The 89342-nt window shown below is 66.2% G+C and carries 72 protein-coding genes and 1 tRNA gene (1 of these 73 only partly in view); 26 read left to right on the top strand and 47 right to left on the bottom strand.

Features of this window, described 5'->3' with window-relative positions; all coding sequences use genetic code 11:
• On the bottom strand, positions 1-715 hold a 715-nt coding region (locus IP93_RS05705), incomplete at its 3' end, for a site-specific integrase (RefSeq protein WP_242006754.1).
• A complete protein-coding gene (locus IP93_RS05700; RefSeq protein ID WP_014159616.1) occupies positions 712-1125 on the bottom strand; it encodes a MerR family transcriptional regulator in 414 nt (137 codons plus the stop codon). The genes IP93_RS05700 and IP93_RS05705, both read right to left, overlap by 4 nt.
• 105 nt (positions 1126-1230) lie before the next feature.
• Between IP93_RS05700 and IP93_RS05695 the strand changes: the two genes are divergently transcribed.
• From IP93_RS05695 to IP93_RS05670, 6 genes are all read left to right on the top strand, one after another.
• Positions 1231-1848, top strand: a complete 618-nt coding sequence (locus IP93_RS05695; RefSeq protein ID WP_014159617.1) for a cation efflux transmembrane domain-containing protein — start codon at positions 1231-1233, stop codon at positions 1846-1848.
• Complete coding sequence (locus tag IP93_RS05690; RefSeq protein ID WP_014159618.1) at positions 1845-2201, top strand: hypothetical protein; 357 nt, start codon at positions 1845-1847, stop codon at positions 2199-2201. The genes IP93_RS05695 and IP93_RS05690 overlap by 4 nt, the downstream gene beginning before the upstream one ends.
• 86 nt (positions 2202-2287) lie before the next feature.
• Positions 2288-3565: a TolC family protein gene (locus IP93_RS05685; RefSeq protein WP_043290359.1), complete on the top strand. Its 1278-nt coding sequence runs from the start codon at positions 2288-2290 to the stop codon at positions 3563-3565.
• Positions 3562-4509 carry an efflux RND transporter periplasmic adaptor subunit gene (locus IP93_RS05680; RefSeq protein WP_014159620.1) on the top strand — a complete coding sequence of 316 codons (948 nt, stop codon included), beginning with the start codon at positions 3562-3564 and terminating at the stop codon, positions 4507-4509. The genes IP93_RS05685 and IP93_RS05680 overlap by 4 nt, the downstream gene beginning before the upstream one ends.
• Positions 4510-4517: 8 nt before the next feature.
• On the top strand, positions 4518-7715 hold the full coding sequence (locus IP93_RS05675) for an efflux RND transporter permease subunit (RefSeq protein WP_144813091.1): 3198 nt from the start codon (positions 4518-4520) through the stop codon (positions 7713-7715).
• Positions 7712-7990, top strand: coding sequence for a hypothetical protein (locus IP93_RS05670; RefSeq protein ID WP_014159622.1), 279 nt, complete (start codon positions 7712-7714; stop codon positions 7988-7990). Before IP93_RS05675 ends, IP93_RS05670 begins: the two co-directional genes overlap by 4 nt.
• Positions 7991-8018: 28 nt before the next feature.
• Here IP93_RS05670 and IP93_RS05665 read toward each other — a convergent pair whose 3' ends face one another.
• From IP93_RS05665 to IP93_RS05635, 7 genes are all read right to left on the bottom strand, one after another.
• A complete protein-coding gene (locus IP93_RS05665) occupies positions 8019-9323 on the bottom strand; it encodes an arsenic transporter (RefSeq protein ID WP_014159623.1) in 1305 nt (434 codons plus the stop codon).
• Positions 9324-9341: 18 nt separating this feature from the next.
• Positions 9342-10067: an arsenical resistance protein ArsH gene (arsH, locus tag IP93_RS05660; RefSeq protein WP_014159624.1), complete on the bottom strand. Its 726-nt coding sequence runs from the start codon at positions 10065-10067 to the stop codon at positions 9342-9344.
• Entirely contained in the window at positions 10064-10477 is a 414-nt protein-coding gene (arsC, locus tag IP93_RS05655) for an arsenate reductase (glutaredoxin) (RefSeq protein ID WP_083833443.1), read from the bottom strand. The genes arsH and arsC overlap by 4 nt, the downstream gene beginning before the upstream one ends.
• Positions 10478-10486: 9 nt before the next feature.
• A complete protein-coding gene (locus IP93_RS05650) occupies positions 10487-11017 on the bottom strand; it encodes an arsenate reductase ArsC (RefSeq protein WP_014159626.1) in 531 nt (176 codons plus the stop codon).
• On the bottom strand, positions 11014-11361 hold the full coding sequence (locus IP93_RS05645) for an ArsR/SmtB family transcription factor (protein WP_014159627.1): 348 nt from the start codon (positions 11359-11361) through the stop codon (positions 11014-11016). The genes IP93_RS05650 and IP93_RS05645 overlap by 4 nt, the downstream gene beginning before the upstream one ends.
• Before the next feature lie 114 nt (positions 11362-11475).
• A complete protein-coding gene (locus IP93_RS05640; protein ID WP_014159628.1) occupies positions 11476-12573 on the bottom strand; it encodes a UvrD-helicase domain-containing protein in 1098 nt (365 codons plus the stop codon).
• Positions 12551-14131: an ATP-dependent nuclease gene (locus IP93_RS05635; protein WP_014159629.1), complete on the bottom strand. Its 1581-nt coding sequence runs from the start codon at positions 14129-14131 to the stop codon at positions 12551-12553. The genes IP93_RS05640 and IP93_RS05635 overlap by 23 nt, the downstream gene beginning before the upstream one ends.
• A gap of 273 nt (positions 14132-14404) precedes the next feature.
• Between IP93_RS05635 and IP93_RS05630 the strand changes: the two genes are divergently transcribed.
• Together IP93_RS05630 and IP93_RS05625 are read left to right on the top strand one after the other, a co-directional pair.
• Positions 14405-15457, top strand: a complete 1053-nt coding sequence (locus tag IP93_RS05630) for a DNA-binding protein (RefSeq protein WP_043290360.1) — start codon at positions 14405-14407, stop codon at positions 15455-15457.
• A 45-nt stretch (positions 15458-15502) separates the two neighbouring features.
• Positions 15503-16129, top strand: a complete 627-nt coding sequence (locus tag IP93_RS05625) for an SEC-C domain-containing protein (protein ID WP_014159631.1) — start codon at positions 15503-15505, stop codon at positions 16127-16129.
• Between the two features lie 3 nt (positions 16130-16132).
• On the opposite strand, the gene IP93_RS05620 is transcribed toward IP93_RS05625, so the two are convergent.
• Together IP93_RS05620 and IP93_RS05615 are read right to left on the bottom strand one after the other, a co-directional pair.
• A tRNA-Ile gene (locus tag IP93_RS05620) sits at positions 16133-16235 on the bottom strand.
• A 92-nt stretch (positions 16236-16327) separates the two neighbouring features.
• Positions 16328-16792: a hypothetical protein gene (locus tag IP93_RS05615; protein ID WP_242006753.1), complete on the bottom strand. Its 465-nt coding sequence runs from the start codon at positions 16790-16792 to the stop codon at positions 16328-16330.
• A 250-nt stretch (positions 16793-17042) separates the two neighbouring features.
• Here IP93_RS05615 and IP93_RS05610 point away from each other — a divergent pair, with 250 nt between their 5' ends.
• From IP93_RS05610 to IP93_RS05590, 5 genes are all read left to right on the top strand, one after another.
• Positions 17043-17429, top strand: coding sequence for a DoxX family protein (locus IP93_RS05610; RefSeq protein WP_242006752.1), 387 nt, complete (start codon positions 17043-17045; stop codon positions 17427-17429).
• 192 nt (positions 17430-17621) lie between these two features.
• Positions 17622-19994 (top strand): beta-glucosidase family protein, encoded by a 2373-nt coding sequence (locus IP93_RS05605; protein WP_199747097.1) that lies wholly within the window; start codon positions 17622-17624, stop codon positions 19992-19994.
• 37 nt (positions 19995-20031) lie between these two features.
• Positions 20032-20568, top strand: a complete 537-nt coding sequence (locus IP93_RS05600) for a sugar dehydrogenase complex small subunit (protein ID WP_144813087.1) — start codon at positions 20032-20034, stop codon at positions 20566-20568.
• The gene (locus tag IP93_RS05595; protein ID WP_144813084.1) at positions 20561-22204 is read left to right on the top strand and encodes a GMC family oxidoreductase; all 1644 of its coding nucleotides are present in this window, start codon (positions 20561-20563) and stop codon (positions 22202-22204) included. Before IP93_RS05600 ends, IP93_RS05595 begins: the two co-directional genes overlap by 8 nt.
• On the top strand, positions 22201-23619 hold the full coding sequence (locus tag IP93_RS05590; RefSeq protein WP_144813081.1) for a c-type cytochrome: 1419 nt from the start codon (positions 22201-22203) through the stop codon (positions 23617-23619). Before IP93_RS05595 ends, IP93_RS05590 begins: the two co-directional genes overlap by 4 nt.
• Positions 23620-23681: 62 nt before the next feature.
• Here IP93_RS05590 and IP93_RS15845 read toward each other — a convergent pair whose 3' ends face one another.
• The 8 genes from IP93_RS15845 to IP93_RS05550 all read right to left on the bottom strand — a co-directional run bounded on the left by IP93_RS15845 (position 23682) and on the right by IP93_RS05550 (position 31516).
• Positions 23682-24137, bottom strand: a complete 456-nt coding sequence (locus IP93_RS15845; protein WP_242006751.1) for a cytochrome c — start codon at positions 24135-24137, stop codon at positions 23682-23684.
• Complete coding sequence (locus IP93_RS05580) at positions 24061-24261, bottom strand: MBL fold metallo-hydrolase (RefSeq protein ID WP_242006750.1); 201 nt, start codon at positions 24259-24261, stop codon at positions 24061-24063. Before IP93_RS05580 ends, IP93_RS15845 begins: the two co-directional genes overlap by 77 nt.
• A gap of 48 nt (positions 24262-24309) precedes the next feature.
• The gene (locus IP93_RS05575) at positions 24310-25779 is read right to left on the bottom strand and encodes an efflux transporter outer membrane subunit (RefSeq protein WP_144813079.1); all 1470 of its coding nucleotides are present in this window, start codon (positions 25777-25779) and stop codon (positions 24310-24312) included.
• Entirely contained in the window at positions 25776-26894 is a 1119-nt protein-coding gene (locus IP93_RS05570) for an ABC transporter permease (RefSeq protein ID WP_144813076.1), read from the bottom strand. Before IP93_RS05570 ends, IP93_RS05575 begins: the two co-directional genes overlap by 4 nt.
• 3 nt (positions 26895-26897) lie before the next feature.
• The gene (locus IP93_RS05565) at positions 26898-28019 is read right to left on the bottom strand and encodes an ABC transporter permease (RefSeq protein WP_199747108.1); all 1122 of its coding nucleotides are present in this window, start codon (positions 28017-28019) and stop codon (positions 26898-26900) included.
• A 65-nt stretch (positions 28020-28084) separates the two neighbouring features.
• Complete coding sequence (locus IP93_RS05560; RefSeq protein ID WP_144813072.1) at positions 28085-29869, bottom strand: ATP-binding cassette domain-containing protein; 1785 nt, start codon at positions 29867-29869, stop codon at positions 28085-28087.
• Position 29870: 1 nt separating this feature from the next.
• Positions 29871-30914, bottom strand: coding sequence for a secretion protein HlyD (gene hlyD, locus IP93_RS05555; RefSeq protein WP_144813069.1), 1044 nt, complete (start codon positions 30912-30914; stop codon positions 29871-29873).
• Positions 30911-31516, bottom strand: coding sequence for a TetR/AcrR family transcriptional regulator (locus tag IP93_RS05550; protein ID WP_144813068.1), 606 nt, complete (start codon positions 31514-31516; stop codon positions 30911-30913). The genes hlyD and IP93_RS05550 overlap by 4 nt, the downstream gene beginning before the upstream one ends.
• A 202-nt stretch (positions 31517-31718) precedes the next feature.
• On the opposite strand from IP93_RS05550, the gene IP93_RS05545 reads away from it, so the two are divergent.
• On the top strand, positions 31719-32861 hold the full coding sequence (locus IP93_RS05545; RefSeq protein ID WP_144813065.1) for a serine hydrolase domain-containing protein: 1143 nt from the start codon (positions 31719-31721) through the stop codon (positions 32859-32861).
• Positions 32862-33343: 482 nt separating this feature from the next.
• Here the strand turns inward: IP93_RS05545 and crcB are convergent, their stop codons facing one another.
• The 7 genes from crcB to IP93_RS05510 all read right to left on the bottom strand — a co-directional run bounded on the left by crcB (position 33344) and on the right by IP93_RS05510 (position 41083).
• Positions 33344-33748: a fluoride efflux transporter CrcB gene (gene crcB / locus IP93_RS05540; RefSeq protein WP_425480027.1), complete on the bottom strand. Its 405-nt coding sequence runs from the start codon at positions 33746-33748 to the stop codon at positions 33344-33346.
• Positions 33749-33775: 27 nt separating this feature from the next.
• Positions 33776-34354, bottom strand: coding sequence for a hypothetical protein (locus IP93_RS05535; RefSeq protein WP_144813064.1), 579 nt, complete (start codon positions 34352-34354; stop codon positions 33776-33778).
• 83 nt (positions 34355-34437) lie between these two features.
• The gene (locus IP93_RS05530) at positions 34438-35748 is read right to left on the bottom strand and encodes a replication-associated recombination protein A (RefSeq protein WP_144813061.1); all 1311 of its coding nucleotides are present in this window, start codon (positions 35746-35748) and stop codon (positions 34438-34440) included.
• A gap of 146 nt (positions 35749-35894) precedes the next feature.
• Positions 35895-36605 carry a hypothetical protein gene (locus tag IP93_RS05525; protein ID WP_144813058.1) on the bottom strand — a complete coding sequence of 237 codons (711 nt, stop codon included), beginning with the start codon at positions 36603-36605 and terminating at the stop codon, positions 35895-35897.
• Positions 36606-36737: 132 nt separating this feature from the next.
• Positions 36738-37376 (bottom strand): outer membrane lipoprotein periplasmic chaperone LolA, encoded by a 639-nt coding sequence (gene lolA / locus IP93_RS05520; protein ID WP_144813055.1) that lies wholly within the window; start codon positions 37374-37376, stop codon positions 36738-36740.
• A gap of 187 nt (positions 37377-37563) precedes the next feature.
• Positions 37564-39918, bottom strand: coding sequence for a DNA translocase FtsK (locus tag IP93_RS05515; RefSeq protein ID WP_242006749.1), 2355 nt, complete (start codon positions 39916-39918; stop codon positions 37564-37566).
• A 97-nt stretch (positions 39919-40015) separates the two neighbouring features.
• On the bottom strand, positions 40016-41083 hold the full coding sequence (locus IP93_RS05510; protein ID WP_144813051.1) for an alanine dehydrogenase: 1068 nt from the start codon (positions 41081-41083) through the stop codon (positions 40016-40018).
• Positions 41084-41256: 173 nt separating this feature from the next.
• Here IP93_RS05510 and trxB point away from each other — a divergent pair, with 173 nt between their 5' ends.
• The 4 genes from trxB (at position 41257) to infA (ending at position 44572) form a co-directional block, all read left to right on the top strand.
• On the top strand, positions 41257-42210 hold the full coding sequence (gene trxB / locus IP93_RS05505) for a thioredoxin-disulfide reductase (protein ID WP_144813048.1): 954 nt from the start codon (positions 41257-41259) through the stop codon (positions 42208-42210).
• A gap of 38 nt (positions 42211-42248) precedes the next feature.
• Positions 42249-43430 (top strand): GNAT family N-acetyltransferase, encoded by a 1182-nt coding sequence (locus tag IP93_RS05500; protein WP_144813046.1) that lies wholly within the window; start codon positions 42249-42251, stop codon positions 43428-43430.
• Between the two features lie 4 nt (positions 43431-43434).
• On the top strand, positions 43435-44175 hold the full coding sequence (gene aat, locus IP93_RS05495) for a leucyl/phenylalanyl-tRNA--protein transferase (protein WP_144813044.1): 741 nt from the start codon (positions 43435-43437) through the stop codon (positions 44173-44175).
• A 178-nt stretch (positions 44176-44353) separates the two neighbouring features.
• Positions 44354-44572, top strand: a complete 219-nt coding sequence (gene infA, locus IP93_RS05490; protein ID WP_031372296.1) for a translation initiation factor IF-1 — start codon at positions 44354-44356, stop codon at positions 44570-44572.
• A 132-nt stretch (positions 44573-44704) separates the two neighbouring features.
• Here the strand turns inward: infA and clpA are convergent, their stop codons facing one another.
• Both clpA and clpS read right to left on the bottom strand, forming a co-directional pair.
• A complete protein-coding gene (clpA, locus tag IP93_RS05485) occupies positions 44705-46990 on the bottom strand; it encodes an ATP-dependent Clp protease ATP-binding subunit ClpA (RefSeq protein WP_144813041.1) in 2286 nt (761 codons plus the stop codon).
• A gap of 141 nt (positions 46991-47131) precedes the next feature.
• A complete protein-coding gene (clpS, locus tag IP93_RS05480; RefSeq protein WP_144813039.1) occupies positions 47132-47452 on the bottom strand; it encodes an ATP-dependent Clp protease adapter ClpS in 321 nt (106 codons plus the stop codon).
• A gap of 101 nt (positions 47453-47553) precedes the next feature.
• On the opposite strand from clpS, the gene IP93_RS05475 reads away from it, so the two are divergent.
• The 4 genes from IP93_RS05475 to IP93_RS05460 all read left to right on the top strand — a co-directional run bounded on the left by IP93_RS05475 (position 47554) and on the right by IP93_RS05460 (position 50339).
• On the top strand, positions 47554-48039 hold the full coding sequence (locus IP93_RS05475) for a hypothetical protein (protein ID WP_144813037.1): 486 nt from the start codon (positions 47554-47556) through the stop codon (positions 48037-48039).
• Positions 48040-48127: 88 nt separating this feature from the next.
• Positions 48128-48604 carry an NUDIX hydrolase gene (locus IP93_RS05470; RefSeq protein WP_144813035.1) on the top strand — a complete coding sequence of 159 codons (477 nt, stop codon included), beginning with the start codon at positions 48128-48130 and terminating at the stop codon, positions 48602-48604.
• Complete coding sequence (gene mnmA / locus IP93_RS05465) at positions 48601-49719, top strand: tRNA 2-thiouridine(34) synthase MnmA (RefSeq protein WP_144813032.1); 1119 nt, start codon at positions 48601-48603, stop codon at positions 49717-49719. The genes IP93_RS05470 and mnmA overlap by 4 nt, the downstream gene beginning before the upstream one ends.
• 20 nt (positions 49720-49739) lie before the next feature.
• On the top strand, positions 49740-50339 hold the full coding sequence (locus IP93_RS05460) for a lysogenization protein HflD (RefSeq protein ID WP_144813030.1): 600 nt from the start codon (positions 49740-49742) through the stop codon (positions 50337-50339).
• 87 nt (positions 50340-50426) lie between these two features.
• Here the strand turns inward: IP93_RS05460 and IP93_RS05455 are convergent, their stop codons facing one another.
• Positions 50427-53765, bottom strand: a complete 3339-nt coding sequence (locus IP93_RS05455) for a non-ribosomal peptide synthetase (protein WP_158636279.1) — start codon at positions 53763-53765, stop codon at positions 50427-50429.
• Positions 53762-58855 carry a polyketide synthase gene (locus IP93_RS05450; protein WP_158636278.1) on the bottom strand — a complete coding sequence of 1698 codons (5094 nt, stop codon included), beginning with the start codon at positions 58853-58855 and terminating at the stop codon, positions 53762-53764. The genes IP93_RS05455 and IP93_RS05450 overlap by 4 nt, the downstream gene beginning before the upstream one ends.
• A gap of 318 nt (positions 58856-59173) precedes the next feature.
• Between IP93_RS05450 and IP93_RS05445 the strand changes: the two genes are divergently transcribed.
• Positions 59174-59914 (top strand): hypothetical protein, encoded by a 741-nt coding sequence (locus IP93_RS05445; RefSeq protein WP_144813022.1) that lies wholly within the window; start codon positions 59174-59176, stop codon positions 59912-59914.
• Between the two features lie 88 nt (positions 59915-60002).
• Here IP93_RS05445 and acnB read toward each other — a convergent pair whose 3' ends face one another.
• From acnB to IP93_RS05430, 3 genes are all read right to left on the bottom strand, one after another.
• Positions 60003-62591 carry a bifunctional aconitate hydratase 2/2-methylisocitrate dehydratase gene (gene acnB, locus IP93_RS05440; RefSeq protein ID WP_144813019.1) on the bottom strand — a complete coding sequence of 863 codons (2589 nt, stop codon included), beginning with the start codon at positions 62589-62591 and terminating at the stop codon, positions 60003-60005.
• Positions 62592-62756: 165 nt separating this feature from the next.
• Positions 62757-63158 (bottom strand): type II toxin-antitoxin system VapC family toxin, encoded by a 402-nt coding sequence (locus IP93_RS05435; RefSeq protein ID WP_144813017.1) that lies wholly within the window; start codon positions 63156-63158, stop codon positions 62757-62759.
• 15 nt (positions 63159-63173) lie between these two features.
• Positions 63174-63419, bottom strand: coding sequence for an AbrB/MazE/SpoVT family DNA-binding domain-containing protein (locus IP93_RS05430; RefSeq protein ID WP_144813015.1), 246 nt, complete (start codon positions 63417-63419; stop codon positions 63174-63176).
• 285 nt (positions 63420-63704) lie between these two features.
• On the opposite strand from IP93_RS05430, the gene acnA reads away from it, so the two are divergent.
• A complete protein-coding gene (gene acnA / locus IP93_RS05425; RefSeq protein ID WP_144813012.1) occupies positions 63705-66467 on the top strand; it encodes an aconitate hydratase AcnA in 2763 nt (920 codons plus the stop codon).
• A gap of 80 nt (positions 66468-66547) precedes the next feature.
• On the opposite strand, the gene IP93_RS05420 is transcribed toward acnA, so the two are convergent.
• Positions 66548-66997: a Cif family virulence factor gene (locus IP93_RS05420; RefSeq protein WP_144813009.1), complete on the bottom strand. Its 450-nt coding sequence runs from the start codon at positions 66995-66997 to the stop codon at positions 66548-66550.
• Between the two features lie 151 nt (positions 66998-67148).
• Between IP93_RS05420 and IP93_RS05415 the strand changes: the two genes are divergently transcribed.
• Together IP93_RS05415 and IP93_RS05410 are read left to right on the top strand one after the other, a co-directional pair.
• Positions 67149-68828 carry a long-chain fatty acid--CoA ligase gene (locus IP93_RS05415; RefSeq protein WP_144813006.1) on the top strand — a complete coding sequence of 560 codons (1680 nt, stop codon included), beginning with the start codon at positions 67149-67151 and terminating at the stop codon, positions 68826-68828.
• Positions 68829-68965: 137 nt separating this feature from the next.
• Positions 68966-69835 (top strand): crotonase/enoyl-CoA hydratase family protein, encoded by an 870-nt coding sequence (locus tag IP93_RS05410; RefSeq protein WP_144813004.1) that lies wholly within the window; start codon positions 68966-68968, stop codon positions 69833-69835.
• 19 nt (positions 69836-69854) lie between these two features.
• Here the strand turns inward: IP93_RS05410 and IP93_RS05405 are convergent, their stop codons facing one another.
• The 13 genes from IP93_RS05405 to dnaK all read right to left on the bottom strand — a co-directional run.
• Complete coding sequence (locus tag IP93_RS05405) at positions 69855-72038, bottom strand: ATP-binding protein (RefSeq protein ID WP_144813001.1); 2184 nt, start codon at positions 72036-72038, stop codon at positions 69855-69857.
• Between the two features lie 3 nt (positions 72039-72041).
• Positions 72042-73100, bottom strand: a complete 1059-nt coding sequence (locus tag IP93_RS05400; protein ID WP_144813000.1) for an HD-GYP domain-containing protein — start codon at positions 73098-73100, stop codon at positions 72042-72044.
• Positions 73101-73203: 103 nt separating this feature from the next.
• The gene (gene lysS, locus IP93_RS05395; RefSeq protein ID WP_144812996.1) at positions 73204-74724 is read right to left on the bottom strand and encodes a lysine--tRNA ligase; all 1521 of its coding nucleotides are present in this window, start codon (positions 74722-74724) and stop codon (positions 73204-73206) included.
• A gap of 174 nt (positions 74725-74898) precedes the next feature.
• Positions 74899-76027, bottom strand: a protein-coding gene (prfB, locus tag IP93_RS05390) for a peptide chain release factor 2 (protein ID WP_144812993.1) whose coding sequence is annotated in 2 segments (ribosomal slippage) — positions 74899-75951 and positions 75953-76027 — 1128 coding nt in all. Because the reading frame shifts where the segments join, the coding sequence is not laid out codon by codon here.
• A 195-nt stretch (positions 76028-76222) separates the two neighbouring features.
• Positions 76223-77938: a single-stranded-DNA-specific exonuclease RecJ gene (recJ, locus tag IP93_RS05385; RefSeq protein ID WP_144812990.1), complete on the bottom strand. Its 1716-nt coding sequence runs from the start codon at positions 77936-77938 to the stop codon at positions 76223-76225.
• The gene (locus IP93_RS05380) at positions 77935-78924 is read right to left on the bottom strand and encodes a phosphoglycerate mutase (RefSeq protein ID WP_144812987.1); all 990 of its coding nucleotides are present in this window, start codon (positions 78922-78924) and stop codon (positions 77935-77937) included. The genes recJ and IP93_RS05380 overlap by 4 nt, the downstream gene beginning before the upstream one ends.
• A gap of 3 nt (positions 78925-78927) precedes the next feature.
• Positions 78928-79404: a transcription elongation factor GreA gene (gene greA, locus IP93_RS05375; RefSeq protein WP_144812985.1), complete on the bottom strand. Its 477-nt coding sequence runs from the start codon at positions 79402-79404 to the stop codon at positions 78928-78930.
• 274 nt (positions 79405-79678) lie between these two features.
• Positions 79679-82927, bottom strand: coding sequence for a carbamoyl-phosphate synthase large subunit (carB, locus tag IP93_RS05370; RefSeq protein WP_144812982.1), 3249 nt, complete (start codon positions 82925-82927; stop codon positions 79679-79681).
• A 1-nt stretch (position 82928) separates the two neighbouring features.
• Positions 82929-84065, bottom strand: a complete 1137-nt coding sequence (carA, locus tag IP93_RS05365) for a glutamine-hydrolyzing carbamoyl-phosphate synthase small subunit (RefSeq protein ID WP_144812980.1) — start codon at positions 84063-84065, stop codon at positions 82929-82931.
• A 265-nt stretch (positions 84066-84330) separates the two neighbouring features.
• Entirely contained in the window at positions 84331-85044 is a 714-nt protein-coding gene (dapB, locus tag IP93_RS05360; RefSeq protein WP_144812978.1) for a 4-hydroxy-tetrahydrodipicolinate reductase, read from the bottom strand.
• Positions 85045-85092: 48 nt separating this feature from the next.
• Positions 85093-87210 (bottom strand): DUF1631 family protein, encoded by a 2118-nt coding sequence (locus IP93_RS05355; protein ID WP_158636277.1) that lies wholly within the window; start codon positions 87208-87210, stop codon positions 85093-85095.
• Positions 87211-87360: 150 nt separating this feature from the next.
• Positions 87361-88491 (bottom strand): molecular chaperone DnaJ, encoded by a 1131-nt coding sequence (gene dnaJ / locus IP93_RS05350; RefSeq protein WP_144812972.1) that lies wholly within the window; start codon positions 88489-88491, stop codon positions 87361-87363.
• Between the two features lie 163 nt (positions 88492-88654).
• Positions 88655-89342: the end of a molecular chaperone DnaK gene (dnaK, locus tag IP93_RS05345; RefSeq protein ID WP_144812970.1), read on the bottom strand. 1229 nt of this gene lie beyond the right edge of the window; the window shows 688 of its 1917 coding nt (coding positions 1230-1917); its start codon lies off the right edge, out of view; its stop codon occupies positions 88655-88657.

Genomic DNA, 89342 nt, shown 5'->3' with positions numbered 1-89342 from the left:
GCACCAAACTGTTGGGATGGAGGCCTTCGGCGCTTATCTGGCCCCACTGGTTGACCGCTCGAAACACCGGCCCTTCTTGCACGCCAGCCGCCTGCAGCCACGTCTGGGTCGCCTCCACCGGACACAGCCGCGACAACGCTGGCACTTTGTAGGTGACGCCGGCGGCCTGCCTATCGCCCTTGCTGCGCGGCAGGAAGCAGGTCATCCCCTGTCCCGGCACCAGCGTGAGATGGGCCACTTCCAGCCGCAGCAGTTCATCGCCGCGAAAGCCACGCCAGAATCCGAGCAGCACCAGCGCTCGGTCCCGTTGGTGGCGAAGCGCTGCCGCTCCATCGCCCCGGGCATGCGCCGCCGCGATCGCTGCAGCCAACCAGTCATCGAGCTCGACCAGCCGCCGAATCTGGAGCGGCGCGGCTTGCTTGACCTGGCCCGGGTGCAGGGTCTGGATGCCTTTGAGCACCTTGCGCACCAGCGGCGACCGGGTCGGGTCGACAAAGCCGTGGTCGCGGTGCCAAGAGGCAATGGCGGCCAGCCGGTGGCGAAGGGTGCTGGTGGCCAGGGTCTGCGCATACGCGGCCAGGTAGCGGGCCACGCTGTCCGGTGTCGCTGGGAGGTGTCCTTGCCACTCGACTTCAAAGTGCCGCAGCGCCGACGCATAGCTGCGCACCGTGTTCTGGCGCGTGGCCGCATCGAGGTGGCGGTCCAGTTCGGTCACTGGCGCGTGGCCTCCACCGAGGCCGGCTGCCGCAGCGTTGACAGGATGGTGCATTCAGCCCGCTGCCCGCCGTGGCAACTGGCAATCACCCGTTCCAGCTCGCTTGCCATGCGCTGCAGGTCGGCCATGCGCGCCCGCACGTCGGTCAGATGGCTGCGGGCCAGCCGATCCACGTCCCCGCATGAAAGCTCTTCATCGCCGGCCAGCTGCAGCAGGCTGCGGACCTCCTCCAGGCTGAAGCCCAGGTCCCGGCCGCGCGCAATGAAGCGCAGTCGCTCGATGTCGGCCGGGCCATAGACCCGGTAGCCATTGCCCGAGCGCCCCGGGCGCGGCAGCAGGCCGATCCGCTCGTAATAGCGGATGGTCTCCAGATGGCACCCACTGGCGTCGGCAGCCTCACTGATTTTCATTCGTAGTACGCTTGACTCCGTAGTAGCTACGGACTTTACCCTCACCAGCTGTGCCATGCCAGCGGTCCGCCTGGGCCTGGCTTCCCTGCGACTGGAGATGTTCCGATGAGTGATTGCGGCTGCCACCACGAGGCCAAGAACGCGCAGGAGCGGCGCGTGCTCTGGATCGCCCTTGCCCTGAATGCGGCGATGGCCGTGATCGGCGGCATCGCCGGCTGGGTCGCCCATTCCACAGGCCTATTGGCCGACGCGCTGGACATGCTGTCTGACGCCACCGCCTACGCCATTGGCCTGGTCGCCATCGGGCGCACGGCCCGCTTCAAGGCGAACGCAGCCTGGGTCAGCGGCAGTGTATTGCTGGTGCTGGGCGTGGGTGTGCTGGTGGAGGTCGGCCGTCGCGTGATGTACGGCGCCGAGCCGGTCAGTGGCTGGATGATCGGCACGGCGCTGCTGTCGCTGGTGGTCAATATGACCGTGCTGCGCATGCTGGCGCCGCTGAAGTCCGGCGAGGTGCACCTGCGGGCGACCTGGTTGTTCACCCGCGCCGATGTGGTGGCCAACGTCGGGGTGATCCTGGCCGGCCTGTTGGTGTGGTGGCTGGCCAGCCCGTACCCGGATTTCGTGATCGGCGCCCTGATCGGCCTGTATGTGATCAAGGAGGCCTTCGAGATTCTTGGTGATGCTCGCCGGGCACGTGCCGACGCGCGCAAGACCCCTGCATGACCGCCCGTGGCCGGCTGCGGACGGGCCTACGCTGGCTGCTGCTGGCGCAGCTGGCGGTGGGTTTGCTGGTCCAGCCGGTCTTGGGTCTGGCGAGCGAACTGCACGTTCACATCCATCCGACCATTGCCGCCCATGCGCCGGCAGTGGCCGCACCGGCACCTGAGGGTGGCATCGGCGCCGCCTTGCACCGCCTTCAGCAGCTGGCGCTGTGCTGCAGCCAGGCCGCACAGCCCCCTGAGATCCTGCTGACCGTTGCGGACATCGGCCGGCATTTGCCGGTGATGCAAGTCAACACGCGCCCGTATCCGCACGAGCAGCCGGTCGCGCCGTTCCGGCCTCCGATCGCAGGGTGATCTCCGCCGGCAGCGCCGGCCTAGCGACCTGCTGCTGTGCGCGGTGGTGATCGTTTGTTGATGTCGAAACCCTTCGGAGTACTTCCATGCATGTGCGATTGGCGGCCTTGGCCGCATGGCTGCTGCTGACTGCGGCGACAACGCCGGCGGCAGCGGCCGAACTGATGACCTTGGACGACGCGTTCGCGCGCGTGGCCCAAACCCACCCCGAGCTGCGCTTGGTCGATGCGCGGGCCACCGTGCTCGCTGCCGAGCGCGACCAGGCGGTGCAGCGCCCACCGTGGACGCTCGGTGCCGAGGTCGAAAATGCGTTGGGCACTGGCGCGGCCCGCGGTCTGGACAGCGCCGAGTTGACCTTGAGCCTGAGCTCGGTGCTGGAGCGCGGCGGCAAGCTCGACGCCCGGCGCACCTTGGCCCAAAGCCGGATTGATGCACTGGCCGTGCAGCGCGAGACCGGGCGGCTGGACTTGCTCGCCGAGACGGCGCAGCGCTATCTGGCCGTTGTCGGTGCCGACCGGCAACACAGCCTGGCGGACATGGATGTTGGCCAGCGCCAGCGAACCGTGGCCGCTGCCCGGCAACGCCTGCAGGCCGGCGCTTCACCCGAATCGGTGCTGCTCACCGCGCAGGCAGCGCTGGCGCGGGCCGAGCTGACGCGTGATCGGGCCGAGCAACAGCGATTGGCCGCCCGTCAGCATCTGGCCGCGCTGTGGGGCGAACGTACTCCCACCTTCGAGGTGGCTCCGGCCGATCCGATGGCCCTGCCGGCGATCGCCTCCATGCAGACGCTGGCCGATGAGCTGGAGCGGACTCCGGAACTGGCGCAGTTTGCCGACGCCCGACGGATCGCGCAGGCACGACTGCAGCTGGCACGTTCAGCGGCCTCACCGGACCTGTCCTGGCAGCTCGGCGTGCGCCGCCTGCAGGAGACCGACGACACTGCACTGGTCGCTAGCATGTCCATACCGCTGGGCAGCCGCAGCCGCGCACAGCCAGAGATCCGCGCCGGCGAAGCCGAACTGGAGGTCCTGACGATCGAGCGCGAGGCCAAGGGCTTGTCGCTGTATTCCACGCTGGTCGAGGCCCATGGCCGCTACACCGTCGCACAAGCCGAGGTGGCGCGCCTGCACAGCGACGTGTTGCCGAAGCTGGCCCGAGCCGAGCGGGCCGCTGAGCGTGCCTATCGCGCCGGAGCGATCAGTTACCTGGAATGGGCCCAGTTGCAGTCCGAACGCACGGCCATGGCCCAGCAGCAGCTGGACGTGGCCTTGGATGCGCAACGCGCCCTGATCGAAATTCAACGACTGACCGGCCAGGCGCTTGTAACGCCGCCGGCGGCCGCTTCCATTGGAGAAACCCCATGAATCGCTTTTCCTGGACCGCACTGGGCATGGCTCTGTTGCTGACGGCCTGCAATGCTTCCGCTCCCAACGAAGCCTCTGAGGGCGCCGCCGCCGCTGAGGGCGAAGAGCACGGCGAGCACGAGGAAGCGCCGCTGGAAACCAAGATTGCCGCCAAGGCTGCGCAGGCGGCGGGTATCCAGGTCGCGCCGGCAGGGCCCGGTGAGATTGCTGACGAGCATGAGGTGCAAGGGCTGCTCACCCCCATCGATGGGCGCATCGCGCAGGTCACTGCACGCTTCCCCGGACCGGTCCGCTCCGTGCGAGCGGGCGTGGGCGATCAGGTACGGGCCGGCCAGGCACTGGCCACAGTAGAGAGCAATCTGAGCCTGACCACCTATACCGTCACCGCGCCGATCAGTGGCGTGGTCATGGCGCGTACGGCCGCTGTGGGCATGGCGGCTGCTGAGGGCGCGCCACTGTTCGAGGTCGCCGACCTGTCCACCCTGTGGGTGGACCTGCACATCTTTGGGGCCGACGTCCAGCACATCGGTGCCGGCGTGCCGGTGACGGTCACCCGCTTGAGCGATGGCGTCACCGCGCAGACCACCTTGGAGCGCGTCCTGCCCGGCACCGCCACGGCCAGCCAAAGCACCATTGCGCGCGCCACCGTGGCCAACACCGATGGCCTGTGGCGGCCGGGTTCGGCGGTCAAGGCGCGGGTCACCGTGGATCGCCAGTCGGCGGCACTGGTGGTGCCAATCACCGCGCTGCAGACCGCAGAAGACCAGGACGTGGTCTACGTGCAGCAGGGAGAGACCTACCACACCCGGCCGGTCAAGCTGGGGCGCCGCGACGCTGAGCGCGCCGAAGTGCTGGAAGGGCTCAAGGCCGGTGAACAGGTGGTGGTGGCTCAGAGCTTCCTGATCAAGGCCGACATCGAAAAGTCCACCGTGGAAGAGGAATGAGGCCCGCCATGCTCGAACGCCTCATTGGGCTGTCCATCCGCCACCGCTGGCTGACGCTGGTACTCACCGCTGCGCTGGTTGCGCTGGGCGTGTGGAGCTACCGTCACCTCTCCATCGACGCCACACCGGACATCACCAACGTCCAGGTCCAGATCAACACCCAGGCCCCGGGCTACTCGCCGCTGGAGGCCGAGCAACGGGTCACCTTTGCTATCGAAACGGCCATGGCCGGCCTGCCCAAGCTGGACTACAGCCGCTCGCTGTCGCGTTATGGGCTTTCGCAGGTCACCGTCGCCTTCAAGGACGGCACCGACCTGTACTTTGCCCGCCAGCAGGTCGCCGAACGGCTGCAGCAGATCGCCTCCCAGCTGCCCGAAGGATTGGATCCGGAGATGGGCCCCATCTCCACCGGGCTGGGCGAGATCTTCATGTACACCGTGGAGGCCGAGCCCAACGCTCGCAAGCCCGACGGCACTGCGTACACGGCCACGGACCTGCGCACCCTGCAGGACTGGGTGATCCGGCCGCAGCTGCGCACTACCCCTGGCGTCACCGAGGTCAACACCATCGGCGGCTTTGAGCGGCAGATCCACATCACTCCCGACCCGGCCCAGCTGGTGGCGCTGGGGTTCACGTTGAACGACGTGGTCGCCGCGGTCATGCGCAATAACCAGAACATCGGCGCCGGCTACATCGAACGAAACGGCCAGCAGTTCCTGGTGCGCGTGCCCGGCCAGCTGGCCAATCTGGAGGCGATCGGCAACATCGTGCTGGACCGGCGCGATGGCGTGCCCATCCGGGTGCGCGATGTCGCCAGCGTCGGCGAAGGCAAGGAGCTGCGCACGGGCGCGGCCACCCAGAACGGCCATGAGGTCGTGGTCGGTACCGCTTTCATGCTGTTCGGCGCCAACAGCCGGGAGGTCTCCCAAGCGGCTGCGGCCAAGCTGGACGCCGCCAACGCCAGCTTGCCCCCGGGCGTGCATGCCAAGGCCGTGTATGACCGCACCGCGCTGGTGGACCGCACCATCAATACCGTGTCCAAGAACCTGATCGAGGGCGCGCTGCTGGTCGTGGTGGTACTTTTCCTGCTGCTGGGCAATGTGCGCGCTTCGCTGATCACCGCCGCAGTGATTCCGCTGGCGATGCTGTTCACCATCATCGGCATGGTCCGTGGCGGCGTGTCGGGCAACCTGATGAGTCTGGGCGCGCTGGACTTCGGCCTGATCGTGGACGGGGCGGTGATCATCATCGAGAACTGTCTGCGCCGCTTCGGAGAGGCGCAGCACGCGTTGGGCCGCCAGCTCAACGATGAAGAGCGCTATGACCTGACTGCCTCGGCCACCGCTGAGGTGATCCGTCCCAGCCTGTTCGGTCTGGGCATCATCGCGGCGGTCTACCTGCCGATCTTTGCGCTGTCGGGCGTGGAAGGGAAAATGTTCCACCCGATGGCCATCACCGTGGTGCTGGCCCTGACCGGTGCCATGGTGCTGTCGCTGACCTTCGTGCCGGCGGCGATCGCTGCCTTCCTGCGCGGCCGCGTGGCCGAGCACGACAACCGCCTGATGCGCTGGTCACGCGCTCGCTACACGCCGCTGCTGGATTGGGCGCTGCGCCGGCGGGTCGTGGTGCTGACAGGCGCGGCCGTGCTGGTGGTGGGGTGTGGCGTGCTGGCTACCCGCCTGGGCTCGGAGTTCGTACCGAGCCTGGATGAAGGCGACATCACTTTGCAGCCCATGCGTATCCCCGGCACCAGCCTGGAGCAGTCGGTGGCCATGCAGGAAACGCTGGAGAAGCGCCTGGCCCAGTTCCCGGAGGTGGCCAACATCTTCTCCAAGATCGGCACCGCCGAGGTGGCCACCGACCCGATGCCGCCGTCGATGGCCGACACCTTCCTGATGCTCAAGCCCCGCGACCAGTGGCCCGACCCGCGCAAGCCCAAGGCCGAGCTGGTGGAAGAGCTGGAGGCGGCAGCCAAGGAAATCCCCGGCAGCAACTACGAGTTCACCCAGCCCATCCAGATGCGCACCAACGAGTTGATCTCCGGCGTCCGTTCGGACGTGGCAGTCAAGGTCTACGGCGACAACCTGGACCAACTGACGCGCCTGGCCAGCCGGGTCGAGCGGGTCATGCGCAGCGTCCCCGGCGCCGAGGATGTCAAGGCCGAGCAGGTCACCGGCCTGCCGCTGCTGACCATCACGCCAGATCCGGCGGCATTGGCACGGTATGGCCTGAACCCGGGCGACGTGCAAGAAACGGTGGCCACCGCCATTGGGGGCAGTGTCGCCGGCCAGTTGATCGAGGGCGACCGCCGCTTCGACCTGGTCGTGCGCCTGCCCGAATCGCAGCGCCAAGACCCGGCTGTGCTGGCAGATCTGCCCATTCCACTGCCGGAAAGCGCCAGCGTGGACGAGTCCAGCCGCCTGGCCACCGGCGCCAATGGTGGGCCTCGCACGGTGCCGCTGCGGGAAGTGGCGAAGATCCAGGTGGAGCGCGGGCCCAATCAGATCAATCGCGAGAACGGCAAGCGACGCGTGGTGATCACCGCCAACGTGCGCGAGCGCGATCTGGGCGGGTTCGTCGGCGAGTTGCGCACGCGCATCGGCCAAGATGTCACGCTTCCAGAGGGCTACTGGATCGATTACGGCGGCACCTTCGAGCAGCTGATCTCGGCCACCCAACGCCTGGGGGTGGTGGTTCCGGTGACACTGGCGTTGATCTTCGCCCTGCTGTTCATGGCCTTCGGCTCGGCCAAGGATGCGGCCATCGTGTTCAGTGGCGTACCACTGGCGCTGACCGGCGGTGTGCTGGCGCTGGCCCTACGCGGGATTCCGCTGTCGATCTCCGCCGGCGTGGGCTTCATCGCGCTGTCGGGCGTGGCTGTGCTCAACGGGCTGGTCATGATCGCCTTCATCCGCCGCCTGCGCGAACAGGGCGATCCGCTGGACGACGCTGTCCGTGACGGCGCCCTTGGCCGCCTGCGCCCGGTGTTGATGACCGCCCTGGTGGCCTCGCTGGGCTTCCTGCCCATGGCCTTGAATGTCGGCGCCGGCTCGGAGGTGCAGCGCCCGCTGGCCACTGTCGTCATCGGGGGGATTGTGTCATCCACCGCATTGACCTTGTTGGTGCTGCCGGTGCTCTATCGTTGGCTGCATCGCGACCGAGCTCCCCGCGCCGGTGGCAGTGCCTTGGAGTCTTCGACACCATGAACGAGATCAACTTGGAACAGGTGCGTGCGGCGATGTTTACCGACCCCGGCGTGAAAGCGGTGGATGACCTGCGCCTGGTCCCCACCAAAGAGCGCGGTCGTGCGATCGCGGCCACCATCACCGTGGCTGCGCCGTCGGTCGACCTGGACTTGGTGCACGCGGTGACCGCCCGCGTGCTCGCCGACCAATTCGGCATCGATCAGGTCATGCTGTGCTTCAACGACCCGGGACCGGTGCCGCCGCCCCCCACCGCGGCACCCTTGAAGAAGATGTGATCGCCTGCGGCCCTGTGCGCCGACAGGGTCATTGAGCGAGCGGCAGCCAAATCCAGAGGGCGACGAGCGTGGCCAACAGGACCGGGGGCGTGAGGATTAGCCCTACCTTCATGTACTGTCCCCACGTGATCCGTTGGCCCTTGCCGGCGAGGACGTGCAGCCACAGCAGGGTCGCGAGCGACCCAATCGGAGTGAGCTTGGGGCCAAGGTCGTTGCCCACGACGTTGGCATAGATCATCAATTCGCGGGTGGCGGCCGGAAGATTGGCCCCGTCGATGGCCAGTGCGCCCACCAGCGTCGCCGGCATGTTGTTCATGATCGAAGCGAGGCCCGCCACTGCGAAGCCGGTGCCGATCGTGGCCACAAAGGTTCCCTGCGCCGCCAGCCACTCAAGCACCGCACTTGCAGCCTTTGTCAGCCAGGCGTTGCCAAGCCCATAAACCACCAGATACATGCCAACCGAGAACAGCACGATCTGCCAGGGCGCGCCACGCAGAATCTTGGTCACGGCCATGGTGGCGCCTCGGCCGCCTGTCGCCCAGCGACCTGCAATTGCCATCAGCACCAGCGCAGCCACACCCGTCACCAAGGCGATCGGGACGCCCAGCGGCCCGGTCACGAAGTAGGCAAGGAGCAGTGATGCGAGCAGGGGCAAGGCGGCGCGGAAGACCGCCTTGTCGCGGATCGCCTCATGCGGCGCTTCAAGATCGTGGACCGGGTAGGTGCGGGGAATGTCGCGGCGGAACCAGAGCCACAGGACGATCAGCGTGGCGCCGACCGACACCAGATTCACCGGCACCATGACCGCTGCGTAGCGCCCGAACGAGACGTCAAAAAAGTTCGCGGTGACGATGTTGACCAAGTTCGAGACAACCAGCGGCAGGCTGGCCGTATCAGCGATGAAACCGCAGGCCACAGTAAACGCGAGCGCACTCGCGGGTGGAAAGTTCAAGCGCAACAGAATGGCAAGAACAATCGGCGTCAACAGGAGAGCCGCGCCATCGTTGGCGAACACTGCCGCGATCGCAGCGCCAAGCAAGACGATCAGCGGAAAGAGTTTCCGACCACTGCCGCCGCCCCAGCGCGCCACGTGCAGCGCCGCCCATGCGAAGAAGCCGGCCGCGTCTAGGATGAGCGAGATGATGATGAGTGCGACGAAAGTAAACGTCGCATCCCAGACAATCCCCCACACCGTGGCGACGTCACCCCACCCGACGACGCCGGTGGCCAACGCTACTGCGGCGCCGGCCAGTGCCGACCAACCGATACCGAACCCTCGCGGCTGCCAAATGACGAATACAAGAGTGACGATGAAAATCGCAAGGGCAAGCATGCACCGCTCCGACAAGGATTAGATGGAGCGCTGATTCACGCGCTTGGACAGTTCTTCGGCGCTCTCAACACGTTCGGAATAGCGATCGGTCAGGTACGCTGAGCGACCACGCACCAGCCAGGTGAACTTCACCAACTCCTCGCATACGTCAGCAACGCGCTGATAGTACGCAGACGGCTTCATGCGCCCAGCCTCATCAAATTCCTGGAAGGCCTTGGCCACCGAGGACTGGTTCGGGATGGTGACCATGCGCATCCAACGGCCGAGTACGCGCAGCTGGTTTACTGCGTTGAAGCTCTGCGAGCCGCCAGACACCTGCATCACCGCCAAGGTTTTGCCTTGTGTCGGGCGCTTGGCCCCGTCGGCCAGCGGAATCCAGTCGATCTGCGCCTTCATGATTCCGGTCATGGCGCCGTGGCGTTCCGGGCTGACCCAAACCATGCCTTCGGACCAGTACGCGAGCTCGCGCAGCTCACCCACCTTCGGATGATCCGGGGTGGCTCCGTCAGGCAGTGGCAAGTCATGCGGATCGAAGATTCGCACGTCGCAGCCGTACCAGCGCAAGAGTCGGCCGGCTTCCTCTGCCAGCAGCCGGGAATAAGAGCGTTCCCGCAGCGAGCCATAGAGGATGAGGATCCGGGGCGGGTGCCTGGGGTCGCCGGGCCCAGCTAGTGCATCAACGTCGATCGGTGCAAGTTGCGTTGCGTCGATGCTCGGCAGATCTGCGGCAATGCGATCGATCACGTAGACGCTCCGGCAACCGTCACGGTTTCGCCGTCTTCCTTGGTGAAGGAGGACACCGGCTTGTCCAGCAGCGCGAGCACCTTTTCGGACGGTCGGCACAGGGCCGCGCCCCGGCCGGAAACGACGATGGGACGGTTGATCAGGATCGGATGCGCCATCATCGCGTCCACCAGTTGCTCGTTGGTGAGCGCGGGATTGTCCAAGCCCAGCTCCGCGTAAGGTGTTCCCTTCTGGCGCAGGAGCTCACGAGGGGACATGCCCATCGCGGCGAGCAGCTCGACCAGCTTCTCGCGCGTGGGCGGCGCCTGCAGGTACTCGATGACCACCGGGTCTTCACCTGACTGGCGCATCATTTCCAGGGTATTCCGAGACGTGCCGCAGGCAGGGTTATGGTAGATCGTCAGCGTCATGATGATCCCTCAAGCCACGTCGGGTCGGGGCGACGTGGTGCCCTCGAACTTCCCGATTTCGCCCACCTGCGCGGCCAAGCTCGTCCGGGTTAGCGTGTGGATCGGAAGTGCGACGAACGCCTTGATGCGGTTCTCCATGTACACCAGCGCCTGCCGAAAGGCGGCGCGCTGCCACATGTCCCCGCGCGCTTCTCGGCTCGGGTCTTCGATGCCCCAATGCGCAGTGATCGGTTGTCCTGGCCACAGTGGGCAGGCCTCGCCGGCTGCCTGGTCACAGACGGTAAAAACGAAATCCATGGCCGGGGCGTCTGGCACGGCGAACTCGTCCCACGCCTTGGAGCGCAGCCCCTCGACTGGGTAGTCGGCCTGACGCAGCGTCTCGATTGCCAGCGGGTGGACCTCACCCTTGGGGTGGCTGCCGGCGGAGAACGCATTGAAACGGCCATCGCCGATCTTGCGAAGGACGCTCTCGGCCAGGATCGAGCGGGCTGAATTGCCGGTGCATAGGAACAGGACGTTAAACGGCTGAGGGAAGCTCATGCGCAGGTCTCCGCGGGACAAGGAGTGGCGAGGTTATTGAGGGCGCCGCAGATGTCCGGATTCCCGGAGCAGCAGTCCTCGGTGAGGAATTCAAGAAGCTGGCGCATGTCCTCGTAGCTGGCGGCGTACAGGACACGCCGCCCGTCGCGCCAAGAGCGCAGTAGGCTCGCCCGCTCCAAGGTCGCAAGGTGGAAGCTCATGCGCGGTGGCGGAATCGCGAGCGCTTCGGCAATTTCACCTGAGGGCATGCCATTGGGACCAGCGCGCACCAGCATCCTGAATGCGGCCAGGCGGTCGGAGTGCGCAAGAGCAGAGAGCGCTGAGACGGCAGAGTCATCGTTCATTCGTCAATTCTACAACGATCCTTGTAGGATGCAATCATTGCGGTGCCGGCACCTTTCAAGCCACGTATTGCTTAGGCTCCGGGAACCGCGAATGCCACAAGATCCAACGCTTCTCTATGTGCTTGCGCTGGCAGGGATGTAGAGCTGATGACCCGGCAAGGCGCACGCGCCGGCATACACAAAGGCCACGCTTTGCCGTGCCCGGGTGAAGGCCACGTAGTACTTCGGTGGCGCGGTGATGCGCGCCGCATCGGCCGTGCGCAGGTACTGCGTCAACGGCCCGTTCGGAAAGATAAGGACCCGACTGTAGGTGCGGCCCTTGCACTGCCCAAAGTTCACCGCTGGTAGTCCGTCGCAGGCTTGCCGCCGATCATGCCGAAGCACGGTGGGGGCAAACTCCTGCACGTACGCCGCAACATCCCCTGGAGCGACGAGGTAGATGCCATCGTGCCCGGTGACCTCGCCATTGCCTGATTGGGTCGGCGGCATCTGCGGATAGAGCGTGTCAGCCATATCGCACAGGGCCTGAACGCAGCGCAGACTGATGAGGCGGTGATCCAGCTGGCATAAGCCGTCCGACTCCCAGATCTGAAACAGCGCTGCCAGATTGGGCCCACGATACTGGCTGTGCCTTTGCGCATAGTTGGTGGCATACGTCGCCTGGCGCGTATCACCCACCAACGTGATGGCGATATCGCTCTTCAACAGCCGCTCGACCAGATCCAGATCAAAGCCGGCCAGGTCCTGAACTTCGTCGATGTAGAGCTCGTCGTACATGGCCGCCAGGCGCGCCATGACCTGACCTTGGGTCAGCTCATCGCAGCGCACAGCAAAGTCGGCCGCCCGGTCCGAATACATCCGGTTGCCTGCCAGGTAGTGGCGCGCTACCTGTGTGCGTGGGGCCCGGTTGTTGGTGACGCCTTCTACGAACAGGATGGTCTCGATGCGAGGCTCAGGGCACAGTGCCGCCTGGTACGGGCGGATGCACTGGCGCAGCAGGAAGCCATACCAGCTGTGCAAGGTGACATGCGCGGGGACCGCGCCGGCGTGGACCTCAAACGAGCGCCGGATCTCTTCAAGGTTTTCCAGCGTGTAGGTGACAATGGCGATGCGGCGCCCAGGTCGCTCCAAGGCCTGCCGGACCAGCAGCGTGGTCTTGCCAGAGCCGGCCGCTGAGAGCAGTACCCGGTTAGGCGATGGCACGCTGGACATAGTCCGGGAACCTGATCGAGTGCGGGCTGTTGAAGATCGCCAGGGCCGTATCGGTCTTATGGCCCTTCATGTACTTGAGCAGCGCCACCTCATCGGCAAACGTCTTGCCCAGCACGATATTGAGTTCGGCCAGCGAGTTGGCTTTGATCAGCTGCTCTTCCAGCGATGGGGCGCTTTCGTCGGAATCGTAGTAAATCGCGGTGAGGTGCTCGGCATAGCGTTCCTGCACAACCGCGATGTCACCATCGTTGTCGGTGATCACCTTGGCCTGAATTTTCAGCCGCTCTGCAATCTGCAAGAAGCGCTTGAATGCCAGCGACTTGACCGAAATGATGTCTACGCCGCGAGCCATCGGCGTCACGCCGTGGTGGTCGCTGTAGGCGCGCTGCACAATGAGCTCGTCGGAAGGGCCTTCCACCAGGATCGCCTGCTTGGCCAGGATCAACCGCAGCGTGTCGTGGCCCGGCAGCTTCATGAAATAGTCGTGCGTATCGCTCGGCAGCTGGTCCAGCTTCATCTGGCCCTGCGCGCTGAACAGGATCACGTTGTCCACGCCCAGTTTGTTCAACACGAAGCTGCTGTGGGTGGCGATAATCACCTGCTGGGCGGTGGAGAGGGCCGCAATCTTGTCGATCAGCTGGGTCATGCTGGAATAGGACAGATGGTTCTCCGGCTCCTCGATCAGAAGCACGTGGGCCGCGCCGGCCGCGTGCATCGCCAGCTTCATCTTTACCGCGCTTTGCTCGCCCTTGCCGGCCTGGGTGAACGGGAGCTCATCCAGGTAAGGTGACAAACTGGTTTCCCACGTTGAGCGCGGCGATGTGTCCACACCCACCGTCAGCGCCCGGTGGCTAATGTCCCCGGTGTGCTCGGTGAGATACGTATTGATTGCCGCCACGTCCGCTTCTTCAGAAAAACTCTGCCGCATGCGGCGGAAGCTCAGCGACAGCGAGACACGTTGCGAAGGCGTCAATGCCTGCTCGATGATGCCGGCGATATAGCGATCAGCACCGGACAAGGTCTTGATGCCGTGCGTGTCGATGATGGTCGAGTCGAACGGAATGCTGCGAGCGGTGACGCCATTGTTGGCGAAGGAATACCAGCGCACCGTGTAGTACTCCACCGGCAGGCTGACCGCGCCCTGGTGCTGCTGCAGGTAGGCGTTGAACTCCTCGCGGTAGTCGTCGTTGAGCTCGACCAGCAGGCGGATGCCGGCGGTATCCAGGCGCAGGGAGTTGTTGGTGCCACGCAACGACGCCAGCGCGGCGTCTGCGCCCAAGTAGGCTTCGATGGAGATCCGTGGCGGCGAGGCCGGCGTGCCCGCAGCAAGGGTCGCCAAATATTCCTGCACCGTGGGCTGGTGAAACAGGTAGGGCGTGAGCTCGTAGGCGAGACTGCGCCCATGCAGTTGCCCGGTGACCACCGCGTGGATGGCCTCCAGCAGGGTGGACTTACCGACCTCGTTGTCGCCCACCACCAGGTTCATGTGGGCGTTGAGGGGCAGGTCCAGATGGCGAAACGACTTGAAGTTGTCGATGACGATACGTTCGATCGGCATGCACAGTCCTTTGATGGCCAAAGAGTTCGGTGGCGGCGCCTGCTTGCACCCCGGCTGGCCTCCTTTTCGCTCTGGGCCATACTACCCAGCGATCGCCAGTCCTGGGCGGTTTCGTACTGTTTTGACGGCTGGAAATGGCCAAGGCGCTTGTCACGCGGGATAATTCAACATTATCCCGCTTGATGTTTAGGCCGTAGTCTCGGCCATCCTCGACGTTGAATAGTACGTAATTACATGGTATGTAATACATTACGCAATAACCGGAGAGGACGCATGGCTCGGTCTGGCTTGTACAAAAGCGATGTGCAGCGTGCCCGGGACAGCCTCCGGGCCGAAGGCAAGAACCCCTCGGTAGACGCCGTCCGCGTGGCGCTGGGCAACACCGGGTCCAAAACCACCATCCACCGCCACCTGAAGGAGCTGGAAGAGGAGGAAGGGCAAGGCCCAGGCGCCAAAATCGCGATCAGCGACGCCCTGCAGGACTTGGTCGGTCGTCTGGCCGAACGGCTGCATGTCGAGGCCGAAACGATGGTCGCGCAGGCACAGGAACGGTTCCAAGCCGAGTTGCACGAGCGCACCCAAGCCTTGGAACAGGCCCGGCAAGAGGCCGGGAACCTCAGTGTGCAGCTTCAGCGCACCGAGACAGCTCTGCAGACAGAACGCGAGGCGAGCGAAGCCGCCAAGGGCGAGGTGGCCAGCCGCACCACCGAACTGGCCCAACTGGAGGAGCGCATTGCCGGCCTCACGGCGCGGCTGGCAGAGCACGAAAGCCACGCGCGCTCCCTGGAGCAGAAGCACGAGCATGCCAGGGAAGCCCTTGAGCACTACCGCACCTCGGTCAAAGACCAGCGCGAGCAGGAGCAACGCCGGCACGAGCACCAGGTGCAGGAACTGCAGGTCACCCTGCGCCAGGCCAACGAGGCGTTGACCGCCAAGAACCACGATCTGGTGCAGCTCAACCGGGAAAACGGCCAGTGGCTGGAGCGTCACACTCGACTGGAAAAGGAGGTGGCGCAGCTGCGCCAGACCATCCAGACGCAACAGGGCGAGCTCGATACGCTGCGCCTGACGGCGGCCGAACACCAGGCGCTGCAGGTGCGCTGGGGCCAAGACGCTCAGAGTTTGGACGCCGCTCGGCAAGACCTCGCACAGGCCCGGACCGAGCTGGCCCAGGAGCGGGAACGACGCGAGCAGGCCGAAGCGGAAACCCTGCGCGCCACAGTGCGCCTGAGCACCTTGGAGCCGCTGTTGGCCCAGCTGCAGCCGGCCAGTGCCGGCGGCAAAGGCGCCAAGCGGATCTCATCGGAAGAGACGCCGGCGCCATAGCCTGCGTAGAGAAAACCCGGCGCAACGATCGCAAGGAGCAGTGCCATGAGCGTAGTCACCACCACACCCCCGGAAATCACCCGTGCGGTGCGGCGCCTAGCCGATTCGGTCGTGCGCGGCGCAGAACCGGTCTATCTCGATGTACAGCCGGAAGCCGACGCGATCGTGCACGAGTGCTTTCCCAACGTGCAGGCCAAGGTCGCGCAGGATGGCGGCCAGATGCTGTGCGGTTGGCAGCTGTGGGAATGGCCCCACGTGCTGGTGGAAGCAGAGTTCCATGCCGTGTGGATCAGCCCCGTAGGGGAACTGGTCGACATCACGCCAAAGCCCGAAGGTGAGACACGTATTCTTTTCGTACCGGATCCGCGCAGACGCTACGAGGGCTTGGCCATCGACAATGTCCGCATGCCGCTACGTGATGACCTACTAATCAAGCACTTCATCCAGATGTCCGAAGCGATTGTCCAGGTGATGAACCGCGGCGAGCGATCATCCCAGTATGGCGAGGTCAGTGTGCCCGCCAATGAAATCCAGCCCCTGCTGCAGGCGAGGGATTTCCTGGGCCAGTCACTCGGTGCGGGATTGCGCGAGCATGCACCGTGCCTGTGCGGCAGCGGCAGCAAGTACAAGCGCTGTCATGGCGCGCAAGTGGAGCGTTTCTTCCGTCGCTGACGGTGGTGCCCCTGGTCGGAATCGAACCGACGTGTACGCGCTTATCTGGCGCGTGCTCTCACCGGGGTATAAGGCCGGCGCTCTGACCAACATGAGCAACAGGGGCGTGATCGATCGATGCGATCACGCCGGTATTCGAGGGTCGAGCTGGCTCAGGCGGTTCATGGGGCAAGCATACCGGGGATAGACGCCATGCCGCTATCCCCGGGCGCGGCGGTAGGAGTGGGCCCACGCCGGAGCAGGGATGCGGTCGGTCGCCACCAGCCACGCCATCCGCAAGGCCCGCGCATCTACCAAGGCATGGTGGCGTCTGGCCCTATGTTCTGGATGGGCCGCGAACCAATCTTCCACCAGCAATCCCGGAAGGCCTTCCTTGGACATACGCGTCATGACCGGGGCCGGCCGGGGGCCGCACGCAGCCACCTGGTCATCAGGGAGCTCAAATCCATCCAAGGCATACCGCAGCAGCTGAAGGTCGTTCGGGAAATCCGCCAACACCGCCGGCGCGTCGGCCTCGCTGAGGAAGGCGCGCAGCTCGGTCGTCAGGGCGGCATCCGGCAGGGCCGCGCCGCCGCGGTCGAGTAGCGGGTAGACGCTTTGACGAACGAAATCGGTAGGGCTCTCGGGCAGATCGGGCTCGCTCGGCGTAAAAGTGGCGATCACCGTCCTCGTTCACCAACGCCAGGCTCACCAGCTCGCTGCCGGTTACATCGGCCCACTCGGTGTCTAAGAAATAGTAGGTGGTGGCCATGGTTGAATGGTGCCACAGCTTCCTGGGGAGGGCCGGGCCTGGGAGTGCGGCCGAGGGTGGAATTTCACCGATCCATCAACCGGTTAGCGAAGATCTGGCCGTGTTCGTAACGATTCCCTGCCGACCCTCATGCCCGGCTCACGGTTGATTTGGGAGAGCTGCGTGAACGATTTCGCCAATCTGTTGGGCCGCCTGGGCCTGTCCCTGATCTTCATCATTTCCGGCTGGGGCAAGATCGCGGGTTATGCCGCCAGCCAGCAATACATGGAATCCATGGGCGTGCCCGGCGTATTGCTGCCGCTGGTGATCCTCCTTGAACTCGGCGGTGGGCTGGCAATCCTGGCCGGATTTGCAACTCGCTGGCTGGCAATCGCCTTCACGCTGTTCTGCCTCGCCAGCGGCATCCTGTTCCACGGCAACGTCGCCGACCCAACGCAACAGGTCAACCTGTTGAAGAACATCGCCATGGCGGGTGGTTTCCTGATCCTTTGGACCACGGGCGCGGGCCGATACAGCCTGGATGCCGTGCTGTCAAACCGCCGGAAGTAGCGCACGACGTCGTGATCCGTAACGCACCACGACCGGCATACCACCGGTCGTGGTCGGACCATTCGACTCAGCATGCAGGGACTATCCATGGTGCCCCTATCCTTTCGAGGCCATCTCTTTCCCGCGATCGCACTGGTGGCAGCGGTGCTGGCCTTGCCGGGTTGCGCCAGCACTCCGACCAAGGGGGCTGGAATGAGCCGCGCCTCAACGACTGGCCTGCCATGGATGGACAAGGGCATGGACCCCGGGCGCAGGGCCGACCTGCTGCTGGCCGCGATGAGCTTCGAGCAGAAGGCCCAGCAGCTGACCGGAGCGGTACCGGAGATCGTGCCCGAGTTGCCGCACTGCAAGGGTGCCCGCCACACCACCGGGATTCCCGCACTGGGAATCCCGACGCTGCGCATCACCAACGGCCCGGTCGGCATCGGCCAGAACGACTGCGTCGGGCTCGATACCCCGCCCGACATGGCGTACGTCAATGGCCTGTACGTCGACAACGCGGTCTATTTCCACCCGTCCTCCGCCAAGGCCACGGCAGTGCCGTCGGCGCTCGCCATCGCTGCGTCGTTCGATCCCCACGTGGCGACCGCATTCGGCGAGCTGATGGGTGAGGAAGGCAGCCGGCTGGCGCTGCATGTGTTCGAGGCGCCGGGCATGAACCTTGCGCGGCTGCCGCTGGCCGGCCGCAACTTCGAATACAAGGGAGAGGATCCCTACCTGGCCGGTGTGATGTCGGTGGCCGAGACGCGCGCCGTGCAGGGCAAGGGCCTGATTGCCGTCGCCAAGCACTACGTGGGCAACGAACAGGAAACCAACCGCATGTCGGTGCGCGAACGCATCGATCCGCAGGTGTTGCACGAGATGTACCTGCTGCCGTTCGAGATGACGATCAAGGACGGCGAGGCCGGTGCGGTGATGTGCTCCTATAACGCGCTCAACGGCGCGTTCGCTTGCGAGAACGAGGAGATGCTTACCAACGTTCTGCGGCGCCAGTGGGGCTTCCAGGGCTATGTGCAGTCCGACTTCTTCGCCGCCAAGAGCACGGCGAAGGCGATGCGCGCGGGACTCGACCACGAGATGCCGTTGCCGCAGTTCTTCGCCCCCGACAAGCTGCGCGCCGCGCTGGATGCCGGCGAGCTGTCCATGGCCGACATCGACACCGCACTGCGGCGCCGCTACGTGCAGATGTTCAAGTTCGGCGTGTTCGACAAACCGATCGTGCAACAGGATCTGGATGTGGAGGGCGGCGGCAGGCAGGCACGTGCGATTGGCGTGGAGACCGCGGTGTTGCTGCAGAACAACGGCGCGCTACCGCTGCCACATGACGCAAAACGGGTGTTGCTGGTCGGCAAGGCAAGCCAGATCTATGCGCAGCAGGCGGTCGCAGGCGGTTCAGTGGTGGGCAAGGTCATGGGTGCCGGCGGCGGCAGTTCGGATGTGGTGCCCTTCTACACCGTCACCCCCGTCGATGGGCTTCGCGCCATCTACGCGCAGACCGGCAACACCGCCGTCGATGTGCGACTGGCGCTGGTGGACGATGCAAACGGCGATGCGACCATCGATGGCAAGGCGGCGGGTTTCGATGACGTGCTCCAGGCTGCCGCCAACGCTGATGCGGTCGTCATCATGGCCGGTACCGTCGCCGAGGAAGGCGCGGATCGCGCGACCTTCGCCGACAAATCGGGCGGGAAACTGACCGCCCGCGGCGACTCCCTTGACTGGTACGCCCCGCTGCCCAAGGCGCTCTCCTTCGACGGCGGCGACAACGCCGGCCGCAACAGCCACACCATCGCGATGATTGATCGCCTGTTCGGCGTGCGCTCGACAACCGCTCGTCCGACGCATGCCAAGACCGCGCTGGTGCTCAAGGACAACGCAGGCGTGCCGCTGCCCGCTCGCTGGCTCGGCACGAAGGGCCCAGCGATGCTGGAAGTCTGGTTTCCTGGACAGGAGGATGGCCACATCGTCGCCGACCTGCTGCTGGGCGTACACAACCCGTCGGGCAAGTTGCCGGTCACCTTCCCGGTCGAAGGCCAGGGCTTCATGGAGACGGTGACGCCCCGGCAATACCCTGGCGTGATGGATGCAGAAGGCATTCCCCACGTCGAATACAGCGAGCAATTGCAGATCGGCTACCGCTGGTACGACGCCAACGGCAAGCGCCCCGCGTTCGCCTTCGGCCACGGGCTGTCGTACACCACCTTCGCGATCGAAACGCCTCGCCTGCAGGCCCCGTCCACAGATGGTGCCCCTTATCGGGTCGAGGCCACCGTGCGCAACACCGGCACGCGCGCGGGTTCGGAGGTGGTGCAGGTATATCTCACGGTGCCGTCAGGGTCCGGCCTGCCGCAACCGCCCAAGCGACTGGTCGGTTTCAGCAAGCTGCAGCTCGCACCCGGCACCGACCAGCGTGTGGCCATCGACATTGACCCCAACGCCAGCCATCACCCGCTGAGCGTGTGGGACGCCTCGCGCAAGACATTCGTGATTCCATCCGGCACCTACACAGTCTGGATCGGCAGCGCCTCCGACCGTCTGGTCCGAGCGGGCACGTTCGAACGTTGAGGCGACGCTGAAAAACCTGTTTCCAGAGAGGCTATGCGTGCCCGATCCAGTTGGCGACAATCCGCACTGGTCCCACTTCAATGCACAGCGGCGCACCCTGTTGTTCGGTGCGCTGGCCACGACATCGCTGTCCGTGCCGTGGGTGCTATCGCGACCGACTGACACGGTCGCGACCACGTTCGTTCCGTTATCCTCCTTCCTGCTCGGGCGCCAGGTCCTGGACGCAGGACTGGCCGGCCGCCTGCATGCGGCCTTGGCGGCGCAGTACGCCGATTTCCCGAAGGCGCTACAAGCACTCGCAGACCTGCTGGCCAAGGCACCCATCGATCCGTTGCAGTTGCAGGCGCTGCTGGACAAGGAGCATGAGACGCTTGCGCCATGGCCGCGTCGGATCGTCCGAGCCTGGGCCATCGGGGTCGTCGGCGACGGCAAGGACGCACGCTGCATCGCCTACGAATCCGCGCTCAACGCCGTGGTCGTGGCGGACGTGCTCAAGCCGCCGACCTATGCCTACGGCGCGTACGGCAGTTGGTCGAATCCGCCCCTGTCTGCCCGGGAGATCGCGCATGGCTGAAAATCTCTCGGCGGATGTCGTTGTCATCGGATCAGGTATCTGCGGGGCGCTGGCCGCTCTGGCACTGCGCAAGCGCGGAGCCTCCGTGCTGATGCTGGAGGCAGGCCCGCGCATGGACCGCGGCCGTCTGGTCGCCGCGTTCCGCAATTCGCCGCGCAAGAGTGACTGGATGGCGCCCTACCCCTATTCCCCTTGGGCGCCTCACCCGGTCTACAAACCCGACGACAACGGCTACCTGATGCAGGCCGGTCCCTATCCGTACCCGGCCGAATACATCCGCGCGGTGGGCGGAACCAGTTGGCACTGGGCGGCGCATGCGTGGCGACTGGTACCCAACGACCTACGCATTCGCAGCTTGTACGACGTCGGCGTGGACTGGCCGATCAGCTACGACGACCTGGACCCGTGGTACCAGCAGGCCGAAGAGATCATGGGCGTGTGCGGCTCGGACCAGACCGGTTCGCCGCGCAGCAAGCCCTTCCCGATGGAACCGGTGGCCGAGCCCTGGGCCATGCGCCGTATCCGCGAACGATTGGAAGGCACGTATCCGGTCGTCGCCAACACCGTCGCCCGCAACAGCCGTACCTACGGCGGACGGCCTGCCTGCGTGGGCAACAACAGTTGCCAGCCGATCTGCCCGGTGAATGCCCAGTACACCGGTGGCGTCGCGGTCGCCGGCGCCGAGGCCGCCGGTGTGCGTCTGGTCGAAAACGCGGTGGTCTACCGCATCGAGCACGACGCACGCGACCGCGTCAGCGCCGTGCACTACTATGACCCGGACAAGGGATCGCACCGTGTCACCGGCAAGCAGTTCATCCTCGCCGCGAATGGCATCGAAAGTCCCAAGCTACTGCTGTTCTCCACCAGCGACCGTTTCCCCAACGGCATCGCCAACCGCTCCGGCACCGTCGGTCACAAGCTGATGGACCACCCGAGCACCTCGTTGGCCTTCTATGCCGACGAGGAACTGTGGCTGGGGCGCGGCCCGCAGAGCCCCAGCTCGATCAACACCATGCGCGACGGCGAGTTCCGTCGTCGACACAGCCCCTATCGGTTGGACTTCACCAACATTTCCCAGGTGCTGGGGGCCACGGAAGCGCTGATCGCGGAGGGCGTGTACGGACCGGAGTTCGACAAGCAGTTGCGCTATCGCGCCGCGCACCAGATGAGCGTCAAGACGGTGCTGGAAGTCCTGCCCGACCCGACCAACCGCATCACGTTGGGCACGAAGAAGGATGCGCTGGGCATTCCACACCCGCAGGTCCACTACAACGTCGACGACTACACGCGGGCCGGCGCCAAGGCCGCCATTGCCGATTTCGCACGGATCGCCGGGCTGATGGGCGGCACGCAGTTGCGCTACAGCGATCCGGAGCATTTCGCCAACAACCAGCACATCACCGGCACTCTCTCGATGGGCACGGATCCAACCGATTCGGTGACCGACCCCTGGGGGCGCGCGCACGACCACGAGAACCTGTTCATGTGCGGCACTGGGGTGATGCCGACGTCGGCAACGATGAACTCCACCCTGACCGGGGTCGCGCTCGCACTGCGCACCGCGGACCACATGCTGGGAGCGGCCGGCGTGCCATCCGATATGCAAGCGGCACAGGCGGAGGCCAGCGCGCCATGAGCCGCCTTTCGCCCTGCCAACGCTGGGCGATCGCCACCTTGTGTCTCTTGCCCTGGCTGCCGGTCGCCGCCCGGGAGCCCGTCAGGGACCCTGCGCTGCTGGAGCGCGGCGCCTACCTCGCCGCTGCAGGCGATTGCGTGGCCTGCCATACCAAGCCCGGGGGCAAGCCATTCACCGGCGGCCTGGAGTTGGCCACCCCGGTGGGCAACATCGTGTCCGCCAACATCACGCCCTCGCGCGAAGGAGGCATCGGCGCCTACACCGAGCAGCAGTTCGCCGATGCGCTGCGCAAGGGCGTGCGTGCCGATGGTGCGCGCCTGTACCCAGCGATGCCCTACGACTCGTACGCGTTGGTGACCGACGAGGACGTGCATGCGCTGTATGCCTATTTCATGCATCGCGTGGCGCCGGTGGGCGGCGCCGCGCCATCCACCCGCCTGTCATTCCCATTCAACATCCGCGCATCGATGATGGTGTGGAACCTGCTGTTCCTGCAGGACAAGCCGTTCGCACCCGATCCAGGCAAGGATGAGCAATGGAACCGCGGCGCTTACCTCGTGCGTGGCCTCACCCACTGCGGCACCTGCCACACACCGCGCAACCTCCTGATGGCCGAGGATGGCTCGCGCGTGCTGGCCGGCGCGCCACTTGGCTCCTGGTATGCCCCCAACATAACCTCCGATCCCACCAGCGGCTTGGGTGCGTGGAGCCGTGAGGAGATCGTGCAATACCTGCGCAATGGCGCGGTGCCCGGCAAGGGCCAAGCGTCCGGTCCGATGGCCGAGGCCATCGACCACAGCCTGCAGCACCTGACCGACGCGGACCTGCAGGCCATCGCGGCCTACCTGCAGTCGGTACCGGCGCGAAACGACGGCGCCGACGCCAAGCCGGTGCACGCGCTCGGACAAGCCTCCGACCAGCTGGCCGCCATCCGCGGCGTGCCGCTGCCCGATGATCCGGACAAGATGAGCGGCCCGCAGTTGTACGACGGCTACTGCGCCACCTGCCACCAGGCACAGGCGCAGGGCAGCTTCGATGGGCGGCTGCCTGCGCTGTTCCACAACACCGCCACCGGGCGCGCACAACCGCAGAACCTGGTGATGACCGTACTGGAGGGCATACATCGAGGCAGCGATCGCAGCGACCTGCGTATGCCAGGGTTCGGCCATGAACTGTCCGACGTGCAGGTCGCAACGCTGACCAGCTACCTGCGCGAACAGTATGGCGCGGGCGGTAACGCGCTCACCCCAGCCGATATCGCACGGTTGCGAACGGGCGGTGGCAACGGCGCACAACTGCTTCTGCTGGCGCGCGGAGGGTTGCTCCTCGCCGCGCTGATCATCGTGTCGCTGGCATGGTGGCTGATCAGACGCCGACGCCGCGCCCGGTCAGGGCGGGCGCATGCCCCGCGCTAGGCACGCCATGGCCGATGGCCGCGGTTCCAATACGCGCGATGCAGCGGATCTCGGAACTCCTCTCAGCGGGAATCGTAGAAGTACTCCACAAACGGCTTTCTGAATTGCTGGTGACACCCAAGGCAGGCGTTCTGAATTTCCGCAAACCTGCGAATCACCTCGGCTCCATCACCACGTCCGGCAGCGTCCGCCATGCCATTCGCCCCCTGTTTGACCTGGGCATCGAAGGTTCGGAATTTGCCGGCACCTGTTCCAATCCACTTGAGGATGCGCACCTTCTCCATGGCCGGCGGCTCCGAGTGCCCCGCAATCCTTGAGGAAATCGCACGGACCAGAGTCCAGTCCTCTTTGGAGATGGCGCCGGCCGTCGCCTGCATGTCGCGACCAAGCTTGTCCATAACCAGTCGCAGCCCCATCGACTCTTTCTCTTTTGCATGCGCATCAAGGCATGCCACGGAAATGAACAAGATTGCAGTTGCCGCCACCACTGGCACGAAACCGGATACCACTCTCTTCATCGTTGTCTCCTGGTTGTGGCGAGATAATCGGCTCGCGGAGGCCACTGTGGTCGATGTGCGCGTGGGTCAGCAGGACAACGTTGATCGAGGCCGGATCGAAGTTGAACCGTGCGCGGTTCCGCACGGAAGCACGATCCCGTGACCTCCCCTGCCCCGCCAAGGAACCGGATCTTCATGACACATCCCACCCGCCGCCGAGCGCCTTGTACAAGGCACCCAGTTGCACCGCGGCAGACGTGTGGGCCCGCGTAACCGCGGCCTGCGCCTCATGCAGCTGCCGTTGCGCCGCAAGGAGTTCGACCATCGTGATGGTGCCCGCGGCATACCGACGCGCGGCGTGATCGTAGCTGCGCTGGCTGGCTTCGAGAGAAGCCTGGTGTCTTTCGAGCGAAATCAGCCCAAACCGGTAGTCACCCATGGCCTTCTCGGCGTCGGCCAGCGCAGCCAGCACCGCCTGCTCGTAGGCCAGCGCTGCCTTCCATTGGGCGGCCTCTCGAGCGCGGATCTCCGCGCGCACGCGACCACCATCGAACACCCGCCACGAAATCAAGGGCAGGATACCGAAGCGACCGCTGTCGGAATTGAAAAGGTCGCCGGCATCGAGCGCCTGGAAGCCGCCCCCCACACTGATCGAAAGCTTCGGGAACAGCTCGGCCATAGCCACGCCAATATCCGCCGTGGCGGCCGCAAGCTGCCGTTCGGCCACCAGCACATCCGGGCGCCGGCGCAGCACGTCGGCGCGCTCACCTACCGGAATCCCGGTCAAGACAGGCAGGCCTGCCGCGTCCTTCAGCAAAGCCAATCCGCGCTCTGGCGGTTCGCCCAGCAACACCGCCAGCGCAAGGCCCGCTGCACGCTCGCGAGCGCGGATGTCAGGAAGCGAGGCCTCGGCGGCGGCCACGCGTGCTTGCACCGCATCCACCTCAGCGAGTGAGGCGTCGCCCGCGGCATGGCGCAACTGCACGAGTTGGAGCGAATGGCGCTGCGCTTCCACCGCCGCCTCCAGGGCACGCACCTCGTCGCCGGCACCGACCGCGGTAAACCACGTGCGGGCGACTTCGGCGACGATGCGCATGCGCACGCCCTCCGCCTCGATCCCCGCCGCATGCAGTCGTGCGTTCGCACCCTCGAGCGCGCGCCTGTTGCCGCCGAACAGGTCGAGCTCCCAGGCGGCATCGAAGCCGACGTCATGGATCGTCTGGGTCCTTTCCATGCCGGGAATCGATGCAATGGGCAGTGAGCCGTTCGCGCTTTGGCGGCGCCGGTTGACGCTTGCGTTCGCCTCCACGACAGGAGCCCGGGCACCGGCAACGCCATCACGAACCGCTCGCGCCTCTTCGATGCGCGCGGCCGCCATGTACAGGTCGAGGTTCTCCGCCAGTGCTGCATCAACCAGATAGTCGAGGGTTGGATCGCCAAGCGTTGACCACCATTTCGCGTAGTCCTCCATCCCCGACCCGGTGACAACGGGCAGACTCCAGCCGTCGCCCGTATCCACCGGAGGTGGTTCGCGATAGTCCGGGCCCACCGTGCAGGCAGCCTGGAGGACACAGGCCAGCCCAACGGTCAGGATCCGAAACGGCTTGGCTGCCTCGCGCGTACCAGTGTCATTGGCGGAAGCGGGAGATCTGGTGAGGTTCATTGCAGTTGCCCCCGGACAAAAAAGGTGGCCGCGGTCAGCGTCACCAGCGCGATTGCCGCCAGCGGCCACAGGTTGGACAGGATGTCGGCCGGCGGCATCGCCTTCAGCACGCTGCCGTGCACGATCACCAGGAAATGCGTGAGTGGGATCGCCTGCGCCAGCCACTGCAGCGCCACCGGCATGTTCTCCACGGGGGTGGCGAAGCCGGACATCAGCACCGCCGGCACGCCGATCGCGAACGCGCCTAGGATGGCCTGCTGCTGGGTCTTGCTGATCGCGGAGATCATCAGCCCGATGCCCACCACCGACAGGATGAACAGCACCAGGCTGAGCAACAGCAGCAGGAACGAGCCGGTGAACGGGATCCGGAACACGAACGCGCCGGCTCCGATCATCACCAGGCCGAGCGCGGTCCCGATCGCCAGCGCCGGGAGGGATTTCGAGACGATGATCTCGAGCGTCGAGGTCGGCGACACCAGCAACTGGTCGAACGTGCCGAGCTCCCGCTCGCGCGCGATCGACAGGGACGTAAGCATCAGCGCGCTGAAGAACGCCAGGATGCCGACCAGGCCCGGCACGATGAACCATCGGTAGACCAGGTTGGGATTGAACCAGTGGCGTACCGCCAGCGGTGATGCAACCATGGGCGCCACGTCGGCTCCGACGTCGGTGGCGATGGAAGACAGATACCCCACGACGATCTGTCCGGCGTTGCTGCGCCGACCATCGACCAGCACTTGTACCCTTCCGCTGTCGCCAGCGGCGATGTCGCGCGAGAAGTCGGCCGGGATGTCGAGCCCAGCGATCACCTCGCCACGGTCGATCAGCTGGCGCAGCTCGTCGCTGCTGTGGACGGTGTGCAGCTCGGAGACAAACCCTGCGCCGTCCAGACGCGCGACCAGCTCGTGCGACCAGCGCCCCGTGTCCTGGTCGTGGACGGCAATGCCGACGTTGCTCACTTCCAGCGTGGCCGCGAAGGCAAAGATGAGCAGTTGGATCAACGGTGGCCCGAACACCACCATCCGGCTGCGTGGGTCACGCAGGATGCTGAGCACCTCCTTGACCATCTGCGCGCGCAGGCGGGCCAACTGCAGCGTGGATTTCAGTCCCGCCATGGTTCAGGGCTCCAGGTTCTTGCGCGTGGCCCGCTTGGCCAGCACGAAAAAGACCACGCCGATGGCCGCCATCGCCAGCAGGTCGGGCACGAACACCGCCCATGTGTCGCCGGCCAGGAAGACGGTCTTGAGCGAGGACACGAAGTAGCGCGCAGGGATAAGCCAGGTGATCGCCCGGATGGGCGCCGGCATCGAGTCGATCTCGAACAGGAAGCCCGACAGCATGAACGCCGGCAGGAATCCCGAGAACAGCGCGATCTGCGCCGCCAGGAACTGGTTGCGCGAGAGCGACGAGATCAGCAGCCCCTGCCCCAGCGCCGGCACCATGAACACCGCCGAGAGCAGCATCAGTGCAGCGAGGGAGCCACGCAGCGGCACGTCGAACACGAACACCGCCAGCACCGCCGCAACGAGCGTCGACACCATGCCCAGCATGAAGTACGGCAGCAGCTTGCCAATCAGGATTTCGACCACCGATGCCGGCGTGGACATCACCGCCTCCATGGTCCCGCGCTCCCATTCGCGCGCGACCACCAGCGCGGTAAGCATGGTGCCGATGATGGTCATGATGATGGCAATCGCGCCTGGCACCAGCGATCGCCGGCTTTCCAGCTCGGGGTTGAACCAGTAGCGCGGCTCCAGCGTGATCGGCGTCGATGGCACGTCGCCGGTGATTCCCGTGCGCCAGGTCTGGACCACCCCTTGGGCGTAGTTGGCGACGAAGTTGGCGGTGTTGGGTTGCGAGCCATCGGTCACCACCTGCACCAACGGCCGTTCGCCACCGCTTGCCAGGCGTTGCTCGAAATCCTGCGGGATGACCACGTACCCGCGCAGCTCCCCGGCCACCACCCGGTCCCCGACTTCCCGGCGGTCGTGGGCGAAGCTCACTTCGAGGAAGCGGGTGGCCGCGAACGCCGCGGCGAGTTGCTGGGCCGATACGCCCGGCGACTCCACCACCACGCCGATGCGCACCTTGCGGATGTCCAGCGACACCGCGTAGGCGAACAAAAACAGCAGCACCACCGGCAGCACGAAGGCAATCAGCAGCGTCGACGGGTCGCGCAGCGCCTGCAGGCTTTCCTTGCGCACCAGCGCCGCCAGACGGCCCGCGTCGAAGCGGCGCATCGCCGCAACCTGCGGGGCACTCGCATCCGGAACGCCCGCGGCAACGTGTTTGTCTGCCTGCGCGCTCATGCCGCCGCTCCCACCCCGGCCTGCTCGGCCAGGTCGACCGACTCCACCAGATGGATGAAGGCATCCTCCATGGTCGGATCCGGGTTGTCGGCGTCGGCCGCGCCGCGCTTGAGCGCATCCGGCGTGTCCAGCGCAATCAGCCGCGCCCGGTACAGCATCGCCACCCGGTCGCAGTACTCGGCCTCGTCCATGAAGTGGGTGGTGACCATGATCGTCACGCCCTTGCGCGCCAGGCCGTTGATGTGGGTCCAGAACTCGCGGCGGGTGATCGGGTCCACGCCCGAGGTCGGCTCGTCCAGGAACAGTACCGGCGGCCGGTGCATCAGCGCACAGGCCAGCGCCAATCTCTGGCGGTAGCCCAGTGGCAACGACTCGGGCGCCGCGGACAGCCAGCGCCCAAGGTCGAAGGTCTGGATCATCTCGTCGATGCGCGCACGCTTCGTGGCGCCCTCCAACCCGTACACGCCTGCGGAGAACTCCAGGTTCTGGCGCACCGACAGCAGTCCGTACAACGAGAACTTCTGCGCCATGTAGCCCAGCTGGCCCTTGGCCGCACCGGTGGCATGGCGAAGATCCAGACCGACCACATGGGCCTCGCCCGCGGTCGGCGTGAGCAGGCCGCACAGCATCTTGAACGTGGTCGACTTGCCGGCGCCGTTCGGACCGAGCAGGCCGAATACCTCGCCCTTGCGCACCTGAAAGCTGACGTCGTCGGTGGCCGTGAAATCGCCGAAACGCTTGGTGAGCGCCTGGCACGACACGGCGATGTCAGACTCCAGTTCCACCGGCGGCATGCGTTCGGCCAGCGCCGAGGTGCCGCCAGGACCGCCGCCAAGCAGGTCGATGAACGCATCCTCGAAGCGCGCCGGCACGGGCGCCAAACGCGCACCGATTCGATCGGCCAGCGCCTGGACCTCACCGGTATCGGCACCCTCCCGCATCACCAGCCGAACGCCGGCACCCTGGATCACGCCGTCGCCAACGCCCTTCATGTCCAACGCCTGGGCCAATACCGCGCGGCGTTCGTCGCCCACCTCCTCCAGTCGGAAGCTGCGACCCTCGAGCAACCGTGTCAGCTCCTGCGGCGGGCCAGCGAAGGCCAGTTCGCCCTCGTTGAGCAGCAGCACCGTGTCGCAGCGCTCGGCTTCGTCCAGATAGGCGGTCGACCACACCACCGCCATGCCTTCGTCGGTCAGCGTCTGTACCATCCGCCACAGGTCCTGGCGGCTGACCGGGTCGACGCCAACGCTGGGCTCGTCCAGTAACAGCACCCGCGGCCGCGCCATCAGCGCGCACGCCAGGCCGAGCTTCTGCTTCATGCCACCGGAAAGTTTGCCGGCAAGACGCGTGGTGAACGGCGCCAGCCGGGTGAAATCAAGCAACTCGGAGAACAGTGCGCCATTGTGCTCGGCATCCATGCCACGCAGACGCGCGTACAGGCGCATGTTCTCCATCACCGAAAGGTCTTCGTACAGGCCGAACCGCTGCGGCATGTAGCCGGTGGCGACGTGGATGGCATCGTTGTCGTCGACCACATCGAAGCCAGCCACGGTCACGCGTCCGGCATTGGGCTGCAGAAGACCGGTCATGATCCGCATCAGCGTGGTCTTGCCAGCGCCGTCGGGACCGACAAGACCGGTGAGGCGGCCGTATTCGATGCGGGCATCCAGTTTGCGCAGCGCCTGTACGGCACCGAAGTGCTTGTCGACGCCCTCGATCACCACGGCCGCGTCGTCATGGCGACCGTGTGTCGCGACTGGCGGGTGCGTGGTGGTGGCCATGTCAGCGGGCGCCCTTGCGGGGTGCGTCAGACCCGGGCGCGGCGTCGACCTCGACCGTCACGGGCATCCCTTGCCGCAGCCCGCCGTCCACCTGGTCGTCATCGATGACCACGCGCAGGCGGTAGACCAGGTCGGTACGCAGGTCCGGGGTCTCCACGGTCTTGGGCGTGAATTCCGCGCGAGGTGAAACGAAACCGATCTTGCCCCGGTAGGCCTTGCTCGACGAATCGTTGCGAACCCGTACCGGGGTGCCCGGAGCAACGCGACCCAGGTCGGTTTCACCGACGTAGGCCCGCACATACACCGGCCGGTCCAGGCTGAGGCTGTAGACCGCACTCTGGTTGGCGACCATGCTTCCCGGTTCGCGAATCCGCGCGATGATCGTGCCGTTGGCGGGTGCAATCAGTTGGGTATCGGCCAATGCCGTCAACGCCTGGTCGCGCGTTGCCTCGGCCGCGGCCAACCGCGCCTCGCCTGCAGCGATATCCTCGCTGCGGAAGCCCTCCACGGCCTGCGACAATGCCGCTTCGGCCGCCCGGACATTCGCAACGGACTGATCGCGCGCAGCGCGCGCCGCATCGATCATGCTCTTGCTGATCGCGCCCGACGGCAAAAGGCCTGCTTGGCGTTCGTAATTGCGCCCGGCGTCCATGGCCACGGCTCGCGCGCGGTTCAGCGCCTCGCGGGCCTGTGTGATCTCCTGCGGGCGAAGACCGCCATGCAGCTTGCCGACCTCGGCCTCGGCCACCCGGACCGCCGCATTTGCTGCGGCAAGCGCGTCCTCGTAAGGCTTGGCATCGAGCAGCGCCACGCGGTCTCCCGCGGTGACTGCATCACCCTCCTCGAACGCCATTTCCTTTACCCGGCCCGGCTGCCGAAAGGCCAGCTGCACCTCCCGGATGTCGACGTTGCCGTACAGCACCAGGGCACCGTTGTCGTCACCCGCGCGTTTGAACAGGACTACCGCAACCGCGAGTACGACCACGACGGCGGCGCTGATCGCGATGACCCGCTTGCGCGTGGGAGAAATCCTGTTCGTGCTCACTGACCACCTCCGCTGATGCCCCGGCGATAAATGGAGAACACCCTCTGTGCATCGCGACGGATGCGGCCAACATCGCCTGCCACCATCGCCTGGATCACCAGACCCTGGATGGTGCCGATGAAGAGCAGTATCGCCGCCTCCACGTCCAGACCGGGGTCCAGCTCCCCGGACGCCTTGCCGGCCTCAAGCAGGGATCGCAAACGCTCGCCATAGCGGCCCATCAGGGTCTGGACCATCTTGCGAGGCAGCGTGTCGACGGGACGTTGCAACTCCCCGAACAGCATGCGCGGCACACCAGGGCGCTCGGCCACGAAGTCAACATGGGCCATGAACATGGCTTCCAGCGCCGCCATGGACGAGGTCGCACCCTCTGCGGCCCGGTCCACCCGTGCCAGCAGGCGCTCTGCGACCCAGGACAACACGGCCTGCAGGATCGCGTCCTTGGAGGGGAAGTGCCTGAACAACGCCCCGTGGGTCAGGCCCATTCGCTCCGCGATCGCGGCTGTCGTGATGTCGCTGGGGTTCTGCTCGGCCGCCATGTCGATGACGGTGTCCACAGTGGTCGCGCGCCGCTCTTCGGCGGAAAGACGGGTCGCTCGCATGCTGAAAGCCTGCCTCTGGTAAGTAAGCACTTGCTTACAATAAGGGACACATGCGGTGCTTGCAAGCGATTCCTCGGGTCGTGCCCTTGCCGGATACAGCCGCCGGCCGCTGCCAATGGCTCTACAAGCCTTCCCCACCTGGCGGCAAAGGAGGACTCGGATTAACAAAGCCCTGGGGCACCAGTGCAGGTAGACTCCGTCCATGCGCCTCTCCGCACTCTTCCTGCCGTTGGTGATAATGCCTCTGGGTGACGCCGTCGCAAGCAATGCCACTCAAGAAGTCGACGTACGGCTCGAGCGCTATACCGGTGACGTACCGGGCGCGGTTTTGCTGGTGTTGCACGATGGGACGCCTGTCATTCGCCGGGCGGTGGGCCTGGCCGATGTCGATGCCGGCATCCCGGTCACGTTATCCACCAATTTCCGCCTGGCCTCGGTGAGCAAGCAGTTCACCGCCGCCGCCGTGCTGCTGCTGGCCGAGGACGGCCGCCTGCACCTCGACGATCCCGTGAGCCACTGGTTGCCGCAGCTTCCGGCCAACGCCAACGATGTGACGTTGCATCACCTGCTCAGCCACACCTCGGGCCTGCACGACTATGAAGACCTGATGGCGGCCGATTTCAAGGGCCAGGTGCATGACGCCGATATTCCGTGTCTCCTGGCGTCGGGCCGGCCCTGTGGCGCTGATGCCGGGACCATCGAGCCGGTCCCTGGCCTGGGCCCACCGTACTTCCCGGCAGGAACCGCCTACCGGTACAGCAACACGGGTTACGCCCTGCTTTCGCTGGTCGTCGAACGGGCTTCGGGCCAGCCCTACCCGGAGTTCCTGCGCCAGCGCATCTTCGCGCCGTTGGGCATGGACGGCACGGTGGCCTTCGTCGACGGCGCATCGACCGTGCCCGCACGTGCCTACGGCCATAGCCTCGACCGCCGGGGCTGGAACCGCACCGATCAGTCCACGACCAGCGCGGTGCTTGGCGATGGCGGCATCTATTCCTCGATAGACGACCTGGCCAAGTGGGACGCGGCGCTGCGCGACGATCGCCTGCTGTCGGCGCGCTCGCGCGGTCTGGCGTTCTCGCCACAGACCACCACCGCCACCGGCGAAGCCGACGTGGATGCCTACGGCTACGGCTGGCGCCTGTACAACGGCATGCATTGGCACTCCGGCGAAACCATCGGTTTCCGCAACGTGATCCTGCGCTGGCCGGCCCAGCGGCTGACGGTGATCCTGCTCAGCAACCGCGACGATCCAGAACCCTATGTCGCCGCGCGTGCCATCGGAGAAGCCTTCCTGCGCGACATGCAGGGCGTTGCGCCAGGCACGACCGGCCTGCCGCGCTAACGACACGCCTCCGCCACCTGGTGGTTCAAGGTCCGAAGCAGATCGTAGGTCCGCTTCATTCCAACCGCGGCCAACGTCTGCTCGCGGTTCCGTCGTGCCCGTTGGCAGGCAGCGTCATCGCGGGCGATCGACACCCGGTGCAGCGCGCCACCGCCCATCCGCCTGCCGGGACCAGGCATCGTGCCCGCACGCCTCGACAGTTCCGCCGACTCCGCGCGTGCCGCCTGCTCGCGTACCGCACGCGCACGAAGCTCCTCAGCGGTTGGGGCCCGCTCCGTCACGTAGGCATGGCTCGACACCTGTCTGCCGCCTGCGCTGCAAGGCGCCTGCTGGAAGCTCACGGCCCCCTTGCTGGATACGCATTTGCGCACCTCACCCGCCTGCTGTCCCCAAGCGAGGATCGGGGCCGCGACCATCAATACCGCGATTACGCACCGCTTTGCCTTCATGGCGCTACCACTCCCATCCACCTGTTTGATCCATCACCAAACCACTGGCCGCATCCATCCGGCCATGCGCGTGCCTGCCCATACCAGGACCAGCCCCAAGACCAGCGACAGGCCAAGGTAACCGACCAGCATCGCGTTCCGGTCGGAACGCGCCATCAGCAGGCATTCCAGCATCAACGAGGACCAGGTGGTAAGCGCGCCCAGGAACCCGACGATCAGGAAGGCGCGCCAGTACAGCGCAGCCGGACCACGGCCCTCCAGCCAGACCGCGATGAAACCGATCGCGAACGAGCCGAACATGTTGACGGCGAACGTACCCCAGGGGAAGCCGCTACCCAGTTGGCGAAGCAGCAGGCCGCCCAGCCAATGACGTCCGGCGGCCCCCAGCGCACCGCCGAGCATCACCAGAACAAGCGGCTGCCAACCCAGGCCCGCCATCAGCCGCACGCCCTCTGTTCTGCAGCCTCAACCCACATGTTTCTCGCCCCGCCCAAGCCACCATGCCATGGCCAAGCCGGTAATCGCCCAACCCGCCACCACCTCCACCAGGCCTGACAAGGTGAAATCCAGCGGGAACATGTACCAGTTCCAGTAGGGCACGCTGATCGTCAACCAGCTGAAGACCCCGGCAGCGGCCGCCACCATCACGCGGCGCCCCATGCTCCATGCACCCAGCGAAAGCATCCACGCCAGCACCAGTGCCGCCAGCGTATCGGACGCCCACTGCTTGCCCAGGTTGGGCGCCATGTTCTCCAACGCCGGGTTGCCCCCCGGCTGGTAGATCACCAGCGCATAGGGCTTGTCGCGATTGGCTTCCACGAAGGCCTTGTTGGCGGCCTTGTCCGCATAAATGGCAGGGTCCATGCCGGGCAGCATGTACACGCCTTCACCGCTGGACGCGGCTTGGGTGATCGCGCTCAATGCCGCATCCTGCCCGACGGCGGTGCGCATGCCCATCTCGCCCAGCGGCAACACCGTGTGCGCCACGGCACCCCACAGGAACATCACGATCCCGCCGATGAGGGCGGCTATTGCGATTCGCATCAGGTCCTCCCCAGGACTTGCTTCTGCTTCAGGTGGAGCGGGGGCAGGCTGAGCTTGCCTGCGACCGTGCCGCATCGCAACCGTCACCCTTTCGCGTGACCGCCCTCGCCACCCCGCGCCGCTTCCCGCGCCTCGCGCAGGCGGTCCAGCTTTTCCTTGAGCTTCAGTTCCAGGCCCCGCTCCGCCGGCCGGTAGTAGACGCGCTCGCCCATGGCGTCGGGGAATCCGGTCTGGTCCAGCGCGACCCCGCCTTCCCGGTCATGGTCATACTGGTAGCCCTTGGCGTATCCCAACTGTTTCATCAGCCGCGTGGGTGCATTGCGCAGGTGCATGGGGACCTCCTGGGTGCCGTACTCCGCAACGTCCTGCTGGGCGGCCTTGTATGCCATGTAGGCGGCGTTGGACTTGGCCGTGCTGGCGAGGTACAGGGTCAGTTGTGCCAGGGCGAGTTCGCCCTCCGGCGAACCAAGCCGGTCATACGTGTCCCACGCGTCGATCGCCATCTGCAACGCGCGCGGATCGGCCAGCCCGATGTCTTCCACCGCCATCCGCGTCAGGCGGCGGGCCAGGTATGCGCGGTCGCATCCGCCATCGAGCATCCGCGTCAGCCAGTACAGCGCCGCATCGGGGTTGGAGCTGCGCACGGACTTGTGCAGCGCCGACGTCTGGTCATAGAACTGCTCGCCCCCCTTGTCGAACCGGCGCGTACGATCGGCCAGGACCTGCGCCAGGGTGGACTCTGTGATCTCGCCGCCGTCCTCCACGGCGAGTTCCGCGGCGATCTCCAACAACGTCAGGCCGCGCCGGACATCGCCATCGGCAGCACTGGCAATCAGGCGCAGCGCGTCATCCGGCGCGTGGATGCCCTGCCCGCCCAGTCCGCGCTCGGCGTCGCCCAAGGCGGCCTGCAGGGCGGCGGCAATGTCTTCCGGTGAAACCGCTTCCATCACGTGCACGCGGCAGCGGGAAAGCAACGCGGAGTTGAGCTCGAAGGACGGGTTCTCCGTCGTCGCTCCCACGAACAGGATCGTGCCCCGTTCGATATGCGGCAGGAATGCATCCTGCTGCGCCTTGTTGAACCGGTGCACCTCGTCCACGAACAGCACCGTGCGGCGACCGCCCGCGAAGCGCTGTGCCGCTTCGGCCAACACCTGGCGCACCTCCGGCAGCCCCGACAGCACCGCGGAAATCGCGCGGAATTCGGCATCCGCATAACGCGCGAGCAGCAACGCCAACGTGGTCTTGCCGCAACCCGGCGGACCCCACAGGATCATCGAATGCATGCGACCGGATTCGATCGCGCGCCGCAAGGCGCTGCCCGGCGACAACAGGCGACGCTGGCCCACCATTTCATCGACTGTGCGCGGACGCATGCGCTCGGCCAGTGGCCGCATCGCATCCTGGTCGGCGCTCAGCAGGCTGGGGGCGGCATCTGGAAACGGAGGTGGGCTCGGCCGTGGCACGGTGATTCAACGGATGGAGGACGGCCCCACAAGATAGCAACTAAGCGAGCCGGGCGGCCCGGCGTCGCGTTGCCGGATCAGCTGCGCGCCGGTTCATCGCGTGGTGCCGCGGCGTCCAGATCATAGTTGACCCGCAACCATTGCCCCGTCGTGCGGTCGTACAGCGCCTCGATGCTCGCCGGGGCCATGCCCTCGCCCTCAAAGCGCGCCTGCCCCACTGCCTGCACATGCAGGTAGCGCCGCCCCGCCGGTGACGTGCTTGCGTGGTCAATGCGTACCTCCACCGCCTGCTGGATGAACTCCGCCGCCATGGCGCGGCTGACCTGCTGCAGGAGTCCCCGCACCAGCGGGGATTGGCTGGAAACCATGCTCGACGGTGCATCGCTGCCCAGCACCAGGCGTGGTTGTGTCACCACCGTGTCCTGCGTGTCGTACAGCGCGTTGAACGCAAGCGGGATCCATGTGTCGTCGTCACCAATGCGCAACCGGCCCTCGCCGGAGACGACACGGTCGCGCACGCTCAACGGTGCCACGTCCACCTTGTCCAGCTGCACCTCCACCTGCTGGCGGGGAAACTGCAACGTGATCGCACCCACCAGCGAAGTGGCGACCGAGTCATCCATCGCCAGTTCGCCTTCCGCCCTCGACTCTGCCGCCCGGTCCAACGCAGCCGCGTGGAACACGGGCATCGGCTGCGAATCCAGCTGCGGGTCATTGGGCACTGCGAAGACCAGGCCCATCACACCAGCGGAGGCAAGCACTGCGGAGGAAATGACGGTACGGAACATGGCGCATCCAATCCTGGCCGACCCCGTTACGGATGCGGGGCATGGCAGGCAGAGTGCCGCCGGCCCCGTGGATGTGCCGTGATTCCAGGACGTGGAACGTGAACGCTCCCTGTGCGGATTGTGTTCCGCCGATTACCTTTCGCCGATCACGTCCACGCCTTTGCCTGGCGTGTAGGTAAACGTGCCGCGAGCAAACGCCGGGTTGCGCTTCCAGCCACTGAATCGGATCTCGGTGCGCTGGCCCAGGCTGTCCACGATCACCATTTTCACCAACTCGCCCTTGGCCAGACCCAGTCGCGCGGTCCGGAAACCGGCTTCGTCGGTTCGGGGCGCGAGCGTCAACCAGCTCATGCCTTCCGAGGTGCCCGCTTCCTTGACCACGAACTGCGCATCCAGCTTGGTCGGATCGATCAATGCCGCCAACGGGCTGTTCTGCTCCTCGGGCCCCTGCGGCTTGACCGTGGCTTGTTGCAGGTCCGGATCGTAGACCCACACCTTGCGGCCGTCAGCCACGATCAGCTGCGGGTACGGCTTGATGTACTCCCAACGGAACAGGCGCGCCGCGGACAGCGCCAGGCGACCGCTGGAAGACTCCTTCAGCCTCCCCTGCTCATTGAAGACCTGCTGGGTGAACGTGGCGTTGAGTCCCTTCAACCCCTTGGTGAACGCATTGAGGTCATCGCGGGCGGCGGCGAACGCCGGGGATGCGGACAACGCGAACGCGAAAAGGCCAGCGCCGACGCGGGCAGTCCACCGGGAAATACGAGTCATGGGATTGCTCCAGGTGCAAACGCAGATGCGATGGCCGAAGTGTGTGGCGCGGAAGCTGAATAGCCGATCAAGGGATGCGCCGAGACCTGCCACTCAACGCGAGGTGCCCCACGCAGGAGCATCGGCGGAAGGCGCCCCAACCCGGATGGTGGGAAGCGCCAGTCGCTGCCGACCTCGCGAGGTGTCTTCAATCACGCGGAGGCGGAGGCGCCAGCACGCTGCGGTCACCGTTGTGTTCCGGGGAAGAGACCACCCCCGCCGCCTCCATCGCTTCGATCAGGCGCGCGGCACGGTTGTAGCCGATCTTGAGCCGACGCTGCACGCCGGAGATGGAGGCCCGACGGGTCTCGGTGACGATGCGCACCGCTTCGTCGTACAGCGGGTCGGACTCATCGCCCCCTCCCCCGCTTTCCGGCAGGCCGGTCGCACCGACCACCACGCCATCGCCCATGGTCTGCACTTCGTCCAGCACGCCCTCGATGTAGTCCGGGCCGCCACCAATCTGCTTGAGGTGCTCCACCACGCGGTGCACTTCCTCGTCACTGACGAAGGCGCCATGAACGCGCTCGGGCATCGCTGTACCCGGCGGCAGGTACAGCATGTCGCCGTGGCCCAGCAGCGTCTCCGCACCGGACTGGTCGAGGATGGTGCGCGAGTCGATCTTGCTCGACACCTGGAACGCGATGCGCGTGGGGATGTTCGCCTTGATCAGGCCCGTGATCACGTCCACCGACGGGCGTTGGGTCGCCAGGATCAGGTGGATGCCGGCGGCACGCGCCTTCTGCGCCAGGCGCGCGATCAGCTCTTCCACCTTCTTGCCGACGATCATCATCATGTCGGCGAATTCATCGATGAAGATGACGATGAACGGCAGCGTCTCCAGCGGCCGCGGCGCTTCGCCCAGTTCGGCGTTGGGCTTGAACAGCGGATCCATCAGCGGCTGGCCCGCGTCCTGCGCGTCCTTCACCTTCTTGTTGAAGCCGGCGAGGTTGCGCACGCCAACCGCGCTCATCAGCTTGTAGCGGCGCTCCATCTCCGCCACGCACCAGCGCAGGCCGTTGGCGGCCTCCTTCATGTCGGTGACCACTGGCGCCAGCAGGTGCGGGATGCCCTGGTAGACCGACAGTTCCAGCATCTTCGGGTCGATCATCAGCATCCGCAGGTCCTTCGCGGAGGCCTTGTACAGCAGGCTGAGCACCATCGCGTTGACCGCCACCGACTTGCCCGAGCCGGTGGTGCCGGCCACCAGCAGGTGCGGCATGCGCGCCAGGTCGGCCACCGTCGGGCGGCCGGCGATGTCCTTGCCCAGCGCCAGCGTCAACGCACTGGCCGACTTGTCGTATTCCTTTGAGCGCAGCAGCTCCGAGAGGAAGATCATCTCGCGCTGGGTATTGGGCGTTTCCAGACCGACCACCGACTTGCCGGGGATCACGTCCACCACGCGCACCGACTTCACCGACAGGCCGCGGGCGATGTCCTTGTCCAGCGAACTGATCTGGCTGACCTTCACCCCGGGCGCCGGCTCGATCTCGAAGCGGGTAATCACCGGCCCGGGATACGCGCCCACCACCTGCGCATCAATGCGGAAGTCCTTCAGTTTGAACTCGATCTGCCGCGACAGGGTTTCCAGCGTCTGCTCGTCGTAGCCCTTGGGTTGCGGCTTGGGATCATCGAGCAGCGCCAGCGGCGGCAGGCCCGAACCGTCACCGGCATTGAACAGCGGGATCTGGGTCTCGCGCTTGGCGCGCTCGCTCTTTTCCACCACCGGTGCCGGCGGCGGTTCGATCTTCACCGGGGCGCGCTTGGCGCGCAGTTCGGAGTCCACCTTGCGGACTTCTTCGCGCTCCTCGCGCAGGGCGCGGGTCTGCTGCCACTCCGTGGCCTGCTTGCTGCCGCGCTTGAACACGCGCCCCAGCAGCGGGCCCAGCGCCAGCGTCCACTGGCCCAGCTTGTCCATCACGTGCAACCACGACAGTCCGGTGGCCAGCGTGATGGAGATGAGCAGCAAGGCCAACAGGAACAGGTTGCCGCCCACCGGGCCAAAGCCCTTGTACAGCGACTTGCCCACCACCTGCCCGAGGATGCCGCCACTGCCGGCGGAAAAGTCCGACGCGGTGTTGAAGCGCAGGTACAGCAACCCCGTGGCCGAAACCAGGAAGCCGACGATGCCCACCAGCCGCAACGCCGGCCCAAGGTCGGCATGACCATCGCCATCGGTGTCCATCCCGAACAGTGCGATCCACGCGATCAGCCCCAGGATGAGCGGCAGCAGGAACGCCACGTAACCGGTGAGGTTCAACAGCACGTCGGCGAGGAGCGCCCCCACCTTGCCGCCGAGATTGTGCAGTGGTGCGGTAACGCTGCCGGACTGCGACCAGCCTGGATCCTGCGGCGAATACGTGACCAGGCTGACCAGCAGGTACACCAGCAACGGCGCAATGATGATCAGCGCGATGTCGCGCATGAGCCGCTGGCGACGGGGCGATGGCGGGGCCTTTTCGGCCGTGACCTTCTTTCGGCTTGCTGCGGACGCTTGCGCCACCGTGATGTTCTGCCTTAAATCGATTGCGTTAGTCGTTGAATATACGGCGAAATGCCATGGATTCACAGCCCGGTGCGCCGGGCGTTCCATGGCTAAATTACAGCGTCATTCCCTGCAGCGCAGGGTGCACCAGCCGGCCGCCCTCCACGTTGATGCCGCGAACCAGCGGCGCACTGTCCCGCCAATGGCCCGAAGCCAACTTGCCGACCCACGGCAGGATCGCCGCGCAGATCGCCTGCGACGAGGTTTGCGGCACCGCGCCGGGCATGTTCGTCACGCAGAAGTGGGTCACGCCCTCCTCCACGAAGGTCGGCTCCTTCCATGTAGTCGGCCGCGAGGTCTCGAAGCAGCCACCCTGGTCGATGGAAATGTCGACCACCACGCTGCCGTCCTCCATGCCCTTGAGCATCTCGCGGGTCAGCACGTGCGGCGCCACCGCGCCGGGGATCAGCACCGCACCCACCGCCAGGTCGGCACCCGCCACCTCGCGGGCGACGTCGTCGTCGTAGGGGTACAGTGCGGTCACGTTGTTGCCCAGCCGCATCATCTCGTCCATGCGGTCCTGCCGCTTCTCGAACACCACCACGTTGGCACCGCCCGCGGCCGCCAACGCAGCGGCATGTCCGCCCGCCTGGCCTGCGCCAAACACCACCACCTTGCCCCGCTCCGTCGAAGGCAGCCCACCCAGCAACCTACCCTTGCCGCCCTGCGGCTGGTGCAACAGGTGGGTGCCGATCTGCACCGCGATCTTGCCGGCAATGATCGACATCGGTGCCAGCAAGGGCAACGTGCCGTTGTCCAGCTCCACGGTTTCGAACGCGACCCCGGTCAGTCCGATGTCCAGCAGCCGACGGGTCAGCGCGGGCTCCGGCGCCAGGTGCAGGTAGCAGAACAACAGGTGGTCCGGCCGCAGGTGGCGCAGGTCGCCCTCGACCGGCTCCTTGACCTTCACGATCAGCTCGCCCTTGTCGTACAGCGCCGCCGCATCCGGTGCGATGTTGACGCCCACCTGCGCGTACTGCGCATCGCTGAAGCCGCTTTTCAGGCCGGCACCCTGTTCCAGCCATACTTCATGGCCTCGCCGGACCAGATCCCCGGCCGCGGCGGGCACCAGGGCGACCCGTCCTTCAAGTGTCTTGGTCTCGCGGGGCACTCCGATACGCATCGCGACCTCCCAACCGTGGCTGGCCCTCGGGGAACGCCGCATGGGCGGCGTCGTGGATGCCGCACCGGCAATACCCGCCGTGCGGTTGCTGCAACGGTGTTTTCGCCAACCTTGCCTTGTAATGCCGGGACTCGGCCGCCACTCTATGGCGTCTCCCAGCAACCAGTATAGCCATGACCCCCGCCAAGCATTCCAAGCTGATCATCCTCGGTTCCGGCCCGGCTGGCTGGACCGCGGCCGTCTACGCGGCACGCGCCAACCTCAAGCCCGTGGTGATCACCGGTCTGCAGATGGGCGGCCAGCTGATGACCACCACCGAGGTGGACAACTGGCCGGGCGATGCCCACGGCCTGATGGGGCCGGACCTGATGGCGCGCATGCAGGCCCACGCCGAGCGCTTCGACACGGAAGTCGTGTTTGACCACATCCACACCGCCGACCTGTCCAAGCGCCCGTTCCGCCTGGTGGGCGACAGCGGCGAGTACACCTGCGATGCCCTGATCATCGCCACGGGTGCGACCGCCAAGTACCTGGGCATCCCCTCCGAGGAGACGTACATGGGGCGTGGCGTGTCCGCCTGCGCCACCTGCGATGGCTTCTTCTACAAGGACAAGGACGTGGCCGTGATCGGCGGTGGCAATACCGCCGTCGAGGAAGCGCTGTACCTGTCCAACATCGCCCGCAAGGTCTACCTGATCCACCGTCGCGACACCCTGCGCGCGGAGAAGATCCTGCAGGACAAGCTGTTCGCCAAGGCCGAGGCCGGCAAGATCGAGCTGGTATGGAACAACACCGTCGATGAAGTGCTGGGCGACGATGCCGGTGTCACCGGCGTGCGCGTGAAATCGATGCAGGACGGCAGCACCCGCGACATCGCCATCCACGGCTTCTTCGTGGCCATTGGCCACACCCCCAACACGTCCCTGTTCGAGGGCCAGTTGGCGATGAAGGGCGGCTACCTCACCATCAACACCGGGCTGGAAGGCAATGCCACCCGGACCTCGGTCGAAGGCGTGTTCGCGGCCGGCGACGTGGCCGACCAGGTCTATCGCCAGGCGATCACATCGGCCGGCTTCGGCTGCATGGCCGCGCTCGATGCCGAGAAGTTCCTCGACAGCGAGGGCTGAGTCCCTCCGGCGCCCTGCCCCGCGGGGCGCCTACCGCCATGCCTGACGTCCGCCTCCTGGCCTCTCTGGCCGACGTTCCCGCCGGGCAATGGGATGCGCTGCATGACGGACACAACCCGTTCGTCAGCCATGCGTTCCTTTCGGGCCTGGAGCAGCATGGCTGCGTGCGTCCGGATTGGGGTTGGACGCCCCGGCACCTGTCGCTGTGGGAAGACGGGGCGCTGGTCGGTGCCGCCCCCATGTACCTGAAGACGAACTCTCACGGGGAGTTCGTCTTCGACCATGCCTGGGCGCATGCCTACGAGCGGCACGGGCTGGATTACTTCCCGAAGTGGCTTTGCGCCGTGCCGTATTCGCCCGTCACCGGCCCGCGCCTGCTGGCCCGTGTGCCCGCGGTTCGGCACGCACTGGCCCAGACGATGGTGGCGCAATGTGTCGCGCTGGGGCTGTCGTCCGTGCACGTGAACTTTCATGACGCCATTGAAGACGAAGCCTTCGATCACGCCATGGACACGGATCCGGGCAACCCCGACAGGTGGCTGGTCCGGACCGACATGCAGTACCACTGGCACAACGATGCAGGCTGGCGCACCTTCGACGATTTCCTTGCGGCGTTCGACCACAAGCACCGCAAGAACGTCCGGCAGGAGCGCCGGAAGGTGGCCGAGGCCGGCGTGCGCTTCCGCGTGGTCGACGGCGCGGGCGCCACCGAAGCCGACCTGGCGACGATGCATCGCTTCTACCAGCGCACGTTCGCCGACTACGGAAACCATCCGGCACTGACGTTGCCGTTCCTGCAGCACCTGGCCGTGGCCTGTCCCGAGGCCCTGGTGATCATTTTCGCCGAGTTCCAGGGCCAGGCCGTCGCGGGAGCGCTTTGCCTGCGCGGTGGTGGCACGCTTTACGGCCGGTACTGGGGCGGCGACGCCACCCTGCCCGGCCTGCATTTCGAAACCTGCTATTACCAGGGCATCGAGTATTGCCTGCGCGAAGGACTGACGCGATTCGAACCGGGCGCCCAGGGCGAACACAAACTGGCCCGCGGCTTCCTGCCGACCCTGGTACGCAGCCGGCATTGGATCGCCCACGACGGCTTTCGCGACGCGCTGGGCGACTGGTGCCACGAAGAGACAGTGGCCGTGCTGCAGCATGCGCGCCGGCTGGCCGCACGATCCCCCTTCAAGGGGGCAGACGCCAGCGCCCGGGACGTGACAAGCTGAACGCATGTCCCTGCGCTTGCCCCAACTGCCGGTGGACCCTTCCGCGCCCTTCCCGCCAGGGGAGAGCGCGCTGCGGCAGCCAGACGGGTTGCTGGCCCTTGGTGGCGACCTGTCGCCCGTTCGCCTGCTGAACGCCTACCGGCACGGCATCTTCCCCTGGTATTCGGAAGGCCAGCCGATCCTGTGGTGGTGCCCGGATCCGCGCACGGTTTTCCGCACGGACGGCTTCCGGCTTTCGACGCGATTCCGCCGAACGCTCCGGGCGCTGCCCTGGGTGGTGCGCGCGGACACCGACTTCGAGGCCGTGATCGATGCCTGCGCCCGGTCGCCGCGCAACGGGCAGGACGGCACGTGGATCACGGCGGAGATGCGTGATGCCTACGTGGAGCTGCACCGCCTGGGGCATGCGCATTCGATCGAGGTGTGGGACGGCGATCGCCTGGCTGGTGGGCTGTACGGGGTCTCGATCGGCCACATGTTCTTTGGCGAAAGCATGTTCAGTGCCGACTCCGGTGGCTCGAAGGCGGCCCTCGCGGCCCTGGCCTTCCGGTTGCGCGAATGGGGCTGGCCGTTGATCGATGCGCAGGTCGAGAACCCGCACCTGATTTCGCTGGGCGCTCGGCTGATCCGACGCGAGAAGTTCCTGGCCCAGGTGGAAGGGCTGACCGCACTGACCGCGACAGCGGAGCCGTGGACACGACAGTTCGGCGAACTGACCTGTGCCCAGTTGGCTCGAACGGACTGAGCGGGGCGAGCTCGCCCCGGCCAGCCAGCCGCGGCGGGCGCGGGCGCGGCGCACACAGCCGCCCTTCGCCGCATGCTGAACCACTCACCCCCCACTTTTGCGCCAGCTACCGCAACGTGGCACAATGCTGGGCTTCGCGGCCGGGAAACGGCCGCTCTTCGCGACACTCAGGGAACACATGGCAAAAGACGACGTGATCGAATTCGAGGGCACGGTGGCGGAAACCCTTCCGAACACCATGTTCCGGGTGCGCCTCGAAAACGGGCACGAGATCATTGCCCACATCTCCGGCCGCATGCGCAAGAACTACATCCGCATCCTGACCGGCGACAAGGTGAAGGTCGAAATGACCCCCTACGACCTGACCAAGGGCCGCATCACCTATCGCATGAAGTAATTGCGGTAACGCATTGAAAAAAGGCGACCTTTTGGGTCGCCTTTTTCGTTTCCAATGGTTGCCGCAACGCGCTCGACCGACGCGATGCATCCCCATGCCGCGCCCGCTTGTGGCGCGGCATGGACATCACCGTCAGCTGACAGTCGCCGGCAGCAGCTTCTCCGGCTCGGCCTGCACGTCCAGCGACAGCTCGTCGTCCTTGACGTCGATGGTGACCCGGCCACCGCGCACCAGCTTGCCGAACAGCAGTTCGTCCGCCAGCGGGCGCTTGATCCGGTCCTGGATCAACCGTGCCATCGGCCGCGCGCCCATCAGCGGGTCGAAGCCGTGCTGTGCCAGCCAGTCGCGCGCCGGCGGCGTGGCCGACAGGGTCACGTCCTTCTCGTGCAGCTGGGTTTCCAGCTCGATCAGGAACTTGTCCACCACCCGCAGGATGTGCTCGAAGCCCAGTGCCTGGAACTGCACCACCGCATCCAGGCGGTTGCGGAACTCCGGCGTGAACGAGCGGCGGATGACCTCCATCGCGTCGGTGCTGTGGTCCTGCTTGGTGAACCCGATGGAGCGCCGCGACGCCTGCGCCGCGCCGGCATTGGTGGTCATCACCAGCACCACGTTCCTGAAGTTGGCCTCACGCCCGTTGGTGTCGGTCAGGATGCCGCGGTCCATCACCTGCAGCAGGATGTTGAAGATGTCCGGGTGGGCCTTCTCCACCTCGTCCAGCAGCAGCACGCAATGCGGCGTCTTCACGATCTTCTCGGTCAGCAGGCCGCCCTGGTCGAACCCGACATAGCCCGGGGGCGCGCCGATCAGGCGGCTGACCGAATGCGGCTCCATGTACTCGGACATGTCGAAGCGCACCAGCTCGATGCCCAGTTGCAGCGCCAGCTGCTTGGTCACCTCGGTCTTGCCCACGCCCGTCGGACCGGCGAACAGGAAGTTGCCGATGGGCTTGTCCGGGTTGGCCAGGCCGCTGCGCGCCAGCTTGATCGCACTGGTCAGGGTCTCGATGGCCGGGTCCTGGCCAAAGATCACCATCTTCAGGTTGCGCTCCAGGTTGCGGAGCACGTCCTTGTCGGTGGCGGTGACCTGCTTGGCCGGGATGCGCGCCATCTTGGCCACGATGGTCTCGATCTCCTCGACGTCGATCAGGGTCTTGCGCACGGCCTCCGGCAAAACGCGTTGGCGGGCGCCCGCCTCGTCGATCACGTCGATGGCCTTGTCCGGCAACAGGCGGTCGCCGATGTGCTTGACCGACAGGTCCACCGCGGCCTGCAGCGCCTCGTCGGCATAGGTCACGCCGTGGTGGGCCTCGTACTTGGGCTTCAGGCCCTGCAGGATCTCCACGGTCTCGTGCACCGTGGGCTCCACGATGTCGATCTTCTGGAAGCGGCGCGCCAGCGCCCGGTCCTTCTCGAAGATCCCGCGATATTCCTGGAACGTGGTCGAACCGATGCAGCGCAGGTCGCCCGAGGCCAGTGCCGGCTTGATCAGGTTGCTGGCGTCCATCGTGCCGCCCGACGCCGAACCGGCACCGATGATCGTGTGGATCTCGTCGATGAAAAGGATCGCGCCCGGCAGCTTCTTCAGCTGAGCCAGCACCGCCTTGAGCCGCTTTTCGAAATCGCCGCGGTACTTGGTGCCCGCCACCAGCGCGCCCAGGTCGAGCGAGTAGATGGTGGCGTCCATCAGCACCTCGGGGACGTCGCCCTCGACGATGCGCTTGGCCAGGCCTTCGGCAATCGCGGTCTTGCCCACCCCCGCCTCGCCCACGTACAGCGGGTTGTTCTTGCGGCGGCGGCACAGCACCTGGATGGTGCGTTCCACCTCGTCGGCACGGCCCACCAGCGGGTCGATCCTGCCGTCGCGCGCGGCCTGGTTGAGGTTGCTGGCGAACTCCGCCAGCGCGTCGGCCTTGCCCTCGCCCTCGCCGCCTTCGGCCTGGCGCGATTCGCCCTCGTCATGCGGGTGCTGCGGCTCGTCCTCGCCGTGCTTGGCGATGCCGTGGGAGATGTAGTTGACGACATCCAGCCGCGCCACGTCCTGCTGGTTGAGGAAGTAGACGGCGTGCGAGTCCTTCTCGCCGAAGATGGCCACCAGCACGTTGGCGCCGGTGACCTCCTTCTTGCCGGAGGACTGCACGTGGTAGACCGCGCGCTGCAGCACGCGCTGGAAGCCCAGCGTGGGCTGGGTGTCGCGGTCGATGTCCGCGGGCAGCACCGACACCGAGGTGGCGATCGCCTGCTCCAGGTCGCCGCGCAACCGGGCGAAGTCGACGCTGCAGGCCTTGAGCACCTGTTCCGCCGAGGGGTTGTCCAGGAGCGCCAGCAACAGGTGCTCGACCGTCATGTACTCATGGCGCGCCTCACGGGCGCGCTTGTAGCACTGGCCGATGCTGTATTCGAGATCCTTGCTGAACATGGGGGCAAGCCTCCAAAAAAGCTACTGCGGTCCTAGATGGGGACACGCAAGGTGCTTTTCCATGCGCCCCCTTCGGAACTCCCGACCGGCCGGCGAGGTCGACAACCCCTCCTACAGATCAGTACGTCCCTTGGACCCGTTTTAGGCCTTTTCCATCGTGCACAGCAAGGGGTGCTGGTTGATCCTTGAGTATTCGTTCACCTGTGCGACCTTCGACTCGGCCACCTCGCGTGTGAAAACCCCGCACACGCCCCGGCCCCGGGTATGGACGTGAAGCATGATCTGCGTCGCCTTTTCGATGTCCACCGGGAAGAAGCGCATCAGCACGTCCACCACGAAGTCCATCGGGGTGTAGTCGTCGTTGAGCAGCAGCACCGAGTACAGCGGGGGGCGGGCGATCTCGGGTTTTCCGGTTTCCACCAGGACGCCGTGGTGGTGCTCATGGTCGGTCTGCTTGGCCATCGGGCAATTATACCCGGTGGCTCCTTGCAGCCACCCCGGCCTTCGCGGCGTGGACGACGCACCACCCGCCGCGACACAATGCCACCTTCATCACACTGGACATGCCCATGCGCATCGGCCACGGCCTGTTGCTGGCCGCAACCCTGCTGCTCACCATCATCGGCGGACCTGCGGCCGCGGCGGATGCCTCGGTCAAGGCACGCCTGGACGCACGTGGGGTCAAGCACGAGGTGGATGGGGACGGCGACTACAAGGTGACCTACAACTACGCCAAGGAAGGCCGCACCCAGCTGGTGTTCGTCTCGGGCCGCACGGAAACGTTGGGCGGCTTCATCGTGCGCGAGATATTCTCGCCGGCTGGCCGCGTCGGAAAGGACGCCATCGACGGCGCCAAAGCCCTTGAACTGCTGGCCGAAAGCCGCAACAACAAGCTTGGCAGCTGGGAATTGGGCGGCGATGTCCTGTACTTCGTGCTCAAACTGCCCGACACCCTGTCCGGCGCCGAACTGGAATCGGCCATGGACATCGCGGCACAGACGGCCGACGACATGGAAATCAAGTTGTCGGCGGACCGGGACGAGCTCTGAGGCCCTACCGCCGGGTGTCGGGAAGCCCAGCAGTGCCGGCCACACCCAACCCCAACCCCTACCCCACCCACAGGACAGCCCGACGCCCATGACCTACCGCCAAGGCCGCTTCTGGCAACCTGACGTCACCGTCGCCACGGTGGTGGTCGCGGACGGCCGCCTGCTGATGGTGGAAGAGAGCGTGGGCGGGCGCCTGGTGCTCAACCAGCCGGCCGGCCACCTGGAGCCCGACGAAAGCCTCCTCGAGGCAGCCCTGCGCGAGACGCGCGAGGAAACCGGGTGGGACGTCCGCCTGACCGCCTTCGTGGGCGCATACCAGTGGAAGGCCCCGTCCGGGGATGGGGGCAACGGCCGCCATTACCTGCGCTTCGCCTTTGCCGCCGAGCCGGTTGCCCACGATCCCACACGCCCGCTGGATGAGGGCATCGTGCGGGCCCTCTGGCTGTCACCGGCCGAATTGCAGGCCCAGGCACCGCGGCACCGCAGCCCGCTGGTCTGGCGTGCCGCCGAGGACTTCCTTGCCGGCCGCCGCCAGCCGCTCGACGTGGTGCAGCACCTGGCATGAGCGAGGTCCGCACCATCGTCGGGATGTCCGGCGGCGTGGATTCGTCCGTCGCGGCAATGCTTTTGCGCGACGCCGGCGAGCCGATCGCCGGACTCTTCATGCAGAACTGGGCCGACGACGGCAGCGGCGAATGCCGTGCCGAGGATGACCGGCGTGATGCCGTGGCGGTATGCGGGCGGCTGGGCATTCCCATCCATTTCCGCGATTTCTCGGGCGAGTACTGGAAAGGCGTGTTCGAGCACTTCCTGGCCGAGTACGCAGCCGGACGCACGCCCAACCCCGACGTGCTGTGCAACCGCGAGATCAAGTTCAAGCACTTCCTCGATGCCGCCCATGACCTGGGCGCCGAGTTCATCGCCACCGGGCATTATGCACGCGTCGCGGAGCACCGCGGGCAATTCCAGTTGCTGCGCGCCCGCGACCGCAACAAGGACCAGAGCTATTTCCTGCACCAGTTGGGACAACGGCAACTGGCCAGCACCCGCTTTCCGCTGGGCGAGCTGGTCAAGACCGACGTGCGCCGCATGGCGCAGGAGGCCGGTCTTCCGACCGCCGCGAAGAAGGACTCGACCGGTATCTGCTTCATCGGCGAGCGCGACTTCCGTGAGTTCCTGTCACGCTACCTGCCGGCCCGGACCGGTGAGATGCGCACGCCCGGAGGCCAGGTGATCGGGCAGCACCCCGGCGTGTTCTTCTACACACTGGGCCAGCGCGAAGGGCTCAGCATCGGTGGCGTGCGCGGGTTCGAGCCGGCGCCGTGGTTCGTGGTGGGCAAGGACGTGGCCAGCAACGTGCTGTACGTGGACCAGTGCATCGGCTTTCCATGGCTGCAGTCGGGTCGGTTATGGTCGGAAGCGGCCCACTGGATTTCTGGCGCACCGCCCGCCCAACGCTTCGAGTGTTCGGCGCAAACGCGCTACCGCCAGGCCGACGAGGCCTGCGAGGTGACCGTCCAGGACGACGGCACGCTTGAGGTCCGCTTCGCCCGTCCGCAGCGCGCCGTGACGCCAGGCCAGTCGCTCGTACTGTACGACGGAGATGAGTGCCTTGGTGGTGCGGTGATCGCCGCTACCGATGCCCCCCTGGAACAACGCCTGAAGGTCCAAGCTGCATGAGCGAATCCCGTACAAATCCCATGTCCGAGCGCGTCCTGGCACTCGCCGGGCTGGCGCAGGCCCTGGCGCAGGTGCGTCGCATCGCCGATACCGGCACGGCGGAGCAGCGCGTGCTGTCGACGGCATTGGACTCGGTATTCAGGATCGACGCGGCGACGCCCGCGGCCGTTTACGGCGGCGTGGAGTCGTTGCGTCCCGGGCTGTCGTTGCTGCGTGAGTATTTCTCCAGCAAGTCGCGCGACGAACAGTTGCCGCGCCTTGCGCTGGCCGTCCTGCAACTGGAGCGGCGCTTCGTGACGGACGAAGCAATGGGCCGTCGCGTGCAGCACGGCATCCAGTCCCAGGCCGCCTTGGCGGAGCGCGAAGGCACCACCCATCCGGACGTCCTGTCCGCACTGGGCGGGCTGTATGCCGAAACGCTCAGTCATCTGCGTCCGCGCGTGCTGGTGCAGGGCAACCCGCATTACCTGGGCCAGGCCAACGTGGTGGCGGAGGTACGCGCGGTGCTGTTGGCCGCCGTACGCTCTGCCGTGCTCTGGCGTCAGCTGGGCGGCAGCCTGTGGGATTTCCTGCTGCGCCGCCGCGACATCGTGTCCGCGATCAGCGCGCATCTGGATTGAGGAAGGGGCGTGCCGGCCCGGAGGCGATGTCCACAGGCGATCGATGAAATGCGATGCGGCGCTGGCCCGATGAACATCAGCGCCTCGTCACCGTGCCTCCTGGTCTGCCTTGTCCATGCCCAACAGTCGGCGCAATCCACTGCCGATTCGCCCGCCAACACCCGCACTGCTCCCGCCGCTGCTGTCCGGCATCGGCAACCGCGATGCTACCTGGCACAGGGTCTCCGCTCCCAGGCTTATCAGTTTGATGCGATGGCCGGTGTCGCGCTGCACCCGGCTGGCCATCTGGACGGCCAGCATGGAGTGGCCGCCGAGTTCAAAGAAATTGTCCTCCGCGCTGGCCGGCACTCCCAGCAGCTCGGACCAGAGCCCGGACAGATAGCGGACCCTCGGGTCGATCCCCGTGGCTGGAGCCTCCACCTTGGCAGCCGGGGCGCTTGCCTTGGCAAGGGGCGGTGGCAGTCCGTTGCGGTCAATCTTGCCGTTTGGAAGCTCCGGCAGGCCATCCAGTACGACAATGTGCTGCGGCAGCATGTAGGCCGGCAACACGCCCTGAAGTTGATTCTTCAGCGCCGCCTCGTCGAGCACGGTACCGGGTAACGGGACGACGTAGGCCACCAGCCGCAGGTCGTCCGGCCGATCCTCCCGGACGATCGCGGCCACCCGTGCGATTCCGGTGCAGGCGCACAGGTTTGCCTCGATCTCACCCAGTTCGATGCGATAGCCACGAACCTTGACCTGATTGTCCAGCCTTCCCATGTGTTCAAGGTTTCCGTCCTTCCGCCAGCGGCCGCGATCGCCTGTCCGATAGAGCCATGCCGGCACGACCGGGTGGAGGTCATTGCTTTCGGCAAAGGTGTAGCGGTCCGGGATGAAACGCGCCGAGGTCAACTCCGGCCGGTCCAGGTAACCCCGGGTTACGCCGTGCCCGCCTATGCAGATCTCACCCGGCACGCCGAGCGGACAGAGCTCTCCACCGCCGTCCACGATCCAGATGCTGGTATTGGTGATTGGACGCCCGATGTGGACGTCCGGCATCGCCCCGTCCCCACGGCGCTCGATGTGGGCACACGTTGACCAGACGGTCGTCTCCGTGGGGCCATACAGGTTCCAGACTGAACCACACCGGGACAGCAATGATGCAGCCAGATCGGGTGCCATCGGCTCACCACCGCACAGGGCCTTGAACGCGCTCGAACCTTTCCAGCCCGCCTCCAGCAGCAATCGCCAACTCGATGGCGTTCCCTGCATGACCGTAGCGTTGCTGGATTCGACCAACGCCCGAAGCGCTTGGCCATCACTCGCCGTATCACGGTCCGCCACTATCACTTCCGCGCCGACGCTCAATGGCAGCAGCAGCTCGAGAACCGCGATGTCGAAGGACAGGGTCGTGACCGCCACCAACCGGTCGTGCTCGGACAGGCCGGGGCTTGCACGCATGCTGGAGAGGAAATTCGACACGGCCCGGTGTGGCACCACCACGCCCTTGGGTCGGCCGGTGGAGCCCGACGTATAAATGACATAGGCGGGGTCCTCCGGCGAAGCGCAATCGGCGTCCGGGCCAAGCCTCTGCGCGGACGCGTCGTGGATTCGTCCAGAGTCCGCGTCCAGCAGGAGCACGGGGCGACCCCGCAGGTCAACGCGATCAGCATGCTCGCGCGTGGTCACCAGCATGGCCAGCCCTGCGTCCGCAGCCATGAACGCGAGGCGCTCGGTGGGGAATGCGGGATCCAGCGGAACATACCCGGCACCGGACTTCAGGATCGCCAGCAACGCCGCGAGCATGTCCACGCCACGCCCGATCGCCACGCCCACCAGGGCGCCCCTCCCGATGCCGTGTTCACGCAGCACATGTGCGATCTGGTTGGCGCGCGCCTCGAGATCCTGGTAGCTGCAACCGGTGCCTCCAGCCAGGACCGCACGACGCATCGGCGTACGATCGCACTGCCGTTCGAAGTACTCGTGCACCCGGCACGCGTAATCGTATTCCACTGGCCCGGGCTGCAACTGCCCAAGCTCGCTCCTGGTCTCCGCATCCAGCATGGGGAGCCTGCGCAACTCCGTCGACAGCGATTCCACGGCGCCACGCAGCAGGCACTCGTAGGCCCGCAGCCAGCGGCGGATGGTCGCAGCGTCGAACAGGTCGGTGTTGTACTGGCACTCAAGCCTCAGTTGCCCCTTCGCCTGGACCGCATTGACGAATAATTCGAACGTCTCGAAAGTTCGCGGAACGCTGTCGAATTCCATCGCGAGGCCTTCGAAGGCCTCGCTCTGCTGGTCGATGGCCTGGTCCAGGTTGAACAGCACGCTCACCAATGGCATTCGGGCTGGATCCCGAGGAAGCCGCAACCGGGTCAACAATGTTCCCAACGTGCACTGCTGGTGGTCCAACGCGTCGAGCAAGGTGCCCTGGGCAACATCCAGCAGCTTCGAGAACGCATCGGATGCATCGACGTCGAAACGAAGCGGAAGGGTATTGACACAGTGCCCGACGAGGTCATCGCAGCCCGCAACGGGCTGCCCGGCGGCAGGAATTCCGATGACGATGTCGGACTGGCCGGTCAATCGGGCCAGCAGGCCCGAGAACCCCGCCAGCAGCATGGCGAAAAGGCTCGCATTGCGACGTGCGCCGACGTGTCGCAGTGCGCAGAGCAGGTCTTCATCCAGTACATGGTCCACCCATGCCGATGCGAAGCTGCGAACCGGTGGGCGGGTCCTGTCGGCCGGCAATTCCAGTACGGTCGCAGCACCGGGAAAGCGGCCCTGCCAGTACGCTTCATCCGCCTCGCGCTTTGAAGGTTCGTACGACTCCGCCTCGTCGAGGCAGAAATCCCCAAAGGTTGCCGGTTCCGGAAGTTGGGGCTCTCGTCGTGCCAGATGCTGTCCATACAGCGCACCCAGCTCGCGCACGATCACCCACCAGGACCAGCCATCGCAGACCACGTGGTGCGCGGCAAGCAGCAGGACGTGTTCGCCCGCCCCGATGCGCATCAGTTCGGCCCGGAACAGCGGATCCACGGCCAACGAGAATGGCGTCTGTACCGCCCGGTCGAACCGCTCGGAGACGGCAGCCCCGGCGTCAACAGGTCCGAACCCGGCGAAATCGAAATACTCGACTGGAAGTGGAGCGCTGGATCGAATGCACAGCTCCAGGCCATCCGGAGCAACGTTTGCCCTCAGCGCATCGTGCCGATCCGCGAGATCCTGCAATGCCTGGCACAAGGCATCGACATCCAGTTCGCCGTGGAATCGCAACCGCACGGCCAGGTTGAACGCCAACGACGCATCCTGGCCCAACTGGTCCGCCAGCCAGATCTCGCGCTGGGCGCGGGTGGTCGGCACCACACGCTCCAGCGCCCCCCCGGCGAACGGATCGTAATCCACCGGCTCCAGAATGGGAGTCGCTGCAATGGCTGCGGTGCTCATGTCCCCACCCTCAGGAACTTTCCTGATCGCTGCGGATCCGTCACGAACCATGCAGGCCGACCATCGGGATCGCGACCCAGGCGGGCCCCGGGCAAAACCGGATTCGAAGCATCCGTTCCCATTCGCCGTATGCGGCGACGGCGGCCGGCGTCGCCAGCGGGCAGTTCCATCCCAACGGCATCATCGGCACGGGCATGGAGGTGCGGATCGTCCGGTAACTCCGCATCAAGGTGCTCGGCAAGCCGGGCGAGACTCGCGTAAGACGTCATCAGCAGGCGGAATGAAATCTTCACGGAGAAGGCACGCTGCAGTTGCAGGGCAACCTGCGTGAGCATCAGGCTATCGAGGCCAAGCTCAATGAAGCCCACCTCCGAGTCCGCATCGCTGAGCCGGAACCCCGCCGTGTCCTCGATGATGCTCCTGAGTTGTGCAAGCAGTCGGCTGCGACGGTCTTCACCGACGTCGTTGCCGACGGCATCAACAACGCCGCCTGACTCCGGTGCCTGCGCCACCGGTTGTGGGGATGCGTGTTCCAACGGACGAGAGGTGGCACTGACTGGTGTGGCCGCTTCGATCCAGTAGCGCTGGCGCTCGAATGGATACGTGGGCAGGCGGACCCGGCGTCGGCGCAGCCGGCGATCGAACCGCACAGGATCAATGGCCACGCCCCGCGCCCACAACTGTCCCGTGGCCAGACGCACCGAAGCGTCCTCGGTTGCGGGGCTGTCGCCCAGGGTCGGCAACGCAGCCACGGGGTGATGCTGACCGCCCGGATGCTGGCGGGCCAATGTGCACAACGTGGCGCGCGGCCCAACTTCCAGCAGCACATGGGTTTCGGTGCCCAGGACGTGCCCGATCGCGGATGAGAACCGGACGGGCTGTCGCAGGTGTGAGGCCCAGTAATCCGCCGAGACCGCCTCCTGTGGAGTGAGCAAGTCTCCGGTGGCGGTCGAAACGATGGGAATGCGCGGTACCGAAAGCTGCAGCTTCGCCACCGCGGCACGAAATGGCGCCACGGCAGGCTCCATCATGAGGGAGTGGAACGCATGCGATGTGCGAAGCGCCCGACATGCGACGCCGGTGGATTCCAACGTGGCCTGGAAGCGGGCAATCGCGTCATGCGATCCAGACACGACACAGCTGCCGGGCGCATTTTCGGCTGCCAGCGACAACTCCGACGGCAACAGGGGAAGCAGGTCGCCCAGTGCCATGCGAACCGACAACATCCCTCCACCCGGCAGTGCCTGCATCAGCTTGCCGCGGGTGGCGACCAGTCCGATGGCAGCCGGCAGGTCGAACACGCCGGCCAGCGTTGCCGCCACGAACTCTCCTACACTGTGTCCGATCATGGCGACCGGGACGATGCCATGGGCCAGCCACATCCGGGCCAGCGCGTACTCGATCGCGAACGTCGCCGGTTGCATGATGGCGGTCGGCAACATCACATCGGGGTTGTCGCTGAAGATGCACCCGATAAGCTCCTGCCCCGAGCGCTCCCCCAGGGCCTCGACACACTCGTCCAACGCGGCCCGGAACACGGGCTCCGACGCATGAAGCGCTCGTCCCATCCCCGGGTATGTCGCCCCTTGGCCCGGGAACAGGAATACGACCTGGCTTTCCCGTGCAGGCCTGCTGCGTGCCGTGGTCGCGACGACGCCTGGGCTGCGCAACTGCTCTACCGCATCCCCAGCGCTCTCCGCGACAATGGCCAGCCGGTGAGGGAACGCCTTGCGCCCCACCGCGAGCGTCCACGCAACGTCGGCAAGATTGCACGGATCATGCAACGCAAGATGGTCCGCCAGCCTGCTGGCGGCCTCTGCCAGCGCACCCGGTGTGCGCGCGGAAAGCACCAGCAGCTGGGGCCCGTCACCGGGTTCCGATTCAGGCAGCTCGGGGGCCTCCTCGAGGATGACATGCGCATTGGTGCCGCCGACGCCGAACGAGCTCACGCCTGCCCGTCGCGGAATGCCCGACCTGGGCCACGCTTCCAGCGATGCATTGACGACAAAAGGTGATGACTGGAACGGGATGTCGGCGTTGGCCGCCTGGAAATGAAGGCTGGGTGGAATCCGTTCCTCGGATAGCGACAGCGCCGTCTTGATCACGCCTGCGGCACCCGCGGCGATCACAAGATGACCGATGTTGCTCTTCACGGAGCCGATGCGGCAGAACCCAGATGCATCCGTGCCGCGCCGGAACGCACGGGTGAGGCCTTCTATCTCGATGGGGTCTCCCAATGGGGTAGCGGTCCCATGGGCCTCCACGTAGCCAATGCTCCGCGGGTCGATGCGTGCGCGATCTTGCGCCATCGCGATCACCGCGGCTTGTCCATCACTGCTCGGCGCGGTGAAGCTGGCTTTGCCGCCTCCGTCATTGTTGACCGCGCCGCCCACGATGACGGCGAACACCTGGTCACCATCGACAAGAGCATCAGACAGGCGTTTCAACAACACCGTGCAGCCGCCATCGCTGAACACCGTGCCCTGGGCCTTGGCGTCGAAGGTTCGTGTGTGGCCGTCCGGCGAAAGCATCGCGCCTTCCTGGTACATGTACCCGCTCCGGGGTGGGCAGGTAATCGTGATGCCGCCAGCCAATGCCATGTCACAGTGGCCAAGCCGCAAACTGTCCATCGCCTGGCAGATGGCGACCAGCGATGTCGAACACCCGGTGTGGATGCTGATGGCGGGGCCGGTCAGGTTGAGCTTGTAGGCGACACGGGTGGCGATGAAATCCTTCTCATTGTCGAGCATCACCTGGAAGGCGCCGACTTTTTCGATGAGGTCTGGACGTGGCGACACATGTCGCTGGAAGTAGCTGGCATTGAACATGCCCGCGAACACGCCGACAGGACTGGCCATTGCATCGGGAACGTAACCTGCCCGCTCGATGCACTCCCACGCCAACTCAAGCAGTATCCGCTGTTGCGGATCCATCAACTCCGCTTCCCTCGGCCCTATTCCAAAGAATCCAGCATCGAACAGTTCCACCCCATCGATGATGCCGCGCGCCTTGACGTAGCATGGATCGTCACGCTCCTGCGCGGTGACCGAAGGGTCGAGTTCTCCGGGAGAGAAGAAGGTGATGGTGTCCCGTCCTTCACACAGGTTGTTCCAGAACGCCTCAACGTCAGATGCGCCCGGAAACCGCCCCGCCATCGCGATAATGGCGATGGGTTCTTCCAGCCTTCCACCTTCGCGTCCGCGGATTGAACTGAACCGCGAGGCGGCGATGTCACCCGTATCCGTGCCCCTGATCACGGCCGCCAACCTCGCGGGTGTCGGGTTGCGGAACAGGTCGGCCGTCGTGATTGCCGCTGCGGCCGCATGTTCCCGCAATCCACGGACGCGGTCCATCAGCCCGGTCGCCAGCAAGGAATCACCGCCCAGCTCGAAGAAGTTGTCATGCCGCCCCACTTCATCGATGCCGAGGATCTCGCCGAAGCACGTGCACAGCATCGATTCCACGGCCCCGGATGGCGGCTCGTATCCATGCGCCAACTCCGGACGTCCGCGAGGCGGAGCGGGGAGTTGTTGCCGGTCGAGTTTTCCGTTTCCGGTCAGTGGCAGGCGCTCAAGTTCGACGAACGCGGTCGGGATCATGTAGTCCGGCAACATTTCCGCGAGATGGCGGCGCAGCTCCGCCTGCGAAGCCGGCCGGACGTCGGGAACGACATAGGCAACCAGGCGCGCATCTGATTGCCCGTCGTCATGCCTTGCGATCACTGCGCATGCGCTGACCGAATCGTGACGGGCAAGCACGCTCTCGATCTCACCGGTTTCGATTCGGAAACCGCGAATCTTCACCTGCTGGTCGCTTCGCCCAAGATACAAAATGTCGCCGTCTGGCAGCTGCCGCGCCAGGTCTCCGGTCTTGTAGACGCGCAGGGTGGTCCCCTCGGGCGTCGACCAGTCGAAGAACCGTTCGGCGGTCAATTCGGGGCGATTGAGATAGCCGCGACAGACCCCTGCCCCTGCCACGTATATCTCCCCTGTCTCACCCACCGGGACCAGGTCGAGATCGGCATCCAGCAGGTACATCCCGAGATCGGGAATGGGCTGCCCGATCAGACTGCCGACGTTGCGTTCGACATCGTCAATGCCCAGGGGCCGGTAGGTGACATGCACCGTCGTCTCGGTGATCCCATACATGTTGACCAGCTTGGGCTGCGCGTCGCCATGTCGCTCCATCCATGGGCGCAGCATCTGCAGCTCAAGCGCTTCGCCGCCAAAGATCACGTAACGCAACGCAAGGGTCGATGGATCGGTCCCCGATACCCGGTCCGCGTGGACCAGCGCCTTGAACGCGGACGGGGTCTGGTTCAGCACCGTGACGCCTTCGCGTTGCAGCAAAGCGAGGAACTGCTCCGGCGATCGGCTGGTCAGGTAGGACACCACCACCACACGGCCACCGTGAACCAGCGCGCCCCAGATTTCCCATACCGAAAAGTCGAAGGCATGTGAATGGAAGAACGTCCATACGTCCCCGGGCCCGAATCCAAACCAGGCTTCGGTGGAGGTAAAGAGCCGGGCCGCGTTTGCGTGGGTCACCTGGCAGCCCTTGGGCTTGCCGGTGGAACCGGACGTGTAGATGACATAGGCGAGGTTGTCCCCGGTCGCCCGGGGTTCGGGATCATGATCCGACTCCGTCTGGAACTCCGCCCAGGTCGATTCCAGCATCAGCGCGGGTACGTCCACGGTCGGCAGCGCTTCCCGCTGCGATGGCGATGTCAGCAGCACCGCAGGCTGGGCGTCCTCGATCATGAATTGCACCCGGTCATGCGGGTACGTCGCATCGATGGGCAGGTAGGCGCCGCCGGCTTTCAGGATGCCCAGCAGGCCCACCAGCATCTCGGCGGAACGCTCCAGTCCGATCGCGACCAGGGACTCCGGCCCAACCCCGAGCGCACGCAGGCGGTGGGCCAATTGATTGGATCGGCGATTCAACTCGCGATACGTGAGTTCAACTCCTTCGCAGGTGACCGCGACGGCTTCCGGTGTGCGCGCCGCCTGCTGCTCCACCCGTTCATGGATACACGGCAACTCCGGCCGCGGGGCCCGATCCCACGGACGCCCGGCGATCTCTTGGCTCATGCCTCCTCCCCGTTCTCGGCCACATCGCGCCAGCGGCGGGCGTCGCCACTGTCGTTGGTCGCCACCACCCTGCCGGGTGCCATCCATGAACTGGAGAATGATGGTCGCGCTGATGTGTGGGATCAACGTCGCGAAAGGGGGCGTTCGGCCAAATGGCCGGATGCGCTCCGTCCTGACCGTTCACGGAACGCCACGCCGTTGTCGCAGACAGGGCGACAGCGCCAAGAAGCGTTTCACCAAACGGGACACAATCCTTTGGAGACAGCCAGGCTCCAGCTCGACCCGGTGGTCTTCTGTCGGCGACTTGGAGTCGTCGCATTGACGCTGGTGGTCATCAACATGACGCTGCAGACATGTCAGATCCTCCTGCAGCAGGACGACGTCATGGGCTTGCCCATGATGAGCCTGGACCATGAGAACAACGTCCCTGCCCTGTTCTCCACCTTGCTGCTGCTCACGTCGTCGGTGATCCTGGCATGTATCGCATGGGTGGAGCGCACGCGCGGCGGCGCCGATGCCATCCAATGGGCCATCCTGGCGGCAGGCTTGCTGCTGATGGGCGTGGATGAATCCCTTTCGCTGCATGAGCGCCTGATCGACCCGCTCCGCGCACTGATGCACGACTCCCTGGGCATTGAACGGTTTGGCATCTTCTACTTCGCGTGGGTGATTCCGGGCATCGCCCTTGTGGTGGCGCTCGGCATCTGCTTCCTGCCGTTCGTGCGCCGTCTTCCCACCCGGACTGGGGCCATGCTGCTCGTTTCCGCCGCTATCTATTTCGGGGGCGCCCTTGGGGTCGAACTCGCGGAAGGCTGGTGGCGGGAAGGGCATGGCAACCGGAACGTGGTGTACCACGCCTTCGTCAGTATCGAGGAGGGCATGGAGATGATCGGCGCCATCCTGCTCATCCATACCCTGCTCGACTTGCTCGCAAACCGCTCTGGCGGCGTCATCATCGCGCTGAAGGCACGAGAACACGCCGTCCCGATGGCGGCCGCGTCCGAGGTTGGGGGGGCGTCGGCCGCGCTCCGCGAAGATCCCCGGCTGGACGCCCCCTGAGACCTCGCGATGGCCTGGTACGCGACGGCCAAAAACAGGAAACCCGGCACATGGCCGGGCCTCCTGCAACACATCACGCCCGGCGGAGTCAGGCTGCCGTGACCGTCTCCGCCACTTCGCGATACTCCTCGATCTGGTCGAAGTTCATGTAGCGGTAGATCTCGGCGCCGTTGGTGTTGATCACGCCGATGTCCGCCATGTACTCCTCGCGGGTCGGGATGCGGCCCAGGCGCGAGCAGATCGCCGCCAGTTCCGCCGAGCCCAGGTACACGTTGGTGTTGCGGCCCAAGCGGTTCGGGAAGTTGCGGGTGGAGGTGGAGAACACCGTCGCGCCCTCGCGCGCCTGCGCCTGGTTGCCCATGCACAGCGAGCAGCCCGGCATTTCCATGCGCGCACCGGCGGTGCCGAAGGTGCCGTAGTGGCCTTCCTTGGTCAGCTCCGAGGCGTCCATCTTGGTCGGCGGCGCGACCCACAGGCGGGTCGGGATGTCGCGCTTGCCTTCCAGCAGCTTGGCCGCGGCACGGAAGTGGCCGATGTTGGTCATGCACGAGCCGATGAACACTTCATCGATCTTGGCGCCGGCCACGTCGGACAGGGTCTTCACGTCATCCGGATCGTTCGGACAGGCGAGGATCGGTTCCACGATTTCGTTGAGGTCGATCTCGATGACCGCGGCGTATTCGGCATCGGCATCGCCTTCCAACAGTTGCGGGTTGGCCAGCCACGCTTCCATCGCCTTGATGCGGCGGGCGAGCGAACGCGGATCGGCGTAGCCCTCGGCGATCATCCACTTCAGCAGCGTGATGTTGCTGTTGATGTATTCGATGATCGGCGCCTTGTCCAGGTGCACGGTGCAGCCGGCAGCCGAACGCTCGGCCGAGGCGTCGGACAGCTCGAATGCCTGCTCCACCTTCAACTGTGGCAGGCCTTCGATCTCGAGGATGCGGCCGGAGAAGATGTTCTTCTTGCCCTGCTTGGCGACCGTCAGCAGGCCCTGCTTGATCGCGGCCAGCGGGATCGCGTTGACCAGGTCACGCAGGGTCACGCCCGGCTGCATTTCGCCCTTGAAGCGGACCAGCACCGACTCCGGCATGTCCAGCGGCATCACGCCGGTGGCAGCGGCGAACGCGACCAGGCCCGAACCGGCCGGGAACGAGATGCCCACCGGGAAGCGGGTGTGCGAGTCGCCACCGGTGCCGACGGTGTCGGGCAGCAGCATGCGGTTGAGCCAGCTGTGGATCACGCCGTCGCCCGGACGCAGCGAGATGCCGCCGCGGTTGGAGATGAACTCCGGCAGCGTGTGGTGGGTCTTCACGTCCACCGGCTTCGGGTAGGCGGCAGTGTGGCAGAACGACTGCATCACCAGGTCGGCCGAGAAGCCCAGGCAGGCCAGGTCCTTCAGCTCGTCGCGGGTCATCGGGCCGGTGGTGTCCTGCGAACCCACCGAGGTCATCTTCGGCTCGCAGTAGGTGCCCGGACGCACGCCCTGGCCTTCCGGCAGGCCGCAGGCGCGACCCACCATCTTCTGCGCCAGCGAGTAGCCCTTGCCGGTGTCGGCCGGGTTCTGCGGCAGGCGGAACAGCGTCGAGGCCGGCAGGCCCAGCGCCTCACGCGCCTTGGCGGTCAGGCCACGGCCCACGATCAGCGGGATGCGGCCGCCAGCGCGGACTTCGTCCAGCAGCACGTCGGACTTCAGCGCGAATTCGGCGATGACCTGGCCGTCCTTCAGCGCCTTGCCTTCGTACGGACGCAGCTCGACCACGTCGCCCATGTTCATCTGCGACACATCCAGCTCGATCGGCAGCGCACCGGCATCTTCCATGGTGTTGTAGAAGATCGGCGCGATCTTCGAACCCAGGCACACGCCGCCGAAGCGCTTGTTCGGGATGAACGGGATGTCCTCGCCGGTGAACCACAGCACCGAGTTGGTGGCGGACTTGCGTGAGGAACCGGTGCCCACCACGTCGCCGACGTAGGCAACCAGGTGACCCTTGTCCTTCAGCGACTCGATGAAGGCGACCGGACCGCGCTTGCCGTCTTCTTCCGGGGTGATGCCGTCACGGGCGTTCTTGAGCATCGCCAGCGCGTGCAGCGGGATGTCCGGGCGCGTGGTGGCGTCGGGCGCCGGCGACAGGTCGTCGGTGTTGGTCTCGCCGGTCACCTTGAACACGGTGATGGTCAGCGACTCGGGCACTTCCGGCTTGCTGGTGAACCACTCGGCGTCGGCCCAGCTCTGCAGCACGGACTTGGCGTTGGCGTTGCCCTGCTCGGCCTTTTCCTGCACATCGTGGAAGGCGTCGAACATCAGCAGGGTGTGCTTGAGCGCATTGGCGGCGACGGGACCGAGTTCAGCGTCATCCAGCAGCTCGATCAGCGGGTGGATGTTGTAGCCGCCCAGCATGGTGCCCAGCAATTCGGTGGCGCGGGCGCGGCTGATCAGCGCGTTCTTCTCGGTGCCGTGGGCCACGGCAGCCAGGTACGAGGCCTTGACCTTGGCGGCATCGTCCACGCCGGCCGGCACGCGGTTGGTGATGAGATCCAGCAGGAACTCGCCCTCGCCCGCCGGCGGGTTCTTTAGCAGCTCGATGACGTCGGCGGTCTGCTGCGCGGTCAGCGGCAGCGGCGGGATTCCCAGCGCGGCGCGTTCGGCGACGTGTTGGCGATAGGCTTCGAGCATGTGATGACTCCGGTGGCTTGCAGGACCCCAGCGAAGGGATCCGGGTTCTTGAAATGGGATGCAGCGATAACGCGAAACAAGTTTTCAAAATATGGTGTTGCAGGTCGGGAGTGACAGACCCGGCCTGACGGCTCCGGTCCGGCATGGCTCCTTCCCCGCAAGGCCTCAAGCGGTTGGCACGATCAGCTTGAGCCCCTTGAAGTACTGGCGATAAAACCCGTCGTCGCGGGTGATCAGGCCATCGCACTGCAGCAGTGCGTGGGCCCCGATCAGGAAATCCGGCACTGCGCGCGCGCGCGGACCACCGCGTTGGCGATGGCGACGCTGCATCTCGCCGGCACGCAGCGCCGACTTCGACTCCAGCGCACTGAAGCGGATGCTCATCTCCTCCAGCACGGCCAGCGCCTCGGCGCCGTCGCGCAATGCACTGCACACCTCGGCCAGCGCCACATCGCTGATCACCACCGGGCCGTTGCCCAGGCACTGGCGCAGGCAGGCTTCGGCGGCATCGGCTTGCGGACCGTTGGCCAGCAGGTCAATCAGGACGGAGGAATCGATGGCGATCATCGGCGCGTCGCCCGGTCAGGACTCGAGCGGCTCGCCCGGCGCGCGACCGCGGATGGCGCGCATCGCCTCGTCGGTGGACTCGAAGCCGTCCAGCTTGAAACGGCCCCGGGCACGGGAGATGGCGTCATCCACGCTCTTGCGCAGCACGATGCGGTTGCCCTCCAGCTCGACCTTGAGCTGGGCGCCCTTGGCCAGGCCCAGCGCATCGCGCACGGCCTTGGGCAGGGTGATCTGGCCACGCTCGCCGACGGTTGCTTCCATGGCGGCCTCCGCATCGAAGTATGTACGAATTATACATACCTGAACGGCCATACTCAAGTTGGCCTACCGGCTCGCGAGGCCCGAAACAAAGGCATTCAAAGCGAACTAGACCAAGGTCCAATGCAAGGATGCAGCGTTCCGGCCCGGCGATCACCGGACCTGAATGCGGCGGGGCCATAATGGGGCAGTTCGCGCCGCACCGGCCTGCCCGGCGGCACCCAAGGACGCCAGCCAAGCCCGCTTCCCCCACGGCTGGCCCGCCACCCTGCCAAAGGAGCTGCACCCATGAACGACTCCTTCTCCACGCGCCGCCAGTTGACCGTCGACGGCACGTCACTGACCTACTACAGCCTGCCGGCACTGGGCGAACGCTTCGACCTGTCGAAGCTGCCCTACTCCATGAAGATCCTGCTGGAGAACCTGCTGCGCCACGAAGACGGCGGCATGACGGTCGGCAAGGAGCACATCGAGGCGGTCGCGCAATGGGACGCGACGAAGGAGCCGGACACCGAAATCGCCTTCATGCCCGCACGCGTGGTGCTGCAGGACTTCACAGGCGTGCCGTGCGTGGTGGACCTGGCGGCGATGCGCGATGCCGTGACCCGGCTGGGTGGCAGCCCGAAGCAGATCAATCCGCTGATTCCGTCCGAGCTGGTGATCGACCACTCGGTGCAGGTGGACGTCTTCGGCCGCCCCGATGCGCTGGACCTCAACGGCAAGATCGAGTTCGAGCGCAACAAGGAGCGCTACAGCTTCCTGCGCTGGGGCCAGAAGGCGTTCGAGAACTTCAAGGTGGTGCCGCCCAACACCGGCATCGTGCACCAGGTGAACCTGGAAAACCTCGCCCGCGTGGTGATGGAGCGCGAGATTGAAGGCGTGACCTACGCCTTCCCCGACACCGTGTTCGGCACCGACAGCCACACCACCATGATCAACGGCATCGGCGTGCTGGGCTGGGGCGTGGGCGGCATCGAGGCCGAGGCCGCCATGCTTGGCCAGCCCTCGTCGATGCTGATTCCGCAGGTGGTGGGCTTCAAGCTCACCGGCAAGCTGCCCGAAGGCACCACCGCCACCGACCTGGTGCTGACCGTCACCCAGATGCTGCGCAAGCAGGGCGTGGTGGGCAAGTTCGTCGAATTCTTCGGCGATGGCCTGCAGCACCTGCCGCTGGCCGACCGCGCCACCATCGCCAACATGGCGCCGGAATATGGCGCGACCTGCGGCATCTTCCCCATCGACGCCGAGGCATTGAACTACCTGCGCCTGTCGGGTCGCAGCGATCGGCAGATCGCGCTCGTCGAAGCCTATGCCAAGGCCCAGGGCCTGTGGCACGAACCGGGCGCGCCCGAAGCCACCTACTCCGCCACGCTGGCGCTGGACCTGGCCGACGTGAAGCCCTCGCTCGCCGGCCCCAAGCGCCCGCAGGACCGCGTACTGCTGGGCGACATGCAGGCCAACTTCAACGAGAACCTCTCCAGTCTGGTCGCCGGCCGCAAGGCGAAAACCGGCTGCGCCGAGCAGGACTTCCGCGAGGAAGGCGGCGCGCAACCGCAGGCCGACCACCTCGCCGCCAAGCCACAGTCGAAGATCCGCATCCACGACCAGGATGCCCACCTGCTCGATGGCTCGGTGGTGATCGCCGCCATCACCTCGTGCACCAACACCTCCAACCCGGCGGTGATGCTGGGTGCCGGCCTGCTGGCCCGCAACGCTGCGCGGTTGGGGCTGAAGTCCAAGCCGTGGGTGAAGACCTCGCTCGGCCCAGGCTCGCTGGTCGTCACCGACTACCTGCGCAAGGCCGGCCTGCTGGATGACCTGGAGGCGCTGGGCTTCTATGTGGTCGGCTACGGTTGCACCACCTGCATCGGCAACTCCGGCCCGCTGCCGGACGTGGTGTCCAAGGGCATCGCCGAGAACGACCTGGCGGTGGCGTCGGTACTGTCGGGCAACCGCAACTTCGAAGGCCGCGTACACCCGGAGGTGAAGATGAACTATCTCGCCTCGCCGCCGCTGGTGGTGGCCTATGCGCTGGCCGGCACCGTGGACATCGACCTCACCCGCGACCCGCTGGGCCACGCCACCGACGGCGCGCCCGTGTACCTGCGCGACATCTGGCCCAGCAACAAGGAAATCGGCGACCTGATCGCCGCCACCGTGGGCCCGGAACTCTTCGCGCAGAACTACGCGGACGTGTTCAAGGGCGACTCGCGCTGGAACCAGATCGCCGCGCCCGAAGGCGAGTCCTTCCATTGGGACGAGGCGTCCACCTACATCAAGAACCCGCCCTACTTCGATGGCATGACCATGGCCGTGGGCCACATCGCCGACATCGAAGGTGCCCGCGTAATGGGGCTGTTCGGCGACTCGATCACCACCGACCACATCTCGCCCGCGGGCAACATCAAGAAGGATTCGCCGGCCGGCCGCTTCCTGCAGTCGCGCGGCGTGCAGCCGGCGGACTTCAACAGCTACGGCAGCCGCCGGGGCAACGACGACGTGATGGTACGCGGCACCTTCGCCAACATCCGCATCAAGAACCTGATGCTGGGTGGCGAGGAAGGCGGCAACACGCTGTATTACGGCCCGGGCGGCGCCGCGGCGGAGAAGCTGGCCATCTACGACGCGGCGATGAAGTACAAGGCCGACGGCGTGCCGCTGGTGGTGTTTGCCGGCAAGGAGTACGGCACCGGCTCCAGCCGCGACTGGGCGGCCAAGGGCACCAACCTGCTGGGCGTGAAAGCCGTGGTGGCGGAAAGCTTCGAACGCATCCACCGCTCCAACCTGGTGGGCATGGGCGTGCTGCCGCTGCAGTTCCACGAGGGCCAGAACGCGCAGACGCTCGGGCTGGATGGTTCGGAAACCGTCAGCGTCAGCGGATTGGCGGATGGTGCGTCACGCACGGCCACCGTCGTTGCGCGCAAGACCGATGGCAGCGAGAAGCGCTTCGAGGTCAAGGTGCTGTTGCTGACGCCGAAGGAAGTGGAATACTTCCGCCACGGCGGCATCCTGCACTACGTCCTGCGCCATCTGGCGGCGCGAAAGGGCTGATGGAGGCCGCGGTTGGGCCTTGGGGCGGCTGCGTCGCCCCAAGGCAGACCGTCACCCCCTGCGGTCGATCGGCGAGCGGGCTACTTCGTTCCTTCCCAACGCAGACTGGTCAACTCCCAGGCGCCGCCATCACCCTCGCGCCAACCACTCTCGACCGCATACAGGCGTGCGCTCTCGGGTAGCAGGGCCCCATCGCCTCCCGTGAGCGCCGCGGTAAACCGCACCGTCGCGTGACGCCCACCGTCGGCCATGTCCACCTGCATCGGCCCCAGGTTCACGCCGATGGCGCGATAGCGCAGGAACGCCGCCTGCGCCATGCGCCGCAGGCCAGCGCAATCCATTCCATCCGGCCCGACAAAGTCCTCGGCAACCACGTCGGAGAGCGAGGCCGCATCGCGGGTCGCAAGGTATTGTTGCGACGCATCAATCGTCTCGCGCAACCGGGCCTCGGGCGGCGTTCGACCACACCCAAGCAGCACGCATGCGCAGGCAATGCCTGCAATCAATGCACGAACCAGCCCCACGATCACCTCCCACGCCTGCCTTCGCCACATGGCACGCTAACCGCATCGCACCTGCCTTGCCAGTCTCCGGGGCCTATGCTCCAATCCAGACAAAGACCGTACGGCTGCGCATCCGCGGCGCGACGGCCCAAAGACAGGCGATATAGAGGGGATCGCGATGACCAACGCTCGACCGTGGCTGGCCCAGTACCCGTCTGGAATTCCTTCGGAGATCGATGTCGACGAGTTCCCGTCCATCGTCTCGGTACTGGACACCGCGATTGCCAACTACCGTGATCGCCCGGGGTTCGCCAACCTGGGCAAGACACTGACCTACGGCGACATCGACAAGCTGAGCGCGCAGTTCGCGGCCTACCTGCTGGGCGAGCTCAAGCTCAAGAAGGGCGATCGCGTCGCGATCATGATGCCCAACTGCCTGCAGTACCCGATCGCCACGTTCGGCATCCTGCGCGCGGGCCTGACGGTGGTGAACACCAATCCCATGTATACCGCCCGCGAGCTCAGGCACCAGCTCGTGGACTCCGGCGCCAGCGTGATCCTGGTGATGGACAACTTCGGCCACACGGTGCAGGAAGTGCTGGCCGACACCCAGATCAGGCAGGTGATCACCACCGGCCTTGGCGACATGCTGGCGTTCCCGAAGGGACCCATCGTCAACTTCGTGCTCAAGTACGTGAAGAAGATGGTGCCCGACTACGAAATCCCCGGCACGATCCGTTTCCGCGATGTGCTGACCCTGGGGCAGATGCATTCGCTGCCGGATGTCGACATCGAGCCCGATGACATCGCCTTCCTGCAATACACGGGCGGCACCACCGGCGTGGCCAAGGGCGCGATGCTCACCCATCGCAACCTCGTCGCCAACATGCAGCAGGCGGCGGCATGGGTCGGCGGCAATGTCAGGATGGGCGAGGAGATCATCGTCACCGCCTTGCCGCTCTACCATATCTTCGCATTGACGGCGAACGGCCTGGTCTTCATGAAGTTCGGCGGGCTCAACTACATGATCACCAACCCGCGCGACATGCCCGCGTTCGTGAAGGAGCTCAAGGGCGTGCCGTTCACCGCCATCACTGGCGTCAACACCCTGTTCAACGGCCTGCTCCACACCCCCGGCATCGAAGAGGTCGACTTCTCGCGCCTGCACCTGACGCTGGGCGGTGGCATGGCCGTGCAGCGTGCGGTGGCCGAGCGCTGGAAGAAGGTCACCGGCTGCACGCTGGTGGAGGCCTACGGCCTGACCGAAACCTCGCCGGCCGCGTGCATCAATCCGATCACGCTGGAGGAGTACAACGGCTCGATCGGCCTGCCGATACCGTCCACCGATGCCTGCGTGAAGGACGAGGGCGGCAACGTGCTCCCGCAGGGCGAAGTGGGCGAGTTGTGCATCAAGGGCCCCCAGGTAATGAAAGGCTACTGGCAGCGTCCCAGGGAAACCGCCGAGGTCCTTGACGCGGAAGGCTGGCTGCACACGGGCGACATGGCCCGCATGGATGAGAAGGGCTTCTTCTACATCGTGGACCGCAAGAAGGACATGATCCTGGTCTCTGGTTTCAACGTGTACCCCAACGAGATCGAGGATGTCATCGCGATGATGCCTGGCGTACTTGAAGTCGCGGCCGTTGGCGTTCCCGACGAGAAGTCGGGCGAAGCGGTCAAGGTGGTCATCGTCAAGAAGGACCCCAACCTCACCGCCGAGCAGGTCAAGGCGCATGCGCGCGAGAACCTGACCGGTTACAAGCAGCCCAGGATCGTCGAGTTCCGCAAGGAACTGCCGAAGACCAATGTCGGCAAGATCCTGCGTCGCGAATTGCGGGACGAGTCGCCGGCGCATTGAGCCCGGCGACCCGCCCAGCCGCTGCAGAGGCCCCTCTTCGAGGGGCCTTTTCTTTTCGCGTAGTTTCCGCGGTGTAGCATCGAACCCGTTCCGCATCTTTTCCCAATGGCCACACCGCAACCAGCGAGGAGGACACCATGACTGCCATCGACGTTTCCAACCAGACCCAGCCCTATCCCACCGTGGCCACCGAAGCCGACGACGCCGGCAATGAAATCTGGATGTACATGCACGCCGACAACCGTCCCGGTATCCGCCCCTGCTTCCGCACGGAGCTGATGATGGACATGCACGCCTACCTGGCCTCCGTTGCCGCCCCGCATGCCGGCGTCGGCACCCGGGGGCTCCGTCACCTCGTCATCGCATCCGCCGCGCCGGCGTTCAACCTGGGCGGCGATCTCGAGCTGTTTGGCAAACTGATCCGCTCCGGCAACCGTGCGGAACTGCTGGCCTACGCGCAGAGCTGCGTCGAGGGTGTTTACCAGTTCCATACCGGACTGGGCGGCGATTTCCGGACCATCGCACTCGTGCAGGGTGACGCACTGGGTGGTGGCCTCGAACTGGCCCTGTCATGCCACGACATCGTCGCCGAGCAGGGCGTGGACATGGGGCTTCCCGAGGTGCTGTTCGGATTGTTCCCGGGCATGGGTGCCTACTCGTTCCTGTCCCGCCGCATCGGGCCGCATGCGGCAGAGCGCATGATCCTCGAAGGTCGCCTGTACACCAGCGACGAACTGCACGCGATGGGCGTGGTGGACGTGCTGGTGCCCAAGGGCCAGGGTCCGCAGGCGGTCCGGGAGCTGATCCGCCAGCAGCAGCGTGCGCCCCATGCACACCGCGCCCTCAACCGGGTCCGGGCATTGTCGCAGCCGGTCGCGCGCGAGGAACTGATGGCCATCACCGAAACCTGGGTGGACACGGCGTTGCAACTGGGCGATCGATCGCTACGCACCATGGAACGGATCGTCCGGGCACAGGCACGCCGAGGAACCAACCTGGCGGGGTGATCCCCCGGCAGGCACCGGATCAGGGCGCACTCTCTCCACTTGCGCCCGAAGCCTGCGTCCTGCGATCCAGCGCCGAGCGTCCAAGGGACAACTGCTCGCCCAGTTTGATGGCGTGCTGTTGCCAGTCCCGTGACAACTGCCAATCCTGCATGCGCATGACCTCGCCGCTGGCCATCGAGAGGCGCATCAATCCCAGGTTGCTGGCCACGCCTTTCAGGGCATGCGCCTGTTCCCGGATGATGTCCCATGCGCCGCGGTGCCCGGCCTGGCTGAGCTGCGAAAGGCATTCCTCCGCATCGCGCAGGCACTGGACCACGAACTCCAGCTCGAACGATTCGCCCAGCCCAAGCGATCGCAACTCGTCCAGCACGCCCGGGTCGAACACTTCGATGCCCGTGCTGCCATCGCCCCTCGTGGCAACCACTGCCGCCGGGGGCGCAACGCCATTGGCCAGGTTGCCAAGTACTTCCAGCAGCCGTGATGCCGCGACCGGCTTGGCCAGGAACTCCCACGCACCCGCGCGCCGACAGGACTGGATCGACTCAGGGGTGACATCGGCGCTGAGGACCATCACCGGGGTCTTGGCCGCAACGCCGGCCTGCAGCACCCGCAGGTGATGCAGCAGGTCCAGGCCGCTCATGTCCGGCATGTGCAGGTCCACGATGGCCGCATCGAACTCGGCTTCTTCCATCGCCGACAAAGCGTCCTCGCCGCTATCGACGGTGGCCACGCGATGCCCGGCCTTGCGCAGCAGGCGCTCGAGCACCAGCCGGTTGGCGGCATGGTCATCGGCCACCAGGATTCGCATGCTGCGCACGCGCGCACGGTGCCGCAGGAAGGGGTCGGAGAATGCAATGACGTTCTCGGCGGTCTCCCCCACCTCGGCCCGTGGCATCGCGACGGCGGTCGCAGCCGCTCGCCCCAACGGCGCCACAACCTCCGGCTGCCCCAAGTCAAAGGGCAACTCGACCCAGAAGCGACTGCCGCGGCCTTCGGCACTCTCAAACCCGATCGTGCCCCCCATCGCCTCGGTCAGGCCCTTGGCGATGGTCGTCCCCAGTCCTGTTCCACCGTAACGCCGCACCAAGCTCGAGTCGGCCTGCTCGAACGCTTCGAACAGGCGGTGGCGTGCCGAGTCGGGGACACCGACGCCGGTATCGGTCACGGTGAAACGCAAGCGCGCGCGGCTGTCCGGCGCGCCCACTTGGGCCACCTGCAACGTCACCGCACCCTGTTGCGTGAACTTGACCGCATTCCCGGCCAGGTTGAGCAGCACCTGGCGGAGATGGGCGACATCACCCCGCAGCGTCGATGGCACGGATTCGTCCAGCGACGTGGAGAAGCGCAACCGCTTGGCGCGCGCCTGCGGGGCCAGGATCAGCGCAATCCCGTCCACCAGGTCGCGTGGCGAGAACTCGGTGACATCGAGCTTCAGCTTGCCCGCCTCGATCGCGGAGATGTCCAGCACGTCCTGGACCAACGCCATCAATGACTGCGTGGACGCCCGGATCGTGTTCACGCACTCGCGTTGTTCTTCGTCCAGGCGCGTGGCGGCCAGCAACTCTGACATGCCCGCGAGGCCATTGAGGGGCGTGCGGAACTCGTGGCTCATGTTCGCCAGGAAACGGGACTTGGCCTCGCTCGCGCGCCGTGCCTGCTCCGTGGCCCGGGTCAGCGCCCGCAGCAGGCCGGAAAGGTAGAGCGGTACCGCCACCAGCCCCATCAGCAGTCCGATTGCCAACACGCGGTTCTGCTGCCAGTACGGCGTCACCGCGATCACGCAGCCAAAAGCCAGCGTGGCCGCGAGTACCGCCGCCGACAGGTATCGGTTGCCGTATCTCAGGCCATTGCCCACCGTCACCCACATCAGCAGGACGTAGACCCAGGCCAGCGGCTCGCCCATGCGTATCATCGCCGCTGCCATCAGCCCGTAGTCGGCCGCCATGCCGATCGCGCGCCGCAGGTGGGAGCGCCCGGGGCGCGCTACGATCCAGGCCAGCAGCAGCGCACCGATGGTGAAGCCAACGACGACCATCGCCAGCACGTCGCGGTAGATCGCGGTCGGCATGTCCGCCCGCACGCCGTTGAGCGACAGGTACAGCAGCACCACCAGCAGCACGGCCAGGCGCACCACCGCCTGGCCGTGCTCGCTGTCAGGGCGGTGCGCGATTCGCGAGCGGAGCCAGTCCAGGGAATGGGTCATTGATCACTCCGTTTCCACCCTGGCGCTGCCCTTCGAATAGCGCTGGCAGATGTCGTGCAGGCGCTCTCGCGAGCGCATCAGCACGTCCACGCAATCCGGGTCGAACAGGCGGCCACGTTCACTGGCCAGATATGCCACCGCATTGTCCATGCTCCATGCCTGCTTGTAAGGTCGAGGGGACAGCAGCGCGTCGAACACATCCGCCGCCGCCACGATCCTCGCTTCCAACGGGGTATCCCTGCCGGAGAGGCCATCCGGGTACCCTGATCCGTCGTAACGCTCGTGGTGTCGCAGGGCAATCATGGCGCCGAGCTGGATGAACCGGTTCTGGCTGCCACTGAGCAGGTTGTAGCCGATCCGGGGATGCGTGCGCATGATGTCGCGCTCCTCCGGACTCAAGGGACCAGGCTTCAGCAGGACGGCGTCAGGGATGGCGATCTTGCCCACGTCGTGCAGGGGGGCTGCCATCTCGATCAATCGGGCATCCTCTTCCGGCAGGCCCAGTTCCTCGGCGATCAGGCCTGCGACATGGGCCATCCGCTCCAGGTACACACTCGTGCCGGTATCGCGAAGTTCGATGGCACGCGCCAACCGCGCCAATGTCTCGCGCTCGCGTTCCTCCACCTCGTACATGCTCGCCAACAGGCGCTGTTCAAGGGACAGGGCCCGCTGCTTGACGTTCTCCGACTGCTGGCGCAGGTGCAGCAGGTTGCGGCAGCGTGCGCGCAACTCGCGGGGCCGTACCGGCTTGACCAGGAAATCAATCACGCCCGCATCCAGCGCGGCCTGCCGCACCGGCTCGTCGCCCACCACGGTCACCAGCACGATGGGAACGTCGCGGTGGCTGGGGCGACGCCGGAACCGGCGGGCAAACTCCAGTCCGTCCATGCCGGGCATGCGGTAGTCCAGCAGAAGCAGGTCCGACTGGCCCGCCTCGCACCAGGCCAGCGCGGCCTCGGGTTCGCCGAAGTCGTGCACGCTCAACTCCGGCGTGATGTCCTCGATGATCCGCCGGAGCATCGTCCGTGCAGACGTCTGGTCATCCACTATGACGACTTTCACTCAGGCACCTGACCTTTTGCGCCGCAAGGGCCGCGGCACGCGTTGCCAGCATATCGTCCAAGTCGGATGCATGCAGCCACTCCTTGGCAACAGGTGGAACGGGTCAGCCCTGTTCGGCCCGCATGTAGGGGAACAGCAGGACATCGCGGATCGAGGACGACCCGGTGAGCAGCATGACCAGCCGGTCGATGCCGATGCCCAGCCCGCCGGTCGGCGGCATGCCTACTTCCAGCGCGCGGATGTAATCGGCGTCGAAGTGCATGGCCTCGTCGTCGCCGCCGGCCTTGGCCTCGACCTGCGCCTGGAAACGCGCCGCCTGGTCCTCCGGGTCGTTGAGCTCGGAGAAGCCATTGGCCAGCTCCTTGCCGCCGATGAACAGTTCGAAGCGGTCGGTCAACTCCGGATCCTGGTCATTGGCGCGTGCCAGCGGACTGACCTCCACCGGGTGGTCGGTGATGAAGGTCGGCTGGACCAGGGTCTCCTCGACCGTCTTCTCGAACACCTCCAGCAGCAGCTTGCCCCAACCATAGGAGGCCTTCACCGGAATCTTCAGGCGGGCGCAGTGTGCGCGCATCTTCTCCACGTCGCGCAAGTCGCCACGCGCGATCTCCGGGTTGTGCTCCAGCACGGCGTCGGTCATCGACCAACGGCGGAACGTCGGGGCCAGGTCGATGGTGTGGCCATCCCACTCCAGCTCGGTGGTGCCCAGCACGGTCTGTGCCACGTTCCGGATCACGCCTTCGGTCAGGTCCATGATCTCGGTATAGGTGGCATAGGCCTCGTACAGTTCAAGCATGGTGAATTCGGGATTGTGCCGGGTCGACACGCCCTCGTTGCGGAAGCTGCGGTTGATCTCGTACACGCGCTCCATGCCGCCCACGACCAGGCGCTTGAGGTACAACTCCGGCGCCACGCGCAGGTACAGCTGCAGGTCCAGCGCGTTGTGGTGGGTCACGAACGGCTTGGCCGTGGCGCCCCCGGGGATGTAGTGCATCATCGGGGTCTCGACCTCGAGGAACCGACGGGCATCCAGCCACGCACGCACCTCGCGGATGATCCGGCTGCGCTTGAAGAACACCTCGCGCGCCTCGGGATTGACCACCAGGTCCACGTAACGCTGGCGATAGCGCTGCTCCACGTCGGCCAGCCCGTGGAACTTGTCCGGCAGCGGGCGCAGGGCCTTGGTGAGCAGGCGCAGCGCGTCGACCCGGATCGAAAGTTCGCCTGTCCTGGTGCGGGTGACGATCCCTTCGGCCGCGACGATATCGCCCACGTCCCAGCCCTTGAAGGCCTCGTAGACATCGCCCAGCGCATTGGACTGCAGGAACAACTGGATCCGGCCCGACTCGTCCTGCACCTGCACGAAGCTGGCCTTGCCCATCACGCGCTTGAGCAGGATGCGGCCCGCAATCGCGACCTTGTGCGCCTTGGCCTCCAGCGCTTCGACCGTCCACTCGTCGCGATCGGCATACGCGGCCTGCAGGTCACCCGCGAAATCATGCCGCTTGAAGTCGTTCGGGAACGCAATGCCCTGCCCTCGCAACGCCGTGAGTTTGGCGCGACGCTCGGCGATCAGGAAATTCTCGTCGGCGGGCGTCGGGGCGGGAGCGGTCTGGTCGGTCATTGCAGTAGGGGTATCGTGGAAATTCGGGATTGGGAGAGACTGGCATGGCCGGGCCAGGCAACGGCCTGGCTGGCCCCATCGTGCCGCGAGTGGCGGGCCCGCGCCAGCCCGAGGACTGATGCGGTGGCTCCGCCCTACGACAGGCAGCGGGCCAAGTGGCCCGCCGCGCGTGCATCAGGCCATGTCGGCGCGTTTGGAGCCGGCCTCCAGGCCGGCCTTCAGGCTGGCCTCGACGAACTCGTCCAGGTCGCCGTCCAGCACCTTCTGCGTGTCGCTGCGTTCCACGCCCGTACGCAGGTCCTTGATGCGGCTCTGGTCCAGCACGTAGTTGCGGATCTGGCTGCCCCAGCCGATGTCGGACTTGGTGGCTTCCAGCGCATCGCGCTCGGCGTTGCGCTTCTGCATCTCCAGCTCATACAGCTTGGCGGCCAGCATCTTCATCGCGTTGTCACGGTTCTGGTGCTGGCTGCGACCGGTCTGGCAGGCCACGACAATCCCGGTCGGCACGTGCGTGATGCGCACCGCGGACTCGGTCTTGTTCACGTGCTGGCCACCGGCACCAGACGAGCGGTACACGTCCGTCTTCAGGTCGGCCGGATTGATGTCGATCTCGAAGCTGTCATCCACTTCCGGCGACACGAACACCGAGGTGAACGAGGTATGCCGGCGGTTGTCCGAGTCGAACGGCGACTTGCGCACCAGGCGGTGCACGCCGGTTTCGGTCTTCAGCCAGCCATAGGCAAAATCGCCTTCCACGCGCAGGGTCGCCGACTTGATGCCGGCCACGTCGCCGCCGCTGACTTCCATCAGCTCGGTCTTCCAGCCGCGCGCTTCGCACCAGCGCAGGTACATGCGCAGCAGGATCTCGGCCCAGTCCTGGGCCTCGGTGCCGCCGGCACCGGCCTGGATGTCGACGAAGGCATTGGCCGAATCCATCTTGCCCGAGAACATGCGCTGGAATTCCAGCTTTTCCACGTCCTTGGCGAAGCGTTCGACGTCGTCCACCACGGCCAGCGCGGTGCCCTCGTCGTTCTCCATCTCGGCCAGTTCCAGCAGCTCGTCGGCGCCGACCAGGCCCTCGGTCAGGTTGCGGATGCCGCTGACCACCTTGTCCAGCGAGGCGCGCTCGCGCCCCAGCGCCTGGGCCCGCTCGGCATCGTTCCAGATGTCGGGGCTTTCCAGTTCGCGGTTTACTTCTTCGAGGCGCTCAACCTTGCCATCGAAGTCAAAGATACCCCCTCAGCGAATCCAGCCGTTCCCGAAGGTCGGCGATTCGCTGGCGGACGGGATTCAGCTCGATCATGCTGGGTGTCCGTTTGGCTGTTTGCAGTAATGAACCAGTAATTCTAGCAAGCCCGGAGGCGCTTCAGGCACAGAACGACCAGAAGTTCAGGCAGCCACGGCAGGTCCGCTCAGGCCATCGCAGTACAAGTGGCTACCCGGAAGCGCGTTGCCATTGGCTGTGCCCGTTGTCCGGGCTTGAGTGACCGATCGAGGATCAGGCCGGCTCGCGGTACGTGACCACCAGTTGCACCGCGTCACCGCCCCGGTAGTCGTCCGGCTCCAACCGGTAGGCGATGCGGACGCGCGGTCCCGGGGCGACCCCTGTCCAGCCGCCGAATTCGATCGCGTTGAGGCGGCGGCCCGCGTGACCCAGCTCCAGCTTGAGGTGGCGCTCGGCGATCACCCGCCACTGCAGCACCTCGAACTCACCATCGAAACATGGCTCCGGAAACCCCTGCCCCCAAGGACCGGCATCGCGCAGGGCCTCGGCGTTGGCCCGGCTGAACTCGCCTTCGGCCAAGGGGCCGTCGGAGAGTACGTCCACCTCCAGCAACTCCGGGGTCAGCAGTGCCGTGGCACGGTCACGGAAGGCCTGCTCGAACGCCGGCAGCGCGTCGGCATGCAAGGACAATCCGGCGGCCATCGCGTGGCCACCAAAGCGCTCGATCAGGCCCGGGTGGCGACTGTCCACGTCGGCGATGGCGTCGCGGACGTGATAACCGGGGATCGAACGTGCGGAACCGCGCAGCATCGCACTGCCCGGTTCGGCAGGCGCGAAGGCGACGACCGGCCGGTGCACGCGCTCCTTGATCTTCGACGCGACCAGCCCGACCACGCCGGGGTGCCATTGGGCATCGAACAGGCACAGCGACACCGGCACGGCGCCATCGGCCAGCGCCACGCGCGCCACGGCCGCAGCGGCTTCGTCGGTCATCTGCTGTTGCTTGCTGCGGCGCTCGCCGTTGATCGCGTCGAGCGTGGCGGCAATGCCGCGGGCTTGCTCCAGGCTGTCGGTGAGCAGGCATTCGATGCCCACCGCCATGTCTTCCAGTCGCCCGGCCGCGTTGATGCGCGGACCGATGGCATAGCCGATATCGGCGGCCGTCAGCCGCGCAGGGTCGCGCTGCGCTACTTCGGCCAGTGCCCTCAGGCCGGCGCAACCCTGCCCCGCCCGCAGCCGCCGCAGGCCCGCCGCCACCAGGGCGCGGTTGTTGGTATCCAGCGGGACCAGATCGGCAACCGTGCCCACGGCCACCAGGTCCAGCAGCACGGAAAGGTCAGGGCCGGTTCCGTCGATCACGCCACTTTCGCGAAGGTGCCGACGCAGCGCCAGCAGCACGTAGAACATGACTCCCACGCCCGCCATTACCTTGCTGGGGAAGCGGTCGCCAGGCAGGTTGGGGTTGACGATGGCATCGGCGGGTGGAAGGGTCTCGCCCGGCAGGTGATGGTCGGTCACCAGCACCTGCCAGCCCCGCGCCTTGGCCGCTGCAATGCCAGGATGGCATGCAATGCCATGATCGACGGTGACCACCAGGTCCGGTTGCAGCGCTGCCAGTTCCTCGACGAGCGCGGGCGACAGGCCGTAGCCGTGCACGATCCGGTTGGGGACGGCATGCGACACACGCCGTGCGCCAAGCATGCGCAGGCCGCGCACGCCCACGGCGCAGGCAGTAGCCCCGTCGCAGTCGAAGTCACCGACCACGACGATGTGGCGGTCGCGTGCAATCGCGTCTGCAAGCAGCGCGGTGGCGGCCTCCAGCCCACCCAGCAGGTCGGGCGGCAACAACTGCGCCAGGCGCGGCTGGGCCTGCTCGATGCCGATGGCGCCGCGGGCCGCGTACACGCGGCGCAGGAGCGGCGGGATGCGTTCGGGCCACTCGCCGGTCGCTACTTCAGCACGGCGGCGGAGCTTGGTCGCGGGGGTCATGCGTCCAACGACTCCAGGGCCCGCCGCCAGAACCGCCAACGTTGCCCGGGAGCCAGCACGAACGCCTGCCCGTCATTGAAATCGAGCGTGGCGCGATGCAGGCGCCTGGCCTGCACGTCGGCGTGAAGCGGAGCCAGCCAGTCCCGTTCGAGCGCGGCAAGGTCACGCACGTGGCGCAGATCGAACAGTGCAGCCGCTCCTGCCGTCCTTGAAGTCGCGTCCGACGACGACACGGTCGGCCACACCGGCGGCAGCGGCGATACCTCGACACCCGCCAGCATTGCCATGGCCGCCAGCGCCTCGTCGTCGGTCGCGATGCGCTGGTACTGGCTGCTGACGGCGCCCGGCAGGATACCAGCGCCCCAGAACCACAGCGAATTCACCGGCGGTAGCCCGGCTGCCACCCGCTCGGCATTGCGGGGATGGTTGTGCAGGACCACCTGGGCTTCGCTCAGCAGCGCGCGCCAGCGCCGCCCTTCCCCGCCTGTGGCCGCATCGGCGCCAGGCAGGTGGTCGAACACGTCGTCGCCCAGTGCCACGTCCGGTGACACGAACGTTGGCAGCTTCGCGCCGGTCGGCAACCGCACGTACCAGCGCGATGGCTCGGGAGCATCGAGCGCGAAGCCTGTGTCGCCAAACAACGGCCGCAATGCCGGCAGGAACGCATTCACATCGTCCGCGGTGAGCGATAGCGCGGGACCGTGGGCCAGCAACCGGGCACCGTTGATGTCCGGGCGCACATACGCCGGATCGGCGCGCAGCCAGGCCGCGCCCAGTGCATCCCCCACGTCGCGCTGGCGGGTGGCAGCGGCGACGGGCCACATGCGGGGCAACACATCCAGCACGCGCCCGCACTGGCCCAGGCCATTGCCATTGGTCGCATCACTGCGGCGGTCGGCGCGGGCCAGCCGCACCGCCAGCGCGTCCGGCATGGGCTGTCGTGCGAGTCGCGCACGTGCCGGCAGCAGCAGCGTGGCGGTCCTCATCGGTCAGGCCAGGTACCGCACCGCCACGACTTCGTACTCGCGCGTACCGCCCGGCGCTTCGATCGTGACGCTGTCGCCTTCGTGCTTGCCGATCAGCGCCCGCGCCACCGGCGAGGAAATGGCGATCCAGCCCTGTTTGATGTCGGCCTCCAGGTCGCCCACGATCTGGTAGGTCCTGGCCTCGTCGGTGTCCACGTCGGCCAGCTCGACCGTTGCGCCGAACACCACGCGCGAACCCGCGTTGAGCGACGCCACGTCGATCACCTGGGCATGCGACAGCTCGGCTTCAAGCTGCTTGATACGCCCTTCGATGAAGCCCTGCTGCTCGCGCGCGGCATGGTACTCGGCGTTCTCCTTGAGGTCGCCGTGGGCGCGCGCTTCGGCGATGGCGTTGATGACGGCCGGGCGCTTGACCGACTTCAGCTCTTCAAGTTCGGCGCGCAGTCGCTGTGCGCCTTTCATGGTAATGGGTGCTCGCATTGCAAAAAGTCCTCGTGCCGGCGCAGGCGCCAGCGCGTTTCATCCAATGGTCCCGCCGGCATGGGCCCGGCGGCACAGGTTTCCGATTGTGCACCGAAGGCGACGGGCCGTCAGCCCACGCCTGCGCGGCTGGCGACCATCCGCCCCAGGCGTGCGGGGACGCCGGTTGCGTCGCGGACTACCAGCCCCCCCGGCGACAAACCGGGGGGAGGCGGTTGAAGCATGCCGCCCCGCATCGGCCATCGGTCTTGACGCCGATGGCCCGCGGCGGGACTCAGGCCGCGCCCTGCACCTCGGCGTGCAGTTCCTGCAGCGACCATACCGGACCGGTGCCACGGTAGTCGAGCGAGTTGACCAGCGCACGCGCGCCCGACACGGTGGTCGAGTACGTCAGGCGTTGCTGCAGCGCCTCGCGGCGGATCGAGAACGAGTCGTTGATGGCCTGGCGGCCTTCGGTCGTGTTGATGATGTACACGATCTCGCCGTTCTTGATCAGGTCGACGATGTGCGGACGACCCTCGGTCACCTTGTTGATGCGCTCGCACGCCAGGCCCTGCTCGGTCAGGAACGCGTGCGTACCGCTGGTGGCCACCAGCGTGTAACCGCGCTTGACCAGGTCCTGCGCCACCGGCAGCACGCGCTGCTTGTCCGGGTCGCGCACCGAGATGAACACCTTGCCCGGCTGCAGCGCCTTGATGCCGCCGGCCTCCTGCGCGCGCGCCATCGCGGCGCCGAAGTTGCGGCCCACGCCCATCACCTCGCCGGTGGAACGCATCTCCGGCCCGAGGATCGGATCGACCCCCTGGAACTTGGCGAATGGGAAGATCGCTTCCTTGACCGAGTAGTAGTCAGGGATGATTTCCTTCGTCGCACCCTGCTCCGCCAGCGTCTGGCCGACCATGCAGCGCGCCGCGATCTTGGCCAGCGGCAGGCCGGTGGCCTTGGACACGAATGGCACGGTGCGCGAGGCACGCGGGTTCACTTCGATCAGGTAGACGGTGTCGTTGCCCTGCTCGTCGAAGGTGATCGCGAACTGGGTGTTCATCAGGCCGACCACGTTCAGCGCCTTGGCCAGCGCCACCACCTGTTCGCGCAGCTTGTCCTGCACCGCCGGGGTCAGCGAGTACGGCGGCAGCGAGCACGAGGAGTCGCCGGAGTGCACGCCGGCCTCCTCGATGTGTTCCATCACGCCACCGATGACCACGTTGCCGTCCTTGTCGGCGATGACGTCGACGTCGACTTCCACCGCGTTGTCGAGAAAGCGATCCAGCAGCACCGGCGAGTCGTTGGACACCTTCACCGCGTCACGGATGTAGCGGGTCAGGTCGGCGTCGCCGTAGACGATCTCCATCGCACGGCCGCCGAGCACGTAGCTCGGGCGCACGACCAGCGGGTAGCCGATCTGCGAGGCCAGCAGCAACGCCTCTTCCGGGTTGCGCGCGGTGCGGTTCAGCGGCTGCGCCAGGCCCAGGTCCTGCACCAGCTTCTGGAAGCGCTCGCGGTCCTCGGCCAGGTCGATGCTGTCCGGCGTGGTGCCGATCACCGGCACGCCGTTGGCTTCCAGCGCGCGTGCCAGTTTCAGCGGGGTCTGGCCGCCGTACTGCACGATCACGCCCTTGGGCTTCTCGAGGTCGGCGATCTCCAGCACGTCCTCCAGCGTCAGCGGCTCGAAGTACAGGCGGTCGGAGGTGTCGTAGTCGGTCGACACGGTCTCCGGGTTGCAGTTGACCATGATGGTTTCATAGCCGTCCTCGCGCAGGGCGAGCGCGGCATGCACGCAGCAGTAGTCGAACTCGATACCCTGGCCGATGCGGTTGGGACCGCCACCGAGCACGATGATCTTCTTGCGGTCGGTCGGCTGCGCCTCGCACTCGTCCTCGTAGGTCGAGTACATGTAGGCCGTGGTCGTGGCGAACTCCGCCGCGCACGAGTCCACGCGCTTGTACACCGGGCGCACGCCGAAGGCACGACGCAGGGTGCGCACCGCGGTTTCGTCGGTACCGGTCAGCTGCGCGAGGCGCGCGTCGGAGAAGCCCATGCGCTTGAGTTCGCGCATGCGCCTGGCGTCGATCCCACCCAGACCGGCGATGGACACGTCCTTCTCGGTCGCGATGATCTCCTCGATCTGGTCGAGGAACCAAGGATCAACGAACGACAGCGCGTGGATGTCCTCCACGCTCATGCCCGCGCGGAAGGCATCGCCGATGTGGAACATGCGTTCCGGGCCCGGCTCCTTCAGCTCGCGCTTGAGGACGGTCACGTCGTCTTCGCTGGACAGGTCCAGCCCGGTCGGGTCGAGGCCCACCTTGCCGGTCTCCAGGCCACGCAACGCCTTCTGCAGCGACTCCTGGAAGGTGCGGCCCATGGCCATCACCTCGCCCACCGACTTCATCTGGGTGGTCAGGCGCGCGTCGGCCTGCGGGAACTTCTCGAAAGCAAAGCGCGGAATCTTGGTGACCACGTAGTCGATCGACGGCTCGAACGAGGCAGGGGTCTTGCCGCCGGTGATCTCGTTGCGCAGTTCGTCCAGCGTGTAGCCCACCGCCAGCTTGGCCGCGATCTTGGCGATCGGGAAGCCGGTGGCCTTGGATGCCAGCGCCGAGGAACGCGACACGCGCGGATTCATTTCGATCACCACCACGCGGCCGTTCTGCGCGTTGATGCCGAACTGCACGTTGGAGCCGCCGGTGTCGACACCAATCTTGCGCAGCACCGCGATCGAGGCGTCGCGCAGGCGCTGGTATTCCTTGTCGGTCAGGGTCTGCGCCGGGGCCACGGTGATCGAGTCACCGGTGTGCACGCCCATCGCATCGAAGTTCTCGATGGAGCAGACGATGATGCAGTTGTCCGCCTTGTCGCGGACCACTTCCATCTCGAATTCCTTCCAGCCCAGCACCGACTCCTCGACGAGGATCTCGCTGACCGGGGACAGCTCGAGGCCGCGCTTGGCGATCTCCTCGAATTCTTCCTTGTTGTACGCGATGCCGCCGCCCGTGCCACCCAGGGTGAACGATGGGCGGATGATGGTCGGGTAGCCGACCTTGGTCTGGATCTCCACCGCCTGTTCGAAGGTCCTGGCGACCTCCGCCTTCGGGCACTCCAGACCGATTTCCTGCATGGCCACGCGGAACAGCTCGCGGTCCTCGGCCATGCGGATCGCATCGCGCGAGGCGCCGATCAGCTCGACGTTGTACTTCTCCAGCACGCCGTGGTCAGCCAGGTCCAGCGCGCAGTTCAGCGCGGTCTGGCCGCCCATGGTCGGCAGCAGCGCATCGGGCTTTTCCTTGGCGATGATCTTCTCGACCGTCTGCCAGTTGATCGGCTCGATGTACACGGCATCGGCCATGTTCGGGTCGGTCATGATCGTGGCCGGGTTGCTGTTGACCAGCACCACGCGGTAGCCCTCGTCCCTGAGCGCCTTGCACGCTTGCGCGCCCGAATAGTCGAATTCGCAGGCCTGGCCGATCACGATCGGGCCGGCGCCGATGATCAGGACGGTCTTGATGTCAGTGCGCTTTGGCATGTCAGTGGTTCTCCGCGCGCTGGCTTTGCATCTGCGCAATGAATCGATCGAAGAGCGGGGCTACGTCCTGCGGACCCGGGCTTGCCTCAGGGTGGCCCTGGAAGCTGAAGGCCGGCGCGTCGGTCAGCGCGATGCCCTGGTTGGTGCCATCGAACAGCGAGCGATGGGTCACGCGCACGTTGGCCGGCAGCGTCGGTTCATCCACCGCGAAACCGTGGTTCTGCGAGGTGATCATCACGCGACCGGTGTCGAGGTCCTGCACTGGATGGTTTGCGCCGTGGTGGCCGTGCGGCATCTTCATGGTCTGCGCGCCGCAGGCCAGCGCCAGCAGCTGGTGGCCCAGGCAGATGCCGAACGTCGGCACCTTGGCGGCAACGAATTCCTTGATCGCGGCAATCGCGTAGTCACACGGCGCCGGGTCACCCGGACCGTTGGACAGGAACACGCCATCGGGCTTCAACGCCAGCACCTCGGCGGCGGGCGTCTGCGCCGGCACCACCGTCAACCGGCAGCCGCGCTCGGCGATCATGCGCAGGATGTTGCGCTTGACCCCGAAGTCGTAGGCGACGACATGGAAGTCGCGCCTGGCCTGGGCGAACGCGCCGCTGTCCAGATCCAGTTGGCCATCGGTCCACTCGTAGCGCTCGGCGGTGGTCACCACCTTCGCCAGGTCCATGCCCGTCAGGCCCGGGAACTTGCGGGCGGCCTCGATGGCCTTTTCGGGATCGATGTCGCCGGCCATGACCGCGCCGTTCTGGGCGCCCTTGTCGCGCAGGATGCGGGTCAGCTTGCGGGTATCGATATCGGCGATGGCCACGATGCCACGCGCCTTCAGCCACTCCGGCAGGGAAACCTGGCTGCGCCAGTTGCTGGGGCGGCGCGGCACGTTGCGCACGATCAGGCCGGAGGCCCACACCCGGCCCGCCTCGTCGTCGATGTCGGTGCAGCCGGTATTGCCGATGTGGGGGTAGGTCAGCGTCACGAGCTGACGGGCATAGGACGGGTCGGTCAGGATTTCCTGATAACCGGTGAGCGCGGTGTTGAACACCACTTCGCCAACGGAAAGTCCGGGCGCGCCTACGGAAACGCCCTCGAAGATGGTGCCGTCTTCGAGTGCGAGGATTGCGGGTTGGGTCACGGGGGTCGCCTTGGGTGCCGAGGGGTGCTGATCCTTCCGCCCTGCGCATGACCGCCAAAAGCGGCTTGCAGCAAAGCACGGACGCGGGTTCTAACCGGTCCGGCGAAAGGAGTTCAGGCGAGCGGGAATTCTATCCGCAACGCCCCTCGGGCGCCAGCGTTCATTTTCCGCCAACGGGCTTCCAGTCAGCTTCGGCTTCACCCTGCCGCGCCCGTCAGGACACGCTCGCGCACCCTGTTCAGCAACGAAGTTCGGTGCCCGGCGGTCAATCCAGCAGGTCGCGAACCCGGTAACTGCCGGCAGGCCGGCCCACCAGGCGCACCGCGCAATGCAGCGCGCCACGGGCAAAGATGTCGCGGTTGGTGGCCCGGTGCACCAGTTCAATCCGCTCACCCAGGGTGGTGAACTGCACCAGATGCTCGCCGACGATATCGCCTGCCCGCAACGATGCGTACCGTGGCTCGGTCCCGCCCTGCCGCGCATGCTCGCCCAAGGTCAGCGCCGTCCCGGAAGGGGCATCCAGCTTGTGCACATGGTGCGACTCGACGATGTCGCAATCCCAGCCCTTCAAGGCATGCGCCGCACGCTCGACGAGGTCGTTCAACACCGCGACGCCGAGGCTGAAATTGGAAGCCCACAACACGGGAACCCCGCCGGACGCCCGCGCCAGTGCCTCGCGTTGCCCCGGCTCCAGGCCGGTGGTGCCGGAGACCAGCGCCGCGCCGCGTTCCACGCACAAGGCCAGGATCCGATCAAAGCCGTCGGGCAGGCTGAAATCCACGGCGACGTCGAAGTCGGGCGCCTGCACCAGTTCCGAGGCTGCCAACCTGTGCACGCCGGGTACCGTCGACAGCCGCTCCGGATCGCGCGACACCACTGCAACCACGCGCACGGCGGCCTGCTCCGGAGCCAGCCGCAGCAGCGCCTGCCCCATGCGCCCCGAGGCACCGTGGATCAGAACTCGAATGGGAGTATTCATGCCGTCATCTTGACGCCATCGGACCGTGGCGTCACCCGCTCCGTCGGCTCAGACCGGAGCGCCCACCTCGGCCTGCAGGCGGCCCATCACCTGCCGCATCGAATCCTCGAACGCGTTGTCGACGCCTCGCAGCGCCATGCGCCCCGCCTTGACCATGGCCGCCAGTTCCTCGGCCGAGGCCACCAGTACGCGAATGCCGCGTCGATTCACGAACAACAGGCGCGCGGAGATCGGACTGACCCAGGAGACCTTGGCGGGTTCGCTGCGGCCGCTTTCCGATGTCAGTTGCACCCAGCTGCCGATTTCCAGCGCGCGGATCTGCTCGGCCATGTCGGCGTCGAAATCGAGCTCAGGTCCCTGGTTGACGACTGCCAACAGGGGCTCGACCACGGCAGGTGCCGCAGCGGGCATGGGCGGCGGCGGCGGCAGCACCTGCTGCCCGGCACCAGCATCGCCTTCCGCGATCCGGGCCAACGTGTGGTGCAGCGCGGACAGCGTTTCCTCCGCCGCATGGCCCACACAACCGGAACTCTCCAGGATGGCCGACAGTGGCGATCGTTCCAGTGCTGGCAAACGTTCGGGGGGTGCACCCAGCTCCGCATGGTCGAAGCTGACCAGCAGACCCATGACCGCATGGACGGCCTCTGCATACCGAGGCGATCCCTGACCTTCCCGCAGGACCACCTGGGACAGGTGATGGGTCACATAGTGGGACAGGAACTCGCCCAGGGCGGGTGGCAGTTCGCGGCCAGCACGCAGCGCCGATACCTCGGCCGCGGCGGATTCGCGCGCCTGCTCCAGCCGCTCGCGGCCGCGTTGCGCCTCTGCCGCGCGCTTCTCCGCCAACTCCATCCGCTTGCGATGCTGGTCCAGGTATCCGCGAAGTTCCTGTTCCAACGTTTCGAAGATCGCCACGTCTTCGTTGTACTCGGCCACCACCCGCTCGATCACGCCATCGACCTGCTCCAGCAACTGGCGCTCCTGCGGCCCTTCGCCGTGGTTGCCTTCGCAGGCTTCGGCGACGACATTGAGCAGGCGCCGGGCCGGGTGCCCTTTGTACAGGAACATGCGACGGTCCTTCACAGCCACGCGCACGTACGGGACCAGCAGGCGGCCGATCTTCTGCCGCGCCCCCGGCTCGAAATCCCGCTCGCCCATCAGCACGTCGAACAGCATGCCGACCAGGTCCACGGCATCTTCGTCGGCCGATCCCAGGCTGGTGTCTTCGCGGGCCATGCCCAGTCGCTGCGCGGTGGCAAGCAGTTCGCGCCGCAACTGGTCGGCCAGGGAGACACCCGAGTCCCCCACCGCCTGTGACAGCCCGGCGGGCGGGTGCTGCTGCATGCGATGCAGCACGCTCATGACGTCGCTGCTGGGCATGGGCATGCCGAGGCCGCCCGCCATCGCCCGGCCGTGCTCCGGGCCCGACAGACGTTGTCGCCACCCCTGCAGCAGTCCCACCAGGCTGTTGAAGAATGCGGTGTCCCCCCCTCCGGGGGCGGCCGGATCATCGACGGCCGCCGGCTGGGGCGCCGTGACGGGCGCGGCCTTTGGCCTGGGTGCTGGAGCCTCGAGGCTTGGCAGGATGCCAGCGGCGGCCAGGCGCTCATTCATCCGGCCGTACAGGTCGTGCAACGCCTCTCCCAGTTCGCGCTCCAGGAACTTGACCAGCGCAATGCCGACGTTCGGGCTCAGTTCGCTGCCCCGCATGCCATCGCGCATCGCGTTCGCGAGCGCCTTGGGGCCGGCGGGATTGTCCCCGCCGGGAAGCGAGGCACGTGCTGCCAGGGCTACCATCCGGGCGTCCAGCGCAGCCAGCGCCTGTGCATGCAATCGGGCGAGGTTGTCGACAAGCTGTTCGTCGGCCAGTTGCTGCTGGAGATCCTCCTCGCCGACCAGGCTCAGCACGACCGGCTTCTTGCCCACTTCAGCGGACAGGCCAAGGAAGGTACGAAAACCGGCGACGGCCGACTGGCCAAAACGCTGGGCGATCTCCCCGCGAACCCGCCGCAGGTCACGCAGCGCGGTCAGCTCGACCCCGTCGGCCCCCACCTGGGCACGATCGAACAGGTAATCGTCCGTGCGCCGAAGCGCCGATTCGATCACTTCATCAAGTGACTCGCTACACAGGTGCTGGAGTCCGAACACCAACTCATGAGGATCCATCCCCGCTCCCCGTGTCATTCGTTCGAACGTGGCAGTCGACATCACGCAGCTCGCAGTTCCGTCCGCCCTTTATATCCCGCTCATGACAAATCCGAGGTATCGGTGGAGACGCCTCATGCCGATTCCTTGACGCAGGCCACACTCCGGGCGTCAGGAGGTCATGCGCTCCCAGAATCCCTTGACCCCGTCGATGAAGGTCGACGACCGTGGCGAGTGGCGTCGCGCATGTTCACCGGAAAAGGTGGCCTCGAACTGCTCCAGCAATTCCCGCTGTTCGGCGGTGAGGTTGACCGGGGTTTCCACTACCACGCGGCAGTACAGGTCGCCCGGCTTGCGGCTGCGGACGGATTTCACGCCCTTGTCGCGCAGGCGGAACAGCTTTCCGGTCTGGGTCTCGGCCGGGATACGCAGTTCCACTTCCCCGCCCAGGGTTGGCACGCGGATCGCGTCGCCCAGGGCGGCCTGCGAGATGCGGATCGGCACCTCGCAATGCAGGTCGTCGCCATCACGCTGGAAGATGTCGTGTTCGCGCACGCGCACCTCCACGTAAAGATCGCCGGGCGGGGCGCCCGCCGGACCCGCCTCGCCCTCACCCGCCAGGCGGATTCGGTCGCCGTTGTCCACGCCAGCGGGAATCTTGACCTGCAACGTCTTGGTGCGCTCCACGCGTCCCTGGCCGTGGCAATCGCCGCAGGGGTTGGCGATGGTCTGGCCGCGCCCGTCGCAATGCGGGCAGGCCTGCTGCATCGAGAAGATGCCGCGCTGGAACCGCACCTGGCCGCGCCCCTGGCAGGTGGAGCAGGTCTCCACCTTGCCATCGGCCGAACCACTGCCATGGCAGGTGTCGCACTCGTCCAGCGTCGGCACTTCGATCTGCTTCTCGATGCCGCCAACCGCCTCCTCCAGCGACAGCTCCATCACGTAGCCGACATCCGCGCCACGACGCGGGCCGCGCGGGCCACCGCCACCACCGCCGAAGATGTTGCCGAAGATGTCGCCGAAGATATCGCCCATGTCGGCGTAGCCCGGGCCACCCGCGCCACCGCCCATGCCGTGCTCGAAGGCAGCGTGGCCATGCTGGTCGTACATGCGGCGCTTGGAGCCGTCGGAGAGGACTTCATAGGCCTCCTTGCACTCCTTGAACGACTCCTCGGCGGCCTTGTCGCCCGGGTTGCGGTCCGGGTGGTACTTCATCGCGCAACGGCGATAGGCCTTCTTCAGCTCATCTTCGCTGGCGGTACGGGCCACGCCCAGGACTTCGTAGTAATCGCGCTTGCTCATGTGCGGCTTGGATCCCCTGCCCGCCACGGCCGGCAGGACTTACATCGGTGGTGTACTTCTGGCTCAAACAGCGAGGGCCCGGGACCGCGTCGCGAACCCGGACCCTCGTCCGATCCCCGCCCCGCACCGGCCACCAGGCACGATGCGGGCACGGGATGACCGGTTACTTCTTGTCGTCTTCCTTGACCTCGGTGAACTCGGCGTCGACCACGTCGTCGCCGGCCTTGGCACCGCCCTCGGCAGCACCGGCCTCACCCGGCTGGGCGGCCTGCGCCGCGGCGAACAGACCCTGGGCCGCCTCTTCCAGCGCCTTCGACTTGGCCTCGATCTGGGCCTTGTCGTCGCTCTTCATCGCGGTTTCCAGCTCGGCGATGGCGCCCTCGGCGCGGCCGATCACGTCGCCCGGCACCTTCTCGCCATTTTCCTTGATGGTGTTGCGGGTCATGTGGATCAGGCCGTCGGCGTGGTTGCGGGCCTGCACCAGCTCATGGAACTTCTGGTCCTCCTCGCGGTGGGCCTCGGCGTCCTGCACCATCTTGTTGATCTCGTCCTCGGACAGGCCCGAACCGGCCTTGATCTCGACCTTCTGCTCCTTGCCGGTCTTCTTGTCCTTGGCGGTCACGTGCACGATGCCGTTGGCGTCGATGTCGAACGACACCTCCACCTGCGGCATGCCGCGCGGCGCCGGCTCGATGCCCGACAGGTCGAAGCGTGCCAGCGACTTGTTGTAGCGGGCCTGCTCGCGCTCACCCTGCAGCACGTGCACGGTCACCGCGGACTGGTTGTCCTCGGCGGTGGAGAAGGTCTGCGACGCCTTGGTCGGCACCGTGGTGTTCTTCTCGATGATCTTG

Origin of the sequence: Aerolutibacter ruishenii, assembly GCF_007830115.1 — a bacterium.
Lineage (GTDB): Bacteria > Pseudomonadota > Gammaproteobacteria > Xanthomonadales > Xanthomonadaceae > Aerolutibacter > Aerolutibacter ruishenii.
Note: the sequence above shows the minus strand (reverse complement) of the source record. Positions and strands in the feature narration are given on the sequence as shown.

What these genes read in the sequence shown, in the direction of transcription:
- IP93_RS05410 (WP_144813004.1), top strand. Translation starts at nt 68,966, where the DNA reads ATGACTGCCATCGACGTTTCCAACCAGACCCAGCCCTATCCCACCGTG.
- IP93_RS05560 (WP_144813072.1), bottom strand. Translation starts at nt 29,869, where the DNA reads ATGGCCACCACCACGCACCCGCCAGTCGCGACACACGGTCGCCATGAC.
- IP93_RS05700 (WP_014159616.1), bottom strand. Translation starts at nt 1,125, where the DNA reads ATGAAAATCAGTGAGGCTGCCGACGCCAGTGGGTGCCATCTGGAGACC.
- acnB (WP_144813019.1), bottom strand. Translation starts at nt 62,591, where the DNA reads ATGCTCGAAGCCTATCGCCAACACGTCGCCGAACGCGCCGCGCTGGGA.
- IP93_RS05685 (WP_043290359.1), top strand. Translation starts at nt 2,288, where the DNA reads ATGCATGTGCGATTGGCGGCCTTGGCCGCATGGCTGCTGCTGACTGCG.
- trxB (WP_144813048.1), top strand. Translation starts at nt 41,257, where the DNA reads ATGACCCCCGCCAAGCATTCCAAGCTGATCATCCTCGGTTCCGGCCCG.
- IP93_RS05500 (WP_144813046.1), top strand. Translation starts at nt 42,249, where the DNA reads ATGCCTGACGTCCGCCTCCTGGCCTCTCTGGCCGACGTTCCCGCCGGG.
- clpS (WP_144813039.1), bottom strand. Translation starts at nt 47,452, where the DNA reads ATGGCCAAGCAGACCGACCATGAGCACCACCACGGCGTCCTGGTGGAA.
- dapB (WP_144812978.1), bottom strand. Translation starts at nt 85,044, where the DNA reads ATGAATACTCCCATTCGAGTTCTGATCCACGGTGCCTCGGGGCGCATG.
- IP93_RS05670 (WP_014159622.1), top strand. Translation starts at nt 7,712, where the DNA reads ATGAACGAGATCAACTTGGAACAGGTGCGTGCGGCGATGTTTACCGAC.
- IP93_RS05545 (WP_144813065.1), top strand. Translation starts at nt 31,719, where the DNA reads ATGCGCCTCTCCGCACTCTTCCTGCCGTTGGTGATAATGCCTCTGGGT.
- carB (WP_144812982.1), bottom strand. Translation starts at nt 82,927, where the DNA reads ATGCCAAAGCGCACTGACATCAAGACCGTCCTGATCATCGGCGCCGGC.
- IP93_RS05380 (WP_144812987.1), bottom strand. Translation starts at nt 78,924, where the DNA reads ATGAGGACCGCCACGCTGCTGCTGCCGGCACGTGCGCGACTCGCACGA.
- IP93_RS05415 (WP_144813006.1), top strand. Translation starts at nt 67,149, where the DNA reads ATGACCAACGCTCGACCGTGGCTGGCCCAGTACCCGTCTGGAATTCCT.
- IP93_RS05535 (WP_144813064.1), bottom strand. Translation starts at nt 34,354, where the DNA reads ATGCGAATCGCAATAGCCGCCCTCATCGGCGGGATCGTGATGTTCCTG.
- IP93_RS05405 (WP_144813001.1), bottom strand. Translation starts at nt 72,038, where the DNA reads ATGACCCATTCCCTGGACTGGCTCCGCTCGCGAATCGCGCACCGCCCT.
- lysS (WP_144812996.1), bottom strand. Translation starts at nt 74,724, where the DNA reads ATGACCGACCAGACCGCTCCCGCCCCGACGCCCGCCGACGAGAATTTC.
- IP93_RS05595 (WP_144813084.1), top strand. Translation starts at nt 20,561, where the DNA reads ATGGCTGAAAATCTCTCGGCGGATGTCGTTGTCATCGGATCAGGTATC.
- IP93_RS05695 (WP_014159617.1), top strand. Translation starts at nt 1,231, where the DNA reads ATGAGTGATTGCGGCTGCCACCACGAGGCCAAGAACGCGCAGGAGCGG.
- IP93_RS05475 (WP_144813037.1), top strand. Translation starts at nt 47,554, where the DNA reads ATGCCCATGCGCATCGGCCACGGCCTGTTGCTGGCCGCAACCCTGCTG.
- IP93_RS05430 (WP_144813015.1), bottom strand. Translation starts at nt 63,419, where the DNA reads ATGGAAGCAACCGTCGGCGAGCGTGGCCAGATCACCCTGCCCAAGGCC.
- infA (WP_031372296.1), top strand. Translation starts at nt 44,354, where the DNA reads ATGGCAAAAGACGACGTGATCGAATTCGAGGGCACGGTGGCGGAAACC.
- IP93_RS05690 (WP_014159618.1), top strand. Translation starts at nt 1,845, where the DNA reads ATGACCGCCCGTGGCCGGCTGCGGACGGGCCTACGCTGGCTGCTGCTG.
- IP93_RS05575 (WP_144813079.1), bottom strand. Translation starts at nt 25,779, where the DNA reads ATGAACCTCACCAGATCTCCCGCTTCCGCCAATGACACTGGTACGCGC.
- IP93_RS05675 (WP_144813091.1), top strand. Translation starts at nt 4,518, where the DNA reads ATGCTCGAACGCCTCATTGGGCTGTCCATCCGCCACCGCTGGCTGACG.
- aat (WP_144813044.1), top strand. Translation starts at nt 43,435, where the DNA reads ATGTCCCTGCGCTTGCCCCAACTGCCGGTGGACCCTTCCGCGCCCTTC.
- IP93_RS05640 (WP_014159628.1), bottom strand. Translation starts at nt 12,573, where the DNA reads ATGTCCAGCGTGCCATCGCCTAACCGGGTACTGCTCTCAGCGGCCGGC.
- clpA (WP_144813041.1), bottom strand. Translation starts at nt 46,990, where the DNA reads ATGTTCAGCAAGGATCTCGAATACAGCATCGGCCAGTGCTACAAGCGC.
- IP93_RS05455 (WP_158636279.1), bottom strand. Translation starts at nt 53,765, where the DNA reads ATGAGCACCGCAGCCATTGCAGCGACTCCCATTCTGGAGCCGGTGGAT.
- IP93_RS05525 (WP_144813058.1), bottom strand. Translation starts at nt 36,605, where the DNA reads ATGTTCCGTACCGTCATTTCCTCCGCAGTGCTTGCCTCCGCTGGTGTG.
- arsC (WP_083833443.1), bottom strand. Translation starts at nt 10,477, where the DNA reads ATGACGCTGACGATCTACCATAACCCTGCCTGCGGCACGTCTCGGAAT.
- IP93_RS05645 (WP_014159627.1), bottom strand. Translation starts at nt 11,361, where the DNA reads ATGAACGATGACTCTGCCGTCTCAGCGCTCTCTGCTCTTGCGCACTCC.
- IP93_RS15845 (WP_242006751.1), bottom strand. Translation starts at nt 24,137, where the DNA reads ATGAAGAGAGTGGTATCCGGTTTCGTGCCAGTGGTGGCGGCAACTGCA.
- IP93_RS05665 (WP_014159623.1), bottom strand. Translation starts at nt 9,323, where the DNA reads ATGCTTGCCCTTGCGATTTTCATCGTCACTCTTGTATTCGTCATTTGG.
- lolA (WP_144813055.1), bottom strand. Translation starts at nt 37,376, where the DNA reads ATGACTCGTATTTCCCGGTGGACTGCCCGCGTCGGCGCTGGCCTTTTC.
- IP93_RS05650 (WP_014159626.1), bottom strand. Translation starts at nt 11,017, where the DNA reads ATGAGCTTCCCTCAGCCGTTTAACGTCCTGTTCCTATGCACCGGCAAT.
- recJ (WP_144812990.1), bottom strand. Translation starts at nt 77,938, where the DNA reads ATGACCCCCGCGACCAAGCTCCGCCGCCGTGCTGAAGTAGCGACCGGC.
- IP93_RS05570 (WP_144813076.1), bottom strand. Translation starts at nt 26,894, where the DNA reads ATGGCGGGACTGAAATCCACGCTGCAGTTGGCCCGCCTGCGCGCGCAG.
- IP93_RS05605 (WP_199747097.1), top strand. Translation starts at nt 17,622, where the DNA reads ATGAGCCGCGCCTCAACGACTGGCCTGCCATGGATGGACAAGGGCATG.
- greA (WP_144812985.1), bottom strand. Translation starts at nt 79,404, where the DNA reads ATGCGAGCACCCATTACCATGAAAGGCGCACAGCGACTGCGCGCCGAA.
- IP93_RS05435 (WP_144813017.1), bottom strand. Translation starts at nt 63,158, where the DNA reads ATGATCGCCATCGATTCCTCCGTCCTGATTGACCTGCTGGCCAACGGT.
- IP93_RS05510 (WP_144813051.1), bottom strand. Translation starts at nt 41,083, where the DNA reads ATGCGTATCGGAGTGCCCCGCGAGACCAAGACACTTGAAGGACGGGTC.
- acnA (WP_144813012.1), top strand. Translation starts at nt 63,705, where the DNA reads ATGAACGACTCCTTCTCCACGCGCCGCCAGTTGACCGTCGACGGCACG.
- IP93_RS05680 (WP_014159620.1), top strand. Translation starts at nt 3,562, where the DNA reads ATGAATCGCTTTTCCTGGACCGCACTGGGCATGGCTCTGTTGCTGACG.
- dnaJ (WP_144812972.1), bottom strand. Translation starts at nt 88,491, where the DNA reads ATGAGCAAGCGCGATTACTACGAAGTCCTGGGCGTGGCCCGTACCGCC.
- IP93_RS05450 (WP_158636278.1), bottom strand. Translation starts at nt 58,855, where the DNA reads ATGAGCCAAGAGATCGCCGGGCGTCCGTGGGATCGGGCCCCGCGGCCG.
- IP93_RS05470 (WP_144813035.1), top strand. Translation starts at nt 48,128, where the DNA reads ATGACCTACCGCCAAGGCCGCTTCTGGCAACCTGACGTCACCGTCGCC.
- IP93_RS05635 (WP_014159629.1), bottom strand. Translation starts at nt 14,131, where the DNA reads ATGCCGATCGAACGTATCGTCATCGACAACTTCAAGTCGTTTCGCCAT.
- IP93_RS05625 (WP_014159631.1), top strand. Translation starts at nt 15,503, where the DNA reads ATGAGCGTAGTCACCACCACACCCCCGGAAATCACCCGTGCGGTGCGG.
- IP93_RS05565 (WP_199747108.1), bottom strand. Translation starts at nt 28,019, where the DNA reads ATGCGCCGCTTCGACGCGGGCCGTCTGGCGGCGCTGGTGCGCAAGGAA.
- IP93_RS05530 (WP_144813061.1), bottom strand. Translation starts at nt 35,748, where the DNA reads ATGCGGCCACTGGCCGAGCGCATGCGTCCGCGCACAGTCGATGAAATG.
- IP93_RS05590 (WP_144813081.1), top strand. Translation starts at nt 22,201, where the DNA reads ATGAGCCGCCTTTCGCCCTGCCAACGCTGGGCGATCGCCACCTTGTGT.
- IP93_RS05355 (WP_158636277.1), bottom strand. Translation starts at nt 87,210, where the DNA reads ATGGATCCTCATGAGTTGGTGTTCGGACTCCAGCACCTGTGTAGCGAG.
- IP93_RS05630 (WP_043290360.1), top strand. Translation starts at nt 14,405, where the DNA reads ATGGCTCGGTCTGGCTTGTACAAAAGCGATGTGCAGCGTGCCCGGGAC.
- IP93_RS05550 (WP_144813068.1), bottom strand. Translation starts at nt 31,516, where the DNA reads ATGCGAGCGACCCGTCTTTCCGCCGAAGAGCGGCGCGCGACCACTGTG.
- mnmA (WP_144813032.1), top strand. Translation starts at nt 48,601, where the DNA reads ATGAGCGAGGTCCGCACCATCGTCGGGATGTCCGGCGGCGTGGATTCG.
- IP93_RS05460 (WP_144813030.1), top strand. Translation starts at nt 49,740, where the DNA reads ATGTCCGAGCGCGTCCTGGCACTCGCCGGGCTGGCGCAGGCCCTGGCG.
- crcB (WP_425480027.1), bottom strand. Translation starts at nt 33,748, where the DNA reads ATGGCGGGCCTGGGTTGGCAGCCGCTTGTTCTGGTGATGCTCGGCGGT.